Source organism: Paenibacillus sp. 2KB_22 (assembly GCF_052115745.1).
Lineage (GTDB): Bacteria > Bacillota > Bacilli > Paenibacillales > Paenibacillaceae > Paenibacillus.
The window spans coordinates 173,014-288,356 of record NZ_JBFRHG010000002.1 but is presented as its reverse complement, the minus strand read 5'-3'; the positions used below and the strand labels follow the sequence as shown (position 1 = coordinate 288,356).

The following is a 115,343-nucleotide window of genomic DNA, read 5'->3' as shown; positions in this document are numbered from 1 at the left end:
GCAAGCCATTCTCGATGTGGCAACCGCCAATATGTATGCCCAGTTTTCTCCCCTAATGGCTCGCAAGGGTGTTGATCCCCGCGATTTTACATTGCTCGCATATGGTGGAGCTGGCCCGATGCATGCTTTTCTGATGGCACGTGAGGTAGGCATTGGCAGAGTGCTAATCCCGCCATCTCCGGGAACGCTGTGTGCCATGGGCTGCACGGTTGCCAATCTTCGCAATGATTTCGTTTATACGTTACATAAAAGCACCCAGACTTTGGCGTCTGGCGAATTAGGCTCTCTTTTCGCTGAACTGGAAAACCAGGGACGTAGCTGGGTCGATGAGGAAGCGCGAGGCGGTGTCAAGCTGGACAATATCTATTGCCTATACAGTGCGGATATGCGCTATGAAGGACAAGCATTTGATCTTGAGGTCACGCTGACATTGGAAGAAATTGAAGACTCTAAAAAGGCAGGAATGAAATTCCATTCATCTTACCAGAACGTGTTTGGCATTAGTCAGCCAGAGGCGGAGGTTATGTTCGTAAGTCTCAGAGCGACCATTGTTGGTGTTTTGCCTACTCATAACAAGGTAGCTCCGGCAAATTTGCCATTCGATGAGAGTGAAGCGGAAGAACGGATCATTACCTTTGACCATGTACAGCAGACAGCTAAGGTACTTAAAAGGGGACAGATTCCACTGGTGGATGCTCCCATCCCCGGGCCTATTATTGTGGAGGAATACGATACAACGATCTTTATCCCGCCTGGATTTAAGGTATACCGGGATGCCCACGGGAACGTGATTGGGGAGGTGGAAGCATGATCGGTGACAAGGTCTTTCTTGAGATTTTCAACAACCGGATTCAAGCCGCCGTGGAAGAAATGGCGAATGTCGTTCTGCGCACAGGATTCACCGCTTTTGTCAAAGAAACGGGCGATTTTGGAACCTACCTCTTATCTCCATCCGGGGAAACGTTCGGGTCGCCGCTGGAGACGGGTTACAATCTGTCCCTGGGCATTCCTGCTGCTGCGACCATTAACAGTATAGAAGACTGGAAGGAAGGAGATCTCGTCATATGTAATGATCCTTATTCCACCAAAGGCATGGTCACACACCTTCCAGACATTCATCTCATCAAGCCTTATTTTCACGAAGAGCGAATTATAGCATACGGCATGTGCTTTGTTCATTCTTCTGACGTGGGTGGCAAGGTACCGGGGAGTGTATCTCCCAGCGCTTACGATATTCATATGGAAGGCATTCGTATTGCACCAGTCAAGCTATACGAAGCCGGTGTTTTGAACGAGCAAATTCTGCGCATGTTTCTGGACAACAGCCGAATTCCGGAACAAAATCTTGGTGATCTCAAAGCGCTTATGGCTGCCTTGAATCGGGGAGAGCAGCGGCTTGAGGAACTCATTGCACGTTATGGCGTGGAAAAAATTGAGCAGGGCATCGAACAATTGCTGGAATACGCCGAGCTGAAGGCTCGTGCGATCGTACAGGATATCCCTGATGGTTCCTATGACTTCTGGGACTATCTGGAGCAAGGACCCGGAGGATATCCCATCCGGTTGCGCTGCAAAATGACGATCGCGGGCAGTGACATTCATCTGGACTTTAGCGGCACCGATCCTCAGGTCAGGGCTTCATTCAATATTCCTACCCACAATCAACAGGGACATTACATGCTGGTACCCGCACTCATTCGTTATTTCCGTACACTCGATCCGACCATTCCGTGGAATTCGGGCATGATTCGCATGGTGCGAAATTACGCACCTCCTGCTTCTGTACTCAACCCGGAGCCGATGGCAGCTGTTGGGGCACGTGCCGCGACCTTTATTCGGCTGATGGACGTAATCACGGGAGCCCTGGGGAAAGCTCAGGGCAATATGGTCCCCGCGGCAGGAGCTGGACAAGCCTGTATCGTCATGATGGCGATGACAGATGCATCCGATGGCAAGAAAAAGGTGGGCGTAATTCAGCCGATCTGCGGAGGTTCGGGAGCTAGGCCGATGAAAGACGGGATTGACGGCATGGATTTTGCGGTCGGTCATCTCCGGAATATTCCTGCGGAAACGGTGGAATTCGAGATGCCTGTGTTAATCGAGCATTATGGTCTTCGTGCCGATTCGGCAGGTGCGGGAACCTTCCGGGGTGGAAGCGGGATTGACCTGTGTGTCAGAATTCTAACACCGGATACTGTGATGACGGCCAGAAACATGGAGCGTATGGAGTTTCAGCCGTGGGGCAGGCTCGGTGGTGGCGTAGGTTCACATGGAGAAGCGATTTTTAATGCTGGGCGTGCAAGTGAGCATCATCTTGGAAGAATTGATGAGCTGCTACTTCAGCCTGGAGAAACGGTTACGTTCCTTTCACAAGGCGGAGGCGGATATGGCGATCCGTATGAACGTGATTCTCGTCTGGTTCTGGAAGATGTAAGAAGAGGGCTGGTATCCACGGAGAAAGCTCTTGAGTTATACGGTGTTGTGATTGACGGCTTGGAGCTAAACGAGAGCGATACCGAACAAATGAGAGCCAAGCGAGTGCGTCAGCAGGAGGAGTTCGCCTATGGCAAGGCGCGGGAACAATTTGAAGACATATGGAGCGATGAGATGCAGGTAACGCTGAATCAGGCATTGCTGAATGCTCCGCTTGCACTGAGAGACTACCTGAAACGTCAGACCATGGGCATTGTAGAGGAGAAACGTAAGGAATCCCTAACAGTAGATCCACGGGAGATCTCAGACATTATGGAAGGGATACGCCAGAAAATAGGGTTGAATTGATCAAGTGTATGGAGGATATCTAGTTCTGTCTTATCGATAAAACCGTAAAACCAACTACATGGATGGGGGAAATTGCATGTTTAAATCAAACAAAAAACGCTTTCTCAGCCTCGCCTCACTGACACTGGCCGGTACATTGGTGCTTTCCGCTTGTGGTGGAGCCGGTAACTCAAGTAATACTGCCGGAGAGAGTGATTCTTCAGGAGCAGGCGCAGACAAAGTTAAGCTGACGATGTTTATCTGGGCCGGTTCCAATCAGGATGTTGTTCCTAAAGAAGTGGTTGCCGAGTATGTGAAAGAACATCCCAACGTTGAAGTCACTTTTGAGGAGTCCTCCAATTCGGTAATGTATCCAAAGATGGTGGCAGGCAAGCAGGCTGATGCCAACAATCCGGTCGTCAATTTCGGTTACTTCAATGCAGATGCGACGGCAAAAGGCTTAAATGATGATATGTGGGAGCCCCTGGATACAAGCATCGTGACCAATATTAAGGATATTCCAGAGTCCTTCCACAAGCCAGACAATAAAGGTGTGGTCTGGGGCGTTTCGAGCTTCGCCTTAGTGTATAACAAAGACCTGGTGAAAACGCCACCTACCAGTTGGAACGATCTGTGGGATAACGAGGAGTTCAAAGGAAAAACGGCGCTCTGGGATTATATGTTCTATTCCTATATCTCCCCGCTTATTGCGACCAAAGGTCAAGAGATTGGTGCATCCTATGAAAATCCCGAGCCAGCCTTCCAGTTCTGGGCAGATCGCAGTGACCAGATTGGCACATTGGTTTCATCCAATGATCAGCTGAAGGCACTGCTGGAGTCAGGTGATGCTCTCATTGCCCCATTCAGCGCACAGGTTGCACAGACATGGATTGATGGCGGTTCTCCACTTGCCGTAGCGTATCCGAGTGAAGGTGCAATCTCCTTCCCGTACACACTTCAGGTGGTGAAAGGCTCAACACCTGAGCAGGCACGTGTTGCAAATGAAATTATCAACGAATTGTTGAGCGCAGAGGCGCTGTCCCAATATGCAGAAGCGACGGGTACGCCAGTAACCAGTACGACAGCTGCAGTTCCAGACAAGTACAAGGATGATCCTTCATTCTCCGTTGAAACGCAAAGTAGCGGCATTAATCCAGACTGGGATGTGCTCGCACAGAACAGTTCTTCCTGGAAGGAACTATGGGACCGACTCGTAAAAACTAAGCTTCAATAGAAGGATTGTTGTCAGGCACGCAACGATTCCGGGTTCTGTTATGAACCCGAAACGGATGGGAGGGAATCAGAGATGAGCAGCGGACAAGAAACCATATCCATTGAAACAAGGGAAGTCACGAAGAGCTATGGTGAACGAACCGCCGTTGATCAAGTAACACTCCAAGTGAAAAAGGGCGAATTCGTTTCCTTGCTTGGTCCGAGTGGCTGTGGCAAAACCACACTGCTGCGCATGCTTGGCGGACTTGAGCAACCGGATAAGGGCACCATTATGCTGGGAGGCCGGGATGTGACTGGTGTTCCAGCCTATGGACGCAATAGCAATATGATTTTTCAGCAGCTTGCGCTGTTCCCTCATATGGACGTATTCAACAACATTGCCTATGGGCTAAAGGTGAAGAAGTTACTCAAAGCCGATATTCAACGGCAGGTAGGTGAGATGCTGGATCTGGTCCAGCTCGGAGACTATGGCAGGCGTGCAGTGTCCGAGCTGTCCGGGGGGCAGGCCCAACGCGTCGCCATTGCTCGCGCACTGATCAACAGACCCGAAGTGCTGCTGCTTGACGAACCTCTCTCTGCATTGGACATGCAGCTGCGTCTCGATATGCAGCGTGAACTGAAACGCATCCAGCGCGAGTTCGGCGGAACGTTTATCTTTGTAACGCATGATCAGAGTGAGGCCATGAACATGTCTGACCGAATTGGAGTCATGCGAGCCGGAAAGCTGCTGCAATATGCAACCCCTGATGAAATCTATGAAAGACCGGCCGATAGTTTCGTAGCCAAGTTCATTGGAGATACCAACCTCTTAGAGACAGAAGTGTTAGGACATGATGTCAATGGAATTCGGGTAGAATGTTTCGGCATTTCATTGCTGGTGAAAGTCAGTGATGGCAAAGCTGTGCCGAAAGCCGGAGCACAACATTCCCTATCCATCCGCAATGAGTATATTCGACTCGGAGAAGATGCAACTCATTGCGTAAACAAGCTGAATGGACAAGTGATTGAAGCGGTGTACGGCGGAGCAAATATTCGTTACAGCGTGCAGATTGCTGAGGGTTTCCTGGTTCAGGCCAGTGTGCTGCATCAGCGGGGAGTCTCGCGCTATCGTCCAGGCGAACGGATACAAATTGGCTTTGATTCAGAGGACGCGCTCTTATTATCTGATCCCATGCATGACCATGTTCAGGGTGCAGGAATATGAACCGGATCGCGGAACGGATCGTGAATTTGTATTCCTTTGGAAATCGCACATGGGTAACCCGGTTGCTGCTTCTGTTGCCTGCGCTTGCTCTGATGGGCATCGTTTATCTTGGCGGTTTGCTGATCTTTGGCAGATATAGCTTTGATATGTATGAGAATGGCAAGCTTATTCGCGGCTGGGACTGGGGAGCCTATCGGGCTTTTTTATCTGATCCTTACTATTGGAAACTGATCGGCACGACATTTCGCATTGCCTTTAAGGTTACGTTATGGAGTCTGTTGCTTGCATATCCGCTAGCCTACTGCATAGCTGGTCTAAAGAAGCCTGGCATGAAGCAATTGTTGCTGCTGCTCACCTTTCTTCCGCTACTGGTCAGCGCGGTTGTGCGTTCTTACGGATGGCAACTTTTGCTGTCCAAACAGGGTTTCATGAACTGGGTGTTCATCCGGCTGGGGCTTACCGAGGAAGGATTCAGCATGATATACAACGAGACAGGTGTCGTTGTGGCGCTTGTCCATATTTTCCTGCCATTTATGGTCTTTCCAATCCTGAATGTATTGTCCCAAAGTGATGCCTCTTTAAAGGCAGCTGCTCAGGATTTGGGGGCGGGCAGCTGGCGAACGTTCTTGACCATTACCCTGCCTTTATCGGCAAGAGGCATTGCAAGCGGGGTGCAGATTGTGTTCACGCTATGTCTCACCGCATTCACCACACCTCAGCTGATCGGCGGGGGAAGAGTCATGACACTTCCGGTATTTATATACCAGCGTACGTTGGATACCAACTGGCCGATGGCTGCGGTTGCTAGCCTGTTCTTACTTGTGTCTTCCATTGTCGTCTCGTTGCTTGTGAATAAAGGAGCAGAAATGTTGATGTTCCGTCGTTCCCGTAAGGGAGGTCAGGCATATGGTTAAGTCGAACAGGGGAACCAAGCTGTTGCTCTATATCTTTGTGGGTGCCGTAGCAATTTATTTGCTGCTGCCACTGCTGATGATTATGTTGACATCTGTAGGCTCTGGTTCAGCCAGCAAATTCCCGCCGGAAGGTCTAACCTTGAAATGGTACGCCAATCTGAGTGAGCAGACCCAATTTCTTGATGCGTTCAAGAACAGCCTTATTGCTTCCACAGGAGCGGTTCTGCTGGCTTTGATTACAGGTACACTTGCAGCGCTAGCGATTGTGCAGTACCCTTTCCCCGGCTCAGGTATTTTAAGAGCATTTTTTGTATCTCCAATGGTTATGCCGAAAATTACGCTGGGTATCGCATATTTGATTTTATTCTCGAAAATGCATATTGCCGGCGGACTGTTTGCACTTATTTTGGGTGAAGCGGTCATTGTGCTTCCATTCGTGCTCACTCTTGTGGGGAGTGCATTAGCCAATCTGCACCCGGCTCACCGGGAAGCTGCTGCGGACCTTGGCGCAGGACCGATGCGTATCTTTTTCACAATTACGCTGCCACAGCTCCGATTATCCCTGCTCCTGTCGGGGTCTGTCGCTTTTGTCTTCACTTTCGATCAGGTCGAGGCTGCACTGCTGCTACTCCGTCAGGATAGCTACACGTTGCCAATCCAGCTATTCCTGTATATGGAGAAATGGCAGGACCCAACGATTGCTGTTGTGTCTGTCGTTCTGATCGCTTTTGCGCTAGCTCTATTTATGACGATTAAACTAGTGCTGCGCTCTGTACCGGGACTTGAACGTTTATTTGGTCGCACCAAAACAAAAGGAGGTCTGGATCAAAATGACTAATTCACAGCATCTATCCCATAGCTCAGGTCTGAATCGGGATCGGGCGGAAGAAGTGATGAAAGCTCAGGGGCTAAGTGCCCTGATCGCAACTACTCCGGAGAACCTTCACTATGTCATCGGGTCCCAACTGCGTGCAAGCAATTGGATGATGCAGATTTATGCGGTTCTGCCTGCGGATAGATCTGCTAAGCCGTGTATCGTCATTCCAACGAATCGGTTGGGCGTGGTGGCCCAATTCGGTATCACGGGGGTGGACATATTTGCCTACAGTGATTTTTTCGTGGAAGGTTCAATTGAAGGCAAACCTTCCACTGACGACATTGATCTGTTCTATTCTCTCTTGCAAACGACGGTTATTCATCCAAGTCCAGTAGAAGCGCTCAAGGCAGCATTAAAACAGCTTGAGATCGAAGATCAGCCGATTGGAATCGATGAGATGCGGATCGCTCCCGATATTCTGACCAGAATCAAGGAGGAGGTTACTGACAGACCGGTAGTTCCTGCATATAAGCTGTTCAGACATATCCGTCTGGTCAAGACCCCTTTTGAGATCGAGCAACTTCGTCAGGCTGCCCAATTAAATGAACGGATTGAGCAGGAACTCATTGATCTGATTGCCGCAGGTGTTCATGAGAAGCAACTTGCCGATCATTATCGCCTGGCTGTGATGAGAGCAGGTGGAACTCCCGCAATGACAGCGGTAGGGGCAGGGCCACGTAGTGCGTTGCCACTCATTGAAAATTATTTTCATACGATAGAGACTGGAGATCAGATCCGTTTCGATCTTTGCCTTCAGCTGGAAGGATACTGGGGAGATACGGGCCGTACGGTTGTTGCAGGTGAGCCTACTGCTTGGATGAAAAAACATTTTGATGCCGTTAAAAGTGGCTGGGAGACGGCACTTGAAACCGTGCGCCCTGGCGTAAAGGCGTCGGACGTATTCCATGCGGCAGTGTCCCAGGTACAGCGTGAGGGGATTCCGCATTACCGACGTCAGCATGTGGGCCATGCCATCGGGTTGGAACTGTACGACGATATAACCCTCTCCCCGGGGGACCAGCGCATACTGGAGTCCGGTATGGTGCTATGTGTTGAGGTGCCATATTACGAGTTAGGTGCTGGTGGATTCCAAATCGAGGATACCATTGTCGTAACGCCAGATGGTTATGAGTTTCTGACCCATATGGAGCGGAAACTGTTCACCAAATAACGATAAATGGAAGGCTTCACTGACCGGCGATCAGGCCACAGTCGATCCAAGAAGCTTTCTTACTGAGAAAGTTGGAACATCCATGATTCAGCAGGGAACTAAGACGTTTCGTAACATTAGCCTTGCACTGTTCGCCGGAGGTTTTGTCACGTTTGCTTTGCTCTATAGCCTCCAACCCTTAATGCCTGAGATTAGCGATGCATTCGCCATTACGCCGGCACACGCCAGTCTTACGTTATCGGTAACAACGATCGCCATGGCATTGACGATGCTGTTCATCGGCTCCTTGTCTGATTCTGTGGGACGACGCTTCATTATGACAGCAGCACTGGTCATATCTTCTGTTATTGCTTTGCTGAGTGCGTTCAGCTCGGGATATACGGAGCTTCTTCTGCTTCGTATTCTCCAGGGAGTGGCACTCGCAGGGTTGCCAGCGATAGCCATGACATATCTGTCAGAAGAAATTGAACCTAAGAGTCTTGGTTATGCCATGGGCCTATATATCAGCGGGAACTCGATTGGGGGCATGGCCGGCCGTTTTATCAGCGGTGTGGTGACAGACTGGTTCAGTTGGCGTGCTGCTGTGGGGTTCATTGGTATTCTTGGACTGTGTGCAGCCGTTATTTTTTGGCTTGTCATCCCGCCATCTCGTCATTTTGTCAAAGCTTCACCCGGATTCAAAAATCCATTACCTCTTCTGTGGTCACAGTGTCGCAACCCAAGGCTGCTGTGCCTGTATGGACTCGGATTTCTCCTAATGGGGGGCTTTGTAACCCTGTTCAACTATATTGGTTTTGAATTAACGGGTGAACCGTATCATCTAAGTCAGTCCATTGTTGGAAGTCTTTTTGTGGTGTATCTGATGGGTACGGTCAGCAGCACATGGATGGGCAGACTGGCAGACCGGTATGGCAGATCACATGTGCTTGGAATTGCGCTGGGCATTATTCTGGCGGGTGCAGTCTGTACCGTTCATCCAGCGCTTTGGGTCAAAATTATCGGACTCGCTCTGTTTGCCTTTGGTTTCTTTGGCGGCCATTCGATCGCAAGCAGTTGGGTTGGACTCGTGGCCAATCAGCACAAATCCCAGGCTAATGCGTTGTATTTGTTTTTCTACTACCTTGGTTCCAGCGTAAGTGGAACAGGAGGCGGACTGTTATACAGCCATCTGGGATGGATAGGCATTGTGGGCATGATTGGTGTGTATGTTTTGATCGGTTCTGTCTTGTGTAATTTGCTTGTTCACAGGTTGAAGGGACAGGCTACATAAAGCAACTTTTTACGACAGCTATTGCATATCCTGAAATACCGAGTATAATACTTGGTAAATAGACGAAAAGGGGATGCAATAAACGATGAAAACACATGCTGAATTGAACTCACTTCTTGTTGACGATTATCTGGATCTCCTGAATATTGCGAAACAGCTAGGTGATGAGGAATGGAAAGATGCCATTCTGCAAGCGTTGAAGGAAGAAGTCGATGCGAATCATCATTTGGATTCAACAGAGGTAAGACAGGATTTATGGAGCCAATTTGAAGGTATTAATGAACAGATGCATGATCTGTTAATGCAATTGAAACATGCCGACAATCCTGAGGAGAAAGAGCAGATTATTGAGATGATCTGGGGATTGAAAGTAGACCGTCATGCCATCACACGTAAACTTGAAACCATGAGCCGTGCCAGCGCTGGACATCAATAAGCTCTAGGTTGATATACATTGAAAACCCGCGTGTATCCTGGGAATTTCCCTGGGATGCAAGCGGGTTTTGTTTTTGCTTTAATTTTGTTTAATACACTTTAAGTGAGTGTTCAAAAAGGTCGGTTTTCAGTACCGAGAAGATGGGATGAAACTACCTCTCTTAAAACTGTTTTGCGAAAGTGCGCGCCTGTTCAATGGCTTGTTGTTTGATCTCATCCGCTCGTTCTTTGTATTGATTATGCCCCTCTACAAAAATGCCATCAAGCTTCGGCACACCAAGGAATGACATGATAATGCTTAAATAACGATGACCGGATTCCATCTGAGCCGCTGGGCCTTCGGAATAAATGCCGCCACGTGCTTGAATATGCAGCGCTTTTTTGTCAGACAACAGTCCAACTGGACCTTGTTCTGTATACCGGAATGTTTTGCCGGCCACACAGATAGAGTCCACATAAGCCTTCAGAATGGGAGGAAATGAGAAGTTCCACATCGGTGTTACAAAAACATATTTATCTGCTGAGGCAAATTGATCCGACAGTTCATTTAAACGACTTACTTTCGCCTGTTCTTCGGTAGTCAGATCACTGCCCGATTGCAGTTTGCCCCAACCACTGAAGACATCCGCATCGATATGCGGAATATCCGAGCGATACAGATCGAGGTGAACAACCTCATCAGAAGGGTGACTTTCACGATACGCATCAATAAATGCTTTGCCCGTAGCCATGCTGAAGGAGGTTTCATGATCATGAGGATGGGCAGTAATGTACAATAAGGTAGACATGCAGTTCTTCCTCTCTGTGCGATTAATGGGTGAACCAATCTTGGCAATAATGAAGCGACCGCAGTAGTATGCATCATTTCTCCCGTTATATACGTCAGAAAGGAATTGAATGGATGAAGACAATACTGAATTGGATGCTATGTAGTAACCAGATACTAAATCCATGTATAATATACAGGACGAGCATTTATTTTCCAACGATAATAGGATGAGTGAGATGAGCGCACATGGGAATGGACCTGGAGAAGCAACGATTAAGCATTGAAGCAGCGAAATTGTATTATCAGTCCGATTACAGCCAGCAGGATATTGCTGCAAGATTGGGCGTGTCGCGTCCAACCGTATCAAGGTTACTTCAGTACGCGAAAGATCGTGGATACGTCCGGATTGAAATTATGGACCCGCTGGAGGATATCGATATCATTGCGGGAGAACTCAAATCTAAATATGATCTGGATACGGCACTTGTGTGTTTTGCCCCGCTGAAGAGTGATGAGGAAATACAGAAGCATATCAGCAAACGAGCGGCAGACTACCTTCAGGAGACGGTTCAGGATGCGGATATTATCGGTGTGACTTGGGGAACAACCATGCATGCCGTAGCACGGCAACTTCGCCCCAAGCAGGTGAAAGGTGTCGAAGTCGTGCAATTGAAGGGGGGCGTGAGCCATTCCCATGTCAATACGTATGCCGCTGAGATTGTACATTTATTCGCTGAAGCTTTTCACACGGTACCAAGGTATTTGCCACTGCCTGTTATTTTCGACAACATCGAAGTGAAGAACATGGTGGAAGCCGATCGCCATATCGGCAGAATCGTAGAGCTTGGCAGACAGGCCAACATTGCTTTGTTCACCGTGGGTACTGTGAAAGAGGATGCGTTATTGTTCAGGCTTGGCTACTTCAATGAAGAAGAGCAACAATTATTGATGAACTCTGGTGCAGGTGACATTTGTTCACGCTTTTTTGACGCGGAAGGACAGTTGATCAGTGAAGAGATTAACAGCAGAACTGTCGGCATTGACTTGGCTGAATTGAGAAATAAGGAAAAATCCATCCTCGTAGCCGGGGGACAACGCAAAATTGAAGCCATTCACGCCGCGCTTAAAGGTCATTATGCGAATATTTTGGTTACGGATCAGTACACAGCACAGGCATTACTGCGATTCTAATTTCAAATGGATATGGATGACAACATCTGCCACGTAAAAAGGGCGGATGTTTTGCTTTGTTAGGCAGAAAATATAACGAGGCAAGAACTGTAAGCTGAACTATGAACAAAAGTTCAAGTTGATTTTTACATATGTTCATGTTAGTGTAAGGGTATAGAAAATAACTAGTTCAGATAAGGGAGAGATTCAATTGACTACACCACAATTAGCTAAAATGATCGACCATACGCTGCTTCGTGCGGACGCAACGCAAAGTGAAATGGCCAAGTTAACCGAAGAAGCGAAGCAATACCAGTTTGCTTCCGTATGTGTTAACCCAGGTTGGGTTGCTTATGCTGCTGAGCAGTTGCAGGGTACTGGCGTAGACATCTGCACCGTTATTGGTTTCCCTCTTGGAGCATCCACAACGGAGACAAAAGCTTTCGAAACCAAGGATGCGATTGCTAAAGGTGCAACTGAAGTCGATATGGTCATCAACATCAGCGCTTTGAAAGATGGCAAAGATGATTATGTTGAACAGGATATTCGTGCTGTCGTTGAAGCGGCTGCGGGTAAAGCTTTGGTGAAAGTCATTATTGAAACTTGTCTGTTGACGGATGATGAGAAAGTACGTGCTTGTCAAGCAGCTGTACGAGCTGGAGCTGATTTTGTTAAAACTTCTACTGGTTTCTCTACAGGTGGAGCAACGCCAGAAGATATCGCTTTGATGCGTCGTACTGTAGGTCCTGATATTGGCGTTAAAGCTTCCGGTGGCGTACGTAGCCTGGAAGATATGCAGAAAATGATTGAAGCAGGTGCGACTCGGATCGGTGCAAGCTCTGGCGTGAAGATTATGCAGGGTGGTCAGTCTACATCTTCTTATTAAGCAAAAGGTTTAACAAGCACAAGCTTATCAAACAAAAGTAATGTTATGTTCTCTGTACTTGAGGCTTCGTCTCAGGTACAGGGAATACAATTTACACTTATATTTTAATTAACGGAACTTATTGTAAGCGCTTCATAAGTTTTCTGAAAGATTACTGATAAGAATGCTTCTAAGCACCCTTTGAGCTGAATTTCACATCCGGCTTAACTACCTTCAAAGGAGAGATCAAATGAAATTTCTAATTGCCATTATCGGCTTACTCGTTGTTTTTGGACTGGCTTATATCGCAAGCAACGGCAAAAAACAGATACGTTACCGGCCGCTGGCTATCATGATTGTTTTGCAAGTTATACTAGCTTATGCTCTGTTGAATACAGGAGTGGGTACTTTTTTAATTGGCGGTTTCGCGACCGTATTTAAAAGTTTACTCGACTATGCGAATGAAGGTATCGCATTTGTATTTGGGGGTTTAACTACCGTAGGTGCAGAGAGCGGGGGGGCGCCGTTTTTCCTCAGCGTATTGATGCCGATTGTTGTCATCTCGGCACTCATTGGCATATTGCAGTATATCCGAATCTTGCCTTTTGTTATAAAATATATTGGTCTGGTATTAAGCAAAATCAACGGAATGGGCAAACTGGAATCATATAACGCGGTTGCTTCGGCTGTATTGGGGCAATCTGAAGTGTTCATTTCTGTGAAAAAACAAATTGGGTTGTTGCCAAAACATCGGCTGTACACCTTATGTGCTTCGGCGATGTCAACGGTATCGATGTCGATTGTCGGTGCTTATATGACCATGATCGAGCCGAAATATGTGGTTACAGCTCTTGTACTGAACCTGTTTGGCGGTTTTATCATTGCTTCGATCGTTAACCCTTATCGGGTGACGGAAGAAGAAGATATATTGGAAGTGCAGGATGAAGAGAAACAATCGTTCTTCGAAATGCTCGGCGAGTACATCCTTGATGGATTCAAAGTTGCTATCATCGTAGCTGCGATGTTAATCGGTTTTGTTGCCTTGATTGCGCTTGTTAACGGAGTTTTCAGCTCGGTGCTTGGCATTTCGTTCCAAGAGCTACTCGGTTATGTGTTTGCACCATTTGCCTTCATCATGGGTGTTCCATGGAAAGAAGCGATTCAGGCAGGAAGTATTATGGCAACCAAAATGGTATCCAACGAATTCGTCGCTATGCTTAATTTGAAGGAGACTGCAATGTCTGCCAGAACAACGGGTATCGTATCCGTCTTCCTCGTGTCGTTCGCCAACTTCTCCTCCATCGGTATCATTGCTGGTGCGGTGAAGGGACTCCATGAGAAGCAAGGTAATGTGGTCGCCCGCTTCGGTCTGAAACTGCTTTACGGTGCTTCGCTTGTCAGCGTGCTGTCAGCGATCATTACTGGACTGTTCTTGTAAACCGGATTATTGGAAGGAGTGCTTAGGTTATGTCAACATTCAAAAGAGTACATCTGATCGTTATGGATTCTGTAGGGATCGGCGAAGCGCCGGATGCAGCAGAATTTGATGATTTTGATGTAGATACCTTCGGTCACATTGCACGTGAACGCGGAGGTCTGAAAATGCCTCACATGGCCAGTCTCGGACTGTCCAACATCAAAGAAATTGAGGGTGTCCCTGTAGCGGATACACCTAAAGCGTATTACACCAAGATGCAGGAAGCATCTAGAGGCAAAGACACCATGACAGGTCACTGGGAGCTGATGGGTCTTTATATTGATACACCTTTCCGTGTGTTCGAGAATGGTTTTCCTGATGAGTTGATTCAGCGCATTGAAGAGAAAACGGGCCGGAAGGTCATTGGTAACAAACCGGCCAGCGGCACGGAAATTCTGGATGAGCTGGGTGCGGAGCATGTTGAAACTGGCGCGCTCATCGTATATACATCCGCGGATTCGGTTCTGCAAATTGCAGCACATGAGGATGTTGTACCATTAAAAGAACTGTATGAGATCTGTGAGTTCTGCCGTGAAATTACACTTGAAGATCCGTACATGCTCGGCCGCATTATTGCACGTCCATTCGTAGGTGAGAACGGTAACTGGAAGCGTACTGCGAATCGTCATGACTATGCACTTAAACCTTTTGGTCGTACGGTGATGAATGAACTGCAAGATGGCGGATTTGATGTGATTGCCCTGGGTAAAATCGCGGACATCTACGATGGTGAAGGTGTGACCAAAGCTGTTCGTACTGTCTCTAACATGGACGGCATGGACAAGTTGTCTGAAACGATGGATGAGGAGTTCACTGGACTCAGCTTCCTGAACCTGGTTGATTTTGATGCGCTGTACGGTCACCGTCGTGATCCTCAAGGGTACGCTCAGGCGCTTGAAGACTATGATGCAAGGCTGCCAGAGATTTTTGCCAAAATGACCAACGATGACCTGCTGCTGATTACAGCTGACCATGGTAACGATCCAACTTACCGTGGTACAGACCATACACGTGAATATGTACCGCTGCTTGCCTACTCTCCGCGCTTCAGCGAGGGCAAACAGCTTGATTTGCGCAGCACATTTGCTGACCTTGGCGCAACTGTAGCCGAGAACTTTGGAGTGAAAATGCCCGAATACGGTACCAGCTTCCTTAAAGATTTGAAATAGGTTTTAAAACTGGATAGGGGATGTCGGAGTAGTTGAGGCTACTCCGGTTCCTGCCATCATAATAGACTAAATATATAACTGGAGGAGATTCATTCATGAGTACACATATTGGAGCAAAACCCGGAGATATCGCAGAAACAATCCTATTGCCAGGAGATCCTCTGCGTGCGAAATATATAGCAGATACTTACCTTGAAGATGTTGTATGTTACAACGAGGTTCGTGGAATGCTCGGTTACACAGGTACATATCAAGGCCACCAGATTTCGGTGCAAGGTTCAGGGATGGGCATTCCGTCTTTTGCAATCTATGCTAACGAATTGATTAGCGAATATGGCGTGAAAAACCTGATTCGTGTAGGGACTTGTGGCGGTATGCAGGAGCATGTACGTGTACGTGACGTCATCCTTGCACAAGCAGCATGTACCGATTCCAGCATGAACAAACATGTATTTGGTGGATATGACTTCTCGCCAATCGCTACGTTTTCTCTGCTGAAAGAAGCATATGACCGTGCAACAGCTAAAGGTATGAAGATTCATGTCGGTAACGTGTTCAGTTCCGATTCTTTCTACCGCGATGATCGTTCCGTCACTGAGAAATTGATGAAGCACGGCGTACTCGGCGTAGAGATGGAAACAACAGCACTGTACACCATCGCTGCCAAGTTCGGTGTTAACGCACTGACCATCCTGACGGTAAGCGACCACTTGCTGACAGGCGAAGAAACATCTGCCGAAGAGCGCCAAAAAACGTTCAACGACATGATGGTAGTGGCTCTGGACACAGCAATCACACTGTAATTGTTATTCATAATCAATTGATGTGGATCGAAACTTTTGTTTTAAGCACGGAGTGAAGGAACCGGAACCGATTCTGAAGAAGCGAAGCGTTCGCAGGAACGATCTGGAGCCGGAACGATGTTGCACAAAGTGTTTTTCTAAGATGACGACAAGATGTTGTTGCATTTTATATTCATCATCATTTGATTTTAATCGAAACTTTTGTTTTAAGCACGGAGTGAAGGACCCGAAATCGATTCTGAAGAAGCGTTAGCGTTCGCCTTTGTCTCCGAGTTTTCCCATTGAAAATGGATCAAAAAAACTTGGAGACAACAGCGATCAAAAGAACGATCCGGGGCCGTAACGGTGTAACTACAAAGTGTTCTATACAATCAATACACACACAAGGAGAGATCATCATGAGAATGGTAGACATTATTGCAAAAAAACGCGACGGTAAAGAACTGACAACTGCTGAGATTGATTTTGTTGTTCAAGGATACACACAAGGAGAGATCCCGGACTATCAAGTCAGCGCATGGGCGATGGCGGTATTCTTCAAAGATATGACAGATAAAGAACGCGCGGACCTGACCATGTCGATGGTGAATTCCGGTGAAACGATCGACCTGTCTGCTATCGAGGGCATCAAAGTAGACAAGCACTCCACAGGAGGAGTTGGCGATACAACAACACTGGTACTTGCTCCACTCGTTGCTGCGCTGGATGTTCCTGTTGCCAAAATGTCCGGACGTGGACTTGGTCACACGGGTGGTACAACAGACAAGCTGGAATCCGTTGCTGGCTTCCACGTAGAGCTTGAAAAAGAAGAGTTCATTCGACTCGTCAACGAACATAAGGTTGCGGTTATCGGACAAAGTGGTAACCTTACGCCAGCAGACAAGAAGCTCTATGCTCTGCGTGACGTAACAGCTACAGTTAACTCCATCCCACTGATCGCCAGCTCCATCATGAGCAAGAAAATTGCAGCAGGTGCAGATGCGATTGTATTGGATGTGAAGACGGGTGCAGGTGCATTCATGAAAACAACAGAAGATGCTAAAGAATTGGCACATGCCATGGTTAGCATTGGTAACAATGTTGGACGTAAAACGATGGCTGTTATCTCCGATATGTCCCAACCACTTGGTCTGGCAATCGGTAATGCGCTTGAAGTGAAAGAAGCCATCCTCACCCTGCAAGGTAAAGGTCCAAAAGATCTGGAAGAATTGTGTTTGGCACTTGGACGTCAGATGGTATTCCTTGCGGGTAAGGCAGATTCCTTGGAGCATGCTGAGCAGAAATTGAAAGAAGTGATCCAGAATGGTAAAGCGCTGGAGAAATTCAAAGATTTCCTGGCAAACCAAGGCGGAGACGCTTCGGTTGTGGATCATCCAGATCGTTTGCCGCAAGCACAGTACCTGGTTGAAGTCCCAGCAGACAAAGACGGCTATGTTGCCGGAATCGTTGCTGACGAAATCGGAACTGCAGCAATGCTGCTCGGCGCAGGCCGTGCAACAAAAGAGTCAGAGATCGATCTCGCGGTTGGTCTGATGCTGAACAAAAAAGTCGGTGACCCAGTCAAAGCTGGTGAGTCCCTCGTAACGATCCATGCCAATCGTGAAGACGTAGCAGACGTCATTGCGAAGATCAAAGAAAACATTACGATTGCGGATCATGCCGATGCACCTGTATTAGTTCATGATATCGTAACGGAATAATAAATAAATCAGAGCAGATGAGGTCTAATCTCTTATCTGATTGAACACGAAAGCCCCAGACTATGAAACCCATAGTTTTGGGGCTTTTTTGTTACTGAAGAGAAAACGGTTAAGTCACTAGCGATTATTGGTTCTTTATTTGCTCATACGCCATCACTGAATCCGCATTGGTATAAATGTAAGGTGTGGATGGCTCGGATACAGGTGTCACCTTTGTGGCCCGAATCTCAATGGTATCTTTGCCATCTACTTGTGCGGAGCCGATGGTGCCATCGATTTGCACCCAGCTATCTGTAGGGAAGCTATCCGCTTCTGGGATATGAATCATTACGCCGAAGGGAGCCGCATCAGCGGGGCAACACATAACGAGAAATCGTCCCAGTGCAAAATGGGATTCATGATCCATACTTTTGTCCCGATAAACAAACCCGGTTAACGAGATATCTTTCCCTGCAAATTGCCGCTGGAACATGTCGATGGTTCCCAGTGTTTCAGAGAAAATTTCAGGATAGACTCGAATGACCTGTTCTGCATACAACTTCTCCGCCAGTTCTGCAAATTCACGGCTGTATTCATCCGGCGGTACAAATTGCACGTTGGTTGCCGTTGTAGATGTAACAGCGGTTTGTTGCTGTTTTTGCTGTGCAAGATCTTGTACATTTAACTTTGCTGTTTCGGGTAAAGGTTCTTTACGACGAATCTCCGGAGGAGCATACGTGAGAGACATCCCTTTTTGACTGGCCATAGAGCTGCCGAGAGCCCGATCAGGTAACAGAAATCCCAGCAACAAGGGAATAGCAATCAGACCATATACCAACGAGCTGCGTAGCAAACCGGAAGGCGGTGGATGTTCACAGTCGCAATGAACCTCGTTACTGCCGAATAATCCATGCCATGCCATGATAACAGCAATAAATAAAAAGGGAACAGGGCAGCATAACAGCAGTTTTTGCATCGTTGGTGCCAAATAATAATGAAGAGAATCACTCGAATTCAAGTGAATAATGTATACTGCTAGCCCGCCGATCCATACCGCACGGATCAGGTTATGCCATTGGATGACGTGTGATCTTGGAACAGGAGATTTGGTCATCGTATAGATAGTGTGGTTCATATCATCACCTCATTTCTATTCATAGTCAGGATGAAAGTTCATGGGGTTAACCATTCATGTCATGAAGTATTTTACTCAACATTTATACCAGCAGGTTAATCAACCAAGAGCCGACGAAGACGAGTGTGATAATCGCCAGGCTTAGACCGATAACAAACCGGGTACGGAAGGTCGAGAGCAGCATGAGCGTACTTTTGAAATCCAGCATTGGACCAAGCACAAGGAAGGATACCAGCGGCCCAAGTGCAAACGTATGTGAGAACGCAGAAGCCACAAAAGCATCAGAAGTGGAGCAGAGAGACAGTACATACGCAAAGCCCATCATAAACACATAGGAGGCGACAGGACCATTGCCAAGTGAGATCAGATCGCTGCGACTAATGAATGTTTGGATGCAGGCTGTAATCAAGGCACCAATCACCAGATATTTGCTCATATCGACAAATTCATCTCCGGCATGAATGAAGAAGCTGCGCCAGTTTTTCACATGGTTGTGGTCATGAGCATTTGCATGAGCATGAGGTTGGGCCATTTTAAATCCAGGATGCGTCTTGACCTCTGTCACTGCGACTTTTGGCAACCGAAGGGGATTTCGACGAACGAACACATATACCAATCCACCTATGGAAGCTGCTACGGCAAAGGCCAGTCCCATGCGGGCAATGGTAATCTCAGGATGGGAGGGAAAAGCGAGCAAGGTTGCGGTAAATACGATGGGATTCACTACAGGACCACTCAAGATGAACGTAACTGCGATATAGGCAGGCATGCCTTTGTGCATCAACCTTCTTACGACCGGGATCATGCCACATTCACAGATGGGAAAAATGATACCGAGCAGCCCCGCAACCAGCACACCGCCGATTGGGTTCTTGGGCGTAAGTCTGCGGACCATTTCTTCGGATACGAACCACTGCATGAGCGAAGATAATAAAACACCCATGAGCAGAAAAGGGGCGGCTTCAAGGAAAATACCTATGAATACCGTTTTCATATTTTGCAAAGCTTCACTGTTCCATGCATCCTTCAGGTCTGGAGCCATTGTGATCAACACGGGAACCAGAAATGCACAAGGGATCAGGAAGGACAGGAGCTTCAGATTGGCTGCCATTTTCATGAAACAGACCTCCACAACTAGGACTTTTCTAAAATATATGCTTGTACGTGAGGCAACATACATCATTCCTATGTTTTAATCAACATTTTTACGATTAATTAAGATTCTTCATCATAGTAGAGTTGACAACCTAAAGAAAACTGAGGTATAGTTCGGATTGATCATTATTAATAGTAATTATTACGATTAAATAAAACGAGTCTATTTGGGCCCCTCATTGGGTCGGAGAGAAGATGGCTCAGTACAATTTTAACAGAGTGGAGGAAGCAAAAATGTCAGATCAACAGGTTCAACATCGGGTTCCAGTAACCGTACTTAGTGGATATTTGGGTGCAGGCAAAACGACACTGCTCAATCATGTGCTTCATAACCGCGAGGGAATGCGGGTTGCTGTCATCGTGAATGATCTTAGTGAGGTTAACATCGATGCAGGTTTAATACGAGATAGTGGCGGATTATCGCGCATTGATGAGAAGCTGGTAGAGATGTCGAATGGTTGCATTTGCTGCACGTTGCGGGAGGATCTGCTGAAAGAAGTTGAGCGGCTGGCGCTGGATGGTTCTTTTGACTACATATTGATTGAATCCACGGGTATTGGAGAGCCGGTGCCTGTAGCACAGACGTTTACCTATATTGATGAGGAACTCGGCATTGATTTGACGAAATTCACCCGTCTTGACACGATGGTTACGGTTGTCGATGCTGCCCAGTTCTGGATGGATTTTTATTCCAAAGAAACACTGAAGGATCGTGGACAGGAAGCCAGCGAGGACGATGTTCGAGGAATTGTTCATCTGCTGACGGACCAAGTGGAATTCTGTGATGTGCTGATTCTGAACAAATGTGATTTGGTATCGGAGAAAGAACTTTCGAAGCTTGAGAAGGCACTACATGCCATGCAACCGGAAGCCAAGCTCATTCGAACAACACATGGGCAGATTGATCCGAGAGAGATAATGAATACGGGACGTTTTGATTTTGAAAAAGCAAGCCAGTCCGCGGGTTGGATCCGCGAATTAATGAAAGAGGAACATACCCCGGAGACTGAAGAATATGGAATTCATTCATTTGTCTATCACCGTAAACGTCCATTCCACCCGGAACGGTTGCTGCGTTGGATTGCGAAATGGCCAGATAATATCGTGCGATCCAAAGGCCTGATGTGGCTGGCAACAAGGAACCATATGGCGATCTCTTTCAGTCATGCATTAGTATTTATCAGCATTGATATGGATCGGGTAGAGATTGAACGTACATTGGATGAGACTCTTCTTACGGAGGAGGAAATGGGGATGAACTGGCGTGAATTGAATGATCCTTTTCCAGCGTGGAGTTGAAGTGAAAAGAAAAGATCTTCAAGTGCAATAGTGCCCCTGAAGATCAATGATTATATTGCATTAAGGACTTTAGCTAAAGTACAAATCGCCAAGATAAAAATCACCGTTGCCACTTTTTTGCGGACTAAACACAAAGGTAAGGTACACTCCATAGGAACCCGTCCATCCTTGTGGATAATAAATGGCTTTGTAACTGTGTCTTGTTTTGGTTTTATCATTCATTGCAATCACTTTAAAATCAGCTGATTTCACATTAATCAACTGATCTGCATATTTAGTCAGCGTTTTTTTATCATTTGCTGCAATGATACCTTTGACTGTAGTCTTAAATTTATCTTTCTGGGATTGCTTACCCAGATCAAAAATGTCGATCTCGGGATTTTCAATAACTTTAGCATCTATGTATTTATCAAATTCACTAGTGCTACCTGTTTTAAGTGCTTTACCATACATTTTGATCAATGTTAAAGATTCTTTCTGCAATTTGACTATCATCTGAGCGTCAGTTCCAGTCATTTTGATTGAGCCTGAAGTGCTTGAGTTACTTGAACTACTTGGTTTACTTGAATCTTCAGAACCTTTGGCACCTGTACTGCTGTTATTACTACTCGAACTACTTGACTTACCGCTACCTGAATTAGTGATACTTACAACTTTGTTGCTAACATTCAGAGATACGTTGGCTCCGAGTGCTTCTGCTGTGGTACTTACAGGCAAGTATACATCACCGTCATATACTAGTGCATTCAGTTTGTCTCCAGCTTCATTCTTGGGTGTCCAAGACAAATCATTTACTTTAAAGCTAATGTTGCTGTCGAGTGCTGCTTCAATATCTTGAATTCCGTTTGAAGCTGCTACACCCAGGGCTCCGAAAGCCAAACTGCATGCTACCAATGACCCAATAAAAGTTGATTTTTTGATCTTCATCTAGTTCCTCCGTAGGTAAAGTATAATGATACCAAAGCAGTATATCATATGAAATTATAATATGCATACAAAATTTTACTGTAGTAGATATAAAGTTGACAAAAGAAAAAGCATAGGCTAATATCATTAAATAGTAATTATTACGATTAGATAAGAGGAGGCAACAACCATGAGAGTCATTGTAACTTTAGCCTGCACCGAGTGCGGGGACCGCAACTATACAACAACCAAGAACAAACGTAACCATCCAGAGAGACTTGAGATGAAGAAGTACTCCCCACGTTTGAAGAAGATGACGATCCACCGTGAAACCAGATAAATTTTTTTGTTATTTTTAAATCGTAATATTTACGAAAAGAGGGAAAGGCATGATACTATCTTCCATGCGTGATGTTGTATTTGGATATGGCAAAGAGCCAGTCATTGATCAACTGTCGCTGGATATCCATGTGGGAGAGTTCATTGGCATCACAGGTCCCAATGGCTCTGCCAAAACGACCCTGTTAAAGCTGCTGCTGGGGCTGCTCAAGCCCTGGAGCGGCACGATACATATGAATCCGCAGTTGAAACGTAGGAACAACTCCAATATCGGTTATGTTCCCCAGCAGGTGGCATCGTTTAATAGTGGATTTCCCAGTACGGTGATTGAACTGGTTCGGTCAGGGTGTTACACCAGGCTGGGATTATTCCGCAGCTTCACAGCAGAGCAGGATGCCATCGTTGAACGCAGTCTGCGTGAAGTTGGCATGTGGGAATATCGGTATACACGAGTTGGCGAGCTGTCCGGCGGACAGAAGCAGCGGATCTGTATAGCAAGAGCTATGGCAGGGCAACCGCAGGTTCTGGTACTGGATGAGCCTACAACGGGAATGGACCGCCACAGTCGTGAAGGATTCTACAATCTGATGCGCCACTATGCCGATGTCCATGGGATAACGATTATTATGGTTACTCACGGACTGGAAGAGTTGGGAGATCGATTGGACCGAACCATTACCCTGGAGCGGCAAGAAAGTGAGGAATGGCAGTGTTTGAGTACGAATTCATGCAACGTGCCTTCTGGGCAGGTGGACTGATTGGAGTTATCGCTCCAATTCTGGGTGTCTATCTGATGCTTAGGCGGCAGGTACTAATGGCAGACACGTTATCCCACGTCTCACTCGCAGGGGTTGCGCTCGGTTCAGTCATGAACCTTAACCCGGTCATCTGCGGATTCGCCATCGCAATGATCGGTGCATTACTGGTTGAACAACTGCGGCGAAGTTACCGTACCTACAGCGAGGTACCTGTAGCGATCATCATGACTTCGGGGCTGGCCCTTGCTGTGGTATTAATGAGTCTCCAAACCAATCTGTCCAAGACCTTCAGCTCATACTTATTCGGATCAATTGTCGCGGTTAGCGATATGCAGTTGTGGATGATGGCAGGCGTATGTGTGATTGGTTTACTTTTTTTCATTCTGCTACGAAGACCATTATATAGCTTTACGTTTGATGAAGAGACAGCTTCCATTGGGGGCGTTCAGGTGAGAGGTTTATCGTTTGCATTTGCTATTCTGACAGGAATGACTGTAGCTTCAGCCATGCCCATTGTCGGTGTGTTGTTAGTTTCTGCTCTCATTGTACTGCCCGCTGCCTTGGCACTGAGAGTGTCTCGTAGTTTTACAGCAGCGATCATTGTCGCAGTAATCACTGGATTAATCGGTATTTTTAGCGGACTGACCACATCTTATCATCTAAATACACCTCCGGGAGGAACGATTGCTCTTATCCTGTTAGTCTTCCTACTGAATGGAATATCAGCGCAAAAGCTGATTGCACGATACAATCGCAAGCGTCACCGTAAAGAAACAAAATCACAGCACGTCATTCTGGTCAACCATTCAAGGAGGAATACATCTCATGAAATTCGGTAAAAAAGCTACGCTCGGATTATTGTTTAGCCTTACACTTATCGTTGCAGGCTGCGGACAAAAATCCACTTCGGATACAAATGCAAGTTCTACAAGTACCGGTAATACGGTCTCTACAGAGAGTGAAGCTGCAAAATTAAACGTACAGGTCAGCTTCTACCCGATGTACGAATTCACTAAAAATGTGGCAGGGGATCTGGCTGATGTACATACGCTTGTTCCAGCAGGGATGGAGCCTCATGATTGGGAGCCCACACCACAGGACATAGCCAGCATTGAAAAAGCGGATGTGCTTGTATACAACGGTGCGGGTATGGAAACATGGATGGATCAGGTCACTGGAAGTCTGAGCAATGCTTCGCTCATTCAGGTGGAAGCAAGCAAAGGCATCAACCTGCTTGAAGGTGGAGAGCATGATCACCATCATGAAGATTCGGAGGCAACAGAACACAATCATGACCATGTGAATGGAGCGACTGCAGAGGAACACGACCACGATCATGCGGTTGAAGTCACTACGGAAGAACACGACCATGATCATGACGCTGAGGCGGAAGAAGGACATGGGCACGATCACGGTGGACTGGATCCCCACGTATGGCTGTCTCCTGCACTGGCTGTCAAAGAAGTACGTAATATTGAAGCGGGATTGGCACAGGCTGCCCCGGAACATGCTGAACAATTCAAGAAGAATGCAGATGCCTACGTTGCTCAACTGGAGTCACTGGATCAAGACTTCAAGGCGGCTGTGGCGGATAGCAAACGCAAGGATTTCATCACACAACACGCTGCATTTGGCTACCTTGCACAGGAATATGGATTGAAACAGGTGCCCATCGCAGGATTGTCTCCTGAACAAGAACCTTCTGCAGCGCAGATGGCATCAGTCATTGATTTTGCAAAAGAGCATCAAGTGAAGACGATTTTCTTCGAGACTCTGGTTTCATCCAAAGTGTCTGAGACGATTGCAAGTGAAGTGGGGGCCAAGACGGCTGTATTGAACCCGATTGAGGGACTCACCGAGAAAGAGATCGCTGCGGGAATGGACTACATTAGTGTGATGAGACAGAATCTGGAGGCTCTGAAACTGGCACTGAACGAATAATTAAAGATCAGTTTGATGCCTTTCACCGAAAAAGGTACAATAATACAACATGCTGAGGAATGGAGTGCCATTCCTTTGCCTTTTTGCGAAGCAGAGAGCACAGGGATGTGCTCTCTCTTTGTTGATAAGGTGACCGGATCCAAGGAGAACAGGAGGACGCATTAGATGAATTTAAATGAAGAACATGAAGTGCTGTTAAGTGAACAGCCTGTCCATCTGTGGAGACGGCGCAAGCTGGAGCTGATGCACTGGACGGAACGTGACAAACATACGGTATCCCCCAAGAAAACGGAGATGTGGAACGGTATTGAAGTCGATGCCGAGCTCGTGAACGCATTGTCCATACTTCAGAAGGCGGGGGTAAAGACGGAATTTTCATGTGCAGGGGTGAGTCCGCTTGATGAACCTGTCGATCATTCCCTCTATGCTTATGTTACCCTTGTGCAAAGTGAAGTTGCAGATCAATTCGTGCTCTACGCGCTCCATCGGATGCGGAATCGACTTCTCGTAACGCTAGAGGCCGAAAAAGGCCGCTATGATTTATCTTCTTTTTTCATTGGACACAATCGGAGCTTCTGCTGGTGGATGGAGCACTGCGCATTACAGTTCGGAAGCCGAAACGAATCGAGTGAAAAAAGCGTAGTATAAGTGCGTGTTCAAAAAGATCGGTTTTCAGTACCGAGAAGATGGAATGAAGCTAGACTTTTTGAACAACCTCTATAAAGGATCGGCTTGTTTACTTGAAGATGAAGGAGGTATGACACGATTGAATAAGTGGGTCAAAACGATACTTTTTCTGCTGGGCTCCGCCTTTCTTACACGATTCATCCCATTCTCGTCCTTGTTCCGCAACCTGGATACGATGATTCACGAATTCGGTCATGCGCTAATGACACTGGTATTGTCCGGTAAAGTGCTGCGGATTGAATTATACGCTGATCATAGCGGTGTAACGTATTCGTCCATGCTGACGCCAGGCAGATCCATTTTGGTTTCTCTCGCGGGCTATATCAGTGCATCGTTGTTCGCCTGGCTGTTGTTTTACTTATACCGTAAAGGCTTGCACATGTGGGGACTCGGGATTATGACAGCTGTCGCTCTAGTGGCGCTCCTGTTATATGTAAGAGGGGAGTTTGGCATGTTATGGTTGACCGGGTTCATCGTACTTAACGTTGTCATTATGATTTTTGGTGCGAAGATTGTGAAGTACTATTATCTGCTACTGGCTTTTCTTACACTGGAAGAGTCGGTCGTTAGTGCCGTATACGTTGGGCTGATGTCTTGGACTCAACCTTCACGGGCAGGGGATGCGGCGAATCTCGCTCAGCAGACATTCCTTCCGGCGCTATTCTGGGGAACGCTGTTTGCTTTGTTTGCACTATGGTGTGCCAAAGGTGCGCTCACACTCTTTTTCCGCAAAGAAAGCACTTCGAGATCATCACGTTCTCGAGGAATACGAAGGGCTTAACGAATATAAAGGTATACCAAGCAAAGAAGGCACTTCCTTTCTACCTGAAGGGAGAGTGCCTTTTGCTTTTGGACTTACATCGGATATAAAGGATATAAAACACACGGAATCTAATCCCCTAGATTATCCCATAACACGTAAAAGTAATAAACCTCTTCCATGATCGCCTTGTCATCCTCTGCTGCAACGCCGCCCTTGATCCGAGCAAGGGTGCCCAGGATATCATATATGGTTTCACGTTCCACACTGAACTGAATGCGGTTTACGATTTTATCCCAAGCCTGCATGGCGTAATTAATTTGAGACTTGGCTTCGGTCCATTTTTTGCCCTCAACCTGTTTCTCCAGCATTTGTATAGATTCAAGCAAGCGATCATCAGTGCCAAAGGGCTTTTTGAGAAAGGATCCGCTAGCCATAACTGCAACGAACACAAGAATGAGGCAGATCGGAAGCACATATAGCAGCCAGAAACGCGTTTTCATTCAACCGCCTCCTTGATGTAAAGAGTTTAGAAAGGTCCCTCATAATCGCCCATATCGATTTTTTCAGTGATTTTATCCTTGAACAGATCCACATATAATTTGTCATTGGGCAATATGGCGGCAAAAGCAATATCCTGTATCGTGATCTTTTGCTTTTTCAGCTGCTCGCTGAGCCAGTTGATATCCTTGTTTCGTTCTTCCAGATTTTGCTTAATCAGAAGTCCGTCAATAATGATTTCTGTCATGAGCTTACTTTTTGGCGGGTGCATATGCATGTCTTTTGCGGTTACCGGTTGATTCTCAGGTTTCAAAACGACCGAGAGGCTACCATCCGGTTCAAGAATGGCATAGTCTAGCGTCGTAATATCAAATACATCTTTTTGCCTTAGCATCATGGTCAACTCGTCAAATTTGACTCGCATTTTACTCAGGTTCTGTTCGAGAATTTTACCGTTCTGGATGATCAATGTGGGGTCAGAGTCCATTAGTTTGGAGATGGTACGATTCTTCAGTGTAATATACTGAAAGATGATCGTAATGATTGTGAAAATGGTCAATGCCACAAAATGAATCCACGCTTTGGAGGAAAGATCAGTTGCAAAAGTTCCCGCAATGGAACCGATTGTGATGCCGTTAATGTAATCAAAATACGTCAAGTTACCCATCTGCTGTTTGCCCAGCACCCTTGTGTAGATAATCAGGGTCAGGAAGGCAATAATAGACCTTACTGCAACAACCCATGTTTCCTCCATCATATATGTATCACCTTCCTTTACTTCTCCGTTGCACTATAACAAGCTTTTCCTAGGCTGGGTAATCTTATGCTTGAACACAAAAAACCGACACATGGATAAGTATTCCACGTATCGGTTAATCACTGGATACACTATTTAGTTTGGACATTCCGTGTAAAACTAGAATAGATGTTATACACCAGAGTACGCCATAAATCCGCCATCTACAGGAATGACTGTACCCGTCACGAAGCCTGACTGTCTTTCATCCGCAAGCCACATCAATGTGCCAAGCAGATCTTCCGGTTTGCCGAAGCGGCGCATGGGCGTATGTGCAATAATTTTACTGGAACGCTCCGTAGGTGAGCCGTCTGGTTGCAGTAATAGATTACGGTTCTGCTCGGTCAGGAAAAACCCGGGTGCAATAGCATTGACACGAATACCGGATTCGGCCAGATGAACGGCAAGCCACTGCGTGAAGTTGTTAATTGCTGCCTTCGCAGCACTATACGCTGGAACTTTCGTCATGGGCGATGGGGCACTCATGGAAGAAATGTTAATGATAGTAGCAGGAACATCGCGCTCTATCATATGTTTTGCAAAAATCTGAGTCGGAATGAGAGAGCCGACAAAATTCAGATCCATCACCTGACGAAATCCCTCTACGCTTACATCGAAAAATGTTGTGACATCGCTTTTTTCCAGATCTTGCAATCTGAAAATTTCATTCGTGGTGTTGGCACTGGCGTTATTGCCACCGGCGCCATTAATAAGAATATCACAGGGGCCAAGCTGTTCCAGCACAGCATCTGCCGCCGCTTGCACACTTTCGGCCTGGGTTACGTCACAGGCAACAGCAATCGCTCTGCCACCTGCAGCTTCAATTGCAGCTACAACTTCTTGCCCCTTGGACACGGTACGGTTCAGAATGGCTACACTTGCACCATGCCGAGCGAGTTCTTCTGCCATGGAGCGGCATAATACCCCAGCACCTCCGGTGATTACAGCCGTTCTGCCTTTGAGACGAGATGAGCGTTCATATTGGTGTTCACTCATGCTTTTGCCCTCCTTTGCAGGGAATCCCAGACGCCCCAGAGATACATGATTCCCAAAGCTCTGTCATAGAGTCCATAGCCAGGTCGGCACTGTTCTCCCCAGAGATGACGACCATGGTCGGGTCTTGCATAACCTTCATAACCGATATCGTGATAAGCCTCAACAATCCCTGCAATATCAACACTGCCATCCTGACTGCGATGTGAGGTTTCGATAAAGTCTCCATTGTCGTAGATTTTGACATTACGAATGTGGGCAAATGGAATCCGATCCTTGAACTCGTGTATCATCCCGATAATGTCATTATCAGCATTCGCTCCCAAAGAGCCGCTGCATAGCGTCACGCTATTATAAGGGCTATCATATAGATTCAGATATTTTCGAACATTCTCCTGACTCGTAATAATCTTTGGTAATCCAAAGATTGGCCATGGCGGATCATCCGGATGGATGGCCATTCGAATCCCCAGTCGTTCGGCTGTAGGAATAATCTCTTGCAGGAAATAACGTGCGTGTTCCCACATATGATCCTCGGTTACATCCTTGTAGGCTTCAAACAGACCTGTTAAGTACTGCAATCGTTCCGGTTCCCAACCTGGCATGGTGAGTGCGGAGTTTTCCGTAATGCGACGAACCAGTTCCAGAGGTTCTATATCTGCGAGTTTACTGTGCTCATAGAAGAGGGCAGTTGAGCCATCCTCCATTTCCTTGTGCATATCCGTGCGCAGCCAGTCGAAGATTGGCATAAAGTTGTAACAGATGACCTTCACACCAACCTGAGCCAGTTTCTCCATCGTTTTAATATAGTTCGCAATGTACTTATCCCTTGATGGCAGCCCCAACTTGATATCCTCATGGATGTTCACACTCTCAACGACATCCAGATGTAACCCGGCCTTGTCCGCTGCTGCTTTGACAGCGAGTATCTTGTCCATCGGCCATTCCTCTCCAGCAGGAACATCGTGCAGTGCCCACACAATACCTTCTACACCCGGAATCTGCCGGATATGATCCAGCGTTACCGTATCATTGCCTTCGCCAAACCAGCGAAAAACCATTCTCATCACGTTCACCTCATCATGAATAGTAGGAAGAAAAATCAGTCATTGAAAATAGGAAGGATATGTATCCTGCAGGACAGCCAAATCGGTGACAGTTAAATGCAAGTGTTCCTGCATCAGTCGCTCTGCTGTGTCGGCATCATGCTGCTGAATGGCCTTGACCATGGACCTGTGCTGTTCAATCAGGTGATCCCACTGGTGATCGGAGGACAGCCGAAGCATACGACTTCGATTCAAATGTACATTCATCTGCTGGATAACAGTCCATATGTTGCTTTTATTGCAGCCTGCAAAAAGAGTGCTATGGAATTCCTCATCCAATTGGAACATTCGTTCATCATCCGGTTTGACTCTGCATTCCTGTTGCCACGCAAGGTTCTGTTCAAGAGCTACCATCTGTTCGTTCGGAAAGTTCTCGCAGGCTAGCCTGATTACGGCTCGTTCGAGCTGTTCACGCATGAACCGTGCTTCCTCAACGAGATCGACCTGAATCAGAGAGACGTATGTGCCACGCTGTGGATACACTTCCAGCAGACCTTCCTGTGCCAGTCTTACAAAACTTTCTCGAACAGGTGTCCGGCTTACCTGGAACTCCAGCGAAATTTCCTTCTCAGAAATAGCTGTTCCCGGAGGCATTTTCAGACTCAAAATGAGTTGTTTCAGCGTGAAGTAAACGACATCTCGCGTTGAGTAAGATTGCTTATTCATGGAAGACATACTGCTCGCAACAGGCAACAAACCGGCTTTGGATGATAACTTTGGGGTATATTCCACAACTTCAACTCCTTCAATGACATACTACCATACTTGTATGGTAGTATGGAAGCGCTTTATCGGCATTATGTTAAATTTAGTTGATGATTCACTTGCAGTTCAAGGGAGTAAAGAGTACAATTCAGTCTATTAGGTTCGAATGTTTAAACCAACAGACATTATACGTAGAAAATATACGTAGAATATTGAAAAAGAAATCGTATAGAGGTGAAACCATGGGACAAAAAGCAATTAGCGTTTTTCAATCCTGTATCCCGTTATTTCAGGTGTTAAGTGACAACCATCGTCAATCCATTTTGCTGACACTCACTGAGAAGGGCAGAATGACGGTGAATGAAATTACCGAACAATCCAGCCTATCCCGGCCAGCCATATCTCATCATCTCAAGCTTTTGTTAGAGAAGGGACTCATATCCGTGGAACAGAAGGGCACACAGCGATATTATTCGGCTTCATTGAATGCATCGGTGGAACTGTTGAAGGAACTGGTAGCTGCTTTGGAAGAAGAGTGTCTGTAGATTAATAATGACCAAACATGCTTTGGCATGTGGCTAATAGGTTCGTGAGTTTAAACATTTAATCCATAAAGAAATAGAGGAGCATGCATATATGACAACGACTATACAGGAAGTAACCAGTCAGGAAGTTGAACTAATTTTGGAACAGCAACGACAATTCTTTCATTCCGGGGTCACACGATCAGCAGAAGCTCGAATTGCCCGTCTGACCCAACTCAAGCAGGCGATTCAAAAGTATGAAACCAGACTGACAGAAGCTCTATATCAGGATTTGGGCAAAAGTGAATTTGAATCCTACACAACCGAGATCGGATTTATGATGGATAGCATCACACACACCATTCGTAAAGTGAATAAATGGGTGAAACCCGTTAAAGTGAAAACGCAAATGGCACTCCTGGGTTCGAAAAGTTATATCATACCCGAACCCTACGGGGCGGTTCTGATCATCGGACCGTTTAATTATCCATTTCAACTCTTAATCGAACCATTGGTAGGTGCTATTGCGGCAGGCAACACAGCCGTACTCAAAGCGTCAGAGAATACACCTGCGGTGTCCGCTGTTGTACGTGAGATGATTGCGAGCGTGTTCGAACCCGCATACGTACAAGTGCTTGATGGTGCAAAAGATACAACGACAGCGCTGATTAACGCGCCATTCGACTATATCTTTTTTACAGGCAGTGTACCGGTAGGCAAGATTGTGATGGAGGCAGCTGCCAAAAATCTCGTTCCTGTTACGTTAGAACTGGGAGGCAAAAGTCCGGTCATCGTTGATGAACAGGCGGATATCAAAGTAGCGGCCGAGCGCATTATATGGGGCAAACTGCTCAATACAGGACAGACCTGTATCGCACCCGATTATTTACTTGTGCATGAGCGCGTGAAGGAACCGTTAATTACGGAGATGAAGGCAGCAATCGTGTCCTTCTTTGGTTCGGATATCCAGCACAACAAGGACTATGGGCGAATCGTGAACAAGGGACATTTTAAACGTTTGACGAATTTGATTGAGCGGGATCAGGCCAAAGTGATATATGGGGGAGCTTCGGATGAGCAAGATCGCTTTATAGAACCGACGCTGATTGATGCAGAATCATGGGATGCAGCGACAATGGAAGATGAGATATTTGGACCGATTCTGCCGATCATCAGCTACCGTAACCTCGATGAAGCCATTGTAGAAATCGTAAAGCGGCCGAAACCACTCGCCTTGTATCTGTTTACTTCAGACACCCAGATTCAGGACAAAGTGCTGCGGGAAGTTTCTTTTGGAGGTGGCTGCATTAACGATACCATCACACATGTTGCGAATCCGCGTCTGCCATTTGGCGGTGTTGGTCATTCCGGTGTTGGTTCGTATCATGGGAAATACAGCTTCGAAACCTTCTCTCATCTGAAAAGTGTACTGAAAAAAAGCACCAAACTGAATCTGCCGATTCTGTATCCACCGTATGATAACAAGCTGAAGCTGATTAAACGTTTGTTGAAATAAATAAGAAAGCCGAAAAGCCTGCTGCTGGTTCTCATTCCAGAGCAGGCTTTTCCTGTCGGTAACGGGATGGTGACATGCCGGACCAGCGCTTGAATTGACGACTGAAATGGGCAATATCCTTGTAACCAAGCATGACGGCAATATTCTGAACGGACAGCTTCGGATTGCCCAGAAGAAGCTTCGCTTCATGCAAAACCAACTGGGACAATACAGCACGGGGAGACTGACCGAATACCTGCTTGAACACGCGATTACAGTGAGAAGAACTGATACCCAGCTCGGCTGCAATATCATCAATGCCATAGTGACCGTTTGATTCGTGTCCCTGTTTAAATTGCTGACTCATCAGGCCTTGCAATCGATTACGAATCTGGTGGGCGAGTTCGATCTTTTCATGTCCGTCGGTAACCCATTGTGCTGCCTCTTTCGAGACCGCCTCCCACAGATGGCCAAATAGTTCGAATACTGCAGATTGCAACTGCATACGCTGCACCATCGTATTTGCAGTTTCATCATCCGCAGATGACATTAATTTGCGTAAAACCGGCTCAATTTGCTGTGTAACCGGACTATCCGCGCTGAATCGTACTTGTTTGATGCGTGCCAGCAACGATAGGAACAACTGATCATCAATATCAAAATGCATGCAAAAATACGTGAATCCCTTGCCGTTATGGCTCTGACTGGAATGAATGCTTCCCGGAGGAATCAGGAGCAGTTCGCCAGCCTTTTGAATATATAGGGTACCGTTCACCATCATGCGTTGCTCGCCTTCGGTAACATAATTCAGTTCATATTGAGGGTGCTCATGCGCCGGATAATCCCAGTCCGTACCAACACTTCGTAAATGAATGGCGAACAGATTGACGGTTGTTTGCACATCTGGGTAAAAAACTTCATGGACACTTTCTCCCAAAGCAGGAGGCAAATACGTTGAAGACATGGAAAATCCCCCTTTATAGAGGTTGTTCAAAAAAAGCGCTTTTGATTACGTACTTATCTCAAATGGAATGATTCTTTGTAACCGCTTTAATCCATTATAGTCTATCAGCTTGATTTGGGTAAATATCCGATTGATTTGATCATGGTCTGAGGTGGAATCCCGTGTTAGGATGGGGCTAATGAAAACGTATGCAAACTATTTTGAGAGGGGTTATGATTCGTGAGCACATCGAAATCCATCTTTTATAATGCACATCACGCACCGATTGGTGCTTTTGCGAGTTTCACACTGGGATACAAAGGAGCCAAAGGCGGGTTGGGTCTTGAACTCGGCAAACCGGCAGACCAGAATGTATATATTGGATTACAATCTCGTGATGGAGAGAATTATCAGGCGCTTCCTTTTTATGAAGCTTCCGAGGATGAGAGCAGCCGCTATGATGTAGAGAAGTTGGAGAATGGGGACACGGCGTCAACAACAGCGTCCCAAGTGCCACAACCTCTTATTGCGGCTTTTCGTGATGAAGAGATTACCCGTGAATTCACCTCAGGTACGGATACGTGGACTGCAGGAGATCTGACGTTCCGTATCTATTCGCCTGTACGTCCAGTGCCTGATCCAACAAGTGGGGATCGAGAAGCTTTAATGGATGCACTCGTACCTGCAGTCTTGGTTGAGATGACGATTGACAATACGCAAGGTCAACAAGCACGCAAAGCCTACTTTGGCTATCAGGGTAATGATCCGTACTCTGCGATGCGTCTGATCGGGGGACCGGAAGGCGGCTCCATCACAGGTGTGGGACAAGGTAGACTTACAGCGATTATGTCGGCAGATGACGGACTGTGGCCAGCACGCGGATTCACGCTGGAGAAGCTCTTGCAGGAGAAACATCGGGATAATCTGGCATTTGGACTTGGCTCAACCGCTGCACTACTGATGGAGGTGGCGGCTGGAGAGAAACGTACGTATCAATTCGCCGTATGTTTCTATCGCGGGGGCATTGTGACAACCGGAATGGACACAACGTATTGGTATACGCGCTACTTCTCCGATATTCAGGCAGCAGGAGCTTATGCACTCCAACGCTTCAGTGAATTGACTTCATCTTGTGGAGAGGTTGAACAGCGCCTTGGAACAGGAGCTTTGACCGAAGATCAATCATTCATGCTTGCTCATTCCATTCACAGCTATTATGCCAGTACTCAACTGCTGGATGCCGATGGCGAACCACTCTGGGTGGTGAACGAAGGGGAGTATCGGATGATGAACACACTTGATCTGACAGCCGATCAGTTGTACTTCGAGCTTGCCTTGAATCCCTGGACAGTGCGTAATGAGCTGGAGTGGTTTGTCAAACGATACAGTTATACCGATCAGGTTCGTTTCCCGGGGGAAGAAAAGTTACATCCGGGCGGAATTACCTTTACCCATGATATGGGTGTTGCCAACGTGTTCTCGCGCTCTGGATACTCGGCATACGAGCTGGTTGGCATTGACGACTGCTTTTCACAGATGAGCCATGAGGAACTGGTGAACTGGCTCTGCTGCGCGACCGTATACATTGAACAGACACAGGATCAAGCATTTGTGAAAAATATGCTGCCTGTTATCCAGGAATGCTTCGAAAGTATGCTTAATCGTGACCATCCTAACGCTGAAGAGCGTAACGGACTGATGGGTCTGGATAGCAGCCGTACACAAGGTGGAGCGGAAATTACAACTTACGATAGCCTGGATGTGTCACTTGGTCAGTCTCGCAATAATATCTATCTGGCGGGCAAATGTTGGGCGGTCTATGTTGCATTGGAGAAGCTGTTCGCAACGGAGAAGTTGGCGGATCTGTCACATCAGGCAGGGCTTCAAGCGGATCGTTGCGCTGCCAGCATTGCTGCACAGTTGACGGATGGCGGCTACATTCCGGCAGTTATTGCAGAAAATAATGATTCTCGAATCATTCCGGCGATTGAAGGTCTGGTGTTCCCTTACTTTACAGGCTGTGAAGCAGCACTGGATGTCACTGGTCGCTTTGGACCTTATCTGAAAGCACTCCAAACTCATCTGAAGACGGTTCTTGTGCCGGGAACATGCCTGTTCGAAGATGGAGGCTGGAAACTGTCCTCAACAAGCAATAACTCGTGGCTGAGCAAAATCTATCTGTCCCAGTTCATCGCTAGAGAGCTGTTGGATGTGGAATGGAATGAGACAGGCAAGGCAGCAGACGCGGCTCATGTCAACTGGCTGCTGCATCCAGAGGAATCGTACTGGTGCTGGAGTGACCAGATCCTGTCTGGTGTAGCGGTTGGTAGCAAGTATTATCCGCGTGGTGTAACGTCGATTCTATGGTTGCTCGAAGGAAAAGGAAATCGCCTTGCCCAGATCTATGCGAGCAAGGAGGCGGTACAATGAACCAATCCGTCGTTCAATCTGCATTGTCAGGTCCACAGTATGATGCGTGGCTGGGATATCACTCCGAATTGCCAAAAGCGAATGGAATTGCCCATAAGAAGGCTCCTGCGTGGAGCAAGCTGATACTGGCGGAAGAGAACCATGGCGTAATCACAACAGCGCTGACTGAACTTTCACGGGGACTGGAGAAGTTGTATGGAGTGAAGCCCTCGGTCAGTCAGCTGTCTGATGCTCAGCAAAGTGAGCGGGACAATCACGATTCCGCTCCCGCCATACGAATCGGTACTTGGACCGGGAGCACTTCGGTGGCTGCTTCGTTCAGTGAGACAGAGCGTTCAACTGTTCAAGGAGAAGGGTACATCATTCGTGAGACCGAAGGTGTGCTGACCATTGGTTCAGAGACTCCCCAAGGTGTATTGTATGGTGCATTCCATCTGCTTCGGGAACTGACATTGGATCAAGGAGCTGCAAGTGAGGCGGATGGCGCTGGGAGTAAGTGGAGATTCATCACAGAGCAGCCTACCAATGCACTACGAATGATTAATCAGTGGGATAACGTGGACGGAAGCATTGAACGTGGTTACGCAGGAGACTCCATTTTCTATGATAACGGAGAATTCACACTGGACTTGGAACGCATCAGGGATTACGCACGCTTGCTCGCTTCGACGGGCATGAATGCCATATCGATCAACAATGTCAATGTACACCGCCGTGAGAGTCTGTTTCTGACGGAACGTTATCTTGGTGATGTCGCAAAAGTTGCCGCTGAATTCAGAGCGTATGGCATTCGATTGTTCCTGAGCGCCAACTACGCGAGTCCGATCGAGATTGGTGGATTACGTACGGCAGATCCGTTAGATGAGCAGGTACGGGAATGGTGGAACATTCAAACGGCGAAGGTCTATGCAGCCATTCCGGATTTTGGGGGTTACCTGATCAAGGCAGATTCCGAGAATCGGCCGGGACCGTTCACGTATAACCGTGATCATGCCGATGGTGCAAACATGCTGGCTGAAGCTCTTCGGCCATTCGGTGGATTGGTCATCTGGCGTTGCTTCGTCTATAACTGCAAGCAGGACTGGCGGGATCGTTCCACGGACCGTGCACGTGCAGCATATGACCACTTTACGCCGCTGGATGGGCGTTTTGCCGAAAATGTCATTTTACAGATCAAAAACGGGCCGATGGACTTTCAGGTGAGGGAGGCGGTATCCCCGCTGTTCGGCGCCATGGAACATACGAATCAGGTGATTGAATTTCAGATTACACAGGAGTATACCGGCCAACAGCGTCATCTCTGTTATCTGGTTCCCCAGTGGAAAGAAGTACTGGACTTTGACACCTACGCCAAAGGTAAAGGTTCAGAGATCAAACGAATCGCGGACGGTTCTCTGTATAAACGACCTCACAGTGGCTTCGCGGCAGTCTCCAATATTGGTGCTGATGCCTGCTGGACAGGACATCCACTCGCGCAGGCGAATCTGTATGGGTACGGAAGACTTGCGTGGAATCCGGAGCTGTCCGCGGAAGAGATTGCCGAAGAGTGGGTGAGACTCACATTTGGACATGATGACGAAGTTGTACGGCAGGTTACGGAGATGCTTTTGACATCACTAGATATCTATGAGAATTACACGGCGCCTCTCGGTGTGGGTTGGATGGTTAATCCGGAACATCATTACGGGCCGAATGTAGATGGATACGAGTATTCCAAATGGGGAACGTATCACTTTGCCGATTGTCATGGCATTGGTGTAGATCGAACCGTGAAGAGCGGCACAGGGTATACCTCACAGTATCACCCTGAGAATGCTGATCGTTATGAGTCCGTAGACACCTGTCCGGATGAGCTGATCTTATTTTTCCATCACGTGCCGTACACCCATGTTCTGCATTCTGGTAAAACGGTCATTCAGCATATTTATGATACACATTTTGAAGGTGTTGCGCAGGCAGAGGCGTTAGCAGAGACATGGAGACAGCTTGAGGGCCATATCGACCCGGTTATTTTCAGCAAAGTTGCTTCATTACAGGATAACCAGGCCGAACATGCCAAGGAATGGCGGGACATGATCAATACGTACTTCTATCGCAAGAGCGGCATTGCGGATGAACAAGGTCGAACAATCTATTAAATGGTGATGTGAAGACAGAAGATACCTTGTTTTCTTTGATACAATAGACAGCATGGACATACATGAGGAGGAGAAGCATATGGGACAACATCAACTGCCCGAAAACATGAAGGCCGCTGTCATGACAGAGCCAGGACACATTATTATTAAGGAACAACCTGTCCCGCAACCCGCAGCGGATGAGGTATTAATCCAGGTGATGGCTGTCGGGGTGTGTGGCTCGGATGTGCATTATTTCGAACATGGGCGCATTGGCAGATTTGTAGTGGAAAAACCAATCATTTTGGGTCATGAGTGTGCGGGGATCATTGCTGCAGTTGGCTCGAACGTATCACGTCTGAAATCAGGGGATCGGGTTGCTATTGAGCCTGGAGTGACTTGCGGACGTTGCACGGCATGCAAGGAAGGTCGCTACAACCTGTGTCCGGATGTACAATTTCTGGCGACTCCTCCGGTGGATGGGGCATTTGTACAATACATGGTGATGCGTGAAGATATGGTATTCCCGATCCCGGATCATCTGTCTTACGAGGAAGCAGCCATGAACGAGCCATTCTCCGTTGGTATTCACGCTGCACGCCGTAGCAAGTTGGCTCCGGGTACAACCCTGGCGATTATGGGCATGGGCCCCGTTGGACTCATGGCCGTGGCTGCTGCCAAATCTTTCGGTGTAGAGAAGATCATTGTAACGGATCTGGAGGAAGTTAGGCTGGAAGCGGCTCGCCGCATGGGTGCCACTCATACCATTAATGTGCGGAATGAAGATGCATTGGCTGTGATTCGCGAGTTAACCAATGGTGTGGGTGTCGATACCGCATGGGAAACAGCGGGGAATCCAAAGGCGCTACAATCCGCTCTGTACTCACTTCGACGCGGAGGCAAACTTGCGATTGTGGGTCTGCCTGCACAGGACGAGATTGCACTCAATGTTCCATTTATCGCGGACAATGAAGTTGATATCTATGGCATATTCCGATATGCCAACACGTATCCGGCAGGAATTGAGTTCCTGAGCTCCGGCCAGCATGACGTAATGTCCCTGATTACAGATCGTTATTCACTTGAAGAGACACAGCAGGCGATGGAGCGTGCATTACACAATAAGAGCGGCAGTCTGAAGGTCATGATATATCCGAACGGCAGATAAGAACAACTTGTAAGAGTCCGGCAGTTCAGGACTCTTTTTTGTTTATATTTTTGCAAAAAAAGTATGGGTCAAGCTCCCATAACATGGTATAATTCATGAAGATTTTAATATATAAAACGATACACACCATAACGGTGAATAAGTACTTAGCGAAAGGAACTGAGGGTTGTGAGAGTACATGAATTTATGATACACGCTGATTTTCATCGGGATGATCTGATGTCGGTATCTTCTCAAGCGTCACGTTTTTCCTCGGATATTATTTTGTCGTATGTGGAGTCTGAGCATGAGCATCGTGTAGATGTCAAAAGCCTGCTTGGCATGGCGTTACTTCCCATCCGATATGGTAGTGTTGTCAGATTACAGACAAGGGGCAGGGATGAACTGGAGGCTTTGGAGTACATGTTGAATGTACTGGAGAAAGGGACGGCGTGACACCTGATGACGTGCAAAATCACAGATATCATAATTTTTTTAGCTATTCCTCAAATCCTGCTGGTACTTTGTCCAAAAAAAGAGTATAATAAAATTTAGTTTGATTCTAAAGAAGTACCCATATTAAAGGAGTGTAAATAGATTATGCCAAAAGTTGACATCCATCCAAAGACACAACTCGTAATTTTTTACGATGCAAGTGCTGATTTCAAATTCCTGAGTTCTTCCACGAAGTTCTCTAACGAAACTATGGAATGGGAAGACGGTAACTCTTACCCAGTAATCCGTGTGGACACTAGTTCCGCATCCCACCCGTTCTTCACTGGTAAACAAAGAAACGTGGATATCGGTGGCCGTGTTGATAAATTTAACCGTAAATACAACATCAACAAATAAGTTTGTCCATACATTACAAGAAAACCTCGGGATTCGTCCTGAGGTTTTTTGTGTACATATTCAGGGTAAAACCTTGTGATTTTTAATTAATATTTGTAACTATATAAATTGAACTAAACATTTACACAAAACGGAGAGGACAGAAAGAATCTGTAGAAGCGTAGCGTTCGCTTACAAGCTTTCTACAAGAAAGCTACATCGGAAGCATAAGCTATCCCCGGATTTACCCCTTTTATAGAAGGAATCAAAAAAATCTGGGGATAACAGCGATCGGAAGGTTGTTCTGTCATCGAAGTGACCAGTGTAAATATTCTTTACTTCAATTTATATAGAGATAACCATCTGATTAAAAATTAATTCAACCAATTATTGCGCTTACAACACATTCGGATGTACACTAGGAAACAGAGTAAGAACATATGAAGGAGGAAATAGAGATGAGCAGCATCACACATATGGTAACGTTTACACTATACGCAGGTAAAGATACACCGGAGGCAGAAGCCTTTTTGAAGGAAAGTTCGGATGCACTGGCTGTCATTCCTGGGGTAGAGCAATTTCAGGTTCTAAGACAAGTGAGTGAGAAGAATGAGTTTGACTACAGCTTCTCGATGGTCTTTGCGGATCAGGCTGCGTATGATGCATACAACAATCACCCAGTTCACCGTCAATATGTAGAAGAGCGTTGGGAAAAGGAAGTCAGTCGCTTCCAGGAAATTGATCTTATTCAACATGTTAATCATTAAAGGCTACATATAGGGGAATTAAGTTGAACTGCCATATACAGCATTGAACAATGCTGTATACTTCTCTAAATAGGGCTTAATTGTGCGAGATAATAACCCATTTCCGAAACCGTTTTCGATCAAATGAATTCAAGGAGGTTTTCGCTGTTATGCAATTGGATCTCACCGGAAAAACGGCTCTTGTAACAGGCGCAACCGGTCAATTGGGGAGAGTGATCGCCCGCACGTTGGCCAACTGTGGTGCCAATCTGGCTCTACACTACATAAATAATGATACCAAGGCTCGGGAGCTTCAGGGTGAGATTGAAGCACTTGGTCGTAAGGCTGTAATTGTACAGGGAGATATTACCAAGCAGGATACGGCATTTCGGATGCGTGATGAAATTCAGCCTGTCCTCGGCGGAGTGGATATCGTCGTTGCCAATGCGGTCATTCAATATGAATGGACAACGGTGTTGGAACAGTCTCCTGAAGATTATTTGAGCCAGTTCGAGTCCTGTGTTATGCAAAGTGTATATCTTGCCAAAGCTTTCATTCCACATATGCAAAACGTCAAAGCCGGTCGCTTTATTGGCATTAATACCGAATGTGCGATGCAAAACTTTGCTCATCAATCTGCCTACACTGCTGGTAAGCGTGGCATGGATGGTGTATACCGCGTGCTTGCCAAGGAGGTTGGCGAGTATCAGATTACCGTAAACCAGGTTGCACCTGGATGGACAATTAGTGAACGTGATCGCTCCAGTGAGCCTGGGCACGATGAGACATATACGCGGACTGTACCACTCAAACGCAGGGGCGAAGATCAGGAAATCGCCAATGCGGTCGCTTTTCTTGCTTCGGATCTGTCCTCATTTATCACTGGTGCCTATATCCCGGTAAGTGGTGGAAATGTGATGCCTGCCATCTAGTGTCCAACTGGATTTGGAAATTGACATGAAATACGAATAAATTGAGTTCAACCTTAATGAGGGTGTTCCATAAGTCATGAATATGACGGGGGACATCCTCTTTGCAGTGTTATTTTGTTTCAATGAACATGACACACGCTATTCGCTCCCATTTGCCCAGATCTGAGATCTAACGAATCACAGAGACGCAATTTCGTCGAATCACTGGATTTTTTAGGTGTTGAAGCCCTTTTATGACGAAATAGCGTTACTGAGGTTCGTTAAATCTTGCAACCGATGATCATCTGCCTTTTAAGATGCGGTAGGTTCGTTAGCGTTCGGTAGCCATTGGAGAGAGGAGAGATTGCTTTTGAGACAGCCCTGTTTTTTGGAATTTTGCTAACAATGAAACAACCGTTATGAGGTGCTTAATTATTCATATATCCAGACATACATATGATTTGGTTCGGTTTTCAGAAGAATGGGGTATAAGAATAGGTATATTACCTGAGTGGAAACATAATCAAAATGAGCAATTAAAGGAGACCCATCACTTATGAAAAAAACAGTCGCGGACGTTCTGGTTGAATCCTTATTGAACGCTGGTATCAAACGAATATATGGCATTGTTGGAGACTCCTTAAATGCGGTGCTCGACTCCATTCGTCGATCTGGGAAGATTGAATGGATTCATGTACGTCATGAGGAAGTGGCTGCATTTGCTGCCGGGGCAGACGCTGAGGTCAGTGGAAGTATCGCTGTCTGCGCAGGGAGCAGTGGTCCTGGTAACATGCATCTAATTAACGGTCTGTACGACTGTCATCGCAATCGTGTGCCTGTACTCGCCATCGCTGCCCATATCCCAAGTGACGAGATTGGCAGCGAATATTTTCAGGCGACTCATCCGGAGTATCTGTTCCAGGAATGTAGCGATTATTGTGAAGTGATTACAACAGCGAAACAGATGCCTCGTTCTCTTACGATGGCCATCCAGACAGCAGTCGCACGTTCAGGTATATCTGTCGTTGTATTACCGGGGGATGTAGCTGGACTTGAAGCGGCGGATCTGCCTGTGCCAGAGCATGTGTATCACGCGACCAACCCTGTGGTACATCCTTCTGAGCCGGAACTCGTTAAATTGGCAGAATATCTGAATCAAGGCAAAAAAATTACGTTGTTGTGCGGTGCAGGCTGCGCGGGCGCACGGGAACCCCTTATGCAGCTCTGTGATCGGTTGAAATCCCCTATGGTTATTGCGTTAAGAGGTAAGGAATATTTGGAGTATGACAACCCTTATTCCGTTGGCCTTACTGGCCTAATCGGGTATTCATCCGGTTATCATGCAATGATGGACTGTGATGTATTATTGATGCTGGGGACGGATTTCCCATATCGTCAATTCTATCCCGAAGATGCAAAAGTGCTTCAGGTCGACATTCAATCTTCCCATCTCGGTCGGCGTACGAAGCTGGATTACGGCGTATGTGGGGATGTAAAAGCGACCATTGAAACTTTGCTTCCTTATCTAACAGAAGAACACAGTGACAAACATCTGCGTAAAAGTGTAGATCGTTATGTGAAAGTACGTAAAGAACTGGACGAGTTAGCCGTTGGTAAACCGGGTAAAAAGCCCATCCATCCGCAGTACCTGACCAAGATCATTAGTGATGCCGCAGCAGAAAATGCCATCTTCACCTGTGATGTCGGTACTCCGACAGTATGGGCGGCCCGTTATATCGAGATGAGCCGCAACCGTAGGCTGCTCGGTTCATTCAGTCACGGAACGATGGCCAATGCGCTGCCACAAGCGATTGGTGCCCAGGTCGCTGATCCAGGCAGACAAGTCATCTCGTTGTCGGGTGATGGTGGTATTACGATGCTGATGGGTGATCTGTTGACATTGAAACAGCATAATCTGCCGATTAAAGTGGTGGTGTATAATAATGGAGCCCTTGGTTTTGTTGAGCTGGAGATGAAAGCTGCCGGATTCCTTGAATCGGGAACAGAGCTTGTCAATCCCAACTTTGCTATGGTTGCTCAGGCCATGGGTATGGAAGGCATTCGGGTTGAGGATCCGGGTGAACTGGAAGGAGCTATGCAGCGTGCGCTTCAGCATGATGGTCCTGCACTGATTGATGTGGTGGTGAACCGTCAGGAATTGTCTTTGCCACCGAAGATTGATATCAAACAGGCGGAAGGATTCACCTTATGGATGATGAAAGCCGTGCTGAACGGACGCGGTGACGAAATCATTGAATTGGCAAAAACCAATTTGCTAAGATAGGCGTTACGATTATGCGGATATGCACCGTTTGAAGTTGTAGAGATACGAACTTTAAAAGGATTGGTTATGTTAAAGAGGAGCATGCAACAAGACATTATAGTTGCGTGCTCCTTCAATAGAAATGCTGAAAATGTGACATGCAATATAGTATGAATACATATTATATGATTTGTTTTTATGTCGAAAGTCTATTAGAATAGGTAAAGTCAGGAAGGTTTTATGCCATTTTTGACCTACATATTGCATCATTACATGTACGTACCGTTTCATATCGTATTCATCGATCCAATTACAAGATGACACACACACATGGAGGAGATCAACATGAGTCACGCAGGAAAAGTAGCCATTATTACTGGAGCAGGAAGTGGATTGGGCCAAGCAGCAGCGCTAAAGCTAGCTGAGAAGGGCGCATCCATTGTCGTCGTGGATCTTGTCGAAGAGACAGGTCTTGAAACGGTTAAGCAGATTGAGAAGCTGGGAAGTAAAGCTATTTTTGTACAAGCAGATGTGAGTAAAGCACCTGAAGTTGAGAATTATGTGAAAAAAGCAGTCGAAGAGTTCGGACGAATCGACATGTTCTTTAATAATGCAGGTATTGCGGGTCCTGGGATCAAGTTGATTGAACATACGATCGAGCAGTTTGACCAGATTATTGATATTAACCTGAGAAGTGTATTCTACGGGTTGAAGTATGTGATTACGGAAATGCTCAAAACAGGTGGGGGTGCCATTCTGAACACAGCCTCCACAGCCGGTATTGTTGGTGTACCCGCGGTTGCGCCTTACGCAGCAACCAAACATGGCGTGGTGGGCTTAACCCGCACAGCTGCAATTGAATATGGCAAGGATAACATTCGTGTAAATGCGATTGCGCCAGGTACTATTGAGACACCGATGGTTGTTCAGTTTGGTAAAGATAACCCTGAAGTGTTCAAAGCAACGGTGGACAGCATTCCATCTGGACGCCTTGGCAGACCGGAAGAGATCGCGAACCTGGTTTCCTTCCTACTTGGAGATGAAGCGCCATATATCAATGGTGCAGTATACCCGATCGATGGTGCAGTAACAGCCCAATAAGCGTTAAGCTTATCGGCAATAGAATAGTCGTTAAGATGGTCAAAGAGAGGTCACTGTATGTGTACAGTGCCTCTCTTTTTAATTTCTCTTTTATACTACGAATGGTACTGCGAATCCATATCAGGTAGCGTTGTGGGATGCAGCGGTTAGTGTACTTTTCGTAGATGTTGAACGGTATGAGCTTATGACGATGATAGCGGCAATAACGACTCCGACAGCCCCAATCCAGGTAATGGATGACAATGATACGCTGCTGACCGCGATGCCACCAATACCTGCTCCGGCGGCCATAGCTAATTGCATGACCGAACTATTCAGACTAAGCATAATACCTGAGGATTCGGGAGCCATGGTGACAAGGTTATACTGCTGAGTTGGACCCGAAGACCATGCGGCAAAAGACCATAAAATCAGAACAAGGAAAACAGCGAAATGAGAGGTTGCCGTTATATTCATCAGGACCAGACTCACGATATGCACTGTCATGCCTGTGATCAACGTTCGTTTGACACCCCATCTGTCAGCACTGAATCCGCCTACTTTTGAACCGATCAGACTAGCTATACCGAATGCGAGTAAAGCTGAACTGAGTAGTGCTTCGTTCATTCCTGCAACGGTTACGAGATAAGGTGAGATATACGTGTAAGCAATGGAATAACCACCTAACCAGAAAAATGTCACCAGCAGTGCCAAACCAATTCGTGGCTGTTTGAGCAAAGACAGTTGTTTCTTCAGCGGGACAGACGCTTCCGCTTTTGAAGGCGGAATGGCGGCCGCAATAACCAGCATGGCGAGAATGCCGAGAACGGCAATGCCGGCGAAAACAAGCTTCCAATCCCAGGATGCAGCCACAAGCCTTCCAAGGGGAACGCCAACAATCAATGAAGCTGTAAATCCAGTGATTACTGTGGCGATTGCGCTAGCCTGTTTGCCCTCGGCAGCTATTTGGGAAGCGACCGTTAACGCCGTGACAACAACGACTCCCGCACCCAGAGCCATCAAGACACGTGCTGCGACGAACAGTCCATAGCCCGGCAACAGATAAGCAAGTACATTCGCTAGAACGAACAGACCAAGGAAGTACAGCAACAGCCTGCGACGATCCCAGCGCGATGTTAGTGCAATAATGACAGGTGTACCAAGCGCATATACGAGCGAAAAAATCGTAATGAGCTGCCCGGCAGCGATCAAAGAGATATTCATGGTATCTGCAATGCGATCCAAAATGCCGGCAATGACATATTCGGACGTTCCTACAAGGAAGCTGACCAAGGCAAGAACATAGATTTTAAGCGTAGAAGACATGATACATAACCTCTTTCTTTTCATAATTATTATAATTCTAGAAATATAGAAATAAAGATGAGAGAATTAGACATGAATGCCGTGAATGCAACCCATCTGCGAATGGTGATGTAACAACTGAGATCATGAAGATTGGTATAAACGTAAACTTATGAGACCTTATTCTACGATAAAATGTTGTTCAATGTTTCAATATTTCTAATTATATAGAAATATAACTTAAATTTTTTATTTATTTAGCAGATAGGGAACAAACTTCTGTGCGGTCTCCGTGTTCAGGCTGTAGTAGATATACGTACCTTTCTTCTGCGATGTGAGCAAGCCGCAATCGGACAGCTGTTTCAGGTGATGAGACAGAGTTGAAAGGGCAACGGTAACAAGGCGACTCTCCAGATCGGCAGGACACAGGTTGCTTTCGCCCGATAGAATCTGAACGATTTTGTAGCGTGTATGCTCACCCAGTGCTTTATGAATTTTGACCACTTGTTCAAGTTCATTCGGGTTTGGTTGCATCATGATCTATCCTTTCGTCTTTATTTCTTATTTCTAGTAATATGGAAATAAGGTTATCACATGTGGTTGGAAAAGTAAACTCTCGGTGAAGATTGCGCTTTTCTGCTGGCTTAACAGCCGAAATCCGGTTTAACTTCTCCGAGAGTTATGTAAGTTAATATTACCGATGTAGGGAATCAACATAGTCTTTGGCTTCTTTTAACGATAGATCTCTGGCTTCACGCAGTCGTTTGATGGCCATTATTTTATTCCCTTTTTGTACAAGTGCAATCAGCTCCTGATCCAGATCAGTATGGCCTGGTGGGCTTGTGTGGGAAGGAGATTCTTCCTTCGGCGATAATGTGTAATTGAAGTCGGAGCGAGTGCTTGCGGTTGAACCGTTCTCCAGACGCTCCACATCACTTTTTAATTCATTTAATTGGCGTTGCAGACTGGTGACTCTGACCAGTAAAACAAGGATCAGAAGCAGCAGAACGATCCATACCAAGTTGTTTATTTCCATGATGTCATGTGCCTCGCTTTCATTTATTCCTCATTAGCCATTATTTAAGCTGAACCGGGATTTCCTTGACACCACGAACAATCATGCCAGGTCTCCATTCCAGTTCATTCACATCTGCCTGAAGCTGTATATTTGGAAAACGATTCAGAAGTGTACTGACTGCAATCTCACCTTCCAGGCGGGCAAGCGGTGCTCCGAGGCAGAGATGAATGCCTTTGCCAAAAGCCAGATGTGAACTTTTTTCGCGGGTAATGTCGAAAATATCAGCATCCTTAAACTGCTGTTCGTCCCGGTTGGCGGAATCAAGCGCAACAATGACAAGTTCACCTTGAGCGATATGCTCTCCACGAAATTCAATATCTTCCAGAGCCCAGCGGGATGTGCTGAACTCCACCGGACCGTTATAGCGTAGCATCTCTTCAATGGCATTGTGAATAAGCTCGGGTTGCTTGATCAGCAGTTCGCGTTGCTCCGGATGCTCCAGCAGGGCGAGAATGCCGTTGCCGATGAGATTAACGGTTGTTTCATGACCGGCAATGATTAATAAGGAGACCACGCCAAGCAGTTCTTGTTCAGTTAACTGCTGCCCGGATTCTTCTGCAATGACGAGCTGGCTGATCAGATCTGTGCCCGGGTCTTGGCGTACTTTCGCGAACCAGGCTGTAAGATAATCCGTAAACTCCTTGGAATGCTGCTCAAACAGCTCAGCGCTCTCCGCTGTGGAAGCATCGATTACCGTATTGGACCATATGCGGAATTGGTCACGATCCTGGGCAGGGACTCCCAGAATTTCACTAATAACAATGATGGGCAGCGGGAAGGCAAAGTCATCGATCAGATTCATTTTTTCCTGTGACGGGAGATTGTCCAGCAGATCATCAGCAATGTCCTGAATATGGCTTCTCATGTTTGCGACCAGTTTGGGCGTGAATGCTTTCTGCACAAGTCCCCGAAGACGTTTATGATCTGGTGGATCGGAGAACAACATATTATTCGAGAAAATGCTTTGATTTTCAGCGCCGTAACGTCGGACCACGTCTTTGCTGAAGCGAGGATCTTTCAGTATCTGCACTGCATCTTCGTATCGGGTAATAATCCAGCCAAATTCCCCATGAGGAAACATGACTCTGAAAACGGGTTCATCTTTTCTTAACTTTTCATACACCGGGTAAGGGTTATGCGTGAATTCTTTGGTAAAAAACGCTGGCCTTGAGGATTCGTTCGATTCATTTGGTTTCAAATGCAAAATCTCCTCTCATATTCCTGCATAATACCTGCACCTTCTATATATTCAATACGTAAGCTTTTGAAACCTTGTTTTTGGTCCATACGGATGATAGAGCAGGAAAATTGAGGGAGATGGAAGAAGACATGTGTAGAGAGAATCGCTTATTATGCTTGGTAAAAATGAAAATGAGGTGAACGCTGACATGTCTTACGCACAACTTCCTTTGCATCACCACCAGATTCCGGCAAGTCGAATGGTTCTTGGCTGTATGCGGTTTGGGGGTGAATGGGACGGGCTCCCCATTACTTCAGATCTTGTCGTGGAAGGTCATCGAGCGGTAGAAGCAGCTATCGAAATAGGTATTAATCACTTTGATCTGGCGGATATATACACACGCGGTAAGGCAGAGCATGTATTGGGGCGAGTTTTATCCGAAACTCCTGGCTTGCGTGAACAGATCATTATACAGTCGAAGTGTGGTATACGTCTTGTGGGTGATGATGAAGGACCGCAGCGTTACGACACCTCAGGTGCACATATCCTGGCAAGTGTCGACGGTATCCTGGAACGGCTCGGTATCGATTATCTGGATATTTTGCTGTTACACCGTCCTGATCCACTCGCCCATCCGCAAGAGATTGGAGAAGCACTGGCTGGGCTTCATCATTCGGGTAAAGTGCGCCATTTTGGTGTGTCCAACATGGGTTCTGAACAGATTCGCCTTCTTCAGCTCCATAGTAAAGTACCTCTGATTGTGAACCAGTTGGAGATGAGTCTGGACAAAATCGGATTCGTAGAAGCTGGTGTGACCGTAAATCGACCTCAAGCGAGAGACAACGTATTTCCCTATGGCACGATGGAATATTGTCAGGCAGAGCATATTCAACTGCAGGCTTGGGGTCCACTTGCTCAAGGGCGATTCACCGGTAGGATCGTCGAAGGACAACGTCCGGAGATTGAACATACGGCTGGGCTGGTTGATCGAATGGCCAAGGAGCGAGGTGTGACACCGGAATCTATTGTACTGGCTTGGTTAATGAAGCATCCAGCAGGGATTCAGCCTGTCATTGGTTCAATTCGACCAGAACGTATTCTGGCCTGTCGTGATGCAGTGAATATGGAGCTTACCCGTTATGAGTGGTACGAGCTGTATTCCGCTTCATGCGGTCGTAGAATGTAAGTAGACATTGAAGAGATGGGTTCGTTTCGATCAAAATTCATAGATATTGGGTGAAAAATGAATGTAGAAGAAGACACGGGTTGCTGACCTGTGTCTTTCTTTGTGATATTTGGCCACCATTGGTTGAAACACAATATGGGAAGTGTAATGGTTTCTAAGGTTATATGACCTACAATGCGAATGTACTAGTCATAAGCATGCTGTTCGGATTCGAAACCCGTGTGTTGGCATACTGTAAGGATATTTCACCTGCATATTTGCGCTAGAGGCTATGTCCATGGACTTAGGAAGAGTGCTGATAAGAAGGACGTTTCAACCATTTTTATCGTTTTACCGGGTAGTTGCTCGAGTGCTGTGATAAAATGATAGGAATAAGAACATACGATCTGTTTATGTGAGAGGAGACACCTTGACGATGGAGATGCTTAAACCACCCGCCGAGACATTATACGAGGTTGAATTACGTGCACTGCGAGAAGAGGATCAGGGAAAACGTCCCCCGAACTGGCTGTTATCTCCCGCCTATGTGCGCGATTTTATTATTGGCAGGGATAAGCCAGCGCTATTGAATGGAGAAGAAATCCCGATTACCCGCAAATTTTATGGCAATGACGTGTTGATCGAACGTGCAGTAGTCACTCTGGCAGGCAATCGGGGATTAATGCTTGTGGGAGAACCCGGAACAGCCAAGACCATGCTTAGCGAACTTCTGACCGCAGCGATATCAGGCACCAGCCTGAACACGATACAAGGAACAGCAGGCACAACAGAAGATATGATCAAGTATTCATGGAATTACGCCATGTTGCTGGATAAAGGCCCTTCGGAAGCGGCGCTTGTACCATCGCCGTTATATAACGGAATGAAAAAAGGCATTCTTACCCGATTTGAAGAGATTACACGTTGTCCCGCTGAAGCGCAGGATAGTCTGATCAGTATTCTCAGTGACAAGGTCATGAGTATTCCTGAACTGGATGGCGGTGTACTGTTTGCCCAGCCGGGATTCAACGTTATTGCTACAGCCAATATTCGGGATAAAGGTGTAAACGAGATGAGCGGTGCCTTGAAACGGCGGTTCAATTTCGAAACGATCAAGCCGATTCATAACGTGAAAATGGAAGCCGAAATTATTGAATCCCAGGCAAGAAGCCTGTTATTACATAGTGGAATTGATATTGAAATTAACCCGGATGTGGTTGAATTGCTGGCTACAACATTTATGGAACTGCGCACCGGCATGACACGGGAAGGCTACAAGCTCGATACACCTCAAGCCTCCATGAGTACGGCAGAAGCAGTGTCTGTCTATGTCCAGAGTGCGATGACTTCCTATTATTACGAAGATAAGGCTATTGCGCTGGATCGGTTAGTGCAGAATATGCTGGGGACCATTGCGAAGGAAAACGACAAGGATCTGTCCATTCTCAAAACCTACTTCTCCAAGGTTGTTAAAGAGCGTTCCAGGGAAGAAGGAATGTGGAAGGACTATTATGAGGAGAGAAAATGGATCGGTTAACAGCAGTTCTGGACCCTGATGTTGATCAGTTACAATCCTTGTTCGAGTCCCATGTGTATAACCTGAGTAATCATACGGTCTATTATCCAATACGACACCATAGCCCTGCATGTTCATATCACTTATTACGATTAATCGAAGAGTACAAGCCGGATATCATTCTGATCGAAGGACCAGAGAGCGGTAATCCATTAATTTCGGTTCTGAGTGATGAGGCAACCTTGCCTCCTGTCAGTCTTTACTACACCTATGAGAGTGAGTTGCAGAGAGAAGCCTGCTATTATCCGATGCTTCGTTATTCGCCTGAATATGTGGCTATGAAAGAAGCAAAACGACTGGGCATTCCGGCGAAGTTTATTGACCTGGACTACCAACATTTCTCCACTCATGCATCCAAATCCGGCCAGATAGAACAAAAGGAGATCTCCATCCAAGACGAAACCTTGCTTGCGGGGTCTGACTTTATTAACCGATTGTGCCAAAAAACAAACTGTCGCAGTTTTGATGAATTGTGGGAAAAGGTGTTTGAGATTGGAGGCCTGGAGAAATCTACTGAGGAATTCGTGCGGGATGTATTCACGTATTGTACGCTATCCCGAATGTGCTATTCCACGGAACGATTACAGTCTTCAGGTGATCTGGCAAGAGAAGCACATATGAAACAACGTATTCAACAAGCGGTACTTGAACATGAGCGTGTGCTTGTCATTACCGGTGGATTTCATACGTATGGACTGTTGATGTCAGAGAAACATGAATCAGAATTGGAACAGTCAGAGATGGATAAACAGCATACAGAACAGCATTTGGATGGACAAGGTAAACCAGGTACGTCTCAACACGGTGCATTTGAACCAAGTGCGGTTCACCAACAGATGTATCCGATGGTCTATACTTTTGCTGAAGCGGATCGGCTTAATGGATATGCAAGCGGCATGCCTTATGTGAATTATTACGATCAGATCTGGAACCAGCTGCTTCGCAAGAAGAGTACACCGTACAATCTAACGGCTCTGGACTTGTTATCTCGGCTGATGCGCAAATTACGAGACGGTCACGAACATGTATCAACCAGTGATGCGATTGAGGCGTACAGTATGATTCAGGGGCTTGCCGGGCTTCGGGGCAAAAGGGAAGGCGGCGTCTATGAGTTGATGGATGCAGCACTCTCTTCCTTTGTGAAAGGGGAGCTTACCTTGGCGACCGACAAACCGTTGCAAGAACTGCAGCAGTTATTGACAGGAGACGTCATTGGAAGCGTGGCTCCCAATTCATTCAGTATCCCTATCGTGGAGGATTTCAAGGCACGTTGTACAGGATACAAATTGCAGATTCGCACAACTGGACAACACAAGAAAGTGCTGGATCTGTATGCAAAACCGGAGCATCGTCAGATAAGCCAATTGATTCAGTGCATTACCTATCTGGTTCCTGAATTCGCGAAACGGCAATCGGGGCCAGACTGGATCGCAGAGCGTAACATGAATCTTGTTCGCGAAACCTGGGTTTATATGTACTCTTCCCGCATTGAAGCCAGATTGATAGAGAACTCTCTCTATGGCGGAACGCTTGCTGGAGCAGCCACACGCAAAATGGAAGAACAGATGCAGGAAATACCGGATCATCATAGCGGTGAACTTGCCCGGCTCATGCTTCAAGCACTGCTCATGGGGCTGCAGGACACAGCGATGAAGCTCTATGAACAGGTGCGCTCGGCGCTGAGAACCGATGGAAATTTCCTATCCTTATGTAACAGCCTGCATGTTTTGAACCGAATTCATCAACACCGCAGGTTGCTGGGATTATCTGACGAGCAACATCTCCCTGACCTGGTATCCGAAGCTTATAGGAACGCCGTGGACAAGTTGTTACAGCTCTCCAGAGCCAATCCGGATGAACATGAAGCCATTATTCAGGGATTGAAGCTGCTAGCCATGCTCGCTGAGTCAACAGAGGCGTATTTTCAGGATGAGACATTCCGAATTCATCTGAATGAGCTTCTGTCTGATAACCAGCTTCCGGCTCAGCTGGAGGGTGTGTGTGTGGCTATTTCCTCAGGGCTCGGCGACAGGCCCAGAGATGAGATTGTTGATCGTGCTCGCGGGTATATCCATGGTACACCGGATCAGACCCGTCAAACGGCACTTTTTTTACAGGGAGTATTCACTGTCGCACGTGACGCTTTTTTATATGAAGATCAGTTGTTGTACGAGTTGAATGTTTTGATTGAACAGCTATCCTACGAAGACTTCATCAGTATGGTACCGGAATTAAGGCTGGCATTCACCTACTTTACACCTATGGAGACAGGCTTGATTGCTGAGCGGGTGGCAAGTCTGAATCAGGTTGAACCAGAGGAGATGTTAAGGCCAGCGGTTGATGAGCAGATGCTGATCCAGTCCAAAGCATGGGACGAAGCGCTTCGAAAGGAGTTTGCCACATGGAAGCTAATATGAATGAAGCGAACCGGAGAACAGACGGAACCAGAGAAATCAATCAAAGTTCCAATCCGGATGGAAGCAACCGAGGGGATCAACATTCTGCTGAAACCTTAAATCGATGGCGTCTGATTCTCGGTGAATCGGCCGAAGAAGGATTGTGCAATACAGACCAATACACTTCGGCTGAATTTCAATATACGGAAATCGATGAGATTCTGGGGTATCTCTATAATTGTGAATACGGTGAAGAACAAGGTTATCGAAAAGAGGGAGGACGAGGTGCGTCTAATCTGACTGTACCGAAATGGTTGCACAAGGTCAGGGATCTATTCCCCAAACCAACGGTAGAAATATTGGAGAAGCAGGCGCTCGACCGCTACGGACTGACCGAATTGTTAACTGACAAAAAGTTGCTTGAATCCCTTGAACCCAACATGAATCTGCTCAAGAACATTATGCAGTTCAAAGGACGGATGAAAGGTGAGGTGTTAAAGAGCGCCAAAGAGATCATGCGAACCGTGGTTGAAGAACTCCGCAGCAAGCTGGAATCTCAGACTAGAGCCAGTATCATGGGCAAGCGCAGTCGTTATACCTCCAGTTCAGTACGTTCCTTGCGCAATCTGAATTTCAAACGAACCATCACCAAAAATTTGAAAAATTATGATAAAAATAAGCGCAGATTTGTGATTGATCGCCTCTATTTCGACGGGACTATACAGCCCCATAACAAATGGAACATCATTATTGGTGTGGACGAAAGTGGCAGTATGCTCGATTCAGTCATCTACAGTTCGGTGATGGCCAGCATCTTCTATCGCTTGAATGCGCTGCGCACGAAATTATTCATTTTTGATACACAGGTGGTTGACCTGAGCGACAGGCTGGAGGACCCGGTAGATGTGCTCATGAATGTACAGCTCGGCGGGGGGACACATATTACCAAAGCGTTGCGTTACGGCGAGACGTTAATCGATAATCCAGGCAAAACGATCTTTATTCTTGTCAGCGATCTGGAGGAAGGCTACCCAATCGCGCAGATGTACAAAGCATGTAAAGATATCATCGATGCAGGATGCAAATTGCTGGTTCTCACCGCACTCGATTTTAACGGGGATTCAGTCTATAACAAACATGCAGCACAGACGTTGACCAATATGGGCGCACATGTAGCAGCAATTACCCCAAACGAGCTTGCGGATTGGATTGGCGAGATCATCACTTAAATTTGAGGAGGAATGTGTAATGCTTACCACAGACCGTGCAGTAGAAACTTTGGTGGAGAAATTCGCAGTAACTTGTTCAAATGAGTATTCATTAAAAACCGATCGAAGCTCCGAAATTATTGATTATGTCTTGGGAACATCAGACAAGTTCCCGGATATGATGGGGAATTCGAGTCATTATGTGTATCAGACGATTGATCTGCTCATGAAGCTCGCCAAAAAAGATGATGGAGATATCTTTTACCGTGCCGGCGCTATTGTGATATATCTGGAATCCAATTATTCCAAACGAAATTCATGGAGAACGGATGCCTTTACCATCTGTATGGGAAATGATTCAGAAGCCTACGGCTTAAGTGGAAAGAGCAAAAGTTCTGATCGCATGGGCGGGTTGTTGTCCCGGTTGGAGAAGATCAAACAGTTTGCGGGCGAGAACGAAATTCTGGCTGAATTGAAGAGTAAATTAAAACGTGCCCAGTGGCTTTTTGATTCCAAAAAAGCTGACAGTCAGGGGAATTATCGGGATGTCATTAATGCATTAATGCTCCTGCAACTATATTCGAAGCTAAGTAATACCCCTTCTCATGCAGAGGTTGAATCTTCTGCTCAATCGTTGCCAGCGTTGTTTCAACATGTGATGGCTAATGATCCAGATAAGTTGCGGGAAGAGCTACATACGTTGATTGAACCTGTAGTGGTCAGTAATATTCAAGGGAAGCATAACGGATCTTCCCAAGAATTGAAGGATGAATTCCTCAAGCAAAAGCGTAATCAGCTCATAGCGGAGCTATATCCCAATACGTCTTTCTCTCCAAAAGAGCAATGTTCACACGCTGTATTCCATCAAACGATGGTACTGGTAAGCAGTGCCTTGTTGTACCTGATTAACATTAGTGGAGGTAAACAACGTTTTCTTGATGCGAAGAGTGAGATTGGGCATGTTTTGCTTCATACCCTGCATCAGTTACATGAGATTTATCCACTTGAAGTTCGCCGTTACTTGCTGAGTATGGAGCCTAGAGCAAAGAGTCCAAATGATCTGCTTGCTGGACTTGTACCTCTGGATGAGCCTTATCAGTTAGTTGAAATGTTGCGGGACGAGCTTAATTCGTACACGGTATCCTGGAACATGCTACAATCCGCGATCGCGAATCGTCCTGAACAAGCGATTCGAGCATACGAGATTATCAAACCGCCATTCCTCAAACTTTGCATTCAGAAATTCATGGAGGATCAAGGATTGGCATTGCCTAATGCGGAGGAGTCATTGGAGCAAGCGGTATTCAACGCTCTGCGGCATCCTTTGGACGGGGGACGTCAAGGAATTGCGATTGCAAGATATTTAAGTGGGGAAAACACCCTTGAAGAATATTGGGAGGACCCGAATAGTCGCGGGTTGTTTAATCAACTGAATCGGGATAAGAAGCGTGTTCACAACCTCATTAGTATTAGTTTTCTGCCCTTGGACTCAGAGGCGATGCGCAGGTTCGCAATCTTGACCACTCATCCTGATTGGACGCTGGATATTGTCTCAGACATGTACAATTCTTACGCGTTTAGTGGAGAGCAGCTTCTTCAACGTTATGGGCAAGATCCTGAGGTGAAACGTGAGAAATTGCTAACGAGCCTGATCTCACTCAATGGCATGACCGACTATAGATACAAATCCATGCCACATGACGAATACCGCCGAATCATTCAGCAGAATCTGGACTATGCACTGACACAGTACAAGAAACTGCCAACGGATACGCGCATTCTAATTCTGGAGATTACCTTTGAACAGCGTGATGAGCTCTCGAAGAAACAACTGTCCGAAGCGATTCGTGCCGGATTGCAGGATTCGTCCAAGAAGGCGAGCGGAGTGGCTTTAGCCGAATTCAACCGGATTCCTGATCAGGACTTGTATACGCTCGTATACCTCTCGGAGAAAAAAGCGGGAATCAAAGAGATGGCTCTGACTGCAATCCGCAGTCTGGAAAACAGCAAGGAGCTGTACGGTGAGCTTTTGAAGAAAGAGAAGGCAGAGGATTGGAAAAACCTGATTCAAATTCTGCTGGATACCGCAGATCTGAGCCCGGAGTATGCTCATGCTGCGCTCGCTGATCAGGCAGATAGTAAAAAGCTGTCCAGACTAAGTTGGTTGTCCCTGAAAGATCTCCCTTCCCTGATGCGAACAGAGGACAATCAGCCGTTAGATGACCGAATTAAGCTATATGTTATGGTGCAATCGCTGGATCACACTTCAGGACCCAATGAAAGATTAAATGAATTACGGGACTACGTAAGTGAGGCATCACTCGTTCGTTTTGCAAGTGAATTGCTTCAGGTCTGGATTCAGGAAGGTGCCCCCGCGAAAGAAAAGTGGGTGATGTATGTTTCAGCACTCTTTGGCGATATTCAGATTGTAAATATTCTGACACCGCAAATTAAGGAATGGACAGAAAACAGTCGAGGCGCGATTGCAGCAGATGCTGTGAAAGTGCTCGCTTATCTGAAAGATCCATCCGCTCTTATGGCGATTGATAAAATCAAACGTGGCGTGAAGAACCGTCAGGTGAAAGGTGCAGCAGAAGAAGCATTGCAGCTTGCAGCCGACAATATGGGACTTACTTCGGAACAATTGGAAGATCGACTTGTCACTACACTTGGTTTTGATGAAAAAGGAACCATGCAGCTGAGTTACGGAGAGCGCTCCTTCCTGGTTAAGGTCAATGGAGACTTGCAAGTGGTTGTTCTCAATGAAGAAACGGGTAAATCCGTGAAGAGTCTGCCTGCTCCTGCACAGAAAGATGATGCTGATCTGGCAGCACAGTCGAAGGCACGTTTTACACAGCTGAAAAAAGATCTCAAATCCATGGTTAACATTCAGGCGCAGCGTCTGGAAGAGTCATTGTCCAAGCAACGTCTGTGGTCTGCCGATGAGTGGAAAGCCCTGTTTGTACAGAATGTCATTATGCAAAAATTTGCTGTTGGTCTGATCTGGGGAACATATGAGGATGGCGCTCTGATCAGCACCTTCCGTTATATGGAGGACGGTACCTTTAACTCCGTGGATGAAGATGAGGTTGATCTGCCTTCAGGTGCACAAGTGGGACTTATACACCCATTGGAACTGGATCAGGCGACGCTAGAAGGTTGGACAACGCAGTTGGAGGATTACGAGATCAAGCAGCCGTTTGAGCAACTGAATCGTGAAATTCATCAGCCTGAAGACGAGGACAAGATCAAGAATGAATACGATCGTCTGCCTGAGTCTGATTTCTCACCAACGTCTTTCCCCAAAGCACTGGAAAAATACGGATGGATCAAAGGGCCTGCACAGGACGGCGGCTGGTATCATGAATTTTATAAAGAGTACGGAGATCTTGTTGCGGAATTGCAATTCAGTGGTACGAGTATTACGTATTACGAGGGATTGGATGACATTACCCTGGAATCCTTACATTTCTTCAAACCGAATAACAAGCAATATTATTACTATGGGGACAACAAACCGATTGCTCTGGGCAACGTTCCAGGTCGAGTATTCAGTGAAACGATCTACGATATATTGAGAGCAACGGGGCGTTGATGACGTGAGTGGATTCAAGGAGAAATTCAGGATTTTTTCGAAGCTGTGCACGGAGGATTATCTGATCCGGTACGCCAACAAGGGATTGTACAAAAGGTCTTTGAAAGAGTTGGACAATGGTGTAACTGTAACATACACATGGAATGAATCATCCGTGAGCTGCGAGTTAAGTGATGGGACACACTGTACGCTTGAAGATACGCTGGATCATTGGAATTGTTCCTGTCCTTCAGAGCATATCTGCAAGCATGTGCTGATTGCAATTCTATATGATCAACGGGAACACTCGTTAGAGGATTCGATGAGTGCAGATGAAAACCATGTGCTGGATAAAGACTCAGGGATATCGAATAATGATTCGTTGGACGTACCAAAAGACGTATCAGTAACAGAATCAGTATCGAACTCAGCATCAAATAGGGATGATTCAAACGTAGTTTCGCATGCCGCATCTCTTGAAATGGAGTCTCGCTTTCGCTGGATGACGGAGTCTGACCTTACAACACTGATTAAATCGTATAGCTCTTCCATGCTGGAGGAAGTTGTATTCCGCTTAAGGTACCCTGAAGAGGTGAAGATCATCGTAGATTCACTACTTACGGTACAGTTGACAAGTCAGAATATGGAGGTGTCTTTTACCGAGGAAGCCAGTCTTGCGAAAGCTCTTTGCAAGGTGCCGCAGACAGCCGGAAAGATGGCCAAGCTTGAAGCTTTGCTACGATATCGTTCACTAAAAGGGCTGAATGATACGGATGCATTAAGTGGAAGGGTGTACGAAGCCAAGTTCTCTCTGCAGACGGTGCAGGAATGTCGCATGATGCTGGCAGGATTGTTGAAGACGGGACTGGCCCGTCTTCCGCAGTCCTATATGGCACAACTGGAGACTTTGGCGATCGCAGCTCATAGTGGCAACCTCCCTGATATAGAACGCAGTTTACGAGGGATTCAAGGGGAACTACAGTTGTTTTTTAACAGACATATCCGTTTCTCCATGCAATCCATACTGGATCGCGTAAGCAAGCTGTATCTTGCACTCCAGGTGCTTGAAGAGAAAAAGGTGTCTGCCATTCAGCAGAGTCAGCTCATTGGCAGTTTTCGAAGTAAATACTATACGGTTCCTTCACTTCACCTGTATGGACTGGGAGCTGATGCGTGGGAGACACGATCCGGTTATCGTGGTATCACCTATTATTTCTATTGTTTCGATGATGAGAAAATCTACACCTATAGCGATGTACGTGCTGTATATTATGATGATCAGCAGTTCTCGTATACAGAGCATTATGGTGCATTCACACCATGGCTGCCTCATCTGACCTTTCGCCAGTTCGTGGGTGAAGAAGTTCAATTCCACTCCGTTAAAGTGAATGAAGAACGCCGGATCTCCTCCGGGGAAGGTGCCAAGCTTGCAATTTTGCCACGTTCGGGTGTGGAAACGCTGAATATGGGCAAAACCATGCAAGATGTATCGTCTGTGCTTCAAGAGAAATCGCGAACATTTGATTTATTCGCTTCTCCTAGAGAACGACTGGCTGTGATCAAAGTCGCTCGAATTGTGGATCACAGCTTTGTCAAACAAACCCAGGACCTTATCCTAACGGTTGAGAGTGCCGAAGGAGAACGATTGACACTCACTCTCCCGTATTCATCGGACTGGCAGACGATGATTCAAAGACTGGAGTCCGGATATGGTTCCCAATCCCTTGAACACTTCTATGCATTTGTGCGTATGGAATCAAGACGGATTAGCCCAATCAGTTTTCTGAAGGGTCAAACGGTGCTCAGTCTGAAACTGGATATCGGCAATGGAAGGATGGGAAGACTTGGAAGAGCATAATCAGTTCATGCATAGAATCAGCAGCTGGTCTGAAGAGTTACTGCTGCGCGGGTTATCTCAGTTTGCGATCCGAGATATTGAAGTTCTTGAGCAGCTCGCAGCGGAATCCTCGCGGTTGCAGATGAGTTTCCTGCATGAGTTGTTGAATCACATTATTAAGGAAGGGCGTAGCGTGGCTCTGGGACAAGGTAATGAAGAGCTGCTGTTATTTCAGTATTGTCGTCTCACCCAATATGTACAGCTCAGTGTGCAAGAAGAGGCGTGATATTGGTTAGTTATCGAAGCTAAGGCACATGAAGCGATATGATGTAATAAATAAGATGTATTATAGAATATAAGAAGATTTGCAGAAGGCCCCAAGGTCACTGCAAATCTTTTTTTATCGTGGAGTAAGTAAAAGTTATTTGCCAAACGAATATAGGTAGGAATCAAGGATCAACACGAACATTCGTGACTCATATGAGCATGGAAGGGAGGAATATATAATCGTGGAAGAAGAACAAATACGAAAGGCAGTGGCGAATCGTGATCCGGAGGCTATGGAATGGGTGATGAATCATTACGCAGGTTTGTTATGGAAGATTGCTCATTCCATCCTACATCATGCATCTACAGAAGAGATTGAAGAATGCGTTGCAGATACATTTTTTGCTTTCTGGCAGAATCCGGATGCGTTCCAATCTGGGCGAAGTAGCCTGAAAAACTACCTTGCATTGATCACCAAACATAAAGCAATTGATCGCTACAGGAAACTTAAGCGAAGATCTGAGCTTACATATGAAGAAGAGATTCATTTGGTGCAAACGGAGGATTTGTTGGTTCAGATGATCAGTAAAGAGATGTATACGGAACTTAATCACATGATTGAATCTTTTCCAGAACCGGAACGGGAAATTATGAAGCGTCGGTTTTACGAAGGACAGAAACCACATGAAATATCAGAAGCATTGTCCCTTCACGTTAGGCAAGTCCATAACAAGCTTTATCGCTCCAGGCAACGATTGAGGACATGGTGGATGAACAGGAAATAAAGGAGGCGATTAAATGCGAAAATCCGAAAAAAAATTCACTGAGCAGAACCTCATAAATATTAAGAAGTTATTCTATGACAAATTGGCGCTAAATGAGCCAAGAACCACGACGAGATCAGGTTCATCTTTATATGCACCCATGTTATACCCATCCGCACAGACCGAGAAGTCCATAAATAGGAGGAGAAAGTATCGCAAAGCCATCTATATTCCTATAACCGGTGCGTTATCTTTATGTCTGGTTACAGGGGCAGCTGCATCAGTTGGAATCATTGATCTGTCTTCTGTTCTTCATTTTATAGGTGCAGATCGAATTGGCATTCTTCAGCCTGTTCACCAGGTGAGTGAAGATCAAGGGATTCGAATGGAGGTTATAGGTGCTGTCAGGGACGGAGATACAACGGAAATCTATGTTTCATTGTCGGATCTGACGGGTCATCGTATTGACGAGACACTGGATGTATATGATTACAGGGTAACCGGAGGTAATGCAAACAACGCTCAGATTATTCATTATGATGATGCGGAGAAAACGGCTATTGTTCGATTCCTCATTCAAGGAAAAGTCACCAAGAACCGAATTACAGTTCAGATTAATACACTGATGTCGGGTACATCTCTTCAAGATGGCTACAACGTACAGGTGGACTGGGAGCAGTTGCTACAAGAAAAGAAAATTAATAGCTATGATATCCTGGATCGAGATCGTATAAGTGGCTGGGGAGGTGAAACTGATATTCAAATGGAAACCGATCCAATTCCGGTATTGCATCAAGATGTAACGAATGTCCCTGTTTCCGGTATTGATTGGATGCATATTTCCAATATGGGTTTTGTGGAGGGCAAGTTACACATTCAGATTAATCCGGATAATGAGATTGGCGAATATAATCATGGATATTTCTACTTCACGGATGAGCAAGGTCAAAAGCTCGATATTCCCCAATATTCCATTAGCTACGGGAGATACATGAAAAATGGAGTAGACATTGGTGGGGATTACATTGAGTATGTGTATGATCTGTCCGCTGTTGACAAATTAGATACGCTGAGACTTCAAGGTAGCTTTACGAGCATTAGTGAAGTTGTACAAGGGAATTGGAAAACTACTTTCAACCTGGGTCAAAATGCTTTGAGTAAAAAAGGAAACATTCAGCTTGATGTGAATGGAGCCTCACAGGCAAATCTAACTCTTTCCTCGGTTGGCGTAACACTTACAGGTGAGGTACTGAGCAAGATTCGGGTGGAGAATCTGCGTATTGAAGTACATATGAAGGATGGTACTTCAATAAATGCTGCATCGGGTTTCATCCAGTTGGATCAGGATATCATCAAGTGGATATCGCCAAAAACCATTCCGGTGAATGATGTTAGCTACGTGCTAATCAATGGAGAAAAAGTGATTTTGCAAGATAAATAAGAAAAAGAGCAAATCAGTTAAACTTGAAATGAATTACATGTCATATCCCGATTTATGACGCATACCATTAGGCGAATGCGGTCATAAGGGAGGAAACTGAGATGTCCATGAGCGAACCGCTGTTAACGCAGATTGTGAATCAACATATTCCGGCTGGTGCAACGGTCGTCACTATCGATAAACCTGTTCAACATCCAGCGATCTATGCGGCAGATCTTACCGGTGACGGTATGCCAGAGATTGCTGCAGTCTATCAGTTGAATGGTGAGCTGTATTTGCTCATTCTGAAATTTGTTCAAGGGCATTGGATCAAGATGGCACTAATTAAGGGATTGGGGTATGGAGTGACTTTAATGACTGCAGCCCCTGTAACTTCAACGGCAAGGAACAATCTCATCATTGGTTGGCGGATTGGATCTATTTGGTCTAAGCTTGCCGTATATGATTGGACTGAATCAGGGCTCAAAGATCTGGCGCCTGACGATCTATATTATAGCTATGCGGAGATTATAGATATTCCTGGTCCGCATGGTCGAGATGGCAAGGTGGAGATTGCACTCTGGATACATGACACTGGTGAAGCCTATCGTGTAGAGATTATCCGATGGCAGAATGGGAAATGGGTTCCTGCACCGGACGTATATGCAGCCTATTATCCCAAAGTGGTGCAATATTACGAGCAACTAACCCAGCAATATCCTGATTATATCTTCTACTGGTATTACCTTGCGGATGCTCAGTACCATGCAGGTCAGTATCCGGCAGCACTCGTTTCAGTTCAGAAGGCACTCAGTTTCCCGGAAGCGTATCCTTCCAGAGAGGTACTACAGGAACTGGAAAAGAAAATTAAGCAGGCGATGGTTCCTATAAGCCATTCTCGGGTAACGACATGGTTATATCCCATCTCCGTTCGAACCACGAATGGGACGCGTTGGGGGTATATGGATGCCCAAGGTCACATTCGGCTTGAGCCGGTTCTGGATGACGCGCAAGAGTTTCAACCCAATGGATTGGCTGTAGTTGTGAAGGATGGTCATGCCGGTGTAATTAATCTTCAGGGGCAGTATGTTGTTCAACCTGTATACGATTCCATCAATTCCTTTTCTGAAGAACGGGCGATAACGATTGATTCTCAAGGATTTAAGATGATTAATGAACAAGGTACAGTCCTAACCAAACGGGCGTACCCGTATATCTCGAATATGAAGGACGGCCGCGCGTTGTTTTACGATTCAAACCCTGGTCAGACAGATGGATCAGTGAGTCGGTATGGTTATCTGGATGCCTCGGGTAATGAGGTGATTCCAGCACAGTTCGCTTCGGCGAACGATTTTCAAGATGGCAAAGCAGTTGTGCAGATCAAAGACAATGAATATGCGCTTATTAATCGCAATGGACATCGACTCGCGACTTATCCATATGCCTATGTGGGACCACTTGGGGATGGACTGCTTGCTTTTCAAAAAGAAGCCTCGGGTAAATACGGGTACATCGACGAACGGGGCAATATTCGCATTCAGCCCAAATTTTCATCGGCATTTCCTTTTAGCGGCGGGCAAGCGATTGTCAATACAGCGGAGGACTACAAATCGATCTATGGTGTCATTAATACGCAAGGATCATTTATCATTCAACCCGCGTATAATGACATCCGTGAACTAGGCGAACATCGTTATGCGTTGGGGCAAGCAATTAATCCGGAGCAGCCTTATATTGGCTCTGTATACGCGATTGCAGAAACTAACGGTAGGAGACTTACGGAGTTTGTATATCGCGATGTGGGCAATTATACAAACGGTCTGGCATCTGCATCGGACGGAAGACAGACCTATCTACTGGATCTGAGTGGAAGACCTGCCGCTGGGTATCCTCATGTAGAAGGTTCGGGTACGCTACAGGTTGTTGCACCAGATCTGATTAAGGCAAATGTAGACCAGCGTTTATCTTATGTGAACCGGGCAGGACAGATCATTTGGCGGCAGAATACAATCGTTCCACTTCATCCGCCGTACCGTGTTCGCGAAGAGAAGTACAAACCGAACAGGGACTATCTCGTATATTATCCGCAGGTGGAAGGATTAACGAACCAAGCGGAGCAGCTTGCGCTGAATGCCAAGTTGAAGGAACTCTCTCAGGTTAAACCGATTCCTGCAGATCAGCAGCTAGATTACACGTATACAGGAGATTTTGATATCACGTTCTATCAGCAGCAATTATTGCAACTGCAACTCACAGGTTATAACTACCCGGCTGGTGCAGCGCATGGTATGCCTACGATGATCTATGCGATTATTAATCTGACGAATGGTCAGTTGTATGAACTGAAGGATTTATTTAAGCCGAATAGTGACTATGTCAAAGTGTTAAGCCAGATTGTGGGGGATCAGATCAAAAATGATCCTCAATACTCATATGTGTTTCCAGACACTTATAAGGGGATTAGTGCGGATCAGCCGTTTTTTGTCACAGCGGATGCGTTGCATCTCTATTTCAATCCATATGATATCGCACCTTATGCGGCGGGATTTCCAACCTTTACAATTCCTTTTGTCCAGATCAAGGATATCATTGATACAGAAGGTTCGTTCTGGAAAGCTTTTCATGGTTGATTGAGGGTACAGCCAACATTTTAACGAAAATATACACTAAGGACGTTAAGGCGAAAGACAGCGAATTTTTCCTGCTTAAGCAAATGTCCGCTGATACTTAGCGTATAAAACAGTCAAAATGTTGGCGCTACCCCATATAGAACTACTATAAATCAATCATTCCATCCTTTACATACATCAATCCACTCTGAATAACTAGAGTATTTTTCTAATTGTTTTATTGTAAGTTCAATAGCACTATTGCTACTCCCGCAAGCTGGATAGATTGTCTCAAAACGTTTTAGAGATATGTCTAGATAAACAGAAACATCATTTTTGATAGCAAATGGACAAACACCTCCAATGGCATGACCAACCATATCAATGGCTTCATCAGGAGAAAGCATTTTTGCTTTTGTTTTGAAATACTCTTTGAATTTTTTGTTATCCACTTTTGCATCCCCGGCAGCAACTACTAAAACAGCTTGTTCATTCACCATAAAAGAAAGTGTTTTTGCGATTCTCTCTGGCTCACAACCTAATGCAGATGCAGCCAAATCCACGGTTGCACTAGATACTTCAAATTCGATAATTTGAGAATCCATACCATATTGTTTAAAAAAATCTTTTACTTTTTCAATTGCCATAATCAGCACACCTCATTTTAAATATTTTCTAGATGATCATAGATGAAACTTGCCTATGTTCTTGGGTAAAAAATCATGTTGTAAATGATACATGGTTCTTGATAGAGATTATTATAGGAATGAACAACATTAGCACGAAAGCGGAGTGCTTGATTTTCTTTTAAAACAATTTTCTTTTTGTTGACTACCATTTCTAACATACCTTGTACCACAAAAACATATTCTTCCACACCATCAAGGTGCCTTTCAGATGGATGGTGACATCCAGGATCAAATTCGATATAAAATATTTCAACGTTACGGGTAGGGTCAAAAGGAAAAACAGGAAATGCTCTCATTTTTCCATCATCTTCAATGATAGCGTCTTTGGACCGTGTATCAACCACACTGCACTGATCTTCTAGCTCTTCCAATAATAAAGATAAAGGGACTTTTAAGCCGACTGCGATTTTCCAAAGAGTTGTAATCGTTGGTGAAGACTGTCCTCTTTCAATTTGTCCAAGCATAGGCTTACTTACATCAGTAAGTTTAGAAACATCTTCAAGTGTAAGATTTCTAGTTGCTCGTATTTCTTTTAAACGTTCTCCAATAGTTAATACTGGCGATTGCATTGCATCACTCCTTTTGTATGTTATAACATTTTAAAATATAATATAACATAACATACTATCAGTTGGATTCAATAGGCGACATTTTAATGATGTAAGTAACTACTTCACATATTTATCCATACTAAATGGAAAATATTACGGGAGTTACAGATCAAAGAAGTCATATTTGTCTATGCAATAAAAAACGAAAACTTTCTCCAACAGCACCTCTTTTGCTTGACGAGAATGTAAATACTTCACCATTCATTCTCAAGTTAAGCGACGAGGTCATATGTCAAATAGGGCTTATAATCTTGTTTGCATGGCTTCTGGTGGAGTATGCGGCTTATGCCTCACTCTATGACAAGACCTATCGGGCACCATACAGCCTCGCGGCCTCAGGAAGGTTGAAGTTGGCCGAACATATTCGTCATCTGTCGTTAGGATTTTTCGGAAAACGTGATCCTGGGGATCTGACGAATCTGATCTTGAGTGATTACGGCCAGGTTGAGCATACGATCTCTCACAATCTGACGCAGCTGATCAGCGCGATTGTGCTTCCGGTACTCGCTTTTGTCGGACTTCTGTTGGTGGATTGGAGAATGGCCGTAGCTATGTTTATTGCGGTTCCCTTAGGCGTGGCTCTGTTATGGCTTACGGATTCGATTCAAGCACGACTGAGTGAGAACCATATTAGAGCCAAAAACGAAGCGACCAGTCGGCTGCAGGAATACTTGAGCGGTATTCGTGAGATCAAGACCCACAATATGGGGGGCAAACGTTTTGAACGGCTGCGTCGTTCTTTTGATGAATTGAAGTCAGCTTCCATTGGGTTGGAAGGCATCATGGGACCTACAATTGCATTGCCTTACTCTTACTATGATTGGAGAGATCACCTGACATTCTTGGCAGATTCGTTTGGAGAAGAAAGCAAGAAAGATGAATATATTGCCAAATATGATGCGAAATATGATGCGAAATCTGCAGAGTAGAAACAAAAGCTGGAGGCGGCTGTACATGGTGAATCCTTTGCCGTAATTGAGACATATCCAAACAACCTGGTCATCTATTCCAATAAAGGGGCAGCTGAGATGTTATACGGTGAATGGGGCCTGAAGCGCACAGAGGGGATCCCTCATCCAGAGGGCTGGGGCGGTAAACAGATTGCACTGGAGGCTCTGGCTACCGTTAATCCGGATCGTCTGCTATTGATGGAGAATAGCGAGAATAAGATGGTAGCCAGCAAGGTGTGGAATAACATGAATGCAGTGAAGAATGAAAAGATCTATAAAATGAGCTTATGGACCGCCTGGGTACGATGATTCTGGAAGGGCAAAAGTAGTCGTTGAGTTATAACAATTTACGATGGATTAACTTTAACATTTAACAGAGCCTAATAACGCCTATGTGTAATTGTGTAATTTGTTCGAAATCATGTAACTTGAACGGTTCTGGCTGCGTTTAGATATTGGGGTGATCTGATGTTGGTGAACGCGGTTCAACGATACATGGTATTAGGACTAATATTTATCGGCGTTTTTTTAACAGCACTCATCGTTCTTGAAAGGATGGAAGGGTACCATATAACAACAACAGAGTATTACGGCTTACGTAATCTAGGGGGGCTGATATATATTTTGTCGCTCATCCTGGGATTCGGTCACTATTTACTGGCTTTTTATGTTGTTATTCTGAGCCCAATCTCATGGCTGCTGCGGAAATATGTATGTTTGCTTACAGTGAGAACTTTTATCTATATGGTTGGGTTTGGATGGGGCGGACTGTGGGTTTTTGATCTCATGTACAATCCATATTTTGTAAATGGATATCAACTCAACCGAATGACATCGATATGGATCTTTGCCATTGCTGGGTTATCTTATGCGGTCTTGGAGAATAAAGTTTGGGTAAGAGAACGGATGCTGAACGAACAGAAGACTACTTAACAGAAGTTGAGTAGTTTTTTTTGTTTACATAATTATTATTTTGTTTACATATGAGACTAAGGAGCTGCATCTTAGAAATTTAGTTTAAAATTGTAGTTTGGAGGAAAACATTTTGTATAAAGCAGGTTTTTGGATTAGATTAGGAGCAAGTGTGCTGGATAGTCTTATTATTTCAGTTCCGTTAGTGATTATTGCAGGTGTGCTTACGGGCAATTTTGATGCGGATGAGCCGATTGCCAAACTACTTAGTGCGTTATATTCAATTTTATTACCAGTTTACTGGTATGGTCGAACCATTGGAAAACGTATATGTGGAATTCGAATCCGTAACTACGATACACACGAACCGCCAAAAATTGGTACGATGCTAATGCGAGTTGTTGTGGCCGGACTTGTGTATGTAATAACTTTAGGCATCGGAGTTATCGTAAGTGCTTTTATGGTCGGTTTGCGTGAGGATCGACGTGCGATTCACGACTTCATTGCAGGAACAGAAGTAGTCTGGGATTAAACAATTAAACTCGGAGATTATAAAGAATTGGCTGTACAGGGGTAAAAATCACTGTGCAGCTTTTAAATCTTTAGTACTGTTTCACAAAACTCGTATTTTGTACATATGTGTAATGCGACTAAAACTTTTGTAGTTTTAAGCTTCGCCAATTTATCGGTGTCTGAGGACAAGAACTTGTACCGTTAAAGGACAAGAACTTGTACCGTTAAAGGACAAGAACTTGTACCCATTGACGATTGACGTTGTTCTTCCCTTCATTTTTTAACGCTTATTACAAATAAAAACCCATTAATTTTTAATGGGTTTAAAAACTTAATCTTTTCACATATTTATCAACTGACTTTTGTAGTTTTAAGTTCTCTTCATTAGGGTTACTCATAACGAGCATTGCGATTTTCTGAGGTGCAAAAGATTTCATGGATTGAATGGCTTCTTTGTTATGCCCATCCTGATGCGGACATTTCCATTTAGGTACCGATTGAATTTCATCTAGATGATAAAATTCAATTGAGCTTGATGAAGAATTTTCGCATTTAATATATTTTATTGCTATGTTTGGGAAACTGTTATCTTTTATTTGTTCAATTTCGTTCCATTGAGGTACACTTGCTTCTACACTTCTTTCTCCTGCAACTTTCAGCCAATCAATGAAAAAGTTTGAGCTAAATTGAGCTACTATCTTTTCTAATACCCAGAATAATGCGTTCTGATTAATCCCCCCCACACTTCTCATTTGATGACTAACGATTTGTTCTGTAAAGTATTCTAAGTGATCTCTTATGATCAATGGTCCTCGATAGAAAAAATCATTATCCACTGTTCTACACAGGGTATCACAGTAAAAATACTCTTTGTTCAACAGAGATTTTCTCCAAAATACATAGGCATATGCATATGTACATATAGTCGGGAAATCAGCAAATTCATCTGTTTTTTTTAGTTCCATTAGTTGAGAAATACAATGTCTATGTTCCTCCAATACAGTTGTTAGTAGTTCTTCTTCTACTCTCTGGTATGCAGCGGAACAAACACGTAATAATTTATTTTGGAATGGGCTGGAAAAATATTGATCATGCTGAATAGGGTTAGAATCGTCAAATTCAATAGTTTCCTCTGGAGAAGCTTTGATTAACGATTTTAAGTTGCAGTGTTGTGCATGAATGATCCATTTGAACTGATTTTTATTATCATCTGAGTTTTGAAGCCATCGGAGTATATTTTGGTCTAGATGGTTCGGTCCCATCCATTCATTCCAACTAGATGAATGTAAGTGTGCGAGAGAATGCCCACACTTACACATAAATGCATGATCCAATTGTTTGTTTGTTAACAAGAATGGTATTTTCCCTCTACATTTAGGGCATGAGTTAAGCAACTTACTCTTATGAAATACACATTCGTCAAAGAGTTTAAACTGATGAAACCAAGAATGATATCCCCCGCTTAAACAACGTTCACACCAATGCAGGTCTTTGTAAAACCAATGCTCCCAGGAACTATACAAACCATGAAAAGGCTTAATCAAGGATTGAATGATACGATAATTGTGTTCCTTTAGATTAATTTTTAAAGTTTGATATAGTAATTCTTCATTGAAACTTTTCAATTCCATAAGCTCTCTCTTTTTATCTCCAACGTCATGCTTTACGTTTTTTATATTTTCATTTCCAAAATAACGAAGTAAATCGTTTCGATCAGCTAAGTTAACTAGAGTTAATTTCTCGAATACAGACCAGGGTGACTCATATTCATAAAGCCATTCTTTTCTCCATATGACGTTCATTTAGTTAGCCCCCTTGTGTGCTAAAGCCATATAAATCTCAGATTCAATGTAACCAGAAAGCTTAATTGCTTCCAACCAATGTTGTGAAGTAATCCAATCTAACTGTTCGCCATGTGCTCCATATATTTTCAACGCATTTTCAATGGCATAAGTAAAATATTCCATCGGAATTTCTAGATCAGAGGATACTCCATGTTCTCTTCGAAGTGACATAAATTGTTGATGAATTGTATCGGCATCCATCTCAAGTCGATAGCCCTTTTGAAATCCCTCAGGAAAAAAGTAACGTGTGTAGCTCCATCCACTATTATCTGGATAGCAAGATATGTCTGGTTCATCATAGCATCGCAGAACACGCTTTATTTCTTCCACGGAAGTAAGACCAAAAAAACGATGTTCATGAGTCATAAAGCGACCAATAATCTGTGACTTTTTTTGTTCGAGAAAGAATGTTCGTCTTCCTAACAGTTCCTCTTGCCCAACAGATATCACTGACATACTTATCTTCTCACGATCCAACTGATTATAAATATCCATTAACCAGTTATAATGGTACTCTGTTAGCCGGTGCGCTTCGTCCATGATAAGTATAATTCTTCTTAAACGGGACTTTTCAGCTTTCTCCATTAACAGATTGACAATTTGGTTTCGCAAATCGGTTGGTTTTCTTTTATTTATAAAAGGAAATTTAAAATCATTTAACATGTCAACGAAAAACTTTTCTTCGCTAGGAACTTTATAGGAATTTGTATTAGCAATCAAGATTGGTAAAGGAGCTTCGATGTATGTGGGGAAATTTTCAATTGCAAATTTTATTGCAAACGTTTTTCCTATTCTAGGGCGCCCATATACAATCATCCCAGGTAAGCGATTCATAACGATTTTTCTTAAACTTTCAATTAGTCGAAGAACTTCTTTAGTTGGCAGCAGGTAGTGACCAATTTCAATCGGATGTGTTCCTATACGAACCGTAGGTTTGTTCATGTGAAAAATATCTCCTTCATTAAAATGATTTGGTTTTGAATTGTTTCAATAGTTGATCGTATATATCCATTTCATTTAATTTCTCTTTTTTGAGTTGCTCTTCTCTTACGTTATCTAATAACTCGTTTTGTCGATGAGCTTCTTCCAACACTTTAGTTTGTTCTTTGGGTAAATTAGAAGGTTCATATTTACTTACTTCATGAACTTGTGTAATTTTATTTGTCATATTCCTTGATTTTTTTGTACGCATGAGATAGTCAGTGTAAACGAAAATAGGATCATCCCACGTAGTGTAGTGGAGAAGTTTTCTTTGAACTAGAGAGTTAATGGCTTTTCTAGTTTGTAGAGAGTGAGCTGTAAGTGACCATCGGCCGGCTACTGTTAAATAACCAAATTCACTTCCATCTGGAAGAAAAGCCTTTAACGTTCGAATGTCATCCACGTTTACATGTAGCACAAGTTCTGTGTTTAACAAGTAAGCTGAGTTAGCAAGCCTTTCACTTCGATACTCAGCGCCCTCAAACTGGATGTACGGCTTCTTACCGGATTTTAAAGAGCCTCTTACAGTTCTTTTTTGAGTAGTCTGCATAAAAAGCAACTCCGATCGTTTGGCTTCTTCAAGACGTCTTGGTATTAATCCAGTTGTCTTCATTCTTTTTTCCAAAAGTTCGAGAGGTGTTTGGTGATAAATTCCCCCATGAGGAGTGCCATTGTAATTAGAAATCAGTACATCAATCAGTTGTTTTAAATGATCATAGGTAATGTTTAGGCTAAGAGCCTTCTGCTCAGGATTGTTTCTTCGTGGATCATTTGGCCCGCTACCCGTAGTATTAGGTAGACGATGAAATCCGTTTTCCTCCAGTGTTTTGAAGAATCTTTCAATTATGCCCCTTCTCATTGGTAGTGCTACAGGCCCTAAATTCATAGAACAACCAATTAAGTTGTCCAGTCGATCTTTTACCATTTTGGCATAATGTGATTTAGCATTATCTAAACAAATTACATCCCAAACTGCCCAGGTTAGTTTAGGAAACTTTTCTGATGGGAATCCACCAACAGATTGATACGATAAACCAGGTATTGTCAGCTCTAACTGCTTATGTGGCATAACTGAATTACGAACGCAGTGCATGACATCACTGGCGCTATATTCTTTACTCAAACTTATGGAGTATCCCAGAATGTTACGAGTAGCCACGTCAATAATTGTTAGAATCCAAAAACGCTCCAGAAGCTTAGTTACCAGATCTCCATCAGGTGTAGTCAAATCTATTGCAAAAAAACCATCGATACGATGAGCATCAAACTGAACTTCTTGGAAGGGGAATAACTTTGAAATGTGGTTTTGTGTTTCCTCTCCGACATGTCTTGCTTTTTGCATTGCATCATTGCCATGCCGAGCGACGGATTTCCTGAAATTCTGTAGAGCTAATTGCTTAAGGTAACGTTGTACTGCTTTATATCCCATCCATTCTGTATTAAGGGGATAATCTGAGTAAGTTACTCCTTTTAACCGACATTCTTCTATAAATCGTTTGTGGACGTGCTTTACTTTCATTACCGGCTCCAGGGAGCGATTCTTTCTTCCCAGAAATAAATCTTCGATTAGTTCCCTAATATCAGGATGCATATCAAGGAATCGATTAAATTCACCTGTTTTTCGATCGTTATTTTGATTTTTATTAAATACGTTAAGTTGGTACACTTTTACGTTTTTCTGTGGAATTAATCCCCGAAATCCTATAACGACACCATCTCGATCATACTGCATGCATCGTTGAACTAACCTTCTCAAGTTTCGAGGAGAAACTCCAGTCACTTCTTGGATTTCCTCTAATCTATCTCTACTAAAGTACATATTAACGGCTTTTTTACGCTGAATGTAATTCGTACGCATCGGCTCCTTAATTGAACTTTCATCAACACTGGGCCAATGTACAGGATTAATTTGTTCCTGCTCTAATCCACTTTGTTCATAGATACGTGATCTACTCATTTTTACATACCTCCATTTGGCTTCCCCAAATTTGGTTTTCAATGTCTACTGTGAGATTGCCCGTGTAATATAACCACTTGAGTGCCAAATTTACATCGTCTGCTGGAAAACAAGATATCTCTTTAATGATTTCTTGAATCTTCTTGTTACGCACCGTTATGGAAGCCAATACATCTGAGATACAAGCCGGCTTTTCACTATTCAGAACTGCTGTGACAATGGATTTCCGGTTTTCTATTGAATGCCGCCCCCTTCTAATGGTTTTCTCAGTGCGAACTTCATAGGCTTTGTTATTTAATCTGCACCATTCTTGTTGTGCCTCAATCTGACGTTTGGTTCGATCGTATTTAGGATGATTTGATGTGAGTTCTTTCTCATATTTGACTTCCACAAAGGTTTCCTTACCATCCTGATTCAAAGTCCACATATCGAATATGCTTGTACGTAATTGCCCCTTTAAAACATATGATATTTTCAAAGGTTGCTCACAATACGTTAGAACCTCCGGATTTGATTCCACAGTAAGCCAGTGATCAAACTCCAAATCACTGTACAGCTCAATATTGCGTTTATTTACTTTGTTTCCACGTGAAGTCCAATAATTATTTCCATATTTCTTACTTCGTAATATCTTGAGAGGATGATACTTAATGTCTTGATTTTTCTCCACAAAGAACATCCCTTTCATAATTTGTTTAAGTTATGAACAAAGAAACGCTTTTTTATACTCTCTATGTATAACTAGTGCCTATCTATGAACATACTAAGAAGTAATAGAATTATAGACGGAGGGGTTCAAATGTCAGAAGAACAGTTCTATAAGTGGCTAGGAGAATGTCTACGAGACCTTCGGAAATCGAAAAAGCAAACACAAGAAGAGATTTGTCAGAGTTACCCTCTTGCCCGCTCTTCCCTAGCCAACATTGAGCGAGGTAGGCATATGATCAGTGCATATAACTTATATTTGCTACTTCATATTCTAGAAATTCCTCTGGAATCTTTATTTAACAACCAATCGTAACCAATCGTATTAAGGAAGAAATAAATCATAAATGTATAAATCAAGGGCAAAATGGGAACACAGCCAGAAAAAGAATTAAGGATGTGTTTCAGGTTATGAAGGTACAAGAATATCGTGATTTAGAAAAACTATCAGACATAGCAAATGAGCTGCCTCAGGTAGTTACTAACTTTATTGAGCAGAAGCTAGATGAGAACGTCTCGCCTTCAAGTCTATTAGAATACTCAAGGGATTTTCGTATATTCTTTAGTTGGATCAGACCAAAGCTTTGGCCATACGTTGCGTCTGAAAGTGAGCTGAAATTAGAGTTGTTTAATGATATTAAACGTGAGCATGTGGAACAATTTGTTAACCATCTATATGTTTCAAGAAATTTGCAATATAGCTCTATGTTGCGTAGGTTTAACGCATTACGTTCATTATTTAGCTTTATACATCTCGAGTTTGAGATCAAGGGGGTTCCAGTTTTACGCCGTAATTGGTTTGCTACATTTACAATGAAGAGGCCCAAAGGTCCAATGGAAGTCGCTCGTCAGATGCAAAACAAAGTTTTAAGATTTAATGAGATCTATCAATTTGTTCAATTCGTTCAGGAAGGAGTTTCTGAGCAGAATAACCTCCAAGCTCAGTGGTTCTATATTCAAAATCGAGCCAGAGATGTGAGTATTATTACATTACTTTTGGAATCCGGCTTAATTGTAAGTGATTTAGTTAATATGGACATAAATGATTTAAATCTGATCGATAACTATATCCTAATCACGAGACAACAAGCCAAAGTCAGAATGAGACATAAAGTTATGTTTGGAGAAAAAGCTAAACAATACCTTATTGAATACATGAATACTAGAACGAAATTTTATAATCCTCAAAATGAGGAAGAAGCATTCTTTTTAGCTAAGAGCAATGGTGAAGTACACGGGAAACGAATTTCTAAAAGGACTATTCAAGTTTTTGTTAAAAAGTATGCTTCAAAATTCGGTGCCTCTGAAGTGACCACTAGGCAGCTTACCCATTCTTTTCGTCTACAGTATGCTGAAAAAAATACTGTGAGAAACACAAAGCAGCAATTGGCTCAACGTAATATTGAAGCACTGGAGAAGTATTTAATTTTGTCTAGTATTATCAAATGACCATCATTACAAGGTGGCCTTACCTAAGCCAGATAAGGCTCTTTTGGTTTTTCAAATAAAGCTCCTAGTTGATCTGTTCAGTTGTGTTTTTCTTCAGTTCCTTTAACTGATTTAATTTCTTATGATAGTGTTCTACTTCTTTCAAATTCAAATCTCTAACATTAAACCATGTGGCCAGACTTACCTCCTGGTGTTTTAAAGATATAATAATTATGGCTTCATAATAGTTGTGTAAGTACACTACGGGTATTTTCCACTCTCCTTCCTCTCTCGCTAGCACAAACCATTTCTTCTTAATCACTGCGCTGTTCGTGTATAATCTGCCATTAAATTTAATTCCTTGAGCTGTTACGGTAGCAATTCCAACATCTGCTTTTATATGATTTGTCATCCTCTCCACCTCCTTTATCATTTATGTCCAGATAAATTGATATATAAACTTATCATTTTAATTAAATAATCTATATACATTAATGTATCGAAGGTTTCCCATTGTTTAGACTTAATTTAGAGGTGTAGCAATGAACGAACCTGTTTTAAGATTAGTAGGGCAACGTGTTCGCGAATTACGGAAAAAACAAGGATACTCGCAGGAAGAATTAGGCGAAATGGCTGGTTTTCACTTCTCCTATATTGGGGGCGTTGAACGTGCCGAGAAAAATATTACCTTGTTAAATCTCCAAAAAATTGCGGATGCTCTTCAAGTCAATGTCCATGAACTCTTTTATTACAGCAAGTATGTTAAGAATGGAAAAAGTGATAAAGAGAAATTGCTAAACGAAATCAATGAGAAGCTTTGGCCTATGAAATCTTCCGATCTAAAAAAGGTTAACCTGCTCTTATCTGAATTTTTTGATAGTTAAGACAAAGAATGCCATGTCAGAGACATCGGCATTCTTTGTTTCAAATTTATATTTCCCACGCTGCTTCACTTTGTAAATTAATCCAAGAGTATCTATTATTCTGCTGAACTAATCCCTCCATCATATTGCGCTCACTTTTTAATGTTAAAAGCAAATATTTCGTTTGGATGTTCTCCACCTGTAGATGCTTATACACTTGTGACAATGAAAAGTATCCTTTAGCTGCATATAATCTTACTTGTTCCATATTAATCTTTCCACTTCGTCGTAGCAGCTTCCCCCCTCCCATTTTATATGCAGCATCGGTATCAATGTTTGGATCTGGAATTACTACACTTAGCTTCCCTACAGGTAAGGTTATTTTGTGCTGATTCGTACGCAACATCTCTTTACATGCCAGATTACGTATAGATTCCCACTGTTCAAAAAAGCTAGAGTAGATCCTTTTATAATGCTTCCATTGGTCTAAGAGCTCGTATATATTTTTGTTGGTTATATTCTTTCTGTATACGCTGAGTTCCCCTTCATTGTGTCCACCAATTCCTCTATTTGGAGTAAATCTTAAATATTCATTGCCAACCTTACAGAATTCTTGAAGCAATAATTTCTCTGTCTCATTTAATTGTTTTAATTTAATCCGGACCACTTTAGACAGAACTCCATGATTTTCTAATAAGTCGAACAATTGTGTATTTTTTATATCATATTGTTTATTTGCAATGAATTTTCCAACAAGACCATGCTCAGTCCACTCGAGTCGTTGAAGTCCTAGGGATGATTGATATTCACCAATAGCTTGTCTCAGCAATTTTACTTTTGAGCCTGAACTGTACATTTGCTCATAATTTAATGATTGAACAAAGTGATTAATTTTTTCTATGCTCACTAATTTATTCTCCTTTGCTTCAGCAGATTAGTGAGTGTTATTGACTGTTTTTATAAATATTATTCAAAGTAAAGAGTAGTAAGTAAGGGATGTAGGTTGCAATGTATGGATAAATGTGCCTATCAGAATCTATTTTCCTCGAATGTACTTTCATTCTATATGGTTTAATATGTTATGGGATAATGGCTGATCCCCCCATTATTGAGCAAAACATCCAATCCAAGATTGTTAAGCGTACTAAATTATTCAATCTAAACTTGTAGAATTCAATTCAACTAAGCAATTGTTGTTACCTTCCACCTAGCATTATTTTATGAAGCTAAATGAGTTCTGAAATTAAGTTCTTTCAAAACTTCTAATTTCGTTATGTGCTAACTAATTCACCATGAATTAAATTAGCATTATGCAATTAAGAATTATTTTATTGAGAAGATTTCTATCTCAAAAATGGATTAACTGAGGTAAACATCAACATGATTTGATGCATTCGATATCAAATTTAAAGAAAAAGTCAGCATTTAAATGCTGACTTTTCATTGTAATCGTTTATTTATCTTTGAGGAAAGATGGTATGCCATAGTTTGCCTTTCGCTGGTAAACAACGGTTACTTCGTGATCAGGACCACCATCTAACGAAGGAGCCATGAGTTTCACTTTTGGGAGGTCACCAACTCGCTGTTGTTTTATAAACTCTTCATTCGTTTTACTCATTTTAATCCCCCCATAGAAATAATTTAATGTGGTGATCAGTTCTTGAGTTTCATCATCTAAAGTAGCAAACTCTTCAATCGAAACTTCTTCCTGATCTCGGATATAAAGAGTGAGAAAGTAAAGGATAACACAATTCATATGCAGATTACACTCTGCGATAATATTTGAATGTCAAATTAAACAAAACATACCAACCCTTTAACTTCAAAGAAAGGTTTACCCATTTAGGAGAAGAAAACAATGGTTAAATGCATTATAACCACCCGATGTGGTTATATACCTTATTCTGCTTGAACTCCATGTTCATGTGGGCAATTCAGTAATATCACGTTGATAGGTTCAGTAATCATTAAGGTTACATCAACTTTCACTTTGCTACACAATATGTCATTTTATGAGGGTAACCTCTTACCGAATAATCTACCGTTAAACTCAACTCAGATCTCATTTTGAAGTTTGAAGCGTATATTTTATGCTTAATTAGCTCTCAATTAATTTAATTTATCTTCTTCTCGGATTAATTTATTTTCACCTATGAATTCCTCGACTAAATGAATGTTCTGCAAATTATTCTCTTCCCAAATTTCTTTAGGTATGTGTTCAACTACAATAAACTGAAATTCACTCTGAATCTCCTCGCGAATCCGTGTAATAAAATTGTTCAATATTGTAAAAGCAGTCGTTATTTTATGGCGATCATTAATCTTTTCCTTTGAGTTATCATAATATGGTCGGCTCGGTTGATCCAAAAATAAAAATGCAGGAATATACGGGATCTTCTGTCTAATAAAGAGCTCATGAAGGCCTAAAAATAAAGAAAGATGCAGAAACAAATGGTTAGAACTGCTACCTACAACACGTTCTACTTTGGTTGAGTGAGGTTCTTGCAATTTCAGAAATTTATCTCTATAGTCAAATGCTGCACGATAGCCCTTGTAGTTTTCAAGAGCATCTCCTGCTTGATCCAGATATACTTGGATTAATTCTTCAAGCAGACGTAAAACAGCTGCTTTTTTCTCTTCTCTATTCCCAAGTTTTTTCTCCAGTTCCGTGATGTCTTTTTTTAGAAATTTAACAGATGAGTCTGGATTTTCATCTTCCCACTTTTTTTCATAAAATTCGAGTTTAGTTTTTATTTCTCCAATAAGTACATATTTCTCTTGATCGCCAGATAATGCTTCAATTCTTTGAGGATATTTCTCCATTTCTGTTTCAATTGTCTTCAACTCAGAAGTCAATTGCGAAATTTTATTTTTAACACTAATTCGTACAGGAGTTTGCTTGGTGATTGCTTGTTTTATACTTGTCAATTCGTTCTTCAGCTGTCCAACGAACTCTAGCACCAACGGTACATCAATTATTTCTGAATAATTTTTGTGGATGTAATTGATTGGACGAAGACTATCTTCATTTTGCTCAAGTACAGCTTTGTAATTATTGTACTCACGTTCAAAACGCCTAAACTTCTTTATTTGTCTTGATAATTCCCAATGTCTTTTTTCAAGTTGATCATACTCATTGACTTGTGTAGAAGGGAGAATCTTTGTTTGCTGATAAACAACCTCTTTTAACTGACGTAGCTCTGTATCAAAGTCTGATGGGATATCGCTTAGCAATCCATGCTCTTTTGCTCTTTTAATAACTTGCTGCATATTTTGTTCAAACAAACGAGTTTCTTTATCGTAAGCTGTAATCTTTTTTTCAATCCGCCTTAATTCAGTTGTAAGTTTATTGATGTGCTCCTTAATTAACGTACCCTCGACAGAATCAATACCAATTGACAAATCAAAAATTCGATCCAATGCTTCTTTATACCTGGATTCCGTTTGTTTATCAAAGAAAGTCTCACTATTAACGATTGTGTTTTCGTTTTGACTGTTAAAGAGTAGAAAATATCGGATGGAGATCTTTGTACCCTGCTTAATCGTCTTGCCACCGTACGGGATGACTACTTTGTCATGAATATCAAACTCAACATCAATGAGACTCTTCAGTTCATCCTCATTAATGCTCTTTTCCGGTATCTCAGGTATCTCTCCGCTTCCTGAGAAATAGTAATTATCTGAAATCGTACCATCATCAGAGATACTTTTTCTGCATATTGTAAATGTTTTATCATTTATACAGAAATTAATTCCATACCACTCTACGTTCTCATTAATAATTTTCTCAGGGATGCGGGGATCGCTACCAAACAGACAATACTCAATAATTCCCCAGATTACCGTTTTACCCGTGATGCTCCCCCCAGTTATCACATTTACTTTGTTAGGTTTGAATTTAAGTCTGCGAATATTTCCATTTTTCATCCAAAGTAATATTTCGTTAAAGTGAAATTTCATATATGCACCCTCAATTGTAAATATAAGTTTTCTACGCTCATTTCCAGCATACTTGAGATTTTTTTTGATGCTTTTATGACATCTTGTGCGCGCTTTCCTAGTCCCCTATTGTTAAAATCAAACGAATCATTAACATATTCGATAATTCCTGCATCATTCTCTAGTACCCTGATTTCATTGAGCAATACAATAGAGTTTATGGAAATTGGCAGGAGAGAAAGGTAGCGTTCGTTAAAGTTGGTAAGGAGATTCTCTTTTTTTGCTATTAATTGTTCAATACTGCGGACATTTGAGTTTTCACGCTTCAATAAGATTAGTGTTTCTTTGTGGGCCATGAGCGGCAAAATAAGTAGTGCCTTCGAATAAGATAGCTTTTTTGAATGCTTGAGCACCGATGCAATGGCCACTATTCCGAATGCCTCATTGTTAAACATATATTTAGAGTTAGGTACCGGATCAGTTGAGTTAAGTTTGTCAATACTCATTTCTTGTATCTATCCTCCCAGTCAGGCAACCAACCAATACTGGGCCGATCCGAAAGTGAATAAAAAAGCCCATGACTTAGGGGTGTCCCTATTTTTTGGTTTTGTAATTCTAGCTCTAAATCTCTTATGCTATCAAGACAATCTAGCGCACTTTCACTAGGTGTTTTTGACGTACCACTTCTACGGTGAAACCGCCTAAAGCTTGTTTTCCATTTTGCTATACTGTCTTCTTCAAATTGTCTGCGTTCGTCCTCCGTTATATATGATTGCTGAATCCAGCTTTCTAAGTGTTTGGATAGTCGTAGTTTATCTGTCGTGAATTCAGCCATGATGACAGTATCTGTTGATTCTACATCTTCTATATCAACTAGTTGCTTTATGAAGATCTGTTCCTCAAGTTGATCCGGCAAAGCGATTCTAAAATTTCTGTTAGGTAAGATTTTGCTTCTTGCATTGTGAAAACATTTGTGAAATCGTTGTTTAACTTCATCGAAAGTTATCTCTAGTTTTTTTCCCTTTTTCACTTCACTAAATTTCCATACGCTCATTTGGCTGTTTATGCAGTTAAAAACATCATCGATTCGACTATCATCATCCTCATAAATTTTCTCAGCAATTTTTGTTCTGACACTCTGTATTAAATCGTCCTGATCCAATTCAAACTTTAATTGCGGGATAAAAGATTTTAGCCAATCATCCGACTGTTGACTTAACGAGAGCATATACGTTTTCAGCTTGTTCTCCCGCTCCGTTGAATCTTTTAGAGAGGCGATTAACTGATTCATATAAGCACGCAAGTCTAACAGTTTCAATTCTCCGTTCTGACATTTTCTTATATTTACTAAAAATGAATTACGTTCGTTATCTTTTTTGTTTGAAGCAAGTACAAACTCGGTTTTGGAAATAAATTCAAGTTGTTTCGGCAATATATCACGTTCGCTCGCGACGTCATTGATAACACTTATCCAATTATAGATGGTTTTCCAAAGATCAAGATCACGCTCAGTAAGATTAACAGGTTTATCTTTTGTAGTTGTTTTTAGTGTGTGCTTTGTCTGAATCAAAATTAATTTTCCATCGACCAACTCAATATGTATGTCATCCTTTACCTCATAGCCGAGTTTTTGTCCTTTCTTTAGCTCCAATAACTTATTTAAAAAATAGTAATACTGATACTCAAACCCAATTGTTGTTTTATCTGCGGCAGTTAATTCTTCGTGTGTTTTATCAATCATTCTAATCCCCCGCTCCTTTATAGCTTTACCCATTATAATGAGACACTATAGAGAGAGAACTACCTAAAAATATTCGATTCATTTTGTCTTAATTCCTGCTTTTACGACAACTCATAGAAATGGTGGATTACACTTTGTTACCAAGTTTAGACATGATTGATTAATTTTTTTTATAATTCCGTCTAAAAAACTTATATATCAAATTAAATCCAATGCAATTATTTTTATGAAAAGAAACAACTAGTAAAAAAGTGGTTTTGAGAATTTATCTTGGTGCATCGATTGCTTGTAAATGATCTAAAAACCTAATAAAGTCGGTATTCGGTATCCTTTCTCTTCAGAGATTCTCACAAATGAACTCTTAAGTAAATGGTCTTCACTAAACATCTCTTTTAAAGCATCTTTCAAATGCCAAGGATGATCTCCAATGAAAGTAAGGGACAAAGCCAAAACAATAGCTTCATCTAGGCCATATTTTTTAATGTACCAAACAACTGTCCATCTCTTGGCATGATTTGCATATTCAAATGAACTTATATTACGTTCTTCAAAGGCAATCCGTTTAAAAACTTTTGGAAAACTTTTCGTAATTAATGTACTCATATCCTCTTCCCGGATAGATTCAGGGAATATAGTTTGATTAGATTGTATTATACTCTCTAACGCCTCTTCTTTTTGTTCGTTTGGTATCAGGTCATTTCTAAGCAGTGCAGCTAAAATACTGGGATCGAGCAAACCTTTAAACCAAAGATTTCGAATGTACTGAGGATGTTCTCTGAAATATAGCACCTTACTAGAATCTGTTTTAAAAAATAGCACTACATAATCTTTTGTTCTCCAAAAGGTGGGCAGCCATGGTTTTATCAAAACGTTCGCTTAATCCAAATAGTTTCAACCAGAAATTGATTTTCCGTTCAGATTCATATGAAATATCTATAAATGTATCACCTAATATCTGATAGCCATTCTTGAATTTTCAGTCTCGTTAAGTCTACACCTTTAGTCAAATAAAATTTGAGATAATATGCCCTAAAATAGTATAGCAAAAATAGGATGACATGAGTTCGAAATTTCGCATAACTTGAGTTATATGTAGTTTAAGTTTTCATGGAAACAAACTAATGCTTCAATTGCCACCCTGCTCTCGATCACACTGAACAAATGCATTAGAACAAAAATATGAGCGGTCCGCTAGCCTTGCGGACCGCTCATTGCTTATTGAACAAGCGTCTCTCGTTGTGTAATCAATACAGATCAATTTACGAACTGAACATTTTATGGCGTAACTTCAGCGAAAGTGGCATCACCATTAAAGGTTGTTCCCGATCCACTCTGGGCATGCATAAGAAAATCGGTATGACGGAGATAGCGGGTGGAATCAGTCCACATCTGATATGAATACATGTTTGAATCCGCCAAGCCAGGTACTCTACGGAAAGTAGCATTATTTTTGAATGTGCTAGTGTTATCATTCACATCTATCCATACTTCTCCATTTGATCTTACATTGAGGTAACGTCCAGGATAGTTGACGGACTCAAAGGAGAAACCTTTCGAATCTGCTAAACCCGTAACAATTCTAAATTGAGCATCTTCAACGGGTGTTACATTTGCATTTAGATCTAATGCAGCTCGAAAACCAGAATGTCTTAAATAACGAGTTGGATTGTTATAAGATTGAAGGCGTGTTACTGGAGACAGGGTATATAATAATACTCCATCTCCGATATAATCCTGACTTGCACCTTCTGGATAAATCAAGTTATAGGCTTCCGTCAAGTATTTAGTATTTTCATTCGTTTCCATATCCGTTCTTTTTTCAATATACTTGTAATAGCCGTAGACAACACCGAAGCCATTGTAAAAGGCTCCACGATCCACTGTAGAAGGTGCAGTAAAAATGTGCCCAGTTACTGTTTGGTTCCCATACGTAGGAATATAAGTTACATCATATCCCAAATTATATTTGGTCAAATAGTTGGCACCATAGAGCAATCTATCATTAAGGAAATTGAACATATTTACACTATTAGAAGCTGTTGAAATAGTACCTAAGACAGGATCTACTTTCGTCCCTTGGATGTAGGAAGTAATTGCCGTGTCTGCGAGACCGCTAATATTATTATATGCATGAGCCTGATCCCGTCCCATTTCAACTAATTGAAGATTCGCTGGAACCGTTTCTCCTGTAGAAACATTGGTTGTTACGGATCTGATCTGACTGATAATAGATCCATCTCGATTGTGAGGATTGTTCACATCTGCAAAATCGTAACTGCTGCCATCCTCCGGATTGGTTGTGGTTCGCTGAACGGCGAGAGCATAATCGGCTGCATCGTTTCTAAATATAGCCGAAGACATCATGGCCATTGTATTCATGCTATGCTGATTCATGAAATGCCAAAATCGATCGTACTTACTTTTCATTAAGTTAAGGTAGTTGGTAAACGTCACTGTATCGGCTTCGGTCCAGTTATAATCTTCAACAGTGCTGGATGAAGAGCGCAAAAGATCAGCTACCATAGCGAATTTAAACACAGCCAAGGACACTCGGATTTGTTCATCATAGATTGAACCGATGGACGTAGCTTGCATCCAGCGTCTAATGATGTAAATTGAATTTTTCCGATAACTCTCGTCCCCTGTTACATACCACATAATATACTGTGCATATGCAGTATCTGCATCTTGTGCCATGTTTTTAATGATATTTAATCCCGCCGACGGATTACCGCCGCTTGGAATCTCATAGGGCTCTGTATCACCCAAGACGATTCTCAGCGGATTAGGCTTTTTTTGTGTTTTCCCGTAACTACTAAATTGAACAAAAGCGCTAGCCCACGGTTCGTCACCTGCTCTCACATGACTTTGCACATTGTCCAGCATAGCCTTTGATACACCGATTCCAGGATGAGTGAAGGTTAAATTTCCTGATACTATTTTTGTTTCAGTAATATTGGGTACATTATTTGTTAGCAGTGCATTAATTGTATCCTGCACAGCCGATGTAGCTTTTTGTGCCCGGACCTGCGGGATTGGCACAAAAGTTACAATCAGACTGATAACCAAGCTCACTAAAATGAATTTCTTTGGAATCAATCTTCTTATTCTCATAATATCCTCCTTGAATTATAGAAATTTATTTAGGTAATATATATCCACTTCCGATTCAGCATCAATATAACCACTTTCCATTTGAGGTTCGTTCCCATTCCAAAGTAACTCATTGAAATGAAACGCTTACAATTCTTTCTAGAAATTCCCTTGTTTTGTGATGGCCAATGCACTGGACATAGAAATGGCCAACTAAGATCTGGCTTGCTAGATATTGGGTTTCTTCACTTCACGACACAATGTCCTTGTCCCGTTTGTATATATTACTTGCATTCCTTTTTATTTCCTATAAACAATCTTGCAGTTCAAGCAGATTAACCTCTGCTTGAACTGCATCATTCTCAAGATTCCTTACTTAACTGTGACTGTAATTGTTTCACTAGAGGTCTCGCCCACTGAATTAATCAGCTCTGCGCGATATTTATAAACCCCTGGGGCATTTCCGGTAATTTGAGTACTTGCTTTTTGAGCGTTAGGAGTAGCTTTGTTGAGCGACTGGGTGTCAATCAGCACATCGTTCTCAAATAGTCGGTATTCGGAACCATTCGTTCCCCACCAAAGATTCATCGCGATAACGTAATTGTCATCTTCATCCCAATTGTCGTGGGATAGCACTGGTACGCCCGGAGAAGCGTCTGTAACTGAAACGACCAGAGGATCGGATGTTGTAGTACCAAAGTTATTTGTCAACTCCGCAGTATACGTGTACGTCCCGTTTTCTTTTCCGGTAATCTCTGTCTTTAAAAGTTGAGCTGCCGGCGAATGATCTGCCAACGTCTCCGTTTGAATGAGAACACCATTCTCGTATAGTTTGAATGTTGTACCATTATTTCCCCACCATAAGTTTGTTGTAATAGTGTAGTTTCCATCTTTTATTCCATATTCATGTCCATTGTTGCTTGATAGCACAGGTTTTCCTGGCACACTACTGGCAAGCGGGGTAAGTTCATGTAACCATTGAGCCCACCGTACAAGAATTTCTGCCTCATTAGACTCAAATACATTACCGCTTAGGTCATTTACTTTACTAATGTACGTTTGTAGCACTTGACGAGCTTCTTCACCTTTGTGTTGTTCCGCCTTCAGTTTTGCAGTGTTCAACTGCTGCTGAAGCTCCTCTATATCTTTATGCGACATCTCGGCTTCGGCTGCAAACGTACCCGTTAACGCAGATAAGCTCTCAAACGTGGCAACTATATTGAATGAGTACTCCGCAAACCCTCGGTGTCCAGCTGCATCCTCTGCCTCAATGGTCAAAGTATGAATACCTGGGTTAAGTGTATATGCATTAACGTTAACAAGAGATTCATTGTATGTCGTATCCGTAACACTAGATACATCGTCTTTTGTACTCCACGTGATATTTGTCTTTTGATCAATGGTGAACGTCTCACTGCCATCAATCGCTACTTCTGGAGCTGTAAGGTCTATCTTGAGTTCAAGGGATTTAGTTTCATCTTTGCTATTAGCGGTCCGATACAGTACCTGGTGAATTCCTTCATTATCAAGGACAATTGGTGCACTGTAATCCTCCCAGGTGTTTCCATTATCCAAACTAGTTTCAGCTTGTGCTTCAGTAGAGAGAGTCAACGTGACTGGCGAGATGTACCAGCCATCTTTTCCATCGGGTTTAGCCGGCTCAGTTGTTAATTTCAATGATTCCTCGTCTGTTTTCCTGAAAACAGCCTTCAAGTTCCAGTCTCTGACTACATTATAAAACTTAGCTCCTCCCAGATATCCTCCAGCATAAGTTGTCAGATTAAACTTAGGATACTCTGTCCACAAATAATCTGCCGTTATTTCATACGGAGTGGAAGTCTCTACCCATTTTACAAACTCATAGCCTGGTGCTGCCTTGGCTACAACCGTCACTGCTGTTTGATCACCATTTACCGTTAAAGTTGTTCCTTCTTCACCACTTGGTTCAGGAGCAGGAGGAAGGCCGTTCGGATTAACATACACTAACGTTGTCCCTGCTTCAGGATCACTTGTCGTTGTCGTAATTGTGTACGTAGGATCGAATTCCTCTAAGTCTTCACCGACCTCTCCAAACAAACGCAACTCTGAAATATTCCCAAACCAGTTTCCACCATTGATACGGAAATATCGGAAGGAAACATCTTTATATTGCTCCATTACCTCAACAGATTGCCATGTATCATAATTGTAGAACTTGGATACTTCCGTAATTGTTCTCCATGTCACCCCGTCGACAGAAGCACTAATACTTACAGCTGATGCTCTTGCCGGCAATCCGCTACGATTCAGGATTTCAAAACGTTCAAGTTGCATCTTCTTTAAGCTATTCTGTGCGCCGAAATCAAGCGAATAATACCCATACCCGGATCCTCCAGCTCTGACATCAGCAAAAGTCGAGATTTTCCCATCAAACAAATAAGCCTTCTCAGCTTCTTCAAGTGTATTATCTGAGCCAGTAAAAAGAGATTCCGTTGCTACATTAATTTCATTTGAGGTATTGGAGATTAACACTTTTTGGCCAACCTCGACGTCATTCATGTTGGTGATAAATTCCTCCGGATAACTGTACAAGGTTTCCGCATGAGTTCCATCTGCAAAATCATAATCAATTGAAATAGCAGCGTACCCTGATTTCGATCCCGCATGAACAACATACTCTGCTGTATAAGAGCCGTCATTATTGTCCGTTACATTAACTGGCTCACCTTGGATAGTCGCTTTGATATTACTGATATCGCTATCCGCTTTAAACGAGAGAATTACTTTATCTCCAATGACAGCCCTTGGCGGAATATCCAAAATATCTTGAACAGGTGCAGTATTTTGAACATTGAGTTGAATTTCATTCACTGCGTGCCCGGTTTCGTAGCGATCACCAAATATATGCAGTTCAGAAATGACAAAAGGCTGATCCTCTGTATAATCGTCCTTGTTTAATACACCAGCTGTAACATCCTTCATACGGTAGTATCGGAATCCCGTATTCTTATACTCTTCCTTGACCGTATAGGTAGTCCAATTGGTTGTTAATTCCGAAATGTCTTCAGATATGGCTACCCAGTTGACATAATCGTTGGATGCAAGGATAATTGCCCCCTCTGACCTTGCCGGAAACACCATGTCTGGCATCATTGTTACACTACTAGGTTTCACCCTAAACTCTTCTCCAAAGTCGATCGTAAACATTTTGTTTCCCGCAATCCAGATCGCTCCGGTACCTGTACCGAGGAAGTCCACTAACAAAGAAGGATTAAGGTTGGCGCTGTCGGGTGCACCAATGGCAATGCCAGATAAATCAAGAGCTCCATCCGAAAGCAAGGGATTTAAAAGCCGAAGTCCATGGGCCGCTTCCTTCAGTTCCAACAGTGCTTGATACTGAGCGACAGCATCACTAGAATTTACAAGTGCTTTTGCTGCATCATATTTCTCGTGGAATACGAGATAACTAGGAGTTTCATACTTTTGATCCGGATCGTAATTCTCTGTCACATTCTCTAATGCTGAGCTATAGTTACCAGTGACAGTAACAGTGACAGTCAGCACGTTAACAGCAGTCCCATTGGATGCCGTGACATAGAAGGAGTAATCTCCGCTAGAGATGGATGCTGGAAGGTTCGCTGATAAAATGCCTTGTTCATCGACTCTCAAGTCGCTATCGCTTACAAATCCACCACTATCTCCAACTATACTATACGTAATATTCTGTCCTGAATTAGTTGTAGGGTTAGAAATATCGTATCTTATCTGCGATGACGAATAAGCATCGAGGTGAAGTGAGTTTACCTTCCCCTTGAATAGCGGAGCTTTAACTGTTGTACTATTGAGTAGAAGATGATCAAGCTCCACAAGTCCTCCTTCTTCACCAGAGACGTTAAAATAAATCATAGAGTCTGCTTGAAAAGCAGCATCAGGAATATTGGCTAGATTGAAAATAACATACTGCCATTCTCCACCAGTATCAGGCAATTTTACCGTGGTGAATGGATCTTGATCGATATTTGACTGAAGGGACAAAGTATTTAATCCGTTACTCTTGATACGTAATGCCAAATCTCCATTGCGCCATAATCCTAGTCCGTAAACAGCCATTTGTGCCCCTGATTGTTTGGTTTCCACACGGATTGATTGTTCAGTCCTTGTAATCCCATCATCAAAAGGTGTGTACCGTTTTTCAAGTTCGTAAGGCACCGTTCCGCCGTTCTCATGATCCACAACTTCAGGAGCAGCTGTACCTAAAGCACCATCTGGAATATCTAGCCACGCATCGTTGACGGTTAACCCATAAACATCCCAATATCGATTTAAAGCTTCGGAAAGGTATTTGAAGTCTGGATTATCATCTGTATATCCCTTTCCATATTTGTAAATATAGTAAAAGTCATCACGCCCCGAGAGACGTCCACGCCGGTCTGCGCTAACTCCAGCTCCTTTACCATCGTTAAAAGGCACATCGTAGCCAAGGTTATATTTGTAGTAAAAGTTAGTTCCCTTGAGCAAGCGGTCTCCCAAGAAAGAATATACATCTACGCCGCCATTGGACTTAGTTGCGGTACCTTTGACAGGATCAAGCAACGTACCTTGGGCAGATATGATGTCAGCCAGAATGGCCAAATTAATAACGTTGTCATAGGAATGCGGTTGGTCTCTGACCATTTCTTTCACTGCTACGACAGGTTCATCCAGCACATTCCCTTTACTGTCCTCGGTAAATTCAAACATGGCATTGGCTATTGCCCCGTTATGATAGGCATGTTCAGCTGGGGTGCTCGCATTAACCGTTGCCCACTCCAACACTCTCTCATAATCCTCCCTACTATCCATGAATACATAAGAGGACAGCGTACCCATTACGGACGTCTGATGCTGATTCATCCAGTTTGTCTTGTTCTCCATCCAAAGACGAAGTGCAGGTTTTTGAAAATTATCACTATATTTTTGTGAATATTCATCCTTCCACTTGAGTTCTTCACGAGGGGAACTTGTATAACGCAGCAATTCTGCAGCAGCGTTCATGTAATACATAGGGCGACCTTGATGTATGTGGGCATCTGTAACATATTTCGCTTTGGAAGGGTCTAAATCACTCCAAAGTTTAATAATCCTCAGAGCTTTCTCTCTATATGCATAGTCCCCTGTCATAAAATACATAATTGATTGATAATACGCTGCAGTTGCATCTTGTGTCATCTGATTATTAAAGAGGTTTGTATTATAACTATCATAGGAGAAGTTAGGTACCAGATGATCGAGGTCCGCATTCGGATTCTTATCATTACGAATAGCATAACTTTTTGAGGCAAACTCACTTTTTGCAAAGTTCGTATAATAGTCATACCAAGGCTGTTCTTTGTTCTGGATATGTTGACGAACGCGCAGTAACTCGTCCGGTGCAACACTAATTGCAGGATGTGCAAGTTGCGTATTTGTATTATTGATAAAAATAGGTAAAGGCTCTGCCAGATTCTGAATAGCAGTGATAAGTTCCTCGACTGCTTTATCGATGGCCTCATGCGAAGCAGTAGAATCATCAACTAACGCTTTCGTACGCTCATATACTTCCAAGAGGTGGTTCCATGTCTCATCGGAGTAGTATTGTTGTCCCTTAGCAATGATTCTACTTGCTTCTCCGAGGGTAGCGTTAATGTTGGAAGATTTATATTCGGTAAGGATATCAGTTTCACTTAATTGATAGTTGTAGATATGGAATTCATCAACCAGTCCACTGAACAATGCATCTGCCTCAAATTGGCTCTTTCCGATATAGTTGAGACTTGGCTTGATATCGCTCGGTTTAATCGAGACGTCGCTGGATGTCTGTAGTTTACCATTCACGTACAATGTCGCCTTACCACTCCCAAGCGTTACAGCAACATACGTCCATTGATTTACAGGAAGCGCAGTCGTTTGTACCATTTGCTCGCTATTGCCATTTTTAATTGCAAACCTCATATTATTACCTGTTTTAGGGGTGAGGAACATATACTGATTCGTTCCTGTACCAAAATCAAAGATACGCTGCCAATCCTTGCCCCCTTTCCAGTTAACCCAAGCGGAAATAGTCATTTCATCCGAGGCTGAAAGGCTCCGATTGGATGGGAGTGTCACATATGCATCTGTTCCATTTAGCGAAATTGCTTTTCCGACTACACCATCAGTGTAACTAGGAGTTCCAGACACAGTTCCGTTAGCCGTTCCATCTGCGCTGTCGACGTTCTCATCTAATGGATATTGCGTGGAGGATCTTTCTGTTTGAGTTCGACTATCGTTGTACACCGTCTTTATCGCGTCTTCATCCAAGGCACGATTGTAAATCTGAAACTCATCAATCAATCCACTATACAATGCATCAGCGGAGAATTGGCTCTTGCCAATATAATTGACTCCAGGTTTAAAGTCACCAGGTGTTATCGTGATGTCATTAGTGGCTTTTAACTCTCCGTTAACGTATATTTTTGCCTTTCCGTCTCCCAAGGTTACCGATACATGAGCCCACTGTCCCAAGGCGAGTGAATTGGTTTGCACGATTTGCTCGTTACCACCATTTTTGATTACAAACCGCATAAAATTTCCTGCCTTCGGGGTAAGGAACATGTATTGTTCAGTCCCGTTTCCGAAGTCGAAAATACGTTGCCAATCTTTACCACCCTCCCAATTGACCCAAGCTGCAACTGTAATTTCACTATAGTTCGCTAATGAATGGTCAGCCGGAAGCTTTACATAAGCATCTTTTCCATTCAAATGTATCGCTTGACCGACTTGACCATCTTCATACGCAGGAGTGCCGGATACGATCCCGTTATACTGTCCATCGATACTATTAACATCACCTTCGAATGGATAGAAAGTCATGTCTTCCGTCTCATTGGAAGTCTTTGTAGATGTCGCATTTACCACTTGCGAAGGTATCATTGTTGTAAGCAGTAAGACCAAGGCAACAAATGTTGCTAACGCGCGGTGCATATTCCCTTTTTGAGTTCTCATTCTTTCCTCCTGGTGTTCATATTGAAAACATCCTTCTCGAATCTCTTCATTCCCTTGAACTTGTTAACGAAAGGCCAGCCACTACTCTAAAGAATTGAAAGGATGATTAGCAATGTTCACCTCCCCTTATATAATAAAGCGCTTACATACTTATTTTAGAAATTATGCATTGTCCTTGCTATCGCAATTATGCAAGATTTCTTGTACTTTTTCGTTTTCAAAATCATAGACCTCACTGTAGATAATCTATAAAAAAGACCGCTCGATGTGTGAGCGGTCTTAGAGAATCACTATTATGGTACGAACTCTCGTCAATCAAGTTCAGGCGTTAAATTCAATTTAAAAGGCTTATCACGGTCACATACGAGTACACCATCTATTACGTCCAGACGGGCGACCTGTATCACACTACGACGGGTTTCATACGTTTCTTTCAGGCCTTCCTTTTCCAATGTTCGTTCCGGGTGGGTGAAATAAAAAATGTAAGCTTCCTCACCCTGCACAACAACATCAGCATGTAAACCTATCGTACCATCATCCTCTCGCATTCCAGGCTGATCAAGAATGATTCCGTTTCGCTCCCAATTATTCAAATCGTTGGAGCGGAATACACCTTGTCCTCTCCACTCGTCAATAATCATCCAGTAACTATCTTTGAATAGGAATACGTTTGGGCCTTCATGAGGATAATCGTTGAAAACAGGACCGACAACTTCCCAGTCGTACAAATCCATACTATCAGCAGCATAGGTATGAGAACCGTTCGCTTCATCTTTATACCACATTCGAAAACCGCCGCCAGGAAGCTCATGGATACAGGCATCTATTATCCTATCCGAGCTAAGTTTGAGCTTGGAGTGGAATGTCCATTGGATTAAATTAGAACTCGTATAGTGCAACATATCCCGACGATTACCAGCCCATCCGGTAGGAACTCCCTGGATATAACTGACGAACATGTGATAAGCTCCGTCATGCCAATAAATCTCGGGTGCCCAAAACGTGTTGCGTCCCCATTCAATATCCAAACCTTGAATCGTCCCACGGTAAATCCAGTTATTCCCTCCGTCTTTCGAGGAAGCGACACCAAGGTCAGTTCCATGTACCCAAGCGACCCTTTCTCCTTCAGCAGTTGCTCTTCTGTTCGTGTAGATCATCCACCATTCGCGTGCTTCTCGGTTCCAGACAATCACTGGATCTGCTGCTCCGTCGAAGATTGGATCGCGGTACAAAGGTGCTTTCATGAGATTCAACCTCTCTTTATTCAAGTATTTCGCAACCTTCTTATATACCCGGGCGGTACGTAAATTGATTAAATTTAACCTTCCCTGCTCCAATGGCATCTAGCGCTATACGTAAACTCAGGAAATTCCCCAAAACATTGTGATGAAATCCAGACATCTCATAGCTGTGGTCCAGTTTAGTCCAATCCTTGTTTTCACTACTTTGGTACGACAAGCTAATTTGATGCTCGTCATTGATGATTCGTAGCCTTACAGGTTCACCAGGGAGAATCGGAGTCCGCTCACTCCGGATATGGTTACGAAAGGCATAAATCTCTTTACCATCAAAGCCAATCCCATAATGAAATCCAGGTTTATAGAACAATCCGAGCATGCCTTCAGTACCTTCTTCCACTGTCAAAGTAACCTCGGCAGTGTATGAATGATCTTCAGGAATACATAATAATGGGCATGATCCTTCTTTGGAACCAGCCGTAAGAACAATAGCATTGTCTTCAATGTGATACTCTTCCAACCGACTTCCATCAAAGAAATGCCAGTGAAGTCCTAACTTATCCGAGTTTTTCTGTATCAAGTTCCTATCTAAGTTGTCCTTATTTTTATTTGCATCGTCGGTTGCTGAGTCAACGTGTCCAATTGCAGTAAACCAACCATTGCTGCTCCAAACTACAGGCTCAATCAGAGTTTGTCGACCTAGAGTATGATATCCTTTTTCATAGGCGTGATAGACGATGTACCATTGTCCTTCAGGTGTGTCTACCAGTGTTCCATGGCCCTTGGACCACCATTTTTCGCTGCGATGATTTGTACGAACAATCGGATTGTGGGGTGAATTCTCCCAAGGTCCATCCAGCGTTCTCGCGCGTGCAGAGATAATCATATGACTCGTAGCAGGTCCAGCAGTCCCTCCCTGAGCACAGGTCATGTAGTAATAGCCATCTTTATAAGTAAGCTTTGGGGACTCAAGATAAAATCCCTCAGTCAACCATTCTTTGGGATATCTCCAACCTGCATATTCTTGGGTTAAATCCCCAACGGTAGACCAGCCGTCTCGTGACAATTGGATTCTGTACCCCTCGGATAAATACAGGAATCTGTTCCCCTCTTGATCGACCACATGCCCTGGGTCGATGTAGCCAACCTTCAAGTCTATGGGGTCAGTCCATGGACCTGAAGGGTGTTCCGCAGTAACCACATAGTTGCTACCATTCGCCGGGAAGTAAATATAATAAAGTCCTTCATGGTATACCATATCTGGTGCCATAATAGAGCCACCTAAGTTCGAAGAGATAGCATGCCCTATAGGTTCCCAATCGATTAGGTTTCGAGAATGCCAGATCAGAAGTCCAGGAGTATACTGAAATGAAGAATGGGTCATATAGTAATCCCCTCCAACTCTGAGAATCGAAGGGTCTGGATAATCGCCTGACAATAAAGCTTGAATTCCATTTATTTGCGACATAACTAGCCTCCAAGGGGGATTTCGAGCGAGTGCTGTATTACAGTCACTTATAGCAATTTAATATTTTGCACATACGAGTTAATATCCAAGGCAGGATGGTCTCTTTGGGTTATCTTCTCCATTCCAATGTGAAGGTTCTTAATCGTAATGCCGTTAACTATTCGTTGATCGTCAAAGCCATGTATCCTCGATGGGTTAGTCGCTGATCCCAGGTAGTGAATATCCGATAATAAAACATTTTCAACCCTTCGGCCTGGCTCTGGATTGTAATCTTGATTATGCACCACACGTATATCGAAGATTTGGCCGACTTCAATCGTTTCTATGCGGATGTTTCGGAAAATGACATCTCGCACGGTGTTGTTGTCTCCGGAATTAATGGCCATGGCACCCCAATAATTGGGCTGTGGCTCATGATGCTCTAGAATATCGATATTCTCGAAACATAAATTCTCAATAATATCGCCGTTGAAATCATGATCTCCATGTATTCCGATCATTACAGGGTGTGCAACATCTGCCCAGAGTGTAGAGTTACGAACTGTAATATTGCTTGTACTGCCGCGGAAATTCCAGCGTGAACCATATATGGCGATACAATCATCAGAGTTACGCATGAATACATCTTCAATGGTGATATGATTGCTGGCCATCATATCGATTCCGTCAGACCATCCCCTTGAACTGAATGCTTTGAAGTTACTGATTGAAATGTTTGAGGATTCACCAATGAATATACTGTAATGTGGTGGGTCAATAACGGTAATACCTTCAACTGAAATGTGCTTGGAATGCACAATCCGGATGCCCCGAAAGGCGGAGAACCGATGAAAGTCAGATAAGTAGATCATTCCTCGCCCACGTATAGTGACATCTTGTACAGATTCACAAACTAGCGATCCAACTAGCACCGCCCCTCCTGCAAGGTACACTGTTTTACCTGCAGGAATGGGAAGTATCGTTTCTTCGATATAATGCAGCCCCGGTAAAAAATATAGTGTGCCTGGAAGATCATGAAGTAGATCAGGAACACGGTGAATTCCGGGACGAATTAGCCGTACCTCTGTTGAGGAAGGAACCGGAACTTCTTTCTCCAACGGATTAGCGAATAAATGAAGATTACCGAATCGATCGCCGTTACATTCAATGGATAGCTTGATAGGGTGGTTCAGTGAAAACTTTATTGTATCGTCGGAGACCTCGAATGTAAGATTGGAGGATACTGGACGGATCACAGCTTCTTTGAGATCAGATCCAAGATACTTCACTGCAACCTCAACCTCTCCCTGCATATCAAAATAAGCCATCGACGATTCCCGCACGTTATGCATATCAACTCGTACTTCATACACCGATATATTCTGCCACTCTCCGCCAAGGGAACGGACATGGACACTAAAATCATCTCGCAACTTAGCTCCTGTTGGGGCATCATAAGTTATAACTTGACTCACAGGCTTCCCCTTTCGTGCATTTTAGTCTTTTTTAATCCGGAATAATGTAAACGAATGTTTTGGGAATGTATGATTCAATGTTGGACCAGACAATTTTGCTTCTCTATGACTTGGTTTAATGTTTTCTGGCTCTTCGAATGAGTTCACGGCATCAAGCGCATAACCCGACAGCTCATAAATATCAAATGATTGGTGTTCGGGATTTATATCATTAAACTGAAGTTGCGCTTCTACATGAGTGTCCTGTACGTTGACAACTTTAACAATGATATCTCCTGTTACTTCTTCAATACTTGCCGAACAGTACAAAGGCTCAATAACTGGCACTATATGCTCGACTGTATTCATCTGCTTGCCATCAATAAAGGTGCTTATCGTACGGCCTTCGATACGAACTTCCAAATCATACTCTACGTCCTGTTCAATGCTAAGCATGCTTTGCGTAAGACAGGATCTTGTTCCACTTGACATGGCATGGATCATAGATTCAGTATTCGTAAAGCTCCCAACCTCCCACATGGTATAGTTGGATTCATCCTGATGCCCGAAATACATAATAAATCCACGAATTCCGTTTTTCTTAGTTGCTTTTGTGTGGAAAGAATAATTCCTCCAGTTTGTTTCACCTACTTCTATTTTGCGTCCAAGCTGAGTTGAATGAAGGCGATCTTCCTGTGACTCGCTCACCTCTACCATGTCTGATAAAAGCCTCTCCTCACCCGTTTCATGATTTACAATGCGAATTTCACGATATTCACAGTCATTAAGATTTGCCCCCACGAGGAGCTTACCTTCCAACTTTTCAGGATTGAATGCAGGTTGCTTGGGTTCATCAAAGCCCTCCGCACTAACTCGTACTAAGTGATCACCTTGATGGCGCATGAACATTTGCTGAACATAATAGTTGGGTGTGCCAAACACCTGATGATTATTAAACCAGATCATATCTGGCTTCCAATTCACGTAGTCAACATTACTGAGAAGTGGTGCATAGCATGCCAGACCAACTGCATGGGCGTTTTTCTCTAAGCCAGTCATAAAAGCAGCTTCCACCAACGCGTTATAATACGTATTGCCCCAAGATGCATATTCACCTAAAAAGACCTTTGGATCATCTGCTTTGAATGAATCATATCGGTGATAATGAGCTAGCATCCAGTCCGGAGACATATAGTAATGCTCGTCCACATAATCTGATCGATTCTCTCTGGCAGATTGCCATCCTCGGTCGTATTCACTGCCCGCTGCAAAAGGACCACTGGAATTTATGATCTGAATATTGGGATATTTTTCTTTAATCGCCTTATGAAAATAGGTGTACCTTTCAAAAAACGGTTCCCCAGTTTCTTCATTACCGATGGCAATATATTCAAGTTGAAACGGTTCGGGATGACCAAGTTGCACGCGTAAGCTTCCCCATGGGGTTGTATCATCGCCTAACGCGAATTCGATCAGATCCAAAGCGTCATCGATCCATGGTCCAAGTTCATCAATAGGAACAATACGCTGGTGGTGAGGATCATATCCCCCTGGCAAAACAGGTATTGGCTTCGCACCGATGTCTTCACAAAACTGAAAATATTCGAAGTAGCCTAGCCCTAGGGTCTGATGATAATGCCAGTTATTTCTGCGTGGAGGTCTATGTTCGATTGGGCCAATCGTATTTTTCCAGCGATACATGGAATTCCGATCATTTGCATCTAAAGAGCCGTCATGAACCAGGCAACCTCCTGGAAAACGCATAAATTTTGGTTTCAGATCAGCAAGCATCGTTGCAATATCCTCTCGAAGTCCACCGGGTCTGTTCAAAAAGGTGTTGACTGGGAACAACGAAATCATATCCAAGTACAGGCTACTCTTTCCTTTCGTTACTAGCACTAGACGACCATTGAAATCAGTCATTGATGAAGTGAGAACGACTTCATACTTTATCCACTCTCGGGAGGTAACTGTTATCTCCGCTTGGTCATAGATTTTCCCATCTACTCCTTCCAGAGTTACTACGACTGGCTCATCAAAACTCTCGGTTCGTTTAGCATACATTGAGAAGGTATACGATTCATGTTTACGGTAAGGTAACCCTGTGTTGAATCCAATGTTTTTGATGCCCACCCCTTCACCTGCTGATAAAATTTCAACCACAGCATAATTTGGATTATTGGGGTGGATTGGATTACCAGACTCTACGGATAGCGTACAACGGCCTTGACCAAGCTCGACTTTCTCCCATGCTGTTAAACTATGATATTCGCTGTTATCAATAGGATCGAACTCAAAAGAACGGTTACGAACCATTTCGGCATAAAGTCCACCATCAGCAGCGTGGTTAATATCCTCAAAAAACAGACCGAAGAGATCCCCAAGCGCAGCTCCCTGCTCTTTTGTATAAACTGATATAATTCCTTTGTTACTCATTTGTCATTTCCCCTCGCTTTAATTTAATACTCGGATGGTAATTTCTTATATGATTTCAATCTTTCATATTCCTCAATGGTGATAGCCAAAATCGTTCCATGCTTATAGCCATATGGAAAAGTAAACGATTGGTCTGATCTTATAAACTCCCCATTTGCCAAGCGATCTGCGATAAACGGTACATACCCCTGCTCTTCAGCTGAGCATCCATAAAAATCGAGGAATAAACACCATCTTCCATCGTCTAATCTAACTGCAGTTGGGGCCTCATATTGACCAGCCTCTACTGTTTCCATGCTCTGGTCAAAAGAATGAATGCGTTCAAAAGGGCCAGTAATGCTGTCAGACTTCATTAATATGATCTTGCCCGGGTTTTGTTCGCTCTTGAGAAACAAGTAATATTTCCCATCCTCTTCATACATTGCAGAGTCAATAATCCCACTGTCTTCTTTCTTGATCAACAGTTGTGCCTTGCTAAAATTTTCGAAATCCTTTGTGCGTGAATAATAAATTCCTTTAAATCCATATTCGTTGCTGCTGTGGGAAGACGACCAATGAATTACATAGTCATTGTTATTTTTGTCATAGATGATGTCCGGTGCCCAAACACAACCAAAATCATCATCCCCAAGCTGAACCATTTTCTGTTCAGACCAATTCACCAAATCGTTAGACTGCCACATTGCAAGCGACTTACTACCATATCTGGCTGCCTTAGCCCAGGAATGGTTATATTGATTCAACATGCCGTAGGATAAACTTAAATCCGTTGCCAGAATGACGAATTTACCTTCCTTTGTTCGAGTAATCGTAAAATCTCTAACACCTTTGTCGCCAAAATAGCTCCACAGCACGGGATCACCCCCGTTGACTTCCTCCCAGTCAAATCCATTTTTGCTGACTCCAAAGTAAACCTGTTCACCATCTGGTGTTCTTTTTTCCTTAAAATGAACAAACAAATAAGCCTGCACTGTTAACCCTCCGATTCATACTTAACTCATTCAAGTTTAAAGCGTTTACAGATTATATGTTAATAACTGCAAGTTCGGATTACTATCCTAATTATGCTGGATTTCTTGTACTTCCGAAATTGAATACAAAAAAACCGCTTAATATGAGAGCGGCTTTAAAAACAAATATAAAATTAGTTATATAACTTTTCCACTACGCTAGAAGAATAGATCCATCAACGGCTTGGTTAGTGCTTTGTTTTATCGTAAGCATACTGATTCAATTGTTGCTGCAGCTCAGCCAAATACTTCTCAATTCCAGCAAGCATTAGTTGTTCATTCACTTCATGCAGATCATTTTCTACATTATGACTTACACCCACCGCAAGCGGTTGAATGTATTGTGCCTTAACAGCTTCCATAGCGTTTAATTCTGAGTTTACGTCCGAAGTATCAAACATAAAACCTGCATGTGGATCTTCCCCGTTACGTTTCGCTAATTCGGCTCCTTTGGTGTATACTAGGTCGTTGACAATAGGTTGCCACTCATCTGGATGGATTATAGGTAGATCCATATATCCATCAGACAATCCTGGCCATATGAGTTTTTTGTTCTGATCCAATATTCCTTCATAAGAAATCATTCCATCAACAAGATGATAGTTTTCACCTTCAACACCATACTGAAGCAGATTATAATATGTCTGGTCTGTATGTGCTTTTTCCAAAAATTTTAAAGCTAGCTGTGCATGCTGAGAATGAGACCCGATCGATATCATCGTGGAATCTAGCGTTATATTTGGCATAAAGATGGTATCCGGATACAATTCATATCGATAATCGAACCATCCATATTGATTTGCGGGATATCGCTCCTTAAGCACGCCAATATAACTACGACTAATTGCACTAAAATGATTGTTGAATTCAATGGGTTTCAAGTCGGCTTTCATGAGTTCCAAAGTTTTGGTGGTTTCATTCGTTTGACGAGCTAAGATTTCACGATCGACAATACCGTCATCGTACCATTGCTTGGTTTTTTCCAATAACTCACGGTATTCTGGAGTTTCGTACTTATTTATCACCGTATACGGATCATTAACAGGGACAACAGCATAATCAGAAAGAGTGAAATATGTGCCTCCTGTCATCATCTCCCACAGTACGTCACCATAGCGCTTGTCGTTAATCATCGGGGTACCAGTGTAGACCTCTTTTGCCTTGTACATATACTCTTCAAGTGATTTCAAATCTTTAATGAGGGGAAGATGCCACAATTGACGTAGGTCTTCACGGTAAAATACACCGAATCCCCCGGCTCCAGGCTTCCCAATAGTAGGTAACCCATATATTTTTCCATCTAACTTCACTTGATTTAAAGTATTCCCATAATGTTCTACCAGTTTTGGCACGGAATCCAGTAATGGTGTCAGATCGACAAAGGCTTTCTTCTTGGCATATTCTTTGAAATTAGTCCAGTAGCCACCAATGTAGAAATCGTAACTTTTTGATGCAATTGCTCTTCCAATACGACTCTTCTCTTCTCCCCATGGAATATAATCAAATCGAATAATCATACCAAAGTCACGAGTCGTTAGGGCATCGAGTTCTTTATAAAAGTTATCTAGCCCGCTTGCTGGTGGTTGCCCCATGGTGAACGCCTTCAAAGTGATGAGTTCCTGATCTGATGGGTTGGGATATTCATCAAAAGAGTTGAGTTCCGTCTCGGTTCTACACGCCACGAGTAAAAACACGAGCAAGAACATTACTATGAGTGAACATTTTCGTTTTATCTCTAATGATATCAATGGAACCACCCCATTCTCATAACTTAGGCATAATGGCAGGCACATCAATGGTTACGCGTGTGCCTCCCTCGTCTGGCTTGTGATAGTCCAAACTTGTCGATTGGCCAAAAAATAACATTAGCCTCTTCTCAATATTTTTCACACCATATCCGCTTCCATTCTTGGAGTTTATCTCACTTATTGGTAACTGTATCCCAATACCATTATCCACAACAAACAACTTTAATCGGCCTTCTTCAATCCTGCCGATTATCGTAATTTCCCCTTTCCGATTAGGTTTTTCGTTAATCCCATGAATAATAGCATTTTCGACAAGCGGCTGAAGTGTAATCTTGGGAATAAGGCAATTCATTGCATCCTCACTCACATCAATTTCAAATTGTATTCGACCTCTAAATCTTCTTCTTTGAATTTCCATGTACATCTCACTTAGTCGTACTTCATCTCGCACGTTGACTAGATCTTCCCCTTTGTTTAATACCAATTTGTAATAATCGGAGAGTGCATACACGACCTGCTGAATATTCTCACTCTCCTCTTTTTTTGCCATCCAATTAAGCATATCAAGTGTGTTATACAGAAAATGGGGATTAATTTGAGATTGCAAAGTCCTTAGCTCAGCCTCATTCTTTTCCTGGCCTAGTTTGAACTGTTCTGACATAAGCTCTTGAACGCTCTTAATCATAAAATTATAGCTGGCTATTAACTGTCCCACTTCGTCTTTACTTTGAGGGATGTCTAGCTGATTCAGACGCCCTTGTCGTACTTGACTCATCTTATTCATGAGAAGGTAAATCCGCCGTGTAACTGATCGTGCAGCTGGAAATATGACAAGTATCAACAAGATACTGACGAACAAATACACGGTCACCATTTGGTCTCGAATCGTACTTACAGCTTCAGAAGCAGCGCGGTGAGAAATAACGGACATTAAATACAATCCGGTTTCCCCAATCTCTTGACCTCTTGCTAAATAAGTGTTGTTGTTTAAAGTCACAGATTGAAATTCCCCGTGGCTATCTATGGGTTGAGGAAGTCGCATGGATAATACATCAGCATTAGCATCACCATTGCTTGCTACCAACTCTCCTTCTTTAGAAACAATATATACAAGCTGCTCAGGGTTTGATTTTGTTAAATTCTGCGCAATTTGTCCTATTTCAATATTAAGAGTAAGGACACCAACTGGGTCAGTAAAATCATGTGGGTTCCATAACAGAGAAGCTAGTGCTAAATAGTTTCTAGAAGAGTTAAGGCTTTTTTCTTCACGAATGACCCATTTGGATATACCGTTTTTGTTCTCAAACACATTTTGTGCCCATGGCAATTGTTGTATCGAACTTAATTTGCGGAAAAGGGTATCTGTTCCAGTCATGATAAACTGGTCATCTACGAAATATACAATATGGTCAATCTCCGAGTTTGTCTCCATCATTTGCGTATACGACACCATATTGTTAAACAAACCCATCTGTTCGGATATTGTTAAGTAGTCAGGTTTCTCTGATAAGATGGCTTCCATATCTTTGTTGACCATAATCATTGCAGATAACTCTTCCACATGTGAAAGCTGTTTCTGAAGTGTGCCGATCATTTGTTCAAAGTTTTGATGCTCCGCATAATTCTGACCACTCAAGACAAGCTTTCTAATTTCTCCGTACGAAATGAAGAAAGTAATAACTAAAGGTATAATACCAATCAAAATAAATAGAATTATGATTTTTTTTCGCAAGGAGATGTTATTTATGATGTCAAAGATTCGCATAATTCATTTCTTCCTTCGATACTCAAGTGGGGACAATTCAGTAGATATCTTGAAAACTTTTGCAAAATAGCTCGCACTTGCATATCCACATAATTCTGCTATAGTGCTCATTTTTAGATGCTCACTAGAAACGAGTTGCTTTGCAAGATCCATCCTGTAATCGGTGATGTATTGTTTTATAGTAGTGCCAGTCTCCTGTTTAAATAGAAAACCTACATGTGCAGTGGATAGATTCATATAGTCAGCAATCATTTGCAAATCGAGATCGACGTTACGATAATTTGTAGCGATGAAATTCAACACATCCTGTACTTGTTTGGAATACTGAGAAATCTGAAGTGTTGCTTCCAACCAAACGGTAAGGACATTTAGCATGATCTCTTCCATTCTATCAATAGTTGTACAATTTCGTAATTGTTGTTCTAGATCTTCAATTTTGTAATCTTTCTCTAAGATAAGTAACAACTTCGGATCGCTTCCGACTGTTTCTTGGATTACTGTTTCAAAGAGAGCAGCTACACGTTCTTTTGAAGGAAATTCCTTTTGTTTAAATGTCTCACATAGAGAAGTAATCCAATCAATAAGCTTCTGTGGTTCACTCGTTCGTAATTTATAAAATTCGGGCAAAAGATTGTGATAAGTCTCATTTAAAATGTCCATTTGATCCTGATCATAGAAGCAGCGGACATTTGGGCAATAAAACGATCGACTCATGGCTCGTTGTGCGGTAAGAAAACTCCTCCAAATTTGTGGAATTGCTCCTGCATCTTTTCCAAGAGCGATGTTGTAGGAATCATACAAACTAACAAATGTATCAATTAAGGAGGATAATTTCTTATAATCTTGACGTTCATAAGCAAGTATGACAAAACAGGTCTTTGTGTCCAGTTGTTCGCCTATAACTGTAAATCCTCTTTCGTTCCAAAATGATAAAATAGCCTTCAAATCACATCTGCAATCGCTACCTTCAAGTCTATTCCAAATGATGAAGCCCAAGTAACGGTGGTCAGATGGAAATCCAACATCAGAGCACATTGTCATGAGGACGTCTGTGTCCGCATACTCATCACGAAGACACCGCGCCAACTTCTCACTCATTAGTTCATTCTTTTGGTGTACTACAACATTTTGCTTTTGCTTGGTTCGTAACGACAGGATTGATTTTTCAATCGCCTGCTCCACTTCGTTTAGTTTAATGGGCTTCTCGATATATTCGATGGCAGAGAGTTTAATGGCGCTTTTGAGATATTGAACGTCTTTGTACCCACTCATAAAAAGCAGTTGGCTGTCTGGTGATTTTTCTGCTAACTGCTCAGCGAATTCAATTCCGCTCATTTTTGGCATACGAATATCTGTTAGCACGATCTCTGGTTTTTTTAATGTTGCCAAACGCAACGCTTCGGCACCATCATCAGCAAGTATGATTTCATTTATTCCGAACTTCTCCCACTTGAATGACTCACTTAGCCCCTCACGTGTATAATCATCATCATCCGCAATCAGCAATCGCAATGGACTCGCACTCCTTTTACTCGCACTTTATGATAGCGCTATCATTAATCTATGAACAGAATAACAGAAATCCTTAAGATCATCTATGGAATTCCTCTCCTTAGATCCCTCTCAACAAAAAGGTGAAGCCCGGCTTCCTAAAAGAGGGAAGCCGGGGCTATTTGAAAGCTCTATTTTTTATTTTCTTGTCGTGCTTGGTATACTTTATTCGCTTCGTCGATAATTTCTTGACCTCCAGATTTCAACCATTTGTTTTTGAAATCCTCAAATAGCTTATCGATATCCTCCTGAGAGGTGATCGCTTTAGTATAGAATTCATCTTGTAGGGCATTCAAAGTCACCGAGTACTTTCCTTTTGCTTCTAGCACTGTAGGTCCCAATACATCGGTAATGACTTCATTCCCTTCATTTACTTCATCCCGAAATGCTTGCTTTTCAGGCGTAAAGTGGAACTTCCAGGTTGAAGTGGCACGCTCAACCAGCGGGTTGTAGAAGCCGCCAAATCCATACTCATTTTTCTTTTCCTGTGTATCATAAGGCGGTTTAATTGTAGGAACTTCCCCTGACATTTCGTACGTTAGATCTTTATCTCCGAAGACTGTCTTGAGATAAACTTCATCATTGGTTGCAAGGTCTTCTAGTATCTGCAAGACTTTAATCCTTTTCTTCTCGTTTGTCTCTAAGTCCTTACCTAACAATAGAGGTACTTGAAGAGCACCGTTTGACATTACTAATGGTTTGCCTGCAGGCCCAATGATACCTTTTCCATAGAGCGCTTCAGTACCATTTTCCTGATCTGCTGGAAGTAATCCAAACAGGTGGTGATACATAAATGTATCCTTGTATCCGATTTTCTGGCTGTTCCACTTTTGGCTAACAATATCGTTGTTGTCGGTCATAAATTCAGGATCGATTAAGTCTGCTTTGTACCATTTGTTTAAAAGTTTTGTCGCATCTTTGGCTTGTTCAGCAATGCCGCCCCAAGTAAGCGTTCCATCCTGATCGACCATGAACTGATAAGGATTAACACCGAATGAAGCATAGATCGAATTAAAATACTGTGGTCTTACTTCATTCCGAGCCGTCATCCCGTAAGTGTCTTTTATCCCATTTCCGTCTGGGTCGTTATTACGAAACTTCGTCAGAACATCCTCAAATTCTTCAATCGTTTTAGGAGGCTCACTATAGCCGATATTCTCTAGCCATTTTTTATTATAGGTTGGAACGAAACCATATACCCCGTTTAGCCAGACTCGAGGAATACCATAATTTTTCCCATCAATAAGAGCCACGTCCCACGCCTCTGGATTAACAGAATCAATTTCAGCAGCATACGTTGGCATATATTTACGAATTTCATCTACAGAGATACTTGCGATGATTCCTTGGCGGGCAAAATTGGTCATATCAGACTCATTCGGTGTTTGAGGGAATATATCTGGAATTTCGTTTGCAGCGATCTTTATTTTAAAATTGTCATCTGTCACACGTTCGTTAATAATTTTCACATCATATTTTTCTTCAAGATACGTTTGTATCGTATTTCCGTCTTTAGTTGGTGTATCCCACGTAGAACCAGCGAAAGTAATCGTAATAGGTCCTCCTTGCTCGCTATCGCTAGGAGAATTTTCTGGATTTGAAGAACTGCATCCTGCTGCGAGCAAAGACATCGTCAGCAAAATAGCCAAGCTAATAGTTTTTACGTTTTTCATAATACAATAACCTCCCTTTTCTATAAGCCAAGTACTGTGAAATAAAATGTTTTTAATATTTCTATAAATCATTTCATGGTTCAACCTTTAAGTGATCCAATCATTGTACCTTTCACAAAATATTTTTGAAGAAACGGATAAATGATGAGAATTGGTAACGCAGCAAACATAACGGTCGCAGCTTTTATCGAATGTTCATATTTAAAATTGGCTACTGTTGTCCGTCCAAAAGTTTCTGCATCTGTATTGGTAATAACAATCTCTCGGAGAAAGTACTGAAGGACTTGTTTATTTGGATCAGAAATATATAACACAGCGTCAAACCAAGCGTTCCAGTGTCCCACGGCAGTCCACAAGGCAAGTGTTGCTAACACAGGTTTTGATAGTGGCAACACGATCTGGACTAAAATACGAATATCATTAGCACCATCTATTTTCGCTGATTCTTCAACCTCTACTGGAATAGACATGAAAAAGTTACGAAGAACGAGCATAGAAAACGTTGGAACGAGCCCTGGAAGAATATACACCCAGAGACTATCCATTAAATGAAGCTCTTTCATGAGAAGATACGTAGGAACGGTACCTCCACCAAAAAACATCGTGAACAAAATTAACATGGTATAAAAATTCCGATGTGGCAAGTTACGTCGTGATAGCGGATATGCACACATAGACATTGCAACTAGCGTAAGCAAAGTACCAACTACTGTTCGGAAAGTCGAATTTCCAAATCCAATCCATATTTTCTCTTGAAAAAGTACTTGTTTCCAAGCAAAGAAATCAATATCTTTTGGATAGAAATGGAGTCCAAATCGTCCAGCTTCAGCTGGGCCGCTCAGTGATACTGAAGCAATGTGAATGAACGGATAAATAGTTATGATACACAAGAGACTTATCATCGTAATAAGAACGATTTGAAACAAATTTTCCCCAAATGTTGGTTTCATGTATATTGCTCCTTTCCCTTACCGATCAGAGAACCCCTTCTTGACCTAACTTCTTAACAATGTAATTGGTTGAAAGAACGAGGGTGATTCCAATAATATTTTTAAATAGGCCGACAGCCGTGGTTAAGCCGAATTGGAAATTCTGAATACCCGCTCTGTAAACGTAAGTATCAATAATGTCACCGACTTCATAGACAGAGGGATTATATAAGTTAAATATCTGATCAAATCCTGCATTTAGAATATTGCCCAATGAAAGAATAAACATGATTGTAACCACAGGTAAAATCGCCGGTATAGTTATATGCAGTGTTTGTTTCAAGCGATTAGCTCCGTCGATTTTTGCCGCCTCATACAACGTCTGGTCTACACCAGACAATGCAGCTAAATAGATGATCGTTCCCCAGCCAATTTCTTTCCATATAGATGTCACAACTAATGTTGGACGGAAATAGTCAGGGTCAGCTAAAAAGTAGATCGGTTCTACATTTATCAGTTGAAGAAGATAGTTAACCGGCCCCTCAGATGGTGAAAGCATGAAGATGACAATACCCGAAAGTACTACCCAAGAAAAGAAGTGAGGGATATAAGTAATAGATTGTGCTATTTTCTTAAACATGCCATACCTGATTTCATTCAGCAGGAGCGCCAGAATGATAGGTGCTGGGAAACCAAAGATTATATTGTAAAAACTGATTAGGACTGTATTTCTAAATATCCGTAAAAAATCAGGAGATTGGAAAAACAAGAATTTGAAGTACTCTAACCCTACCCATGGACTACCCCAAATACCTTTGACTGGACTAAAATCTTTGAAGGCCAACTGGATTCCATATAAAGGTCCGTAATGAAAAATGCCGTACCAGATTAAAATGGGGATTAACAAGAAGAACAGATACTTGTTTTTTCTGTATTCCTTCCAAGTGGAAGAAAATTTCGAATTCAACCGTTTATTTAATCCAGGCTGAGTTTGATTTTTTACTACATTTGTGCTTTTCACGGGTGATCCCACCTCTCATACACTAACCGCCTACTTTCTATTAATTAGAAATAATACGTTGATCTATACGGCTATTAGAATGAATTGATAATAATTACTACTTGAAGGAAACCGGTTGCAAATATAATCAGCACGTCAATCATTCATCATTAATCACCATCACTAAGACGACGTGTGCCAGTATACAAACGAATTACTTCTCCAAGCCGTTCTGATTGTGAAGGTAACTTTAGCTTAATTACTTCAAATCTTTGGTGAAGTCTTGCTAGTTCATTCTTCTTCATGTCCTATTCTCCTTACGTTCTTAAATGGATGATCTATATTTAAATTGTAAGCGCTTGAATATATAGGAGGTAGCATACTTTCGCAAGATTTCTTGTAATTTAGCGAGGGAGTAAATCATGATTGACGTCTAAACATTTTGTATTCAAAGTGCTCTAGACTTTTCAAACCAGCGTATGAGCAATTATCGAAGAATTCTGGTAGAAATGAGAATTGATTCACAAAGAACTTGAAAATTTCTTCACTTCCCTTCAGAAAGTAAAACATAATATTTAGACAATATTGTCCATACGAAAAACCACCCTTTAAATCAAAAAGACTTAAAGGTGGTTTAGAAATTCTAAAATCTTGTTTTTTTAACTAAAAAAATGATTAAGGTTCTGAAAATTTAAAGGAATAAAATTTCAATCATGGACTTTTCGTTACAAACATTCTGGCACCATAGCAAACACAACTTTTATCACCAAAAATAAAGGTCATTTCCCTTCAGTTTCAGGATAGCTTCTATAAAGTAATAATCGCCATAGATGATCGACTGATGGTGCGTGGAGTTGTGATACGCTGCAGAACCGTTCTGTAAAATACAATCACAATTCGTACTCCAGTCTGTTCTCTGTTCATCCAACGTACGTAGTAATTTCAACGCTGCACGGAGATAAAGATCTTTTTCATAAGCACCAACAACCTTCGAAATCTCAATCAGCCCACATGCTGCAATGGCTGCGGCCGTGGAATCTTCGTACGTAGGTTCTTTCGGTTGCCTGAAATCAACCGGAATGATGCCATTATCAGGAATATTAGCAATGAAGTAATGCGCAATCTGTTTAGCAGTATGCAAATACTTTTCATTGCCCGTATGCTGATAGCTCATCATGAACCCATACAGTCCCCAAGTTTGTCCGCGTGTCCAGGAGGAACCATTTTCGTATCCTTGCCCTCCATATGTTTTTACGGCATTACCAAGGAATGGATCGAATTGGACAATGTGATGAACTGAACCATCTGGTCTTACAAAGGTGTTCATGACAGTGTCTGCATGCCGTTCTGCAATGTGCCTAAAACGAGGGTCACCCGTTTCTGCGGATGCCCAATATAATAGTGGGATGTTAAGCATCGAGTCGATGATGGCCCAGCCACGAGTATCTCCTTCAGGAAGATCGTTCCATGCACGTATGAATTGACCCACAGGATTATATCGCCCTGCAAGTAAATTTGCTGCATGTAGAGCTCTTTTACGTGAAGCTGGATTTTGTGTTAGTTGGTAATTTGCCACACTGGTTGGTATCCACATGAAACCGACATCATGATGCAGCCCGTAAAACTGAGCGAAGCACGCATCCAGTTTATCCTCCGCAAAGTTTGCATATTGTTTGTACTTTTCGTGCCCCGTGACATGGTACATCTGCCAAAGCATACCGCCCCAAAAACCGTTCGTCCACCAATTGATGCCATCCTCATTGTCACCACTCGGGTTCTGGACAGCTCTGTCATCGTGAGTCCCTTTAATTGTTGTATAAGGAATCTTGTCTTGTGATTTGTCGCTGACCCAATCCATCTTATCTGTTATTTTCTGAAATACTTGATCCAACCATACATTTCCTTTATCCACAACTAGCATTCTTCTTTCCCACCTCTACTTTTCAATATACATTTATTCTACTAATCAACTTCACAAACGTATCATGTCGATCTTGTTGTATTCACATTACAACTTTCAGTTGGACACAACGGCAGTTAAGTGTTAACACTCAATCTATTAAGCGCTTTCAGTTTATCATCGGATATAGATCTAAAGTTTGCTCTAAGCGGGCAAAAATCCTGTTATATTGTCTTGTTTGGTATTACAAACAAATGCTACACTAAAAACGCACATTGAATTAACTAGCACCTTATTGGGGTGATAAAGATGTCAGCAGGTTTTGATGCAATTTCTTTTCATGGATCTCCCACTCTATGGAATAATCGTCACCAAACAATAAGTACAGGGATTGACTTTTACCATTGGCATCAATGCTGCGAGTTACTATTAGTTTTCGGTGGCGAGGGAACTGTCGTCATTAATAGCCAAACCTATCCAATTGCCGAGGGTATGTTATTTTTATTTCAACCGTTTGAGATTCACAAGGTATATGCAAAAGCAACGGATGTTCTCCCTTATGACAGAACAGTTGTTCATTTGAACCACTTACATATCGAGTCCTTACTCCAATCCTTTCCTAGGCGGCACAAAGTATGGGAAATGCTATGTTATTCCAGCGATATAGAGCGGGCTTTTCATCTTGGGGAGCATTTTGAAGCTGTACGTCAATGCATGGAAGAGTATGAGCAGATAGTGCAGAATGATCTCGGAGTAACACAAGAGGAAATAATCGTTTTTTTGCTACGTTTGCTAACCTTAATGGAAAAAATTATTCCTGAAACACGTTCCTCTTCCCCAGTTCAGTGGAGACGTGACGAATATTCAGAAAGAATCATGAACTGGATTGAAGAAAACTACATGGAAAGTGATATTTTGAACAAGTTGGCTGACGAGCTTCACCTTACTCGATCTTACGTATCCCGAGTTTTCAAAAAAGAAACCGGTAGCAATCTCAGCGAATACCTCGTCGCCAAACGAATTCAGGTTGCTGCCCACTTGTTGGAAAGTACTTCAATACAGGTAGACAACATCGCACACCAGGTAGGTTTTCAAAACGTCTCTCATTTTATCTCCCGTTTCAAAAAAACGTATTGCCTTACGCCACTCCAATACAGGCTTAAGGTTAAGAAGATAGATTATTTGTAACAAGACATTAGAACACTTTTAGAGAGATTTAAAGTCTCCTATACTAACTATTCATTGGTTAAACAAAAGCAGCCGATTCTTTGATCGGCTGCTTACTTGATTTCTTATTGAACTATCGTTTCATATAGTTGAATAATTACTTGGATTTATGAGGTGTGATTCCTTAAACAACTTTGGCATTTCAAACGCTAGAATTTATGGCGCAACTTCAGCGAAAGTAGCATCACCATTAAACCCTGTGCCTGTTCCACTCTCGACATACATGAGTGAACCGGAATGACGGAGATACTTAGTGGAATCAGACCACATCTGGTATGAGTACATGTTTGAATCCGCCAAACCCGGTACTCTGCGGAAAGTGGCATTATTTGGAATGCAGTAGTATTGTCATTCAAGTCTACCCACACTTCTCCATTCGATCTTACACTAAGGTTTATGTTATGATTTTCTCAATTTAATTTTATTACCCATGTCTTAACATCACTAACTACTGCATCCAAGAATTGAACGGTCGGTTCGTCTAATAAATCCCCTTGCTCATCAATTTTTTGATGTACTTCACCGATATATACCTCGTTCCGGAGAACTGGCGACGAGATGGAGAATAAAATTTCTCTCAAATGAAGCTAGGCTTTAACAGTTCTAAAAAAAAGCTCGTTCAAATTAAACCCACCACATTTCACCAACTGGCTCATTAATAATGATTGAACTTAGGTTTTCTACGCCCTTGGTAAACCCTTCATTCACAGACATTAGACCGTCTTCGTGCTCGATTTGAAGAACCTTTTATCCGAGGGAAAGGATCTTATGAAGAACTAGGGATATATAAGTTGACCTCCGAAATGTCCAGTCATGATTAGCATAACAAGTCCTGTAAATGACAAAATGAACAAGATTCCTCTTAGAAAAGTAGAAGAATTTTTTTTCTTAATACTACCGTATTGAACTAAAAGTGTTAAAGCAAATATGATGAGTGTGAAGATTCCAAACATTTGATGTTTAGTTATCGTTTCTGATACATTCGGAAATGTCTTTACTGCGTAATCTACACTGTTGAAACCAGAAATGACGGCAGCAATCAAGAAAATAAATCCTCCTACTAATGAATAATTTGCTAATCGCCTATAGAAGTCAGATCCCCAGAAGGAAATCCATAAAGATATGACACCTACTAATAACAGTACTATAGGGAAATGTATAATCATTGGATGTAACTGCATAATACTTCTCATTCCTTTCTTAAAATGTTTATTACCCTTGTCTCTTCTATAAAACCTTTGTTACTAGAACTTGTTAATTGTGTCTGTCAGCCTTAACTTGTTGTAATCTATTAATGTTTACAGCACCGATATCTTTAGACTGCTGATTGCATCCATACCCCATATCCTTTCCTGCAATTGCTCTTGGTAAATTTTATTGGATGATCTTGTTGGTCAAACCGTCGTCTCTCCCACCCGCATATCACGCGGTTCTTTTTTTCGCGTGTTTCGCGTATTTCACGCACTCAACTGACTATAGCTAAAAAAAGAAACTAATTTAGCCACTTTAAAGGACTGTGTTCTTGTCCTTCGTCACTTCCCCTCGTAATATTTCTGGGAAGTAGTTTGAATCAATCCTTATTTGATAATTTATATGGTAGGATTTGATTCGACATAGCGATCTCCGACAACGACTCAAATCTGATCACACCACATTCCTAAAGAAAATAGGGCCCTTTAAACGGCCCCCTTCGTAAGGAATCTATCCTCACACATCCACTCCGGAGACTTTAATTGAAATGTCAATTAAGGAAGACCTTATCTATTGATTTTCAATTTTCCGGTAAGTACAAATCCGTCCCTCATGCTCATACTCATTAGGAATAGGTTGAAACTACCGCATATGATTTCAATTAGTTGAACCAATAAGAATTTTACTCCAAATTGACCCGTTGAAGCCCACATATCAAGCAATATAGCAGACGGTATCATAATTAATACACCAATCAAGGCAATAAATGGCATACGCTTCTTTTTCTTATCAATAATCTTTCCTTTCCTGCCCCGAGATATTTTGAAGCCCGTTGCCCCAGTTATCGCCATGGCAGGAATCAAAATAATCAATCCTGGTAGAACAATCAAACTTTTTAGTCTAGCAATCGTTTCATGACTACAGAATAAATCTACTATAATAGTTGAAATAAGAAAAACAGCTATACATAGAAACGATATAATGCTAGCAAACGCATGTAGTTTCTTCATTTAGTAGGAAGCTCCTATTCTGAATTATAAATATTGCGGTTACGGATGTAATCATCAGAAACTAGCCACTTGGCTTTTAAAATATTCAAAGTAAAAAAAAATATAGATAGCATGAGTCCCATTTTCTCAAATTTCTGAATCTCAGTTAGAGGCGTTACACCTGTTGCCGATAGTCTACTGATACCAACGGACGCTTGCCTGATTGATCCATCCACGTACCGTATAGAACATCTACTCGTATGCAAGGCTGTTTTTCAAGCGGTAAATGTTCAGTGAATTCATAACCTGGCTTACTTCTTTGAGCTGCAAGTGCTTTTTTAACTTCTTCTGGGTCAGTGATAATTTGGGCAATCCCCATAAATTGAAATGCCTTTGCCTGCTTTCTATTTTCATATCCTGTTAAATTATATATTGATAATGCTACCTGGGAATTCACACTGATGTTATGCAACTTCCTCGTGCCTGGAACAGAAAACAGATAAAACACAGGTCTTTGTTCTTGATCTGTAACTGTGGCAAAATGCATAGCATGAATAAGTGGCCAACTATTAGGAGTTAACGTTGCCAGATTAGCAACCTCTTGTGCTTCTAAAAAGTCCAAAATGTCTTGTTTGATTTCATTTTCCAATTCTTGTTTAACTAACTTAGGCATAAGATCTTTCTGTTCCAATCTGTTTTCAATCCAATACGTTGATTTACTATTTCCCATAATCTGCACCTCCGATAATTAAACTGTACTGTACAGTTTAATTATAATAAAGAGAATACCAACCGTCAATATGTTCCTCCGCTTACGGGATAACGCTTCTTATTT

General features: G+C 43.1%; 97 protein-coding genes and 1 pseudogene (1 of these 98 running past the window's edge). 51 read left to right on the top strand and 47 right to left on the bottom strand.

The genetic code is table 11. The features are described 5' to 3' along the window. The 9 genes from AB4111_RS12195 to AB4111_RS12155 form a co-directional block, all read left to right on the top strand. On the top strand, positions 1-811 hold the 3' end of the coding sequence (locus tag AB4111_RS12195) for a hydantoinase/oxoprolinase family protein (RefSeq protein ID WP_442031831.1). The gene continues 1,238 nt to the left of window position 1, outside the view; only the last 811 of its 2,049 coding nucleotides appear in the window; its start codon lies off the left edge, out of view; it ends in the stop codon at positions 809-811. Continuing rightward, the gene (locus AB4111_RS12190) at positions 808-2,781 is read left to right on the top strand and encodes a hydantoinase B/oxoprolinase family protein (protein WP_442031830.1); all 1,974 of its coding nucleotides are present in this window, start codon (positions 808-810) and stop codon (positions 2,779-2,781) included. The genes AB4111_RS12195 and AB4111_RS12190 overlap by 4 nt, the downstream gene beginning before the upstream one ends. Before the next feature lie 76 nt (positions 2,782-2,857). Continuing rightward, positions 2,858-3,994 (top strand): ABC transporter substrate-binding protein, encoded by a 1,137-nt coding sequence (locus AB4111_RS12185; RefSeq protein ID WP_442031829.1) that lies wholly within the window; start codon positions 2,858-2,860, stop codon positions 3,992-3,994. 72 nt (positions 3,995-4,066) lie between these two features. Continuing rightward, a complete protein-coding gene (locus tag AB4111_RS12180) occupies positions 4,067-5,197 on the top strand; it encodes an ABC transporter ATP-binding protein (RefSeq protein ID WP_442031828.1) in 1,131 nt (376 codons plus the stop codon). Further along, a complete protein-coding gene (locus tag AB4111_RS12175) occupies positions 5,194-6,111 on the top strand; it encodes an ABC transporter permease (protein ID WP_442031827.1) in 918 nt (305 codons plus the stop codon). The genes AB4111_RS12180 and AB4111_RS12175 overlap by 4 nt, the downstream gene beginning before the upstream one ends. Then, the gene (locus AB4111_RS12170; protein WP_442031826.1) at positions 6,104-6,949 is read left to right on the top strand and encodes an ABC transporter permease; all 846 of its coding nucleotides are present in this window, start codon (positions 6,104-6,106) and stop codon (positions 6,947-6,949) included. Before AB4111_RS12175 ends, AB4111_RS12170 begins: the two co-directional genes overlap by 8 nt. Further along, positions 6,942-8,159, top strand: coding sequence for a M24 family metallopeptidase (locus AB4111_RS12165; protein ID WP_442031825.1), 1,218 nt, complete (start codon positions 6,942-6,944; stop codon positions 8,157-8,159). The genes AB4111_RS12170 and AB4111_RS12165 overlap by 8 nt, the downstream gene beginning before the upstream one ends. Before the next feature lie 82 nt (positions 8,160-8,241). Further along, the gene (locus AB4111_RS12160; RefSeq protein ID WP_442031824.1) at positions 8,242-9,429 is read left to right on the top strand and encodes an MFS transporter; all 1,188 of its coding nucleotides are present in this window, start codon (positions 8,242-8,244) and stop codon (positions 9,427-9,429) included. 85 nt (positions 9,430-9,514) lie between these two features. Beyond that, positions 9,515-9,865 carry a hypothetical protein gene (locus AB4111_RS12155; RefSeq protein ID WP_440389424.1) on the top strand — a complete coding sequence of 117 codons (351 nt, stop codon included), beginning with the start codon at positions 9,515-9,517 and terminating at the stop codon, positions 9,863-9,865. A gap of 160 nt (positions 9,866-10,025) precedes the next feature. Here AB4111_RS12155 and AB4111_RS12150 read toward each other — a convergent pair whose 3' ends face one another. Then, positions 10,026-10,652, bottom strand: a complete 627-nt coding sequence (locus tag AB4111_RS12150) for an FMN-dependent NADH-azoreductase (RefSeq protein WP_442031823.1) — start codon at positions 10,650-10,652, stop codon at positions 10,026-10,028. Between the two features lie 233 nt (positions 10,653-10,885). Here AB4111_RS12150 and AB4111_RS12145 point away from each other — a divergent pair, with 233 nt between their 5' ends. From AB4111_RS12145 to AB4111_RS12120, 6 genes are all read left to right on the top strand, one after another. Then, a complete protein-coding gene (locus tag AB4111_RS12145) occupies positions 10,886-11,824 on the top strand; it encodes a sugar-binding transcriptional regulator (protein ID WP_062836066.1) in 939 nt (312 codons plus the stop codon). A gap of 214 nt (positions 11,825-12,038) precedes the next feature. Then, entirely contained in the window at positions 12,039-12,689 is a 651-nt protein-coding gene (deoC, locus tag AB4111_RS12140; protein ID WP_253442621.1) for a deoxyribose-phosphate aldolase, read from the top strand. Positions 12,690-12,918: 229 nt separating this feature from the next. Then, complete coding sequence (locus AB4111_RS12135; RefSeq protein ID WP_192131191.1) at positions 12,919-14,106, top strand: NupC/NupG family nucleoside CNT transporter; 1,188 nt, start codon at positions 12,919-12,921, stop codon at positions 14,104-14,106. A 29-nt stretch (positions 14,107-14,135) separates the two neighbouring features. Next, the gene (gene deoB, locus AB4111_RS12130) at positions 14,136-15,314 is read left to right on the top strand and encodes a phosphopentomutase (RefSeq protein ID WP_442031822.1); all 1,179 of its coding nucleotides are present in this window, start codon (positions 14,136-14,138) and stop codon (positions 15,312-15,314) included. 95 nt (positions 15,315-15,409) lie between these two features. Beyond that, positions 15,410-16,117, top strand: a complete 708-nt coding sequence (deoD, locus tag AB4111_RS12125) for a purine-nucleoside phosphorylase (protein ID WP_442031821.1) — start codon at positions 15,410-15,412, stop codon at positions 16,115-16,117. A gap of 398 nt (positions 16,118-16,515) precedes the next feature. Then, positions 16,516-17,817: a pyrimidine-nucleoside phosphorylase gene (locus tag AB4111_RS12120; protein ID WP_442031820.1), complete on the top strand. Its 1,302-nt coding sequence runs from the start codon at positions 16,516-16,518 to the stop codon at positions 17,815-17,817. A 124-nt stretch (positions 17,818-17,941) separates the two neighbouring features. Here AB4111_RS12120 and AB4111_RS12115 read toward each other — a convergent pair whose 3' ends face one another. Then, positions 17,942-18,931: a TIGR03943 family putative permease subunit gene (locus tag AB4111_RS12115; protein WP_442031819.1), complete on the bottom strand. Its 990-nt coding sequence runs from the start codon at positions 18,929-18,931 to the stop codon at positions 17,942-17,944. Positions 18,932-19,013: 82 nt separating this feature from the next. After that, on the bottom strand, positions 19,014-20,048 hold the full coding sequence (locus AB4111_RS12110) for a permease (RefSeq protein ID WP_442031818.1): 1,035 nt from the start codon (positions 20,046-20,048) through the stop codon (positions 19,014-19,016). Between the two features lie 272 nt (positions 20,049-20,320). Between AB4111_RS12110 and AB4111_RS12105 the strand changes: the two genes are divergently transcribed. After that, positions 20,321-21,385, top strand: a complete 1,065-nt coding sequence (locus AB4111_RS12105) for a GTP-binding protein (protein WP_442031817.1) — start codon at positions 20,321-20,323, stop codon at positions 21,383-21,385. Between the two features lie 69 nt (positions 21,386-21,454). Here the strand turns inward: AB4111_RS12105 and AB4111_RS12100 are convergent, their stop codons facing one another. Continuing rightward, on the bottom strand, positions 21,455-22,312 hold the full coding sequence (locus AB4111_RS12100; protein ID WP_442031816.1) for a stalk domain-containing protein: 858 nt from the start codon (positions 22,310-22,312) through the stop codon (positions 21,455-21,457). 169 nt (positions 22,313-22,481) lie between these two features. Between AB4111_RS12100 and rpmG the strand changes: the two genes are divergently transcribed. From rpmG to AB4111_RS12070, 6 genes are all read left to right on the top strand, one after another. Beyond that, positions 22,482-22,631: a 50S ribosomal protein L33 gene (gene rpmG, locus AB4111_RS12095; protein WP_036613813.1), complete on the top strand. Its 150-nt coding sequence runs from the start codon at positions 22,482-22,484 to the stop codon at positions 22,629-22,631. 49 nt (positions 22,632-22,680) lie between these two features. Continuing rightward, positions 22,681-23,388, top strand: a complete 708-nt coding sequence (locus tag AB4111_RS12090; RefSeq protein WP_442031815.1) for a metal ABC transporter ATP-binding protein — start codon at positions 22,681-22,683, stop codon at positions 23,386-23,388. Continuing rightward, complete coding sequence (locus AB4111_RS12085) at positions 23,334-24,227, top strand: metal ABC transporter permease (protein ID WP_442031814.1); 894 nt, start codon at positions 23,334-23,336, stop codon at positions 24,225-24,227. The genes AB4111_RS12090 and AB4111_RS12085 overlap by 55 nt, the downstream gene beginning before the upstream one ends. Then, on the top strand, positions 24,214-25,329 hold the full coding sequence (locus tag AB4111_RS12080; protein WP_442031813.1) for a metal ABC transporter solute-binding protein, Zn/Mn family: 1,116 nt from the start codon (positions 24,214-24,216) through the stop codon (positions 25,327-25,329). Before AB4111_RS12085 ends, AB4111_RS12080 begins: the two co-directional genes overlap by 14 nt. A gap of 165 nt (positions 25,330-25,494) precedes the next feature. Continuing rightward, positions 25,495-25,977, top strand: coding sequence for a hypothetical protein (locus AB4111_RS12075; RefSeq protein ID WP_442031812.1), 483 nt, complete (start codon positions 25,495-25,497; stop codon positions 25,975-25,977). Between the two features lie 118 nt (positions 25,978-26,095). Beyond that, positions 26,096-26,797, top strand: a complete 702-nt coding sequence (locus tag AB4111_RS12070) for a M50 family metallopeptidase (RefSeq protein ID WP_442031811.1) — start codon at positions 26,096-26,098, stop codon at positions 26,795-26,797. Positions 26,798-26,907: 110 nt separating this feature from the next. Here the strand turns inward: AB4111_RS12070 and AB4111_RS12065 are convergent, their stop codons facing one another. The 5 genes from AB4111_RS12065 to AB4111_RS12045 all read right to left on the bottom strand — a co-directional run bounded on the left by AB4111_RS12065 (position 26,908) and on the right by AB4111_RS12045 (position 30,847). Continuing rightward, the gene (locus AB4111_RS12065) at positions 26,908-27,279 is read right to left on the bottom strand and encodes a DUF4363 family protein (RefSeq protein ID WP_253436810.1); all 372 of its coding nucleotides are present in this window, start codon (positions 27,277-27,279) and stop codon (positions 26,908-26,910) included. Between the two features lie 26 nt (positions 27,280-27,305). After that, complete coding sequence (locus AB4111_RS12060; protein ID WP_083684362.1) at positions 27,306-28,034, bottom strand: DUF421 domain-containing protein; 729 nt, start codon at positions 28,032-28,034, stop codon at positions 27,306-27,308. A 171-nt stretch (positions 28,035-28,205) separates the two neighbouring features. Beyond that, a complete protein-coding gene (locus tag AB4111_RS12055) occupies positions 28,206-29,069 on the bottom strand; it encodes an SDR family oxidoreductase (protein WP_442031810.1) in 864 nt (287 codons plus the stop codon). Then, complete coding sequence (gene uxuA / locus AB4111_RS12050) at positions 29,066-30,133, bottom strand: mannonate dehydratase (protein ID WP_442031809.1); 1,068 nt, start codon at positions 30,131-30,133, stop codon at positions 29,066-29,068. Before uxuA ends, AB4111_RS12055 begins: the two co-directional genes overlap by 4 nt. 39 nt (positions 30,134-30,172) lie before the next feature. Then, on the bottom strand, positions 30,173-30,847 hold the full coding sequence (locus tag AB4111_RS12045) for a GntR family transcriptional regulator (RefSeq protein ID WP_442032756.1): 675 nt from the start codon (positions 30,845-30,847) through the stop codon (positions 30,173-30,175). Between the two features lie 272 nt (positions 30,848-31,119). Here AB4111_RS12045 and AB4111_RS12040 point away from each other — a divergent pair, with 272 nt between their 5' ends. Together AB4111_RS12040 and AB4111_RS12035 are read left to right on the top strand one after the other, a co-directional pair. After that, complete coding sequence (locus tag AB4111_RS12040; protein WP_442031808.1) at positions 31,120-31,422, top strand: ArsR/SmtB family transcription factor; 303 nt, start codon at positions 31,120-31,122, stop codon at positions 31,420-31,422. Positions 31,423-31,513: 91 nt separating this feature from the next. Then, on the top strand, positions 31,514-32,917 hold the full coding sequence (locus AB4111_RS12035; RefSeq protein WP_442031807.1) for an aldehyde dehydrogenase: 1,404 nt from the start codon (positions 31,514-31,516) through the stop codon (positions 32,915-32,917). Positions 32,918-32,948: 31 nt separating this feature from the next. Here AB4111_RS12035 and AB4111_RS12030 read toward each other — a convergent pair whose 3' ends face one another. Beyond that, positions 32,949-33,860 (bottom strand): AraC family transcriptional regulator, encoded by a 912-nt coding sequence (locus tag AB4111_RS12030; protein WP_442031806.1) that lies wholly within the window; start codon positions 33,858-33,860, stop codon positions 32,949-32,951. Positions 33,861-34,079: 219 nt separating this feature from the next. On the opposite strand from AB4111_RS12030, the gene AB4111_RS12025 reads away from it, so the two are divergent. From AB4111_RS12025 to AB4111_RS11985, 9 genes are all read left to right on the top strand, one after another. Further along, positions 34,080-36,269, top strand: a complete 2,190-nt coding sequence (locus AB4111_RS12025) for a glycoside hydrolase family 52 protein (protein WP_442031805.1) — start codon at positions 34,080-34,082, stop codon at positions 36,267-36,269. Further along, positions 36,266-38,407: an alpha-glucuronidase family glycosyl hydrolase gene (locus AB4111_RS12020; protein ID WP_442031804.1), complete on the top strand. Its 2,142-nt coding sequence runs from the start codon at positions 36,266-36,268 to the stop codon at positions 38,405-38,407. The genes AB4111_RS12025 and AB4111_RS12020 overlap by 4 nt, the downstream gene beginning before the upstream one ends. A 79-nt stretch (positions 38,408-38,486) precedes the next feature. Further along, complete coding sequence (locus AB4111_RS12015) at positions 38,487-39,554, top strand: NAD(P)-dependent alcohol dehydrogenase (RefSeq protein WP_442031803.1); 1,068 nt, start codon at positions 38,487-38,489, stop codon at positions 39,552-39,554. A 168-nt stretch (positions 39,555-39,722) separates the two neighbouring features. Next, on the top strand, positions 39,723-39,989 hold the full coding sequence (locus AB4111_RS12010; RefSeq protein ID WP_442031802.1) for an HPr family phosphocarrier protein: 267 nt from the start codon (positions 39,723-39,725) through the stop codon (positions 39,987-39,989). Positions 39,990-40,133: 144 nt separating this feature from the next. Then, a complete protein-coding gene (locus AB4111_RS12005; RefSeq protein ID WP_062834756.1) occupies positions 40,134-40,385 on the top strand; it encodes a type B 50S ribosomal protein L31 in 252 nt (83 codons plus the stop codon). Positions 40,386-40,822: 437 nt separating this feature from the next. Next, a complete protein-coding gene (locus AB4111_RS12000; protein WP_442031801.1) occupies positions 40,823-41,131 on the top strand; it encodes a Dabb family protein in 309 nt (102 codons plus the stop codon). A gap of 149 nt (positions 41,132-41,280) precedes the next feature. Next, the gene (locus tag AB4111_RS11995) at positions 41,281-42,042 is read left to right on the top strand and encodes an SDR family NAD(P)-dependent oxidoreductase (protein WP_442031800.1); all 762 of its coding nucleotides are present in this window, start codon (positions 41,281-41,283) and stop codon (positions 42,040-42,042) included. Between the two features lie 535 nt (positions 42,043-42,577). Further along, the gene (gene poxB, locus AB4111_RS11990) at positions 42,578-44,305 is read left to right on the top strand and encodes a ubiquinone-dependent pyruvate dehydrogenase (protein WP_442031799.1); all 1,728 of its coding nucleotides are present in this window, start codon (positions 42,578-42,580) and stop codon (positions 44,303-44,305) included. A gap of 324 nt (positions 44,306-44,629) precedes the next feature. Further along, positions 44,630-45,385, top strand: coding sequence for an SDR family NAD(P)-dependent oxidoreductase (locus AB4111_RS11985; RefSeq protein ID WP_442031798.1), 756 nt, complete (start codon positions 44,630-44,632; stop codon positions 45,383-45,385). Between the two features lie 120 nt (positions 45,386-45,505). On the opposite strand, the gene AB4111_RS11980 is transcribed toward AB4111_RS11985, so the two are convergent. The 4 genes from AB4111_RS11980 to AB4111_RS11965 form a co-directional block, all read right to left on the bottom strand. Beyond that, a complete protein-coding gene (locus AB4111_RS11980; RefSeq protein WP_442031797.1) occupies positions 45,506-46,690 on the bottom strand; it encodes an MFS transporter in 1,185 nt (394 codons plus the stop codon). 228 nt (positions 46,691-46,918) lie between these two features. Further along, entirely contained in the window at positions 46,919-47,206 is a 288-nt protein-coding gene (locus AB4111_RS11975; protein WP_442031796.1) for an ArsR/SmtB family transcription factor, read from the bottom strand. A 157-nt stretch (positions 47,207-47,363) separates the two neighbouring features. Next, positions 47,364-47,705 (bottom strand): ribosomal protein L7/L12, encoded by a 342-nt coding sequence (locus tag AB4111_RS11970; RefSeq protein ID WP_442031795.1) that lies wholly within the window; start codon positions 47,703-47,705, stop codon positions 47,364-47,366. Positions 47,706-47,745: 40 nt separating this feature from the next. Next, positions 47,746-48,945 carry a cytochrome P450 family protein gene (locus AB4111_RS11965; protein ID WP_442031794.1) on the bottom strand — a complete coding sequence of 400 codons (1,200 nt, stop codon included), beginning with the start codon at positions 48,943-48,945 and terminating at the stop codon, positions 47,746-47,748. A gap of 190 nt (positions 48,946-49,135) precedes the next feature. Here AB4111_RS11965 and AB4111_RS11960 point away from each other — a divergent pair, with 190 nt between their 5' ends. From AB4111_RS11960 to AB4111_RS11915, 10 genes are all read left to right on the top strand, one after another. Then, entirely contained in the window at positions 49,136-50,113 is a 978-nt protein-coding gene (locus AB4111_RS11960; protein ID WP_442031793.1) for an aldo/keto reductase, read from the top strand. A 415-nt stretch (positions 50,114-50,528) separates the two neighbouring features. After that, positions 50,529-51,629: an ATP-binding protein gene (locus AB4111_RS11955; RefSeq protein WP_442031792.1), complete on the top strand. Its 1,101-nt coding sequence runs from the start codon at positions 50,529-50,531 to the stop codon at positions 51,627-51,629. Next, the gene (locus tag AB4111_RS11950; protein WP_442031791.1) at positions 51,617-54,085 is read left to right on the top strand and encodes a DUF5682 family protein; all 2,469 of its coding nucleotides are present in this window, start codon (positions 51,617-51,619) and stop codon (positions 54,083-54,085) included. The genes AB4111_RS11955 and AB4111_RS11950 overlap by 13 nt, the downstream gene beginning before the upstream one ends. After that, positions 54,070-55,293 carry a VWA domain-containing protein gene (locus AB4111_RS11945; protein WP_442031790.1) on the top strand — a complete coding sequence of 408 codons (1,224 nt, stop codon included), beginning with the start codon at positions 54,070-54,072 and terminating at the stop codon, positions 55,291-55,293. The genes AB4111_RS11950 and AB4111_RS11945 overlap by 16 nt, the downstream gene beginning before the upstream one ends. A 19-nt stretch (positions 55,294-55,312) precedes the next feature. Next, a complete protein-coding gene (locus tag AB4111_RS11940; protein WP_442031789.1) occupies positions 55,313-58,867 on the top strand; it encodes a DUF4132 domain-containing protein in 3,555 nt (1,184 codons plus the stop codon). Between the two features lie 4 nt (positions 58,868-58,871). Further along, positions 58,872-60,704: a hypothetical protein gene (locus AB4111_RS11935; protein ID WP_442031788.1), complete on the top strand. Its 1,833-nt coding sequence runs from the start codon at positions 58,872-58,874 to the stop codon at positions 60,702-60,704. After that, the gene (locus AB4111_RS11930; protein WP_442031787.1) at positions 60,691-60,969 is read left to right on the top strand and encodes a hypothetical protein; all 279 of its coding nucleotides are present in this window, start codon (positions 60,691-60,693) and stop codon (positions 60,967-60,969) included. The genes AB4111_RS11935 and AB4111_RS11930 overlap by 14 nt, the downstream gene beginning before the upstream one ends. Positions 60,970-61,192: 223 nt before the next feature. Further along, positions 61,193-61,735, top strand: coding sequence for a sigma-70 family RNA polymerase sigma factor (locus tag AB4111_RS11925; protein WP_442031786.1), 543 nt, complete (start codon positions 61,193-61,195; stop codon positions 61,733-61,735). A 13-nt stretch (positions 61,736-61,748) separates the two neighbouring features. Next, complete coding sequence (locus AB4111_RS11920; RefSeq protein WP_442031785.1) at positions 61,749-63,155, top strand: hypothetical protein; 1,407 nt, start codon at positions 61,749-61,751, stop codon at positions 63,153-63,155. Positions 63,156-63,256: 101 nt separating this feature from the next. Then, the gene (locus AB4111_RS11915) at positions 63,257-65,764 is read left to right on the top strand and encodes a WG repeat-containing protein (RefSeq protein ID WP_442031784.1); all 2,508 of its coding nucleotides are present in this window, start codon (positions 63,257-63,259) and stop codon (positions 65,762-65,764) included. Between the two features lie 152 nt (positions 65,765-65,916). On the opposite strand, the gene AB4111_RS11910 is transcribed toward AB4111_RS11915, so the two are convergent. After that, complete coding sequence (locus tag AB4111_RS11910; RefSeq protein ID WP_442031783.1) at positions 65,917-66,390, bottom strand: YbaK/EbsC family protein; 474 nt, start codon at positions 66,388-66,390, stop codon at positions 65,917-65,919. A gap of 53 nt (positions 66,391-66,443) precedes the next feature. Continuing rightward, positions 66,444-67,001 carry a helix-turn-helix domain-containing protein gene (locus AB4111_RS11905; protein ID WP_442031782.1) on the bottom strand — a complete coding sequence of 186 codons (558 nt, stop codon included), beginning with the start codon at positions 66,999-67,001 and terminating at the stop codon, positions 66,444-66,446. 293 nt (positions 67,002-67,294) lie between these two features. On the opposite strand from AB4111_RS11905, the gene AB4111_RS11900 reads away from it, so the two are divergent. From AB4111_RS11900 to AB4111_RS11885, 4 genes are all read left to right on the top strand, one after another. Next, positions 67,295-67,972: an ABC transporter transmembrane domain-containing protein gene (locus tag AB4111_RS11900; RefSeq protein WP_442031781.1), complete on the top strand. Its 678-nt coding sequence runs from the start codon at positions 67,295-67,297 to the stop codon at positions 67,970-67,972. A 99-nt stretch (positions 67,973-68,071) separates the two neighbouring features. Continuing rightward, the gene (locus tag AB4111_RS11895; RefSeq protein WP_442031780.1) at positions 68,072-68,302 is read left to right on the top strand and encodes a hypothetical protein; all 231 of its coding nucleotides are present in this window, start codon (positions 68,072-68,074) and stop codon (positions 68,300-68,302) included. 315 nt (positions 68,303-68,617) lie between these two features. Further along, positions 68,618-68,926, top strand: coding sequence for a hypothetical protein (locus tag AB4111_RS11890; RefSeq protein WP_442031779.1), 309 nt, complete (start codon positions 68,618-68,620; stop codon positions 68,924-68,926). Between the two features lie 97 nt (positions 68,927-69,023). Then, on the top strand, positions 69,024-69,437 hold the full coding sequence (locus tag AB4111_RS11885) for an RDD family protein (RefSeq protein WP_442031778.1): 414 nt from the start codon (positions 69,024-69,026) through the stop codon (positions 69,435-69,437). Between the two features lie 304 nt (positions 69,438-69,741). Here AB4111_RS11885 and AB4111_RS11880 read toward each other — a convergent pair whose 3' ends face one another. The 4 genes from AB4111_RS11880 to AB4111_RS11865 are packed head-to-tail and all read right to left on the bottom strand — an operon-like array spanning position 69,742 to position 74,870. Continuing rightward, the gene (locus AB4111_RS11880; RefSeq protein WP_442031777.1) at positions 69,742-71,220 is read right to left on the bottom strand and encodes a hypothetical protein; all 1,479 of its coding nucleotides are present in this window, start codon (positions 71,218-71,220) and stop codon (positions 69,742-69,744) included. Further along, positions 71,221-72,204, bottom strand: a complete 984-nt coding sequence (locus AB4111_RS11875) for an AAA family ATPase (RefSeq protein WP_442031776.1) — start codon at positions 72,202-72,204, stop codon at positions 71,221-71,223. It abuts the gene before it with no gap. 19 nt (positions 72,205-72,223) lie between these two features. Further along, positions 72,224-74,200 carry a hypothetical protein gene (locus AB4111_RS11870; RefSeq protein ID WP_442031775.1) on the bottom strand — a complete coding sequence of 659 codons (1,977 nt, stop codon included), beginning with the start codon at positions 74,198-74,200 and terminating at the stop codon, positions 72,224-72,226. After that, positions 74,193-74,870, bottom strand: coding sequence for a TnsA endonuclease N-terminal domain-containing protein (locus AB4111_RS11865; RefSeq protein ID WP_442031774.1), 678 nt, complete (start codon positions 74,868-74,870; stop codon positions 74,193-74,195). Before AB4111_RS11865 ends, AB4111_RS11870 begins: the two co-directional genes overlap by 8 nt. An 84-nt stretch (positions 74,871-74,954) precedes the next feature. Between AB4111_RS11865 and AB4111_RS11860 the strand changes: the two genes are divergently transcribed. Together AB4111_RS11860 and AB4111_RS11855 are read left to right on the top strand one after the other, a co-directional pair. Beyond that, positions 74,955-75,221 (top strand): helix-turn-helix domain-containing protein, encoded by a 267-nt coding sequence (locus tag AB4111_RS11860; protein WP_442031773.1) that lies wholly within the window; start codon positions 74,955-74,957, stop codon positions 75,219-75,221. A 95-nt stretch (positions 75,222-75,316) separates the two neighbouring features. After that, positions 75,317-76,354 carry a tyrosine-type recombinase/integrase gene (locus tag AB4111_RS11855; protein ID WP_442031772.1) on the top strand — a complete coding sequence of 346 codons (1,038 nt, stop codon included), beginning with the start codon at positions 75,317-75,319 and terminating at the stop codon, positions 76,352-76,354. Positions 76,355-76,418: 64 nt separating this feature from the next. On the opposite strand, the gene AB4111_RS11850 is transcribed toward AB4111_RS11855, so the two are convergent. Continuing rightward, entirely contained in the window at positions 76,419-76,745 is a 327-nt protein-coding gene (locus tag AB4111_RS11850) for a hypothetical protein (protein ID WP_442031771.1), read from the bottom strand. 130 nt (positions 76,746-76,875) lie between these two features. On the opposite strand from AB4111_RS11850, the gene AB4111_RS11845 reads away from it, so the two are divergent. After that, complete coding sequence (locus tag AB4111_RS11845; protein WP_442031770.1) at positions 76,876-77,217, top strand: helix-turn-helix domain-containing protein; 342 nt, start codon at positions 76,876-76,878, stop codon at positions 77,215-77,217. A gap of 46 nt (positions 77,218-77,263) precedes the next feature. Here the strand turns inward: AB4111_RS11845 and AB4111_RS11840 are convergent, their stop codons facing one another. From AB4111_RS11840 to AB4111_RS11740, 21 genes are all read right to left on the bottom strand, one after another. Then, on the bottom strand, positions 77,264-78,103 hold the full coding sequence (locus AB4111_RS11840; protein WP_442031769.1) for a hypothetical protein: 840 nt from the start codon (positions 78,101-78,103) through the stop codon (positions 77,264-77,266). A 546-nt stretch (positions 78,104-78,649) separates the two neighbouring features. Continuing rightward, the gene (locus tag AB4111_RS11835; RefSeq protein ID WP_442031768.1) at positions 78,650-78,952 is read right to left on the bottom strand and encodes a hypothetical protein; all 303 of its coding nucleotides are present in this window, start codon (positions 78,950-78,952) and stop codon (positions 78,650-78,652) included. Positions 78,953-79,305: 353 nt separating this feature from the next. Beyond that, the gene (locus AB4111_RS11830) at positions 79,306-81,156 is read right to left on the bottom strand and encodes a DUF3732 domain-containing protein (protein WP_442031767.1); all 1,851 of its coding nucleotides are present in this window, start codon (positions 81,154-81,156) and stop codon (positions 79,306-79,308) included. Then, positions 81,153-81,641: a three component ABC system middle component gene (locus AB4111_RS11825; protein ID WP_442031766.1), complete on the bottom strand. Its 489-nt coding sequence runs from the start codon at positions 81,639-81,641 to the stop codon at positions 81,153-81,155. Before AB4111_RS11825 ends, AB4111_RS11830 begins: the two co-directional genes overlap by 4 nt. Further along, positions 81,638-82,876 (bottom strand): hypothetical protein, encoded by a 1,239-nt coding sequence (locus AB4111_RS11820; RefSeq protein ID WP_442031765.1) that lies wholly within the window; start codon positions 82,874-82,876, stop codon positions 81,638-81,640. Before AB4111_RS11820 ends, AB4111_RS11825 begins: the two co-directional genes overlap by 4 nt. Positions 82,877-83,173: 297 nt before the next feature. Then, on the bottom strand, positions 83,174-83,743 hold the full coding sequence (locus AB4111_RS11815; protein ID WP_442031764.1) for a hypothetical protein: 570 nt from the start codon (positions 83,741-83,743) through the stop codon (positions 83,174-83,176). Positions 83,744-84,151: 408 nt separating this feature from the next. Beyond that, positions 84,152-85,990 carry an AbfB domain-containing protein gene (locus AB4111_RS11810; protein ID WP_442031763.1) on the bottom strand — a complete coding sequence of 613 codons (1,839 nt, stop codon included), beginning with the start codon at positions 85,988-85,990 and terminating at the stop codon, positions 84,152-84,154. 351 nt (positions 85,991-86,341) lie between these two features. Then, complete coding sequence (locus AB4111_RS11805; protein WP_442031762.1) at positions 86,342-92,950, bottom strand: LamG-like jellyroll fold domain-containing protein; 6,609 nt, start codon at positions 92,948-92,950, stop codon at positions 86,342-86,344. Between the two features lie 311 nt (positions 92,951-93,261). Next, positions 93,262-94,194: a glycosyl hydrolase gene (locus AB4111_RS11800; RefSeq protein ID WP_442031761.1), complete on the bottom strand. Its 933-nt coding sequence runs from the start codon at positions 94,192-94,194 to the stop codon at positions 93,262-93,264. Positions 94,195-94,234: 40 nt separating this feature from the next. Next, entirely contained in the window at positions 94,235-95,656 is a 1,422-nt protein-coding gene (locus AB4111_RS11795) for a family 43 glycosylhydrolase (protein WP_442031760.1), read from the bottom strand. A 47-nt stretch (positions 95,657-95,703) separates the two neighbouring features. After that, positions 95,704-97,110, bottom strand: coding sequence for a glycosyl hydrolase family 28 protein (locus AB4111_RS11790; RefSeq protein WP_442031759.1), 1,407 nt, complete (start codon positions 97,108-97,110; stop codon positions 95,704-95,706). 21 nt (positions 97,111-97,131) lie between these two features. Further along, positions 97,132-99,525: an alpha-L-arabinofuranosidase C-terminal domain-containing protein gene (locus AB4111_RS11785; protein WP_442031758.1), complete on the bottom strand. Its 2,394-nt coding sequence runs from the start codon at positions 99,523-99,525 to the stop codon at positions 97,132-97,134. A 23-nt stretch (positions 99,526-99,548) separates the two neighbouring features. Further along, positions 99,549-100,496, bottom strand: a complete 948-nt coding sequence (locus AB4111_RS11780; protein WP_442031757.1) for a glycoside hydrolase family 43 protein — start codon at positions 100,494-100,496, stop codon at positions 99,549-99,551. 227 nt (positions 100,497-100,723) lie between these two features. Further along, on the bottom strand, positions 100,724-102,127 hold the full coding sequence (locus AB4111_RS11775; RefSeq protein ID WP_442031756.1) for an extracellular solute-binding protein: 1,404 nt from the start codon (positions 102,125-102,127) through the stop codon (positions 100,724-100,726). Between the two features lie 172 nt (positions 102,128-102,299). Beyond that, positions 102,300-104,048, bottom strand: coding sequence for a sensor histidine kinase (locus AB4111_RS11770; RefSeq protein WP_442031755.1), 1,749 nt, complete (start codon positions 104,046-104,048; stop codon positions 102,300-102,302). A 3-nt stretch (positions 104,049-104,051) separates the two neighbouring features. Next, on the bottom strand, positions 104,052-105,560 hold the full coding sequence (locus tag AB4111_RS11765; RefSeq protein ID WP_442031754.1) for a response regulator transcription factor: 1,509 nt from the start codon (positions 105,558-105,560) through the stop codon (positions 104,052-104,054). A 170-nt stretch (positions 105,561-105,730) separates the two neighbouring features. Beyond that, positions 105,731-107,272, bottom strand: coding sequence for a hypothetical protein (locus tag AB4111_RS11760; protein ID WP_442031753.1), 1,542 nt, complete (start codon positions 107,270-107,272; stop codon positions 105,731-105,733). An 80-nt stretch (positions 107,273-107,352) separates the two neighbouring features. Further along, positions 107,353-108,222 (bottom strand): carbohydrate ABC transporter permease, encoded by an 870-nt coding sequence (locus AB4111_RS11755; RefSeq protein ID WP_442031752.1) that lies wholly within the window; start codon positions 108,220-108,222, stop codon positions 107,353-107,355. 25 nt (positions 108,223-108,247) lie between these two features. Beyond that, the gene (locus AB4111_RS11750) at positions 108,248-109,222 is read right to left on the bottom strand and encodes an ABC transporter permease (protein WP_442031751.1); all 975 of its coding nucleotides are present in this window, start codon (positions 109,220-109,222) and stop codon (positions 108,248-108,250) included. A 149-nt stretch (positions 109,223-109,371) separates the two neighbouring features. Further along, the gene (locus AB4111_RS11745; protein WP_442031750.1) at positions 109,372-109,506 is read right to left on the bottom strand and encodes a hypothetical protein; all 135 of its coding nucleotides are present in this window, start codon (positions 109,504-109,506) and stop codon (positions 109,372-109,374) included. 458 nt (positions 109,507-109,964) lie between these two features. Next, positions 109,965-111,122 carry a glycoside hydrolase family 88 protein gene (locus AB4111_RS11740; protein ID WP_442031749.1) on the bottom strand — a complete coding sequence of 386 codons (1,158 nt, stop codon included), beginning with the start codon at positions 111,120-111,122 and terminating at the stop codon, positions 109,965-109,967. A gap of 288 nt (positions 111,123-111,410) precedes the next feature. On the opposite strand from AB4111_RS11740, the gene AB4111_RS11735 reads away from it, so the two are divergent. Next, a complete protein-coding gene (locus AB4111_RS11735; protein ID WP_442031748.1) occupies positions 111,411-112,289 on the top strand; it encodes a helix-turn-helix domain-containing protein in 879 nt (292 codons plus the stop codon). Positions 112,290-112,484: 195 nt separating this feature from the next. Here AB4111_RS11735 and AB4111_RS11730 read toward each other — a convergent pair whose 3' ends face one another. The 5 genes and pseudogenes from AB4111_RS11730 to AB4111_RS11710 form a co-directional block, all read right to left on the bottom strand. Continuing rightward, positions 112,485-112,664: an AbfB domain-containing protein gene (locus tag AB4111_RS11730; RefSeq protein ID WP_416234477.1), complete on the bottom strand. Its 180-nt coding sequence runs from the start codon at positions 112,662-112,664 to the stop codon at positions 112,485-112,487. Between the two features lie 288 nt (positions 112,665-112,952). Next, positions 112,953-113,072: pseudogene (locus tag AB4111_RS11725) on the bottom strand (sugar phosphate isomerase/epimerase); the annotation flags it as partial. A 32-nt stretch (positions 113,073-113,104) separates the two neighbouring features. Then, complete coding sequence (locus AB4111_RS11720) at positions 113,105-113,494, bottom strand: DUF2231 domain-containing protein (protein WP_442032755.1); 390 nt, start codon at positions 113,492-113,494, stop codon at positions 113,105-113,107. A 591-nt stretch (positions 113,495-114,085) separates the two neighbouring features. Then, positions 114,086-114,529 (bottom strand): hypothetical protein, encoded by a 444-nt coding sequence (locus AB4111_RS11715; protein WP_192267446.1) that lies wholly within the window; start codon positions 114,527-114,529, stop codon positions 114,086-114,088. Positions 114,530-114,683: 154 nt separating this feature from the next. Next, positions 114,684-115,238 carry a pyridoxamine 5'-phosphate oxidase family protein gene (locus AB4111_RS11710; RefSeq protein WP_192267447.1) on the bottom strand — a complete coding sequence of 185 codons (555 nt, stop codon included), beginning with the start codon at positions 115,236-115,238 and terminating at the stop codon, positions 114,684-114,686. Between the last annotated feature and the right edge of the window lie 105 nt (positions 115,239-115,343).

Coding starts and splice junctions, on each gene's coding strand:
- AB4111_RS11760 (WP_442031753.1), bottom strand. CDS start 107,272: ATGAAAAACGTAAAAACTATTAGCTTGGCTATTTTGCTGACGATGTCT.
- AB4111_RS12100 (WP_442031816.1), bottom strand. CDS start 22,312: ATGAAGATCAAAAAATCAACTTTTATTGGGTCATTGGTAGCATGCAGT.
- AB4111_RS12150 (WP_442031823.1), bottom strand. CDS start 10,652: ATGTCTACCTTATTGTACATTACTGCCCATCCTCATGATCATGAAACC.
- AB4111_RS11880 (WP_442031777.1), bottom strand. CDS start 71,220: ATGAACGTCATATGGAGAAAAGAATGGCTTTATGAATATGAGTCACCC.
- AB4111_RS11740 (WP_442031749.1), bottom strand. CDS start 111,122: ATGCTAGTTGTGGATAAAGGAAATGTATGGTTGGATCAAGTATTTCAG.
- AB4111_RS11805 (WP_442031762.1), bottom strand. CDS start 92,950: ATGAGAACTCAAAAAGGGAATATGCACCGCGCGTTAGCAACATTTGTT.
- AB4111_RS11735 (WP_442031748.1), top strand. CDS start 111,411: ATGTCAGCAGGTTTTGATGCAATTTCTTTTCATGGATCTCCCACTCTA.
- AB4111_RS12000 (WP_442031801.1), top strand. CDS start 40,823: ATGAGCAGCATCACACATATGGTAACGTTTACACTATACGCAGGTAAA.
- AB4111_RS12115 (WP_442031819.1), bottom strand. CDS start 18,931: ATGAACCACACTATCTATACGATGACCAAATCTCCTGTTCCAAGATCA.
- AB4111_RS12175 (WP_442031827.1), top strand. CDS start 5,194: ATGAACCGGATCGCGGAACGGATCGTGAATTTGTATTCCTTTGGAAAT.
- AB4111_RS12135 (WP_192131191.1), top strand. CDS start 12,919: ATGAAATTTCTAATTGCCATTATCGGCTTACTCGTTGTTTTTGGACTG.
- AB4111_RS12090 (WP_442031815.1), top strand. CDS start 22,681: ATGATACTATCTTCCATGCGTGATGTTGTATTTGGATATGGCAAAGAG.
- AB4111_RS12040 (WP_442031808.1), top strand. CDS start 31,120: ATGGGACAAAAAGCAATTAGCGTTTTTCAATCCTGTATCCCGTTATTT.
- AB4111_RS11715 (WP_192267446.1), bottom strand. CDS start 114,529: ATGAAGAAACTACATGCGTTTGCTAGCATTATATCGTTTCTATGTATA.
- AB4111_RS11895 (WP_442031780.1), top strand. CDS start 68,072: ATGTTATACGGTGAATGGGGCCTGAAGCGCACAGAGGGGATCCCTCAT.
- AB4111_RS11975 (WP_442031796.1), bottom strand. CDS start 47,206: ATGATGCAACCAAACCCGAATGAACTTGAACAAGTGGTCAAAATTCAT.
- AB4111_RS12075 (WP_442031812.1), top strand. CDS start 25,495: ATGAATTTAAATGAAGAACATGAAGTGCTGTTAAGTGAACAGCCTGTC.
- AB4111_RS11845 (WP_442031770.1), top strand. CDS start 76,876: ATGAACGAACCTGTTTTAAGATTAGTAGGGCAACGTGTTCGCGAATTA.
- AB4111_RS12145 (WP_062836066.1), top strand. CDS start 10,886: ATGGACCTGGAGAAGCAACGATTAAGCATTGAAGCAGCGAAATTGTAT.
- AB4111_RS11785 (WP_442031758.1), bottom strand. CDS start 99,525: ATGAGTAACAAAGGAATTATATCAGTTTATACAAAAGAGCAGGGAGCT.
- AB4111_RS11800 (WP_442031761.1), bottom strand. CDS start 94,194: ATGAAAGCACCTTTGTACCGCGATCCAATCTTCGACGGAGCAGCAGAT.
- AB4111_RS11875 (WP_442031776.1), bottom strand. CDS start 72,204: ATGAACAAACCTACGGTTCGTATAGGAACACATCCGATTGAAATTGGT.
- AB4111_RS12165 (WP_442031825.1), top strand. CDS start 6,942: ATGACTAATTCACAGCATCTATCCCATAGCTCAGGTCTGAATCGGGAT.
- AB4111_RS11795 (WP_442031760.1), bottom strand. CDS start 95,656: ATGTCGCAAATAAATGGAATTCAAGCTTTATTGTCAGGCGATTATCCA.
- AB4111_RS11945 (WP_442031790.1), top strand. CDS start 54,070: ATGGAAGCTAATATGAATGAAGCGAACCGGAGAACAGACGGAACCAGA.
- AB4111_RS11960 (WP_442031793.1), top strand. CDS start 49,136: ATGTCTTACGCACAACTTCCTTTGCATCACCACCAGATTCCGGCAAGT.
- AB4111_RS12055 (WP_442031810.1), bottom strand. CDS start 29,069: ATGAGTGAACACCAATATGAACGCTCATCTCGTCTCAAAGGCAGAACG.
- AB4111_RS11710 (WP_192267447.1), bottom strand. CDS start 115,238: ATGGGAAATAGTAAATCAACGTATTGGATTGAAAACAGATTGGAACAG.
- AB4111_RS12160 (WP_442031824.1), top strand. CDS start 8,242: ATGATTCAGCAGGGAACTAAGACGTTTCGTAACATTAGCCTTGCACTG.
- AB4111_RS11855 (WP_442031772.1), top strand. CDS start 75,317: ATGAAGGTACAAGAATATCGTGATTTAGAAAAACTATCAGACATAGCA.
- AB4111_RS12110 (WP_442031818.1), bottom strand. CDS start 20,048: ATGAAAATGGCAGCCAATCTGAAGCTCCTGTCCTTCCTGATCCCTTGT.
- AB4111_RS11955 (WP_442031792.1), top strand. CDS start 50,529: ATGGAGATGCTTAAACCACCCGCCGAGACATTATACGAGGTTGAATTA.
- AB4111_RS12120 (WP_442031820.1), top strand. CDS start 16,516: ATGAGAATGGTAGACATTATTGCAAAAAAACGCGACGGTAAAGAACTG.
- AB4111_RS12155 (WP_440389424.1), top strand. CDS start 9,515: ATGAAAACACATGCTGAATTGAACTCACTTCTTGTTGACGATTATCTG.
- deoC (WP_253442621.1), top strand. CDS start 12,039: ATGATCGACCATACGCTGCTTCGTGCGGACGCAACGCAAAGTGAAATG.
- AB4111_RS11980 (WP_442031797.1), bottom strand. CDS start 46,690: ATGTCTTCTACGCTTAAAATCTATGTTCTTGCCTTGGTCAGCTTCCTT.
- AB4111_RS12180 (WP_442031828.1), top strand. CDS start 4,067: ATGAGCAGCGGACAAGAAACCATATCCATTGAAACAAGGGAAGTCACG.
- AB4111_RS12060 (WP_083684362.1), bottom strand. CDS start 28,034: ATGATGGAGGAAACATGGGTTGTTGCAGTAAGGTCTATTATTGCCTTC.
- AB4111_RS11820 (WP_442031765.1), bottom strand. CDS start 82,876: ATGATTGATAAAACACACGAAGAATTAACTGCCGCAGATAAAACAACA.
- rpmG (WP_036613813.1), top strand. CDS start 22,482: ATGAGAGTCATTGTAACTTTAGCCTGCACCGAGTGCGGGGACCGCAAC.
- AB4111_RS11770 (WP_442031755.1), bottom strand. CDS start 104,048: ATGCGAATCTTTGACATCATAAATAACATCTCCTTGCGAAAAAAAATC.
- AB4111_RS11995 (WP_442031800.1), top strand. CDS start 41,281: ATGCAATTGGATCTCACCGGAAAAACGGCTCTTGTAACAGGCGCAACC.
- AB4111_RS12005 (WP_062834756.1), top strand. CDS start 40,134: ATGCCAAAAGTTGACATCCATCCAAAGACACAACTCGTAATTTTTTAC.
- AB4111_RS11920 (WP_442031785.1), top strand. CDS start 61,749: ATGCGAAAATCCGAAAAAAAATTCACTGAGCAGAACCTCATAAATATT.
- AB4111_RS11860 (WP_442031773.1), top strand. CDS start 74,955: ATGAACATACTAAGAAGTAATAGAATTATAGACGGAGGGGTTCAAATG.
- AB4111_RS11830 (WP_442031767.1), bottom strand. CDS start 81,156: ATGAAATTTCACTTTAACGAAATATTACTTTGGATGAAAAATGGAAAT.
- AB4111_RS11810 (WP_442031763.1), bottom strand. CDS start 85,990: ATGAGAATAAGAAGATTGATTCCAAAGAAATTCATTTTAGTGAGCTTG.
- AB4111_RS12170 (WP_442031826.1), top strand. CDS start 6,104: ATGGTTAAGTCGAACAGGGGAACCAAGCTGTTGCTCTATATCTTTGTG.
- AB4111_RS11745 (WP_442031750.1), bottom strand. CDS start 109,506: ATGAAGAAGAATGAACTAGCAAGACTTCACCAAAGATTTGAAGTAATT.
- AB4111_RS11835 (WP_442031768.1), bottom strand. CDS start 78,952: ATGAATTGTGTTATCCTTTACTTTCTCACTCTTTATATCCGAGATCAG.
- AB4111_RS12020 (WP_442031804.1), top strand. CDS start 36,266: ATGAACCAATCCGTCGTTCAATCTGCATTGTCAGGTCCACAGTATGAT.
- deoD (WP_442031821.1), top strand. CDS start 15,410: ATGAGTACACATATTGGAGCAAAACCCGGAGATATCGCAGAAACAATC.
- AB4111_RS12080 (WP_442031813.1), top strand. CDS start 24,214: ATGAAATTCGGTAAAAAAGCTACGCTCGGATTATTGTTTAGCCTTACA.
- AB4111_RS11825 (WP_442031766.1), bottom strand. CDS start 81,641: ATGAGTATTGACAAACTTAACTCAACTGATCCGGTACCTAACTCTAAA.
- poxB (WP_442031799.1), top strand. CDS start 42,578: ATGAAAAAAACAGTCGCGGACGTTCTGGTTGAATCCTTATTGAACGCT.
- AB4111_RS12105 (WP_442031817.1), top strand. CDS start 20,321: ATGTCAGATCAACAGGTTCAACATCGGGTTCCAGTAACCGTACTTAGT.
- AB4111_RS11775 (WP_442031756.1), bottom strand. CDS start 102,127: ATGGGGCAACCACCAGCAAGCGGGCTAGATAACTTTTATAAAGAACTC.
- AB4111_RS12185 (WP_442031829.1), top strand. CDS start 2,858: ATGTTTAAATCAAACAAAAAACGCTTTCTCAGCCTCGCCTCACTGACA.
- AB4111_RS11985 (WP_442031798.1), top strand. CDS start 44,630: ATGAGTCACGCAGGAAAAGTAGCCATTATTACTGGAGCAGGAAGTGGA.
- deoB (WP_442031822.1), top strand. CDS start 14,136: ATGTCAACATTCAAAAGAGTACATCTGATCGTTATGGATTCTGTAGGG.
- AB4111_RS12030 (WP_442031806.1), bottom strand. CDS start 33,860: ATGTCTTCAACGTATTTGCCTCCTGCTTTGGGAGAAAGTGTCCATGAA.
- AB4111_RS11970 (WP_442031795.1), bottom strand. CDS start 47,705: ATGGAAATAAACAACTTGGTATGGATCGTTCTGCTGCTTCTGATCCTT.
- AB4111_RS11915 (WP_442031784.1), top strand. CDS start 63,257: ATGTCCATGAGCGAACCGCTGTTAACGCAGATTGTGAATCAACATATT.
- AB4111_RS11755 (WP_442031752.1), bottom strand. CDS start 108,222: ATGAAACCAACATTTGGGGAAAATTTGTTTCAAATCGTTCTTATTACG.
- AB4111_RS12085 (WP_442031814.1), top strand. CDS start 23,334: ATGGCAGTGTTTGAGTACGAATTCATGCAACGTGCCTTCTGGGCAGGT.
- AB4111_RS12045 (WP_442032756.1), bottom strand. CDS start 30,847: ATGTCTTCCATGAATAAGCAATCTTACTCAACGCGAGATGTCGTTTAC.
- AB4111_RS11870 (WP_442031775.1), bottom strand. CDS start 74,200: ATGAGTAGATCACGTATCTATGAACAAAGTGGATTAGAGCAGGAACAA.
- AB4111_RS11905 (WP_442031782.1), bottom strand. CDS start 67,001: ATGCAATCGCCAGTATTAACTATTGGAGAACGTTTAAAAGAAATACGA.
- AB4111_RS12015 (WP_442031803.1), top strand. CDS start 38,487: ATGGGACAACATCAACTGCCCGAAAACATGAAGGCCGCTGTCATGACA.
- AB4111_RS11950 (WP_442031791.1), top strand. CDS start 51,617: ATGGATCGGTTAACAGCAGTTCTGGACCCTGATGTTGATCAGTTACAA.
- AB4111_RS11850 (WP_442031771.1), bottom strand. CDS start 76,745: ATGACAAATCATATAAAAGCAGATGTTGGAATTGCTACCGTAACAGCT.
- AB4111_RS12065 (WP_253436810.1), bottom strand. CDS start 27,279: ATGAAAACGCGTTTCTGGCTGCTATATGTGCTTCCGATCTGCCTCATT.
- AB4111_RS11720 (WP_442032755.1), bottom strand. CDS start 113,494: ATGATTATACATTTCCCTATAGTACTGTTATTAGTAGGTGTCATATCT.
- AB4111_RS12190 (WP_442031830.1), top strand. CDS start 808: ATGATCGGTGACAAGGTCTTTCTTGAGATTTTCAACAACCGGATTCAA.
- AB4111_RS12035 (WP_442031807.1), top strand. CDS start 31,514: ATGACAACGACTATACAGGAAGTAACCAGTCAGGAAGTTGAACTAATT.
- AB4111_RS11910 (WP_442031783.1), bottom strand. CDS start 66,390: ATGGCAATTGAAAAAGTAAAAGATTTTTTTAAACAATATGGTATGGAT.
- uxuA (WP_442031809.1), bottom strand. CDS start 30,133: ATGAGAATGGTTTTTCGCTGGTTTGGCGAAGGCAATGATACGGTAACG.
- AB4111_RS11940 (WP_442031789.1), top strand. CDS start 55,313: ATGCTTACCACAGACCGTGCAGTAGAAACTTTGGTGGAGAAATTCGCA.